The organism is Pseudoxanthomonas jiangsuensis, assembly GCF_010093185.1.
Taxonomy (GTDB): Bacteria; Pseudomonadota; Gammaproteobacteria; order Xanthomonadales; family Xanthomonadaceae; genus Pseudoxanthomonas; species Pseudoxanthomonas jiangsuensis.
Genome location: NZ_PDWL01000018.1, coordinates 1 through 84,942 on the forward strand (window position 1 = coordinate 1; position 84,942 = coordinate 84,942).

At 70.5% G+C, this 84,942-nt stretch carries 80 protein-coding genes and 1 pseudogene; 74 read left to right on the forward strand and 7 right to left on the reverse strand.

Going from position 1 to position 84,942, the window contains the following annotated elements; all coding sequences use genetic code 11:
• The 5 genes from CSC62_RS11750 to CSC62_RS11770 all read left to right on the forward strand — a co-directional run.
• A partial coding sequence (locus tag CSC62_RS11750; RefSeq protein WP_425502022.1) for an NUDIX hydrolase occupies positions 1 to 491 on the forward strand: 491 nt, incomplete at its 5' end.
• Entirely contained in the window at positions 488 to 1,600 is a 1,113-nt protein-coding gene (gene mnmA, locus CSC62_RS11755) for a tRNA 2-thiouridine(34) synthase MnmA (RefSeq protein WP_162406566.1), read from the forward strand. The genes CSC62_RS11750 and mnmA, both read left to right, overlap by 4 nt.
• A gap of 37 nt (positions 1,601 to 1,637) precedes the next feature.
• A complete protein-coding gene (gene hflD / locus CSC62_RS11760) occupies positions 1,638 to 2,249 on the forward strand; it encodes a high frequency lysogenization protein HflD (protein WP_162406568.1) in 612 nt (203 codons plus the stop codon).
• A gap of 144 nt (positions 2,250 to 2,393) precedes the next feature.
• On the forward strand, positions 2,394 to 3,587 hold the full coding sequence (locus CSC62_RS11765; protein ID WP_162406570.1) for a methyl-accepting chemotaxis protein: 1,194 nt from the start codon (positions 2,394 to 2,396) through the stop codon (positions 3,585 to 3,587).
• Positions 3,588 to 3,711: 124 nt separating this feature from the next.
• The gene (locus CSC62_RS11770) at positions 3,712 to 3,945 is read left to right on the forward strand and encodes a hypothetical protein (RefSeq protein ID WP_162406572.1); all 234 of its coding nucleotides are present in this window, start codon (positions 3,712 to 3,714) and stop codon (positions 3,943 to 3,945) included.
• A 120-nt stretch (positions 3,946 to 4,065) separates the two neighbouring features.
• On the opposite strand, the gene CSC62_RS11775 is transcribed toward CSC62_RS11770, so the two are convergent.
• On the reverse strand, positions 4,066 to 6,876 hold the full coding sequence (locus CSC62_RS11775; protein WP_162406725.1) for a bifunctional diguanylate cyclase/phosphodiesterase: 2,811 nt from the start codon (positions 6,874 to 6,876) through the stop codon (positions 4,066 to 4,068).
• Between the two features lie 221 nt (positions 6,877 to 7,097).
• Between CSC62_RS11775 and CSC62_RS11780 the strand changes: the two genes are divergently transcribed.
• On the forward strand, positions 7,098 to 9,113 hold the full coding sequence (locus CSC62_RS11780) for a PAS domain S-box protein (protein ID WP_162406574.1): 2,016 nt from the start codon (positions 7,098 to 7,100) through the stop codon (positions 9,111 to 9,113).
• Entirely contained in the window at positions 9,110 to 10,834 is a 1,725-nt protein-coding gene (locus CSC62_RS11785; protein ID WP_162406576.1) for an EAL domain-containing protein, read from the forward strand. Before CSC62_RS11780 ends, CSC62_RS11785 begins: the two co-directional genes overlap by 4 nt.
• Before the next feature lie 3 nt (positions 10,835 to 10,837).
• On the opposite strand, the gene CSC62_RS11790 is transcribed toward CSC62_RS11785, so the two are convergent.
• The 4 genes from CSC62_RS11790 to flgA all read right to left on the reverse strand — a co-directional run bounded on the left by CSC62_RS11790 (position 10,838) and on the right by flgA (position 13,549).
• Positions 10,838 to 11,986, reverse strand: coding sequence for an ATP-binding protein (locus CSC62_RS11790; protein WP_162406727.1), 1,149 nt, complete (start codon positions 11,984 to 11,986; stop codon positions 10,838 to 10,840).
• Between the two features lie 195 nt (positions 11,987 to 12,181).
• On the reverse strand, positions 12,182 to 12,526 hold the full coding sequence (locus CSC62_RS11795; RefSeq protein ID WP_162406578.1) for a flagellar protein FlgN: 345 nt from the start codon (positions 12,524 to 12,526) through the stop codon (positions 12,182 to 12,184).
• A gap of 3 nt (positions 12,527 to 12,529) precedes the next feature.
• Complete coding sequence (gene flgM / locus CSC62_RS11800; protein ID WP_162406580.1) at positions 12,530 to 12,835, reverse strand: flagellar biosynthesis anti-sigma factor FlgM; 306 nt, start codon at positions 12,833 to 12,835, stop codon at positions 12,530 to 12,532.
• Positions 12,836 to 12,922: 87 nt separating this feature from the next.
• Positions 12,923 to 13,549 (reverse strand): flagellar basal body P-ring formation chaperone FlgA, encoded by a 627-nt coding sequence (gene flgA, locus CSC62_RS11805; RefSeq protein ID WP_162406729.1) that lies wholly within the window; start codon positions 13,547 to 13,549, stop codon positions 12,923 to 12,925.
• Between the two features lie 138 nt (positions 13,550 to 13,687).
• On the opposite strand from flgA, the gene CSC62_RS11810 reads away from it, so the two are divergent.
• The 59 genes from CSC62_RS11810 (at position 13,688) to CSC62_RS12100 (ending at position 77,460) form a co-directional block, all read left to right on the forward strand.
• Positions 13,688 to 14,635: a chemotaxis protein gene (locus tag CSC62_RS11810; protein WP_162406582.1), complete on the forward strand. Its 948-nt coding sequence runs from the start codon at positions 13,688 to 13,690 to the stop codon at positions 14,633 to 14,635.
• Between the two features lie 121 nt (positions 14,636 to 14,756).
• On the forward strand, positions 14,757 to 15,173 hold the full coding sequence (gene flgB, locus CSC62_RS11815; protein ID WP_162406584.1) for a flagellar basal body rod protein FlgB: 417 nt from the start codon (positions 14,757 to 14,759) through the stop codon (positions 15,171 to 15,173).
• Positions 15,174 to 15,199: 26 nt separating this feature from the next.
• Complete coding sequence (flgC, locus tag CSC62_RS11820; protein WP_162406586.1) at positions 15,200 to 15,607, forward strand: flagellar basal body rod protein FlgC; 408 nt, start codon at positions 15,200 to 15,202, stop codon at positions 15,605 to 15,607.
• Positions 15,608 to 15,618: 11 nt separating this feature from the next.
• A complete protein-coding gene (locus CSC62_RS11825) occupies positions 15,619 to 16,284 on the forward strand; it encodes a flagellar hook capping FlgD N-terminal domain-containing protein (protein WP_162406588.1) in 666 nt (221 codons plus the stop codon).
• A gap of 46 nt (positions 16,285 to 16,330) precedes the next feature.
• Positions 16,331 to 17,626 carry a flagellar hook protein FlgE gene (gene flgE, locus CSC62_RS11830; protein ID WP_162406590.1) on the forward strand — a complete coding sequence of 432 codons (1,296 nt, stop codon included), beginning with the start codon at positions 16,331 to 16,333 and terminating at the stop codon, positions 17,624 to 17,626.
• 26 nt (positions 17,627 to 17,652) lie between these two features.
• The gene (locus tag CSC62_RS11835) at positions 17,653 to 18,405 is read left to right on the forward strand and encodes a flagellar basal body rod protein FlgF (RefSeq protein ID WP_162406592.1); all 753 of its coding nucleotides are present in this window, start codon (positions 17,653 to 17,655) and stop codon (positions 18,403 to 18,405) included.
• Between the two features lie 296 nt (positions 18,406 to 18,701).
• Positions 18,702 to 19,487: a flagellar basal-body rod protein FlgG gene (flgG, locus tag CSC62_RS11840; RefSeq protein WP_162406594.1), complete on the forward strand. Its 786-nt coding sequence runs from the start codon at positions 18,702 to 18,704 to the stop codon at positions 19,485 to 19,487.
• A 40-nt stretch (positions 19,488 to 19,527) separates the two neighbouring features.
• Positions 19,528 to 20,229 carry a flagellar basal body L-ring protein FlgH gene (gene flgH / locus CSC62_RS11845; protein WP_425502023.1) on the forward strand — a complete coding sequence of 234 codons (702 nt, stop codon included), beginning with the start codon at positions 19,528 to 19,530 and terminating at the stop codon, positions 20,227 to 20,229.
• A gap of 11 nt (positions 20,230 to 20,240) precedes the next feature.
• Positions 20,241 to 21,392 (forward strand): flagellar basal body P-ring protein FlgI, encoded by a 1,152-nt coding sequence (locus tag CSC62_RS11850; RefSeq protein ID WP_162406598.1) that lies wholly within the window; start codon positions 20,241 to 20,243, stop codon positions 21,390 to 21,392.
• A complete protein-coding gene (gene flgJ, locus CSC62_RS11855) occupies positions 21,392 to 22,564 on the forward strand; it encodes a flagellar assembly peptidoglycan hydrolase FlgJ (RefSeq protein ID WP_162406600.1) in 1,173 nt (390 codons plus the stop codon). The genes CSC62_RS11850 and flgJ overlap by 1 nt, the downstream gene beginning before the upstream one ends.
• A 6-nt stretch (positions 22,565 to 22,570) precedes the next feature.
• Positions 22,571 to 24,451, forward strand: a complete 1,881-nt coding sequence (flgK, locus tag CSC62_RS11860) for a flagellar hook-associated protein FlgK (protein WP_162406602.1) — start codon at positions 22,571 to 22,573, stop codon at positions 24,449 to 24,451.
• On the forward strand, positions 24,451 to 25,653 hold the full coding sequence (flgL, locus tag CSC62_RS11865) for a flagellar hook-associated protein FlgL (RefSeq protein WP_162406604.1): 1,203 nt from the start codon (positions 24,451 to 24,453) through the stop codon (positions 25,651 to 25,653). The genes flgK and flgL overlap by 1 nt, the downstream gene beginning before the upstream one ends.
• A gap of 439 nt (positions 25,654 to 26,092) precedes the next feature.
• Positions 26,093 to 27,310: a flagellin gene (locus CSC62_RS11870; RefSeq protein ID WP_162406606.1), complete on the forward strand. Its 1,218-nt coding sequence runs from the start codon at positions 26,093 to 26,095 to the stop codon at positions 27,308 to 27,310.
• Positions 27,311 to 27,507: 197 nt separating this feature from the next.
• Complete coding sequence (gene fliD, locus CSC62_RS11875; protein WP_162406608.1) at positions 27,508 to 28,860, forward strand: flagellar filament capping protein FliD; 1,353 nt, start codon at positions 27,508 to 27,510, stop codon at positions 28,858 to 28,860.
• An 86-nt stretch (positions 28,861 to 28,946) separates the two neighbouring features.
• Positions 28,947 to 29,372, forward strand: a complete 426-nt coding sequence (gene fliS / locus CSC62_RS11880) for a flagellar export chaperone FliS (protein ID WP_162406610.1) — start codon at positions 28,947 to 28,949, stop codon at positions 29,370 to 29,372.
• On the forward strand, positions 29,369 to 29,665 hold the full coding sequence (locus CSC62_RS11885) for a hypothetical protein (RefSeq protein WP_211368988.1): 297 nt from the start codon (positions 29,369 to 29,371) through the stop codon (positions 29,663 to 29,665). Before fliS ends, CSC62_RS11885 begins: the two co-directional genes overlap by 4 nt.
• Entirely contained in the window at positions 29,662 to 30,240 is a 579-nt protein-coding gene (locus CSC62_RS11890) for a PilZ domain-containing protein (RefSeq protein ID WP_162406612.1), read from the forward strand. Before CSC62_RS11885 ends, CSC62_RS11890 begins: the two co-directional genes overlap by 4 nt.
• Before the next feature lie 93 nt (positions 30,241 to 30,333).
• Positions 30,334 to 30,975: a response regulator gene (locus CSC62_RS11895; protein ID WP_162406614.1), complete on the forward strand. Its 642-nt coding sequence runs from the start codon at positions 30,334 to 30,336 to the stop codon at positions 30,973 to 30,975.
• Between the two features lie 237 nt (positions 30,976 to 31,212).
• Positions 31,213 to 32,661: an RNA polymerase factor sigma-54 gene (gene rpoN / locus CSC62_RS11900; RefSeq protein ID WP_162406616.1), complete on the forward strand. Its 1,449-nt coding sequence runs from the start codon at positions 31,213 to 31,215 to the stop codon at positions 32,659 to 32,661.
• A gap of 14 nt (positions 32,662 to 32,675) precedes the next feature.
• Complete coding sequence (locus CSC62_RS11905) at positions 32,676 to 33,056, forward strand: response regulator (RefSeq protein ID WP_162406618.1); 381 nt, start codon at positions 32,676 to 32,678, stop codon at positions 33,054 to 33,056.
• Positions 33,053 to 34,525 (forward strand): sigma-54 dependent transcriptional regulator, encoded by a 1,473-nt coding sequence (locus tag CSC62_RS11910; RefSeq protein ID WP_162406620.1) that lies wholly within the window; start codon positions 33,053 to 33,055, stop codon positions 34,523 to 34,525. Before CSC62_RS11905 ends, CSC62_RS11910 begins: the two co-directional genes overlap by 4 nt.
• Before the next feature lie 136 nt (positions 34,526 to 34,661).
• Positions 34,662 to 35,435, forward strand: coding sequence for a glucose-1-phosphate cytidylyltransferase (gene rfbF, locus CSC62_RS11915; protein ID WP_211368989.1), 774 nt, complete (start codon positions 34,662 to 34,664; stop codon positions 35,433 to 35,435).
• Entirely contained in the window at positions 35,426 to 36,490 is a 1,065-nt protein-coding gene (rfbG, locus tag CSC62_RS11920; RefSeq protein ID WP_211368990.1) for a CDP-glucose 4,6-dehydratase, read from the forward strand. Before rfbF ends, rfbG begins: the two co-directional genes overlap by 10 nt.
• Positions 36,487 to 37,815, forward strand: a complete 1,329-nt coding sequence (gene rfbH, locus CSC62_RS11925) for a lipopolysaccharide biosynthesis protein RfbH (RefSeq protein WP_162406624.1) — start codon at positions 36,487 to 36,489, stop codon at positions 37,813 to 37,815. The genes rfbG and rfbH overlap by 4 nt, the downstream gene beginning before the upstream one ends.
• Positions 37,812 to 39,344 carry an N-acetylneuraminate synthase family protein gene (locus CSC62_RS11930; protein WP_162406626.1) on the forward strand — a complete coding sequence of 511 codons (1,533 nt, stop codon included), beginning with the start codon at positions 37,812 to 37,814 and terminating at the stop codon, positions 39,342 to 39,344. The genes rfbH and CSC62_RS11930 overlap by 4 nt, the downstream gene beginning before the upstream one ends.
• Positions 39,345 to 39,351: 7 nt before the next feature.
• On the forward strand, positions 39,352 to 41,175 hold the full coding sequence (locus CSC62_RS11935; RefSeq protein ID WP_162406628.1) for a thiamine pyrophosphate-binding protein: 1,824 nt from the start codon (positions 39,352 to 39,354) through the stop codon (positions 41,173 to 41,175).
• Entirely contained in the window at positions 41,175 to 41,810 is a 636-nt protein-coding gene (locus CSC62_RS11940; protein ID WP_162406630.1) for an HAD family hydrolase, read from the forward strand. The genes CSC62_RS11935 and CSC62_RS11940 overlap by 1 nt, the downstream gene beginning before the upstream one ends.
• Positions 41,807 to 42,856 (forward strand): class I SAM-dependent methyltransferase, encoded by a 1,050-nt coding sequence (locus CSC62_RS11945; protein ID WP_162406632.1) that lies wholly within the window; start codon positions 41,807 to 41,809, stop codon positions 42,854 to 42,856. Before CSC62_RS11940 ends, CSC62_RS11945 begins: the two co-directional genes overlap by 4 nt.
• The gene (locus CSC62_RS11950) at positions 42,840 to 43,937 is read left to right on the forward strand and encodes an NAD-dependent epimerase/dehydratase family protein (RefSeq protein ID WP_162406634.1); all 1,098 of its coding nucleotides are present in this window, start codon (positions 42,840 to 42,842) and stop codon (positions 43,935 to 43,937) included. The genes CSC62_RS11945 and CSC62_RS11950 overlap by 17 nt, the downstream gene beginning before the upstream one ends.
• 2 nt (positions 43,938 to 43,939) lie before the next feature.
• Positions 43,940 to 44,812, forward strand: coding sequence for a sulfotransferase family 2 domain-containing protein (locus CSC62_RS11955; protein WP_162406636.1), 873 nt, complete (start codon positions 43,940 to 43,942; stop codon positions 44,810 to 44,812).
• Complete coding sequence (locus CSC62_RS11960) at positions 44,809 to 46,011, forward strand: class I SAM-dependent methyltransferase (RefSeq protein ID WP_211368991.1); 1,203 nt, start codon at positions 44,809 to 44,811, stop codon at positions 46,009 to 46,011. Before CSC62_RS11955 ends, CSC62_RS11960 begins: the two co-directional genes overlap by 4 nt.
• Positions 46,008 to 46,934, forward strand: a complete 927-nt coding sequence (locus CSC62_RS11965) for an FkbM family methyltransferase (protein WP_162406638.1) — start codon at positions 46,008 to 46,010, stop codon at positions 46,932 to 46,934. Before CSC62_RS11960 ends, CSC62_RS11965 begins: the two co-directional genes overlap by 4 nt.
• Complete coding sequence (locus CSC62_RS11970; RefSeq protein ID WP_162406640.1) at positions 46,931 to 48,397, forward strand: glycosyltransferase family 2 protein; 1,467 nt, start codon at positions 46,931 to 46,933, stop codon at positions 48,395 to 48,397. Before CSC62_RS11965 ends, CSC62_RS11970 begins: the two co-directional genes overlap by 4 nt.
• Before the next feature lie 61 nt (positions 48,398 to 48,458).
• Positions 48,459 to 53,348, forward strand: coding sequence for a glycosyltransferase (locus tag CSC62_RS11975; RefSeq protein ID WP_211368992.1), 4,890 nt, complete (start codon positions 48,459 to 48,461; stop codon positions 53,346 to 53,348).
• Positions 53,349 to 53,639: 291 nt separating this feature from the next.
• Positions 53,640 to 54,014: a flagellar hook-basal body complex protein FliE gene (fliE, locus tag CSC62_RS11980; RefSeq protein WP_162406642.1), complete on the forward strand. Its 375-nt coding sequence runs from the start codon at positions 53,640 to 53,642 to the stop codon at positions 54,012 to 54,014.
• Between the two features lie 17 nt (positions 54,015 to 54,031).
• Positions 54,032 to 55,783 (forward strand): flagellar basal-body MS-ring/collar protein FliF, encoded by a 1,752-nt coding sequence (fliF, locus tag CSC62_RS11985; protein ID WP_162406644.1) that lies wholly within the window; start codon positions 54,032 to 54,034, stop codon positions 55,781 to 55,783.
• Positions 55,784 to 55,796: 13 nt separating this feature from the next.
• Positions 55,797 to 56,786 (forward strand): flagellar motor switch protein FliG, encoded by a 990-nt coding sequence (gene fliG / locus CSC62_RS11990; RefSeq protein ID WP_246194398.1) that lies wholly within the window; start codon positions 55,797 to 55,799, stop codon positions 56,784 to 56,786.
• A complete protein-coding gene (locus CSC62_RS11995; protein ID WP_162406648.1) occupies positions 56,783 to 57,400 on the forward strand; it encodes a FliH/SctL family protein in 618 nt (205 codons plus the stop codon). Before fliG ends, CSC62_RS11995 begins: the two co-directional genes overlap by 4 nt.
• Positions 57,397 to 58,815 (forward strand): FliI/YscN family ATPase, encoded by a 1,419-nt coding sequence (locus tag CSC62_RS12000; protein ID WP_162406650.1) that lies wholly within the window; start codon positions 57,397 to 57,399, stop codon positions 58,813 to 58,815. Before CSC62_RS11995 ends, CSC62_RS12000 begins: the two co-directional genes overlap by 4 nt.
• Positions 58,812 to 59,270 (forward strand): flagellar export protein FliJ, encoded by a 459-nt coding sequence (fliJ, locus tag CSC62_RS12005; RefSeq protein ID WP_162406652.1) that lies wholly within the window; start codon positions 58,812 to 58,814, stop codon positions 59,268 to 59,270. The genes CSC62_RS12000 and fliJ overlap by 4 nt, the downstream gene beginning before the upstream one ends.
• 2 nt (positions 59,271 to 59,272) lie before the next feature.
• Positions 59,273 to 60,586, forward strand: coding sequence for a flagellar hook-length control protein FliK (locus CSC62_RS12010; RefSeq protein WP_162406654.1), 1,314 nt, complete (start codon positions 59,273 to 59,275; stop codon positions 60,584 to 60,586).
• 84 nt (positions 60,587 to 60,670) lie between these two features.
• Positions 60,671 to 61,195, forward strand: coding sequence for a flagellar basal body-associated FliL family protein (locus CSC62_RS12015; protein WP_162406656.1), 525 nt, complete (start codon positions 60,671 to 60,673; stop codon positions 61,193 to 61,195).
• A 16-nt stretch (positions 61,196 to 61,211) separates the two neighbouring features.
• Complete coding sequence (gene fliM / locus CSC62_RS12020; protein WP_211368993.1) at positions 61,212 to 62,228, forward strand: flagellar motor switch protein FliM; 1,017 nt, start codon at positions 61,212 to 61,214, stop codon at positions 62,226 to 62,228.
• A complete protein-coding gene (gene fliN / locus CSC62_RS12025) occupies positions 62,225 to 62,563 on the forward strand; it encodes a flagellar motor switch protein FliN (protein ID WP_162406658.1) in 339 nt (112 codons plus the stop codon). Before fliM ends, fliN begins: the two co-directional genes overlap by 4 nt.
• On the forward strand, positions 62,560 to 62,991 hold the full coding sequence (gene fliO, locus CSC62_RS12030) for a flagellar biosynthetic protein FliO (RefSeq protein WP_162406660.1): 432 nt from the start codon (positions 62,560 to 62,562) through the stop codon (positions 62,989 to 62,991). Before fliN ends, fliO begins: the two co-directional genes overlap by 4 nt.
• A gap of 1 nt (position 62,992) precedes the next feature.
• Positions 62,993 to 63,784 (forward strand): flagellar type III secretion system pore protein FliP, encoded by a 792-nt coding sequence (gene fliP, locus CSC62_RS12035; protein WP_162406662.1) that lies wholly within the window; start codon positions 62,993 to 62,995, stop codon positions 63,782 to 63,784.
• A gap of 4 nt (positions 63,785 to 63,788) precedes the next feature.
• Positions 63,789 to 64,058, forward strand: a complete 270-nt coding sequence (locus CSC62_RS12040; RefSeq protein ID WP_162406664.1) for a flagellar biosynthetic protein FliQ — start codon at positions 63,789 to 63,791, stop codon at positions 64,056 to 64,058.
• A 12-nt stretch (positions 64,059 to 64,070) separates the two neighbouring features.
• Positions 64,071 to 64,865: a flagellar biosynthetic protein FliR gene (fliR, locus tag CSC62_RS12045; RefSeq protein WP_162406666.1), complete on the forward strand. Its 795-nt coding sequence runs from the start codon at positions 64,071 to 64,073 to the stop codon at positions 64,863 to 64,865.
• 250 nt (positions 64,866 to 65,115) lie between these two features.
• Positions 65,116 to 67,326 carry an EAL domain-containing protein gene (locus CSC62_RS12050; RefSeq protein WP_162406668.1) on the forward strand — a complete coding sequence of 737 codons (2,211 nt, stop codon included), beginning with the start codon at positions 65,116 to 65,118 and terminating at the stop codon, positions 67,324 to 67,326.
• Positions 67,327 to 67,417: 91 nt separating this feature from the next.
• Entirely contained in the window at positions 67,418 to 68,569 is a 1,152-nt protein-coding gene (flhB, locus tag CSC62_RS12055; protein WP_162406670.1) for a flagellar biosynthesis protein FlhB, read from the forward strand.
• Positions 68,566 to 70,659 (forward strand): flagellar biosynthesis protein FlhA, encoded by a 2,094-nt coding sequence (flhA, locus tag CSC62_RS12060; RefSeq protein WP_162406672.1) that lies wholly within the window; start codon positions 68,566 to 68,568, stop codon positions 70,657 to 70,659. Before flhB ends, flhA begins: the two co-directional genes overlap by 4 nt.
• 63 nt (positions 70,660 to 70,722) lie before the next feature.
• On the forward strand, positions 70,723 to 72,219 hold the full coding sequence (flhF, locus tag CSC62_RS12065; RefSeq protein ID WP_162406674.1) for a flagellar biosynthesis GTPase FlhF: 1,497 nt from the start codon (positions 70,723 to 70,725) through the stop codon (positions 72,217 to 72,219).
• Positions 72,206 to 73,093 (forward strand): P-loop NTPase, encoded by an 888-nt coding sequence (locus CSC62_RS12070; protein ID WP_162406676.1) that lies wholly within the window; start codon positions 72,206 to 72,208, stop codon positions 73,091 to 73,093. Before flhF ends, CSC62_RS12070 begins: the two co-directional genes overlap by 14 nt.
• Positions 73,090 to 73,833 (forward strand): RNA polymerase sigma factor FliA, encoded by a 744-nt coding sequence (locus CSC62_RS12075; RefSeq protein ID WP_162406678.1) that lies wholly within the window; start codon positions 73,090 to 73,092, stop codon positions 73,831 to 73,833. Before CSC62_RS12070 ends, CSC62_RS12075 begins: the two co-directional genes overlap by 4 nt.
• Before the next feature lie 70 nt (positions 73,834 to 73,903).
• Positions 73,904 to 74,296 (forward strand): chemotaxis response regulator CheY, encoded by a 393-nt coding sequence (gene cheY, locus CSC62_RS12080; protein ID WP_162406680.1) that lies wholly within the window; start codon positions 73,904 to 73,906, stop codon positions 74,294 to 74,296.
• Entirely contained in the window at positions 74,293 to 74,916 is a 624-nt protein-coding gene (locus tag CSC62_RS12085) for a protein phosphatase CheZ (RefSeq protein ID WP_162406682.1), read from the forward strand. Before cheY ends, CSC62_RS12085 begins: the two co-directional genes overlap by 4 nt.
• A 2-nt stretch (positions 74,917 to 74,918) precedes the next feature.
• Positions 74,919 to 76,811: a chemotaxis protein CheA gene (locus tag CSC62_RS12090; protein ID WP_162406684.1), complete on the forward strand. Its 1,893-nt coding sequence runs from the start codon at positions 74,919 to 74,921 to the stop codon at positions 76,809 to 76,811.
• A gap of 66 nt (positions 76,812 to 76,877) precedes the next feature.
• A complete protein-coding gene (locus CSC62_RS12095; protein WP_162406703.1) occupies positions 76,878 to 77,060 on the forward strand; it encodes a type II toxin-antitoxin system HicA family toxin in 183 nt (60 codons plus the stop codon).
• Positions 77,061 to 77,073: 13 nt separating this feature from the next.
• On the forward strand, positions 77,074 to 77,460 hold the full coding sequence (locus CSC62_RS12100) for a type II toxin-antitoxin system HicB family antitoxin (RefSeq protein WP_162406705.1): 387 nt from the start codon (positions 77,074 to 77,076) through the stop codon (positions 77,458 to 77,460).
• A gap of 205 nt (positions 77,461 to 77,665) precedes the next feature.
• Here the strand turns inward: CSC62_RS12100 and CSC62_RS12105 are convergent, their stop codons facing one another.
• On the reverse strand, positions 77,666 to 78,199 hold the full coding sequence (locus CSC62_RS12105) for a hypothetical protein (RefSeq protein ID WP_162406707.1): 534 nt from the start codon (positions 78,197 to 78,199) through the stop codon (positions 77,666 to 77,668).
• Between the two features lie 362 nt (positions 78,200 to 78,561).
• On the opposite strand from CSC62_RS12105, the gene CSC62_RS12110 reads away from it, so the two are divergent.
• Positions 78,562 to 78,747: a type II toxin-antitoxin system HicB family antitoxin gene (locus CSC62_RS12110; protein ID WP_162406709.1), complete on the forward strand. Its 186-nt coding sequence runs from the start codon at positions 78,562 to 78,564 to the stop codon at positions 78,745 to 78,747.
• Here CSC62_RS12110 and CSC62_RS12115 read toward each other — a convergent pair.
• Positions 78,741 to 79,214 (reverse strand): hypothetical protein, encoded by a 474-nt coding sequence (locus CSC62_RS12115; RefSeq protein WP_162406711.1) that lies wholly within the window; start codon positions 79,212 to 79,214, stop codon positions 78,741 to 78,743. The two genes, CSC62_RS12110 and CSC62_RS12115, sit on opposite strands and share 7 nt — an antisense overlap.
• Before the next feature lie 710 nt (positions 79,215 to 79,924).
• Between CSC62_RS12115 and CSC62_RS12120 the strand changes: the two genes are divergently transcribed.
• From CSC62_RS12120 to CSC62_RS12150, 7 genes and pseudogenes are all read left to right on the forward strand, one after another.
• A complete protein-coding gene (locus CSC62_RS12120) occupies positions 79,925 to 80,665 on the forward strand; it encodes a flagellar motor protein (protein ID WP_162406713.1) in 741 nt (246 codons plus the stop codon).
• Between the two features lie 13 nt (positions 80,666 to 80,678).
• Positions 80,679 to 81,641, forward strand: coding sequence for a flagellar motor protein MotD (motD, locus tag CSC62_RS12125; protein WP_162406715.1), 963 nt, complete (start codon positions 80,679 to 80,681; stop codon positions 81,639 to 81,641).
• 17 nt (positions 81,642 to 81,658) lie between these two features.
• Positions 81,659 to 82,444, forward strand: a complete 786-nt coding sequence (locus CSC62_RS12130; RefSeq protein WP_162406717.1) for a ParA family protein — start codon at positions 81,659 to 81,661, stop codon at positions 82,442 to 82,444.
• A gap of 122 nt (positions 82,445 to 82,566) precedes the next feature.
• Positions 82,567 to 83,256: pseudogene (locus tag CSC62_RS12135) on the forward strand (chemotaxis protein CheW); the annotation flags it as partial.
• A gap of 67 nt (positions 83,257 to 83,323) precedes the next feature.
• Entirely contained in the window at positions 83,324 to 83,635 is a 312-nt protein-coding gene (locus CSC62_RS12140) for an STAS domain-containing protein (protein WP_162406721.1), read from the forward strand.
• The gene (locus tag CSC62_RS12145) at positions 83,632 to 83,997 is read left to right on the forward strand and encodes a response regulator (protein WP_162406723.1); all 366 of its coding nucleotides are present in this window, start codon (positions 83,632 to 83,634) and stop codon (positions 83,995 to 83,997) included. Before CSC62_RS12140 ends, CSC62_RS12145 begins: the two co-directional genes overlap by 4 nt.
• Before the next feature lie 45 nt (positions 83,998 to 84,042).
• The coding region (locus tag CSC62_RS12150; protein ID WP_211368994.1) for an Hpt domain-containing protein at positions 84,043 to 84,942 on the forward strand (900 nt) is incomplete at its 3' end.

Sequence of the window (84,942 nt, forward strand, 5' to 3'; positions counted from 1 at the left end):
CAGGCCGGAGACGCCGAGCACGCGCAGCCCGGCCGCGCCCCGCCCCCCGCCCCCAGCCCGCCGCCGTCACCGTGGCCAGCATGGTCGCCCGCGAGGGCCGGCTGTTGCTGGTCGAGGAGCGGATCGACGGCCGCCTGGTCCTGAACCAGCCTGCCGGCCATCTCGATCCCGGCGAGACCCTGGCCGAGGCCGCGGTCCGCGAGACCCGCGAGGAAAGCGGCTGGGACATCGAACTGGAGGCCTTCATCGGCACCTACCAGTGGACCGCGCCCGGCGGCCAGGCCTACCTGCGCTTCGCCTTCGCCGGCCGCGCCCTGGCCCACGACCCGGACCGTCCCTTGGACACCGGGATCGAGCGGGCCCTGTGGCTGACCCCGGGCGAACTGCGGGCCGAGGCCGGCCGCCACCGCAGTCCGCTCGTCTGGCAGGTCGCGGCCGACTGGCTGGCCGGACGCCGCTACCCGCTCGACCTGGTGCGCTCGCTGGGATGAGCGGGACCGGCACGCACGCGCCGCGGACCGTGGTCGGGGTCTCGGGCGGGGTGGATTCCTCGGTCGCGGCCTGGCTGCTGGTCCAGGCCGGGGAGCCGTGCGCCGGCCTGTTCATGCAGAACTGGGACGACGACGGCAGCGGCGATTGCCGGGCCGAGGAGGACCGCCGCGACGCGGTGGGGGTGTGCGGGCGGCTGGGGATCCCGTTCCACTTCCGCGACTTCTCGAAGGAATACTGGGCCGGGGTGTTCGAGCACTTCCTGGCCGAGTACGCCGCCGGGCGCACCCCGAACCCGGACGTGCTGTGCAACCGCGAGGTCAAGTTCAAGCACTTCCTGGACGCGGCGCGCGAGCTGGGGGCCGAGCGCATCGCCACCGGCCACTACGCCCAGGTGCGGCGCGAGGGTGGGCGCTGGCGGCTCTTGCGCGGCGCCGACCGCGACAAGGACCAGAGCTATTTCCTGCACCAGCTGGGCCAGGCGCAGCTGGCCGCCACCGTGTTCCCGATCGGCCACCTGCCCAAGGCCCAGGTGCGGCAGCTGGCGCGCGAAGCCGGCCTGGCGACCCATGCCAAGAAGGATTCCACCGGCATCTGCTTCATCGGCGAGCGCGATTTCCGCGAGTTCCTCGGCCGCTACCTGCCGGCGCAGACCGGCGAGATCCGCGATCCGCAGGGCGTGCGGATCGGCACCCATCCGGGCGTGTTCTATTTCACCCTGGGCCAGCGCGAGGGCCTGAACATCGGCGGCGTGCGCGGCCGCCCGGCGGCACCCTGGTACGTGGTCGGCAAGGACGTGGCCGGCAACGTGCTGTACGTGGACCAGGACCGCGACAGCCCCTGGCTGCTGGCCGGCACGGTGCGCACCGAGGCCATGCACTGGATCGAGGGCGCACCCCCGGCGGCCGAGTTCGACTGCACCGCCCAGGTCCGCTACCGGCAGGAAGAACAGCCATGCCGGGTCCGGGTCCGCGACGACGGCAGCCTGTCGGTGCATTTCGCCGTTCCGCAGCGCGCGGCCACCCCCGGCCAGTCGCTGGTGTTGTACGACGGCTCGGCCTGCCTCGGCGGCGCGGTGATCGAGTCCACCGACGCCCCGCAGCCCCGGTAGGGAACGGCGCGTGCGGCACGCCGGGTAGAATGCGCGCATGACTTCTTCCTACGACGACCGCGTGCTGGCCCTGGCCGGCCTGGCCCAGGCTCTGCAGCAGGTGCGCCGCATCGCCGAGACCGGCCAGAGCGACAACGCCGCCGCCCGCCCGGTGCTGGACAGCGTGTTCCGCATCGATGCCGACTCCGCCGAGGCGGTCTACGGCGGCCATGGCGGCCTCGCCCCCGGGCTGCGTCTGCTCGCCGACTACCTGGCCAGTCGCGGTGACGATCCCCTGCTGCCGCGACTGGCACTGGCGACGATGCAGCTGGAGCGCCGCTTCTCCGGCGAACCCGGCACCCTGGCCGCGGTCGGCCAGGGCATCGCCGCGCTCGCCCCCCGCGCCGCGGAACTGGGCAGCACCCATCCCGAGGTCCTGGCGGCGCTGGGCACGCTGTACGCCGACACCATCAGCCAGCTGCGGCCGCGGATCATGGTCCAGGGCAACCCGCACTACCTGGGCCAGGCCGGGGTGGTGTCGGAGATCCGCGCCCTGCTGCTGGCCGCGGTCCGCTCGGCCCTGCTCTGGCGCCAGGTCGGCGGCAGCCAGTGGCAGTTCCTGCTGGGGCGGCGGGCGATGCTGGAGGCGGTGCAACGGCAGCTGCGCTGACCGGCGGGCCGTCCGGGACGGTTCGCCGGACCGTGGCGTATGGCGTGGTCGCGGGCGCGGCGGCATCCGTTTTCCGGAGGCGCCGCGGCTAAAGGCCCCGGGGGTGCGGCCGATACTGCGAACGTGGTTACGCAGAGATCGCTCATGGACTCCCGATTGCTCATTCGCATGGCAGCGCCGCTGGTGCTGACTCTCCTCGCTCCCATCGCTGTCGGCTTCGAGTGGCCGGCCCCGGTGCGTTGGGCGATCCTGACCACCCTGACCCTGAGCTGGTTCGGCTTCGCCGCCTGGCTCCTGCTGCGGGGCGTGCCCGCGCCGGGCCGTTCGGCCGAGCACCTGCGCCTGGTCCGCGAGCAGGACCAGCTGCTGTCGGACCTGCGCGGCTTCGTCGGCAAGGAGATCGACGGCTCGCGCCATGAGATCGAACGCGCCCGCGACCTGATCCGCCAGGCCGTCGCCGGCCTCGGCGGCAGCTTCGACGCGATGAACCGCAAGTCGCGCCAGCAGAGCGGTGCGATGGCGCGGATCATCGCCGACCAGGACGGCGCCGGCGGCGTGGACGTGGCCCGCTTCGCCCAGCACGCCAGCTCGCGCATGGAGCAGCTGGTGGAGGCGCTGGAGCAGGTGGCCGGCCAGAGCACGACCACGGTCCAGCACATCGACCAGATGGCCCAGCACCTGGACGGGATCTTCGCCCTGCTGGAGGACGTCAAGTCGATCGCCGACCAGACCAACCTGCTGGCGCTGAACGCGGCGATCGAGGCCGCCCGCGCCGGCGAGGCCGGCCGCGGCTTCGCGGTGGTCGCCGACGAGGTGCGCAACCTGTCCGAGCGCTCGACCACCTTCAACGAGCAGATCCGCAAGCTGGCGCACAGCTCGAAGGACGCTATCCATAAGGTCCGCGAAACCGTCACCCAGATGGCTTCGCGCGACCTGGACCGCTCCCGCGAGGCGCGGGCCGAGGCGGCGCAGATGCTGCAGAACGTGGCCGCGATCAACAACTCGCTGGGCGACGGCATGCGCGAGATCTCCGAGTGCGGCCGGGCGATCGACAGCTCGGTGGCCGAGGCGGTGCGCGCCCTGCAGTTCGAGGACATCGCCACCCAGGCCCTGGGCGGCGCCCACGTCCACCTGGATCGCCTGGATTCGATCAACCGCGAGGCCATCGCCTTGCAGGAGCTGCTCCACCGCAGCAACGGCGCGGCCGACGAGGACATGCTGCGCGCCCTGCAGCGCCTGGGCCAGCGCCTGCACGACCTGCGCGGCGAATGGGAGACCCCGCCGCACAAGCCGGTCAGCCAGCAGAGCATGGGCGCGGGCACGGTCGAACTGTTCTGAGCGTGAGGTCCGTTTCTCCGGCCGTCGTCCTGGCGGCCCTGACCGGATGCGTACCAGGCCCCGGCTCGATGCCGGGGCTTTCGCGTGCGTGCGCGGCGGCGATGCGCCGCGACCGGAGGCGGGCGTGAGCGGCTCGAGCGCATTGCGCCAGGCGCCGGCATCGCGCACGGCGGCGGGCACCGTGCCGCAGGCGGCGGCCGCATCGCCCCGGCTGGCGAAGATCGAGGCGCTGGCGGCGGCGGAGCTGCGCCAGGCACGCGCGGCCTGCGCGGTTGCGGTTCCCGAGCCTTTGCTGGCCCACCTGTGCTGGGACCTGGATCTGCCGGGCCAGCGCGGCGTGGACGAGGAAGCGCCCTAACGGCGGCAACGGGCATTGGGTCGCCGGCTTCGGGCGCTTGTGCGTTGGGATGGGTGCCTTCGGCGGACGGATCCCGATCGGGAAGACGGGATGGCCGGCAGTGCCGCCGGCCGATACGGCTCAGCGCGCCTGCGCCCGCAGCGGCAGCGTGCCGCTCCAGCCCTCGGCCAGGCCGGCCTCGTGGTACTGGCGCAGCCACTGCGCCAGCTCGCGCGGCGGCAGCGGCCGGGTGTAGACATAGCCCTGGATCTCGTCGCAGCCCCAGGCCTTGAGCTGGGCCTGCTCCTCCTGGGTTTCCACGCCCTCGGCCACCACCCGCATGCCCAGGGCATGGCCGATGTGGACGATGGCCTGGGTGACCTCGCCGGCGTTGGCGTCGCGCAGCATGTCAGTGACGAAGCTGCGGTCGATCTTCAGCCTTTGCACCGGGAAGCGGTTGAGGTAGTGCAGGTTGGAGAAGCCGGTGCCGAAGTCGTCCACGGCCAGCTGCACGCCGTGCTTCTCGAACACCTGGAAGCAGTGGCGCAGGTTGTCGCTGTCCAGGATCAGGGCCGATTCGGTCAGCTCCAGTTCCAGCCGCGCCGGCGGCCAGCCGGCGCGCTGGCACAGGGCCACCACCCGCTCGGCGAAGCCCGGGTCGCGCAGCTGCACGCCGGAGACGTTGACCGCGATCCGGCCGAAATTCAGCCCGGCCGCATGCCATGCCACCGCCTGGCGGCAGGCCTCGGCGATCACCCACTCGCCCAGGCGCACGATCTCGCCGCACTGCTCGGCGATCGGGATGAACTCGCCCGGATGGCAGGAGCCGCCCGGCCAGTGCCAGCGCAGCAGCGCCTCGATCCCCGGCGGGTGGCCGTCGCCGATGCTGACCTGGGGCTGGTAGACCAGGGTGAACTCCTCGCGCTCCAGCGCGCCGCGCAGGGCGTGCTCGATCTCGAGCCGGCGGCGGGCGTGGCGCTGGATTTCCTCGTTGTGCACCTGCCAGGCGTTGCGTCCGCGCTCGCGCGCCACCTGCAGGGCGGCATGGGCCGCGCGCAGGAGGTCGTCGAAGGCCTGGCCGTCGGGCCCGAGGCGGGCGATGCCGACGCTGGCGCCGACCTTCAGGTGCTCGCTGCCGAACGCCAAAGGCTCGGACAGCGCGGCGATCAGGCGGCGGGCGGCGTCTTCGGCCTCGGCGATCTCGACCGGGCGGCGCAGGACCACCATGAATTCGTCCCCGCCCAGGCGGCCGAACAGGTCGCCGCCCTGCAGGGTGTGGTGCATGCGCCCGGCGGCGGCCTTGAGCATGGCGTCGCCGGCGGCATGGCCGAAGGAGTCGTTGATGCTCTTGAACCCGTCCAGGTCCACCAGCAAAAGGGCCAGGCCCTGCTCCGGCGCGCCGTCGCCGGCGCCGTCCTGGGCGGCGGCGATCGCCTCCTCGGCCTGGACCCGCAGCAGGAAGCGGTTGGGCAGACCGGTGAGCAGGTCGTAGTGGGACAGCAGTTCGATCCGCTCGCTGGTCTCCAGCTCGCGGCTGACGTCGCGGAACAGGGCCACGAAACGCGGCGCCAGGCCGTCGCGGCTGTCCAGCTCGACCAGCACCTGGACCCGGATCCTCTGCCCGTTCTGGCGATAGAAGCACAGCTCCAGCTGTTCCGGCGGGCCGCCGGCGGCCAGTCGCACCAGCGCCGCCTCGAAGGTCTCGCGCGACTCCCGGGTGTACAGCGCCAGGGCGTCGTCCAGGGCCAGCGGGCCGGGCGGCAGGCCGTGCAGGCGGCAGCATTCGTCGGTCCACTGCACCCGCCGGGTGTCCGGCTCGATCTCGCAGCCGCCGATGTGGCCCAGGGTCGAGACCCGCTCCAGCAGTTCGGTGCGCCAGCGCAGCAGAGCGTCGGCGCGGCGGCGCTCGGTCACGTTCTGGACCTGGCCGAGCACGCGCACGATGTGGCCGTCCGCGTCCAGCTGCGGCTGGCTCCAGGCCTGCAGGTGCAGGGGCTGGCCGTGGCCGTCGCGCAGTTCCAGTTCGAAGTGGACCGGCAGGCCGTCGCGGCGCATCCGCCGCCAGGCCCGGCGCAGGGCCGAGGTGGCCGTGCGCGGGAGCCGCCGCAGCCAGGCCCGGGCCGAGTCGCGGGTGCGCACCGGCTGGCCGAGCAGGCGGTACAGGTCGCGCGGCCACCAGCCGCTGTCGGTGAGCGGGTCCCAGGACCACGAGGCCATCCCGGCCAGGCGCTGGATCTCCTCCAGCAACGCCTGCTGCCGGCGCAGGCGGTCTTCCAGCTGCTTCTGTTCCTCGATCGCGGTGTAGGTGCCGACCATCCGCAGGGGGCGGCCGTCGGCCGACCAGGCCACCACCCGGCCGCTGTCGCGGACCCAGCGCCAGCCGCCGTCGGCGTGGCGCACCCGGTGCTCGCAGACGTAGGCGCCGGTATGGCCGGCCAGGTGGCTGCGCATGTTGGCGCGGGCGCGCTCGACGTCGTCCGGATGGACCAGCGCGAACGCGGTCTCCATGCTGTCGTCCGGCGCGTCCTCGACGGTGTAGCCGAGCATGGACAGCCAGCTCTCGGAACGGAAGATGCGATTGGCGGCGATGTCCCAGTCCCACAGGCCGTGGCCGGCGCTGTCCAGCGCCACCTGCCAGCGGCTGGCGCCGTCCGGATCGGGAATGCTCAGGGTGTAGGCCAGCACGCCGCCCTCGGGCGCGCGCACCGCGCGCAGCCAGCCGTCCAGGCGACGCTCCAGGCCGGGCAGGCTGCAGGCCACGGCCTGCTGCTGGTTGCCGGCCAGGGCCAGGCGCAGGTCCTGCAGCAGCGGGGCGTACCGGGCGGCCGCTTCCGGCAAGGCGAGGGCCTGCGCCGCCGGATTGGCGGCCAGCACCTGCCCTTCCTCGTCCAGGACCAGAAGTGCGCTGTTGATCGGGTGCTGCATCAGGCTGGCGATCGCGCCGGCATCCACGCCCTGTCTCTCCATGGCACCGGATCCGCACGCCGGACCCGTCGTGGGGTTAACGGCCGCCGGCGTCCATTGTTGAGCGCACGGTCCTCCGTCGTCGTCCGGGCCGCTGATATGCTTGCCGCTTCTGCCTGATCAGGGGGACCTGGATGCACGGACGGGCCAGAACCGGCGATCCCGCGCGCGCCCTGCCCGGCGCCGACGCAGCCGCGCGGGCACGCGCGATGAGCTGGCGGATCCCCCTGCTCTACGTGGTCCTGGGGGTGCTGTGGATCGTGTTCAGCGACCGCGGCATCGCCCTGCTGGTCTCCGACCCGGTGCTGATCACCCGCCTGCAGACCTTCAAGGGCGGCTTCTACATGGTCGCCACCGCGGTCCTCCTGTACCTGCTGCTGCGGCCGCTGGTCGAGCGCCTGTTGAGCTCGCAGCAGCAGGCGCTGGAGTCGGAATGGCGCTACCGCGAGCTGTTCGAGGCCAACCCCAGCCCGATGCTGACCTACGAGCTGGATTCGCTGCGGGTGGTCGACGCCAACCAGGCCGCGAGCGCCTTCCTCGGCTGGACCCGCGGCGAGCTGCAGGGCATGGACATGGCCATGCTCTGGCCGATCGATTCGCAGGAGCAGTTCCTGCAAGCCGCCGCCGCCGTGCGCGACAAGCCCGCCCTGCCCTGCACCCGGCTCGAGCGCCTGCGCCTGAGCAGCGGCGAGGTCCGCGACGTGGAACTGCGCAGCGCCGACGTCACCCCCGGCGACGGCCGCCCGCGCACCCGGCTGATGGTGGTGTCCGACCGCACCACCGAGATCCTGTCCCAGCGCTCGCGCGAGCAGGCCATGGCCCGGCTGCAGGAGGCCCAGCGCCTGGCTCGGCTCGGCTCCTGGGAGGTGGACCTGCAGACCCGGCTGGGCCGCTTCTGCCCGATCCTGCAGCACCTGCTCGGCCACAACATCGCCGACGACCGCCCGCGCGCCCTGCACGACGTGCTGGTCGCCGCCGACGAGGCCAGCCAGGCGCGCCTGGAGCAGCTGCTGGACGAACTGGCCGGCGGCCAGCTGCAGAAGGTCGACGTGCTGCTGCCCTTCGTCGCCGCCGCCGGCCGCGAGCGGCTCTTGCGGCTGCGCGCCCAGCACACCGTGGAGGACGGCCGCCGGCTCCTGCGCGGCACCGTCCAGGACGTGACCGAGGAGCAGCAGACCCGGCGCCTGCTGGACGAGCGCGAGCAGCAGTTCCGCGAGCTGGTGCGGATCCTGCCCGACGGGGTGATGATCCTGTCCGGCGAGAACGTGATCTACGCCAACCCGGCCTGTGGCGGCCTGTTCGGGACCCTGCCCGAGGCCCTGCTCGGCGAGCCGCTGGCGACCCTGGCCGCCGGCGAGGACCTGCCGGCCTTGCGCGCCTGGCTCGATGGCCGGGCTCCGCTGGACGGCCCGCCGCGGTTGCGACGCAGCGACGGCAGCACCTTCCGCGCCGCGCTGTCCGGCGCCGACGCCCGTTACGGCGGCCAGGCCTGCCGGCTTCTGCTGGTGCGCGACCTGAGCGAACCGGAACGCATGCGCGATGCCCTGGCCGCCGGCAACCTGGAGTTGCAGGCGATGGCCCGGCGCCTGTTCAGCGCCCAGGAGGACGAGCGCCGCGCGATCTCGCGCGAGCTGCACGACGACATCGGCCAGGCGATCACCGCGATCAAGCTGTCGGCCCACGCGGTCATGGGCGAGGACGATCCCGCCCGCCGCCAGGAGGACCTGGAGGCGGTGGTGGAGACCGCCGACACCACCCTGGACAAGCTGCGCAACCTGTCGATGCTGCTGCGCCCGCCGCAGCTGGACGCGCTGGGCCTGGAGGCGGCCCTGCGCTGGCACGCCGGGGTGCTGTTCCGCAATTCGCCGGTGCAGCTGGACCTGGACATCCGCGCCCTGCCGCGAAGGCCGGAGCGCGAGGTCGAGCAGGCCTGCTTCCGGATCGCCCAGGAAGGCCTGACCAACGCCCTGCGCCATGCCGGCGCCCGCAGCATCCAGCTGGCCTTGGATGACGACGACGGCCGCGGCCTGTCCCTGCGGATCGACGACGACGGCCGCGGCTTCGAGCCCGGGCAGGCCCGCGGCCTGGGCCTGGTGATCATGCGCGAACGCGCGCAGAGCGCCGGCGGCCAGCTGCACATCGAGACCCTGCCCGGCGGCGGCACCCACATCCGCCTGCAGCTGCCCTACGCGCCGCACACCGCCGCCTGGGGCGAACGCGCATGATGCCGATGCTGCCCCCCGATGCCGCACCCGCCCCGGTTCGCCTGGGCGCGGGCAATCCGGACCTGCAGGCGCTGGTCACCCAGGCGGCCGCCGGCGGCACGCCGGTGATGCTGGTGCACCTGGACCTGGACCACTTCGCCTCGGTCAACGAGAACATGAGCGTGGCCGTGGGCGACCTGGCCCTGGACCTGCTGGCCCGCCAGCTGGAGGCGGCGCTGGCCGGCCGCGGCCGGCTGTGGCGGCACGGCAGCGACGAGTTCATCGCCGCCATCCCGCTGCGTCCGGGCATGCCGCCGCCGGAGTCGCTGGCCCAGGAGCTGCTGGACCAGGTCGAGTCGCCGCTGAGCGTGCTGCCCTACACCCTGTTCCTGAGCGCCAAGGCCGGCATCAGCCTGTGCCCGACCCACGCCAGCGACGCGGACGAACTGCTGCGGATGGCCGAGATCGCCGCGCGCCAGGCCAGCCACGACGACGAGCGGCTGCAGTTCTACGGCGGCCAGAGCCTGCAGAACGTTCACAACGAGAGCGTGATCGCGCGCCAGATCGTCGACGCCATCCCCAACGGCGAGCTGCGCCTGCGCTTCCAGCCTGAGATCAGCGCCCGCGATGGCCGCGTGGTCGGGATGGAAGCCCTGCTGCGCTGGCAGTCGCCCACCTTGGGGCTGATGGTGCCCGAGCGCTTCATGCCCACCGCCGAGCGCCTGGGCGTGATCGTGCAGATCGGCGCCTGGGTGCTGGAGAACGCCATCGCCCAGCTGCGGCTGTGGCGCGACGCCGGTTTCGACGACCTGTTCCTGGCGGTCAACGTCTCCACCCTGCAACTGCTGCGCCCGGCCTTCGCCGACGAAGTGCTGGCGCTGCTGCGCCAGTCCGCGATCCCGCCCGAGAGCCTGGTGCTGGAGATCAACGAGAGCGCGCTGGCGGCCAACCTCAACCCGGTCTACGAGGGCCTGGCTACGCTGCGGCGCGAGGGCGTGGTCCTGGCCCTGGACAACTTCGGCACCGGCGATTCCAGCCTCAGCGCCCTGGTCCGCTACCCGGTGGACATGCTCAAGATCGACCGCAGCTTCATCCGCAGCGCCCCGGCCGGCGAGCGCGAGACGGCGATCGTGCGCGCGATCATCGCCATGGGCCACCAGCTGAACATGAAGGTGATCGCCAACGGGGTGGAGAGCGAGGCCCAGCTGGGTTACCTGCGGCGCAGTGACTGCGACGTGTTCCAGGGCTACCTGTTCGGCGAGCCGATGCCGCCGGAGTCGGCCGGCATGGCGCTGCGCCGGCGTTACCTGCGCCCGGAGCTGTTCGCCACCGCCAAGCACGACCTCACCCTGCTGCTGGTGGACGACGAGGAGAACGTGCTGCGCTCGCTGGTGCGGCTGTTCCGCCGCGACGGCTACCGGATCCTCGCGGCCGGCAACGTGCGCGACGCCTTCGACCTGCTGGCCACCAACGACGTGCAGGTGATCCTGTCCGACCAGCGCATGCAGGACATGAGCGGCACCGAGTTCCTGGGCCGGGTGAAGATGCTCTACCCGGACACGGTGCGCATGGTCCTGTCCGGCTACACCGACCTGGCCACGGTCACCGACGCGATCAACCGCGGCGCGATCTACCGCTTCCTGACCAAGCCCTGGAACGACGACGAGCTGCGCGAGCACATCCGCCAGGCCTTCCGCACCCACGCCGAGCGGCAGCCGGTGCGCGGGGACGCGGTGGGCTGAACCTCAGGCGGCGGCCTTGGGCTGGCGCACCGGCAGTACGATGCGGAAGCGCGAGCCCTCGCCCAGGGTGCTGTCCACGTCGATCCGGCCGTGGTGCTTGGCGACGATGCCGTAGGAGATCGACAGGCCCAGGCCGGTGCCCTTGCCCACCGGCTTGGTGGTGAAGAACGGATCGAAGATCTTCTGCACCGCCTCCGGCGGGATGCCAGGGCCGCTGTCGGCGATCTCGATCCAGACCTGGTCGCCCTCGTGGCCGGTGCTCAGGCGCACCGTGCCGCGCTCGCCGATGGCCTGGCCGGCGTTGATCAGGATGTTCATGAACACCTGGTTGAGCTCCGACGGCAGGCATTCCACCGGCGGCAGGTCGCCGTAGTGCTTCTCCAGCGTGGTGTTGTACTTGAGCTCGTTCCAGATGATGTTGAGGGTGGATTCCAGGCCGGCGTGGATGTCCACCAGCTTCCACGACTCGTCGCGCTCGGAGCGGGAGAAGTCCTTGAGGTCCTTGACGATCCGGGTGACCCGCTCGATCCCCTCGCGCGACTCGGTCATCAGCTGCGGCAGGTCGCGGCTGATGAAGTCGATGTCCAGGCGCTCGCGGGTCTCGTCGATCTCCGCCAGCATCGCCCGTGGGTCGGGCGAGCGTAGCGCGCGCTCGTAGGCGTCGATCAGGGCGAACAGGCTGTGCAGGTATTCCTGCAGGCTGCCCAGGTTGGAGTGGACGTAGCCGATCGGGTTGTTGATCTCGTGGGCCACACCGGCGGCCAGCTGGCCGATCGAGGCCAGCTTCTCGGCCTGCAGGAGCTTCTCCTGGGCGGCGGTCAGGCGCACGTTCAGTTCGGCGTGGCGGCGCAGCAGTTCCTGCTCGTAGGCGCGGATCCTCTGCAGGTCCTGCATCAGCAGCAGGAAGCTGCCGCCCTCGGCGGGATGGAAATAGACGTGTACCAGCAGCATCGACCCCTGGCCGAAGGACAGGTGCCCGCTCCAGTGGCCCGCTTCGCGCGCCTGCGGCAGGGCGTCGCGCGGCAGCATCAGTTCCAGGGTCAGGCCGTGGTCGAGGTCGCGCGGGTAGCACGCCCGGCACAGCGCGTGCGCGGCGTCGTTGGCGTAGGCCCGGGTACCGTCGCCGCGGAACACCAGCAGGCCCTCGAACATGCGGTTGCCCAGCTCGCGCAGGGCCTGCTTGGACGGGGTGCGGTCTTCGTCTTCGGGAATCGCGTTCACGGGCCGGTGCTCGAGGGTCGTGCATCGGATTCTAGCCGCCGCACGCGGGTGCAGGCAGGACGGACGGGAACGGCGGAAGGGATGCGCCCTCGCCGGCCCCATCGGCGCGGCGGGCGGATGCGGGGCTCAGGCGACGGCGAGGTCGCGGCGCGCCTGCAGCTGCTGGGCCTGGCCCTGGGCATCGTATTCGGGCGCGCTTTCGGCGCGGCCCAGGTGGCGCAGGGCCCAGTTGACCTCGCGCCGGCGGCGCGCCAGCAGGGCGCCGTTGCTGCGGTTGACCTCGGCCAGTTCGGCCAGGCGCTCGCCGCGGCCGTCGGGCAGATCCGACTCCAGCGCGCGCAGGGCGACCAGTTTTTCCTGGGTGGAACGCACTAGCAGCTCGACGTCGTGGTCGAGCAGGGCCCGCCGCTCCTCGGCCAGGGCCGAGGCCAGGCGGTCCAGGGCGGCGTCGCTGGTGGGCAGGCCGTCCATCGGTCAGCCCAGCAGCTTGTCCATGTCCAGCATGCGCTCGGCGATCTTGGCCGGGTCGATGCGGTAGGTGCCCGCTTCCAGCGCCTGCTTGACCTGCTCGACGCGGGCGCTGTCCACGGCCGGGGCCGCCGAGAGCTCGCGCTGCAGGGCCTGCAGGCTGGTGGCCTCGCCGGTCAGGCGCAGGCTGTCGCCGGCCTGGACCGACTCGACCGGGCTGGAGCGGTCCGCACCGGCGGCCGCGGCCCGACCGACCTGGCCGGTGCTGTGCACGGCCGGAAGCGGGGTGCTGCCTTCGATTTTCTGGCTCATGGGGATGAGTCCTTTACGGGGTACGCCAAGGGTATCGGCCGGGGCCGGAACAAACTTTAGAGCCTGATCACAAAAAAATTCACCGGGTCAGCGGCTGACCCAGACGTCGCCGCCCGGCCCCACCCTGCCCTGCAGGACCCGGCGGGAGGACAGGTTCTCCACCGCGACCCGCTCGTTCTCGCCGGCATCGCCCAAGGCGCGGCCGGCCACCCGCACTTCCACCCCGCCGCGGCGCGAGACCAGGGCCACCTGGTCGCCGCGCCGGACCAGCCGCGGTGCGGCCAGGTCGGCGGCCGACAGCACGGTGCCGGCCGGCAGGGTCCGCCGCGCCACCTGGCCGACGGCCTGCGCCGGGTCGGCCAGGGCCGCGCCGGCGATCCGGGCCGCGTCGCGGGTCTCGACGACCAGCGCCTCGGCCGGGATGGCCTCGCCGGCGGCCACCCCGCGGGCCAGCACCAGCACGGCCTGGCTGCGCCTGAGCTTGACCGGCACGAACAGCCGCCAGCCGCCCGGGCAGGCGACCTCGACCGTTCCCGAGGACGCCTGCTGCGCCTGCAAGGGCTGGTCGCAGGCCGGCATCCGCAGGGCCGGGTCGAGGTTGGCCTCGGCCTGGCCCCCGGGCACCGCGGCCAGGGCCGCGGCGCGGATCGAGTCCACCGGCTGGAAACCGCCGGCGGCCAGTGCCACCGTCATCGGCAGGCAAAGCAGGAACATGAGGGCGCAACGGAAGCGGTTCATGACGGCGGTCCTCGGCCGCAGCGGCACGGCAACGCCGCCTCGATGCAAGCGGCGTGCCGGAGCGGTGGCCGCCGCCGCCCTCAAGCGGCCGCGCGCAGGGCCGATACCGGGCACATGACCCACAACCTGCTCAACCGGATCGACCAGCGCACCCGGCTGGCTGGCCACAACCGCCTCGCCCTGCTGCTGTTCCGCCTCGGCGGGCGCCAGCTTTTTGGCGTGAACGTGTTCAAGGTGCAGGAAGTGCTGCGCCGGCCGCCGCTGTTCCAGCTGCCGGGCCTGCCCGGGCAGTTCGCCGGTGCCGCCGACGTGCGCGGCCGCTCGGTGCCGGTGCTGGACCTGGGCCTGGCCATCGGCCATCCCGAGCGGCAGGCCCCGGACGAGGACGGCGGCACCCAGTACCTGGTGGTGACCGAATTCAACCGCTCGGTCCAGGGCTTCCTGGTCAGCGACGTGGAGCGGATCGTCAACATCGCGGTGGAAGATATCCACCCGCCGCCGGACCTGGGCGCGGAAAGCAGCTATCTCACCGCGGTCACCCGCTTCCAGGGCGAACTGATCCAGGTGCTGGACGTGGAGAGCGTGCTGGCCGACATCACCCAGGCGCGGATGGACGCGACCCTGGCCCCGGAAATGGCCCTGCCGGCCGACGCCCCGCCCATGCAGGTGCTGGTGGTGGACGATTCGCGGGTGGCGCGGCAGCAGATCCGCAGCGTGCTGGACCAGCTGGGGGTCGGGGTCACCCTGCTCTCGGACGGGCGCCAGGCGCTGGACCACCTGCTCCAGGTCCATGCCGGCGGCGAGAACCCGGCCAGCCGCTACGCCATGGTCATCTCCGACATCGAGATGCCGGCCATGGACGGCTACACCCTGACGACGGAAATCCGGCGCAACCCGGCCCTGTCCGGCCTGTACGTGCTGCTCCACACCTCCCTGTCGGGCGTATTCAACAACGCCATGGTCGAACGGGTCGGAGCCAACGCCTTCGTCGCCAAGTACAGCCCGCACGAACTGGCCGACCACGTCCTGGCCCGGCTTCGGCAGGTGGCCGAGGCGGCCTGAGCCATGCGGACAGGGAGGGGCCGGCCAGATTGAAGCGGCCTGGCGCGATGCCTGCCCCACCGCGCCCCCGTCTGGCACGCCGCTTGCCTATGCCATGGCAACGGTCCGTCCGGAGGGCGCCATGTCCAATCCGATCTCTTCCTATTTCGGCATCCACGGCGATGCCCTGCCCCTGCGCGAGCAGCGGATGAAGCTGATCGCCAGCAACCTGGCCAATGCCGACACCCCCGGCTACCAGGCCCAGGACCTGGACTTCAACGCCGCCCTGGAATCGGCCAGGCGCCAGCGCGAAGGCCTGCCGTCCACCGGCGCCGTCCTGGCCACCACCCAGGACGGCCACATCGGCGACGCCATCGCCACCGGCCAGCTGCCGTTCCAGTTCACCCGCCAGGCCACCCAGCCCAGCCTCGACGGCAACACCGTCGACCCGGACGCCGAGCGCGCCGCCTACGGCCGTGCCGCGCTCGAGTACCGCGCCTCGCTGAGCTTCCTCGAATCCAAGGTGCGCAACATGCTCACCGCGATCACCGGCCAGTAGCCGCACTCATAGGAGCACTCGCCGCCATGAGCAACCTGCCGATCTTCGACGTCGCCGGCTCGGCCCTCCAGGCCCAGTCGGTGCGCCTGAGCACCATCGCCAGCAACCTGGCCAACGCCGACTCGGTGGCCGGCTCGGCCGACGCCGTCTACAAGCCGGTCGAACCGGTGTTCCAGGCCCAGGCCAGCGCCAGCGACCCGACCCTGACCGGCGTGCGCGTGCGCGAGATCGCCCAGACCGAAGCGCCGCCGATCCGCCGCTACGAGCCCGGCCACCCGCTGGCCGACGCCGACGGTTACGTGTTCGCCCCGGACGTGGATCCGGTGGCGCAGATGGTCAATCTCATCTCCGCCTCGCGCAGCTACCAGGCCGGCGTGGAAGTCATCAATACGGCCAAGGAACTCGCCCTGGCCACCCTGTCCATGGGCCGCTGAGGATCCCGAGCATGAGCAGCATCGCGTCCGACATCTATTCCAGCCTCGGCCTGACCGGCTCCAGCACCACCACCAAGAAGGAGGAGTCGCTGGGCCAGGCCGACTTCCTGCGCCTGATGACCGAGCAGCTGCAGCACCAGGACCCGCTCAAGCCGATGGAGAACAGCGCCTTCCTCGGTCAGCTGGCGCAGTTCTCCACCGTGCAGGGCATCCAGGAACTGAACACCCAGGTCGGCGATTTCTCCTCGGCCCTGGCCAGCGACCAGGTGCTGCGTGGCGCCTCGCTGGTCGGCCACGAGGTGCTGGTGCCCTCGGCCAAGCTGCCGCTGGGCGAATCGGGCAGCGTCAACGGCGCAGTCGCCGCTCCGGGCGCCGGCACCGTCGCCTTCACCGTCAACGACGCCAACGGCCAGAAGGTGTACGAGTTCAGCGTGCCGGCGACCAAGGCCGGCGAGGTCAACTCCGCCTGGGACGGCAACGACGCCTCCGGCAACCGCCTGGCCGCCGGCAGCTACAGCGTCACCGCCAGCCACACCGCCAGCGACGGCACCCAGACCAAGCTGGATACCTACATCAAGGGCAAGGTCGACAGCGTCACCGTCGGCAGCGAAGGCCTCTACCTCGACCTGAACGGCATGGGCACCGTGCCGCTCGACTACGTGCTCCGCATCAGCTGAGCCCTCTCCAACGCATGCACCCGCAAGACTCACGCAGGAGTCCGCCATGAGCTTCAACACTTCCCTGTCCGGCATCAACGCCGCCAATTCGGACCTGAACGTCACCGCGAACAACATCGCCAACGTCAACACCACCGGCTTCAAGGAGTCGCGTGCAGAGTTCGCCGACCTGTTCTCGTACACCACCTACGGCCTGTCGCGGAACGCGGTGGGCGCCGGCGTGAAGGTCAGCAACGTGGCCCAGCAGTTCTCCCAGGGCAACATCGACCCGACCGGGCGCAGCCTGGATTTCGCCATCGACGGCGAGGGCTTCTTCACCGTCAACAAGAACGGCAACACACTCTACACCCGCGCCGGCAACTTCCAGACCGACAACCAGGGCTACGTGGTCACCCCGGACGGCGCCCGCCTGCAGGTGTTCGCGCCCAACGCCGGCGGCGACGGCTTCGACGTCGGCCGCCTGACCGACCTGCAGCTGCTGACCACCGACAGCCCGCCGCAGCCCACCGGCGAGATCGACCTGATGGTCACCCTGCCGGGCAACGCGGAGGCGCCGGCGATCGCCACGTTCGATCCGAGCGAGCCCAACAGCTACAACGTCTCCAGCGGCGGCGTCACCGTGTACGACTCGCTGGGCGTGAGCCACGTGCAGACCTCGTACTTCGTCAAGACCGCCAATCCGAACGAGTGGCAGGTCTACAACTACCTCGATGGCGAGCCGGTCAACGCGGGAAGCACGCCGTCCGATCCCTCCGCCGTGCCGCCGGTCGCCGCGGTGATCGGCACCCCGGCGACGCTGGTGTTCAGCAACACCGGCGCCCTCGAGTCGATCGACGGCGTCAGCCCGACCACCGGCGAGATCGCCCTGGAGCCCTATGCGCCCACCACCGGCGCCGGCACCCTGACCATGACCCTGAACCTGACCGGCAGCACCCAGTACGGCAGCGAGTTCGCCCTGCGCTCGGTCAACCAGGACGGCTACGCCGCCGGCAAGCTGAGCGAGATCAGCGTGTCCGAGGACGGGGTGGTGTTCGCCCGCTATTCCAACGGCGACGACCGCGCCCTGGGCCAGGTGGCGCTGACCAAGTTCGTCAACCCGCAGGGCCTGCAGCCGCAGGGCAACAACATGTGGGCGGCCAGCTACACCTCCGGTTCGCCGCGCACCGGTGCTCCGGACAGCTCGGACTTCGGCCAGATCGCGGCCGGTTCGCTGGAGTCGTCCACCGTGGACCTGACCGAGCAGCTGGTGAACATGATCGTGGCCCAGCGCAACTTCCAGGCCAACGCGCAGATGATCTCGACCCAGGACCAGGCCACCCAGACCATCATCAACATCCGCTGAGCCTGAGCGGCTGACGGAGGCTCCGCATGGACAAGGCCCTCTACGTGGCGATGACCGGCGCCCGCGCCACCCTGCAGGCGCAGGGCACGGTCTCGCACAACCTGGCCAACGCCGACACCGCCGGCTTCAAGGCGGCGCTGGCCAACACCGAGGCCTTCCCGGTGCGCGGCCCTGGCTACGCCTCGCGCACGGCGGCCCTGCACATCGACCAGGGCTTCGACGCCCGGGTCGGGGCCCAGCAGGTCACTGGCAATCCGCTGGACGTGTCCCTGCAGGCCGACCGCTGGCTGGCGGTGCAGGCGCCGGACGGTGAACAGGCCTATACCCGCGCCGGAAACCTGTCGCTGACCCCGAACGGCCAGCTGGTCACCGCCGGCGGCCATCCCCTGCTGGACCCGCAGGGCAACCCGATCACCCTGCCGCCGCACCAGTCGCTGGACATCGGCCAGGACGGCACGATCTCGATCGTGCCGCTGGGCGAAGGCGCGGCGACGATGGCGGTGGTGGGCCGGATCAAAGTGGTGGCGGCCGGCCAGGAGCAGCTCACCCGCGGCCTGGACGGGCTGATGCGCCAGGCCGATCCGCAGCAGCCACTGGCGCAGGCGCCGGGCGCGGTCATGGCCACCGGCGCACTGGAGCAGAGCAACGTGGACGCGGCCGGGGCGCTGGTGCAGATGATCCAGCTGCAGCGCCAGTTCGAGATGCAGGTCAAGGTCATCAGCCGCGGCGACGACAACGCGCAATCGGCCAACACGCTGCTGCGGTTGAGCGGCGGCTGAGGCCGGGGCAGCAGCTGAACCCACACTTCCGTCATTCCCGCCCGGACGGGAACCGGCGCCCTTCCCCGGGGCCGGCCAGGCCGAAGCGTTGCGGTGCGATGCCTGCCGACGGGAAGTAAAGGAGGAGGTTCCGGCTGAAAGCCGGAACCGGGGGACATGAGCGGCGGCAGGCATCGTGCCGCAACGCCGCAGCCATGCTCCCCCCGGCAAGGAGCCGCCGCCCACGCAAAGCCCCCCGGTTTGGCACGCCGCATGCATCAGTCCCGGCATCAATCCGTCCCGCGAGGTATCGCGTCATGAATCAGGCACTCTGGGTCGCCAAGACCGGTCTGGATGCGCAGCAGACGCGCATGTCGGTGGTGTCCAACAACCTGGCCAACACCAACACCACCGGCTTCAAGCGCGACCGCGCCAATTTCGAGGACCTGCTGTACCAGCAGCTGCGCCAGCCCGGCGGCTCCACCTCGGCCCAGACCCAGCTCCCGTCCGGCCTGCAGCTGGGCACCGGCGTGCGCGTGGTCTCCACCTCCAAGGACTTCCAGCAGGGCAACCCGCAGCAGACCGGGCGCTCGCTGGACGTGATGATCAACGGCCGCGGCTTCTTCGAGGTCCTGCTGCCCGACGGCAGCTCGGCCTATACCCGCGACGGCAGCTTCCAGATCAACGCCCAGGGCGAGCTGGTCACCAGCAGCGGCTACCCGGTGCAGCCGGGCATCCAGATCCCCGAAGGCGCGCAGTCGATGACCATCGGCAACGACGGCACCGTGACCGTGCAGATCGCCGGCCAGGCCGACGCCCTGGAAGTGGGCGCGCTGACCGTCACCGACTTCATCAATCCCGCCGGCCTGCAGGCCAAGGGCGAGAACCTGTACACCGAGACCACCGCTTCCGGTCCGGCCCAGAACGGCACGCCCGGCCTCAACGGCCTCGGCCTGCTGGTCCAGGGTTCGCTGGAGGGCAGCAACGTCAACGTGGTCGAGGAGCTGGTGAGCATGATCGAGACCCAGCGCGCCTACGAGATGAACGCCAAGGCGATTTCCACCACCGACTCGATGCTCGGCTACCTGAACAACAACGTCTGACGCGCGCGCCCACGCGCCGCAGGAGACTCCGATGACGTGCCTGTTTCCGCTCCCGTCCCCGTCCCGCATCGCCACCGCCCTGGCCGCCGTGCCTGCCGTGCTGCTGCTCGGCGGCTGCGTCGCCGCTGGCGACATCCGCCCCTACCCGGCCATGGCCCCGGTGGTGCCGGTGGTCGCGGCCAACGCCCCGGCCACCGCGGGCGCGATCTACCAGGCCGGCCCCGGGCTGCAGCTGTACTCGGACCGCACCGCGCGCGACGTCGGCGACCTGCTGACCATCACCCTGGTCGAGTCCACCACCGCCCAGACCAGCGCCAGCACCCAGGTCGGCAAGAGCGGCAGCATCAGCATGGCCAGCCCGGAGCTGTTCGGCGCGCCGGTGACACTCAACGGCCGCGACATCCTCTCGGCCTCGGCCAGCGGCGAGCGCGACTTCGACGGCCAGGGCCAGAGCAGCCAGAGCAACCGCCTGCAGGGCAGCGTCACCGTCAGCGTGATCCAGCGCCTGCCCAACGGCAACCTGGTGATCCAGGGGCAGAAGAACCTGCGCCTGAACCAGGGCGACGAACTGGTCCAGATCCAGGGCATCGTCCGCCCGGCCGACATCGCCCAGGACAACAGCATCCCCTCCAGCAAGGTCGGCGAGGCGCGTATCGTCTACGGCGGCCGCGGCGCCATCGCCCAGTCCAATGCGATGGGCTGGCTGGGCCGCTTCTTCAACTCGCGGCTGGCGCCGTACTGAGGTCGGTCATCATGCGAATCCCTCGCAAGAGCCCGCACATCCATGTGCGGGGATTCAACAGGATCGGCGCCTTGGGCTGCGTGCTCGCGCTGCTGGGCGCCTTCCTCGCGCCGGCCCACGCCGAGCGGATCAAGGACCTGGCCCAGGTCGGCGGCGTGCGCGGCAACGCCCTGGTCGGCTACGGCCTGGTGGTCGGCCTGGACAACTCCGGCGACCGCACCAGCCAGGCGCCCTTCACCGTGCAGAGCCTGAAGAACATGCTCGGCCAGCTGGGCGTGAACGTGCCGGCCAACGTCAACCCGCAGCTGAAGAACGTGGCCGCGGTGGCGATCCACGCCGAGCTGCCGCCGTTCGCCAAGCCCGGCCAGACCATCGACATCACCGTCTCCTCGATCGGCAACGCGGTCTCGCTGCGCGGCGGCTCGCTGCTGATGGCGCCGCTGAAGGGCGCCGACGGCCAGGTCTACGCCATCGCCCAGGGCAACCTGGTGGTCGGCGGCTTCGGCGCCCAGGGCAGCGACGGCTCCAAGGTCTCGGTCAACATCCCGAGCGTCGGCCGCATCCCCAACGGCGCCACGGTCGAACGCGCCGTGCCGGACGTGTTCGACAGCAGCGGCGAGATCACCCTGAACCTGCACCGCAACGACTTCACCACCGCCGCGCGCATGGTCGATGCGCTCAACCAGAGCTTCGGCCCCGGCAGCGCCCGCGCGGTGGACGGGGTGACCGTGGCGGTGACCGCGCCGATCGACCCCGGCGCGCGGATCGGCTTCCTGGCCCAGGTCGAGAACCTGGACGTCAGCCCGGGCGCGGCCCCGGCCAAGGTCATCGTCAACGCCCGCACCGGCACCGTGGTGATCGGCTCGCAGGTGCGGGTAATGCCGGCTGCGGTCGCCCACGGCGCCCTGACCGTGACCATCAACGAGGCCGTGCAGGTCAGCCAGCCCGGTGCCTTCGGCGGCGGCCAGACCGTGGTCGCGCCCTCCTCCACCGTGACCACCTCGCAGGAGGGCAGCCGCATGTTCAAGTTCGAGGGCGGCACCACCCTGGACGAGATCGTGCGCGCGGTGAACGAGGTCGGCGCCGCCCCGGGCGACCTGATCGCGATCCTGGAAGCCTTGCGCCAGGCCGGTGCCCTGCGCGCGGAGCTGGAAGTGATCTGATGAGGATCGACGGCGCGCCAATGGAGCTGTCCGCCTCGCCCAAGGCGGATGGCGCGCGCATCGACCAGGTCGCGCGCCAGCTCGAGGGTCAGTTCGCGCAGATGCTGGTCAAGAGCATGCGCGACGCCAGCTTCGGCGATTCGCTGTTCCCGGGCGAGAACCAGACCTTCCGCGACCTGTACGACCAGCAGCTGGCCAAGGCCCTGACCGAAGGCCGGGGGCTGGGCCTGGCGCCGATGATCGCGCGCCAGCTGTCGCGCCAGTCCGGGACCCAGGCCGAGGCCGCCCCGGCGCTGGATACCACCCTGCCGGCGAACGCCCGCCCGGGGCCCACCCGGGCCGCCGCCGCGGCCCTGGCCTACACCCGCGACGGCGGCGCCCTGGCCGCGGCGCCCCCGGACATCGACCGGGCGCTGGACCTGATCGCCGGCCGCGACACCTCCACCGCCGCCGCTTCGTCCGAGGCTTCCGCCTCGCCGCTGGACGCGCTGGTGCAAAGGCTGATGGCTGGCCCGCAGGCGGCCGTGGCCTCGGCCTCGCCCACCGCTTCGGCGCAGGCCGCCGCCGAGGCCGCCTCCGGCTTCGCCCCGCGCAGCCCGGAGCAGTTCGTGGCCAGCATCTGGCACCACGCCCAGGGCGCGGCCCGCGAGCTGGGCGTGGACGCCCGCGCCCTGGTTGCCCAGGCGGCGCTGGAAACCGGCTGGGGCCGCAAGCAGATCCAGCGCCAGGGCGGCGGCGAGGCCAACAACCTGTTCGGGATCAAGGCCACCGGCTGGAAGGGCGAGCGCGCCACCAGCGGCACCCACGAGTACGTCGGCGGGGTGCGGGTCAACCAGACCGCCGACTTCCGCGCCTATGCCAGCCCGGCCGAGAGCTTCGCCGACTACGTGCGGATGCTGAAGTCCAACCCCCGCTATCGCCAGGCGCTGGAATCCGGCGGCAACGTCAGGCAGTTCGCCCAGGCCCTTCAGAATGCGGGCTATGCGACCGATCCTTCCTATGCGGCCAAGATCACCGCGATCGCCCATGGGCCGACCATCGGCCGGGCGGTGCAGGCGATCGCCGGCGTCGCCGCGCGTACCGGGGCCGCGGCCACCGGCGCCGGCACCGCCGTGGCCGATGCCGCAAGCGCCCTCGCCCGTGGCGGCTTCGACGCCGCCTTCCGGAGGTAATGCCCGATGTCCGTCCTGTCCACCGGTACCGGCGCCCTGATTGCCTTCCAGCGCGCCCTGGCCACCGTCAGCCACAACGTGGCCAACGTCAACACCGAGGGCTACAGCCGGCAAAGGGTCGAGTTCGCCACCCGCAGCCCGACCGACTACGGCTACGGCTACGTCGGCAACGGGGTCAAGATCGCCGACATCCAGCGCATCGCCGACCAGCTGGCGACCTCGCGCCTGCTCGACAGCGGCGGCGAGCTGGCCCGGCTGCAGCAGCTGTCCAGCCTGTCCAACCGGGTCGATGCGCTGTTCTCGGACACCGCCACCAACGTCTCCGGGCTGTGGTCGAACTTCTTCGATTCGGTCAGCGCCCTGTCCTCCAACGCCGCCGGCACCGCCGAGCGCGAGGACCTGCTGGCGATGGGCAATTCGCTGGTCACCCGCTTCCGCCAGCTCGACGGCCAGCTGCAGTCGCTGGACTCGGAGGTCAACAACGGCCTGATCGCCGGCGCCCAGGAGATCAACCGGCTCTCGGCCGAGATCGCCAAGATCAACGCCACCATCGGCGGCAACGCCTCGGCCGCCTCGGCCGACCTGCTCGACCGCCGCGACCAGCTGATCAGCGAGCTGGTGGGCTACACCGGCGGCACCGCGGTGGCCCAGGACGCGGGCATGGTCAACGTGTTCACCGCCGGCGGCCAGCCCCTGGTGGTCGGCAACCAGGCCTCGACCGTGACCACCGTGGCCGATCCCTACCGGCCCGAACGCCTGCAGCTGGCGATCAGCGCCCAGGGCACTACCATCGCCCTGGACCAGCGCGCCCTGGGCGGGCAGATGGGCGGGCTGCTGGAGTTCCGCGCCAGCGTGCTGGACCCGGCCCAGGCCGAGCTGGGCCGGATCGCCGTGTCCATGGCCTCCACCTTCAACGAGGGCCACCAGGCGGGCATGGACCTGTACGGGGACATGGGCGGGGACTTCTTCAGCCTCACCGCGCCCAGGGTCAACGGGCACAGCGCCAACCCCAGCGGCGCCAGCCTGACCGCCACGGTGGCCGACGCCAGCGCCCTGACCGGGCAGAACCTGGTCCTGCGCTTCGACGGCAGCGCCTGGACCGCCACCCGCGCCGACACCGGGGTGGCGGTGACCGTGGGTGGCAGCGGCACCGCGCTCGATCCGCTGACCGTGGGCGGGATCGAACTGGTGGTCTCCACCGCGCCGCCGCCGGCCGCCGGCGACCGCTTCCTGCTGCAGCCCACCGCCGGTGCGGCCAGCGGCCTGGGCGTGGCAGTCAGCGACCCGTCCAGGATCGCCGCCGCCACCCCGGTCACCGGTCAGGCCGACCTGGACAACATCGGCACCGGCAAGCTGTCCGGGCTGAAGGTGGCCGACGCCGGCGACACCAACCTGCTCAACGACGCGGTGATCGAATTCATCGACGCCGGCCAGTACACCATCGACGGCACCGGCCCGTATGCGTTCGTCCCCGGCCAGACCATCAGCGCCAACGGCTGGAGCCTGACCCTGGACGGCGCCCCGGCCGCGGGCGACCAGTTCCGGGTCGGCCGCACCAGCGCCCGCTCCGGCGACAACGGCAACGCCGCCCTGCTGGCCAACCTGGACGACGCCCGGGTGCTCAACGGCGGCACCGTCAGCCTCAACGGCGCCCTCGGCGGCCTGACCACGATGGTCGGCTCGGCCGCGCGCCAGGCCCAGTACTCGGCCGACGCCCAGCAGGTGATCCACGACGAGGCCCAGGCCGCGCGCGACTCGGTGTCCGGGGTCAACCTCGACGAGGAGGCGGCCAACATGCTCAGGCTGCAGCAGGCCTACCAGGCGGCGGCGCAGATCATCTCCACCGCCGACACCATGTTCCAGTCCATCCTCAACGCGGTGCGCTGATGACCGACCGTATCTCCACCGGGATGATGTTCAGCCAGTCGCTGGCCAGCATGATGACCCGGCAGAAGCAGCTCAACACCCTGCAGCAGCAGCTGGCCACCGGGCAGAAGCTGGTCAGCGCCAAGGACGACCCGGTCGCCGCCGGCACCGCCGTCGGCCTGGACCGGACCCTGGCCGAGCTGGAGCGCTTCGGCAAGAACGCCAACACCGTGGCCAACCGCCTGGGCCTGCAGGAGAACGTGCTGGCCCAGGCCGGCGACAGCATGGCCCGGGTCAACGAGCTGGCGATCCAGGCCAACAACGGCAGCCTGACCACCGACGACCGCAAATCCATCTCCGCCGAGCTGCAGTCGATCTACAAGAACCTGCTCAGCATGGCCAACAGCACCGACGGCGCCGGGCGCTACCTGTTCGGCGGCAGCGCCGACGACTCGGCGCCCTTCAGCAAGACCGCCGCCGGGATCGTCTACAACGGCGACCAGACCCAGCGGCGGGTGGAGATTGCGCCGGAGACCTTCGTCAACGATGCCACGCCCGGCAGCGAGATCTTCATGCGCGTGCGCACCGGCGACGGCACGGTCGAAGCGTCCGCCGGCGCCGGCAACGGCGGCACCGGCGTGCTGACCGACTTCGGCCGCAGCACCGGCGGCGGCTGGAACGGCGAGAGCTACAGCATCGTGTTCACCGCCGCCGATGGCTACGACGTCCTCGATGCCGGCGGCACCCCCATCGCCAGCGGCACCTGGGCCAGCGGCGAGGAGATCAGCTACGGCGGCCTGCGCCTGCAGATCGAGGGCGAGCCGGCGATCGGCGACAGCTTCGCCATCGGCCCGGCCCCGGCGCGCGACGTGTTCGCCACCCTGGAGAACCTGATCGGCGCGCTGGAGACCGACGCGGTCACCACCACCGAGAAGGCCGCCCAGCAGAACGTCCTGCAGGCGGCGATGCGCGACGTCGCCCGGGCCTCGGAAAAGATGATCGACGCGCGCGCGGCCGGCGGCGCCCAGCTGGCGGCGATCGACGACGCGGCCGGCGTGCGCGAGGCCAACGGCGTGACCATCAAGACCACCCTGTCGGAACTGCGCGACCTGGACTACGCCGAGGCCATCACCCGCTACCAGCTGGAAAGCACCGCCCTGCAGACCGCGCAGACGGTGTTCACCCGGATGCAGGGCATGTCGCTGTTCGACCTGCTGCGCTGATCACGACGCCGGCGTTGCCGGCGCTCCCGTTCCCACTTCCGCAAGGCGGCACCCAGGTGCCGCCTTTTTCGTGGCCGCCGAACGGAAGGCCAAGGCGTCGACACATGGATCCGGCTTTCCGTGGGCCGCCAGCCAAGCCTGGAGCGCTTTGGGGTGTGGCCTGCTGACGGGAAGCCCAATTTTTCTCCCGCCCCTAAATTCCGGCCACCCGGTGCCGTTATCTGGTCACGGCGGGAGACCGCCACCGTGGCGCAGAGGCACAGGCCAGCGGGAAAAACCCCGGAAAAGCACAAATTTCCGGAGACCCGCTAAAGGTTCTTGACAAAGCGCCGTTACCTACACCAGCAGCGGCATCGGTCATTGATGGCCCCCCTGCGGAGGCTCCGGCCAAGGCATCACATCCTTCCGCCGGGATAAATCGCTAAGAGGAGATATCAAGATGTCCCAAGTCATCAACACCAATGCGATGTCGCTGAACGCGCAGCGCAACCTGAACACCAACAGCGCCAGCCTGGCCACCACCATCCAGCGCCTGTCGTCGGGCCTGCGCATCAACAGCGCCAAGGACGACGCCGCCGGCCTGGCGATCTCCGAGCGCTTCACCACCCAGATCCGTGGCCTGGACGTGGCCGCCCGCAATGCCAACGACGGCATCTCGCTGGCCCAGACCGCCGAAGGCGCGATGGTCGAGATCGGCAACAACCTGCAGCGCATCCGCGAGCTGTCGGTGCAGTCGTCCAACGCCACCAACTCCGATTCCGACCGCGAGGCGCTGAACGCCGAAGTCACCCAGCTGCTGAAGGAAATCGACCGCGTCGCCAACCAGACCAACTTCAACGGCACCAAGCTGCTGGACGGCAGCTTCAGCGGCGCCCTGTTCCAGGTCGGCGCCAACGCCGGCCAGACCATCGGCATCAACAGCATCGTCGACGCCAACACCGACAAGCTGGGCACCATGAACTTCGCCACGGACGCTGCGGTGGGTGCGGTGGCCTCCGGCGCGGCCACCGCCGCCGGCAAGGTCTCGGGCATCACCGTCAGCGTCACCAGCACCGCTGCCGGCGCCACGGCCCAGACCATCAACATCGACGACGTCAAGTACGAAAGCGGTGACACCGCCGTCGACATCAACAAGAAGATCGCCTCGGCCATCAACGACAAGATGGACCAGACCGGCGTGTATGCCAAGGTCGACGACAGCACCGGCGCGATCACCCTGCAGGCGATCAAGGCCGACCAGTTCACCTCCGGCTTCACCGCCGGCACGGCGACCGCCAGCACCGGCGTGAGCACCAGCGCCGCCGGCTTCACGGCCCAGGCCGCGGCCGCGGTGAGCAGCCAGTCCAAGACCGGCACCCTGGACATCTCCACCTTCGTCGGTGCGCAGAAGGCCCTGGAAGTGGTCGACAAGGCCCTGACCAGCGTCAACTCGGCCCGCGCCGACATGGGTGCGGTGCAGAACCGCTTCACCTCGACCATCGCCAACCTGGCCACCACCTCCGAGAACCTGTCGGCCTCGCGCAGCCGCATCCGCGACACCGACTACGCCAAGGAGACCGCCGAGCTGACCCGGACCCAGATCCTGCAGCAGGCCGGTACCGCGATGCTGGCCCAGGCCAACGCTTCGACCCAGAACGTGCTCAGCCTGCTGGGCTGATCCGGGACGCAAGCCGCAACACGGGGACGAGGGCCCCTCCCGGCGACGGGAGGGGCCTTTCGTCGTTTGCGGGCCTTCTGGAACGGGATTTGCATCCTGCGGGGGATCGCGCGGGCTCAAGTCGCCCGCGCGGCGGCCGCTATCGACTCCGGGTGCCACCGGAGATCGCGGCGCACCCGACGTGAACGGAGGAACCGATGGCGACAATCAGCTTCAGTGGCCTGGGTACCGGCCTGGACATCAACTCCCTGGTCAGCCAGCTGGTCGAAGCCGAGCGCACCCCGGTCGAGAACCGGATCAACTCGGCCGCCTCCAAGATCAATTCGCAGCTGTCGGCCCTGGGGACGGTGAAGAGTGCGCTGGCCAACGTCCAGTCGGCCTTCCAGAAGCTGCAGACCAGCACCACCACCGCCAGCTACAAGACCACGGTCCAGACCGATGCCGGCTTCACCGCCAGCGCCACCGGCACGGCCTCGGCCGGCAGTTACCAGGTGGAGGTGGTTTCCCTGGCGACGACCCACAAGCTCTCCTCCTCGGCCTTCGCCAAGGACGCGGCCGTGGGCGAAGGCACCCTGCACCTGACCGCCGGCGAAAGCAGCTACGACGTGGAGATCGCCGAAGGCGCCACCCTGGCCGACATCGCCAAGGCGATCAATACCGCCTCCGGCGGCAAGGGCGTGACCGCCAGCGTGGTCAACGCCGACGACGGCCAGCACCTGGTGCTCAACGCCACCGGCTCCGGCAGCGCGGGCGCCCTGTCCGTGACCACCAGCGGCGGTGACGGCGGCCTGTCGGCGCTGGTCTACGACCCCTCCGGCACCAGCACCCTGCAGGAGACGGTGGCCGCGGCCGACGCCCAGGTCAAGGTGGACGGCTTCCTGCGCACGGCCAAGAGCAACACCGTCAGCGACCTGGTTCCCGGCCTGGTCCTGAACCTGACCAAGGCCAAGCCGGGCGAGACCTTCTCTTTGCAGGTGGCCACCGACAACAGCGGCCTGAAGAGCAACCTGCAGTCGCTGGTGTCGATGTACAACACCGCCAACACCGTGCTGCGCTCGGTCAGCTCCTACAACGCCGACACCCAGACCGCCTCTGCCCTGACCGGCGACTCGATGGTCCGCAACCTGCAGCAGCAGCTGCGCAGCATGGTCGGCGGCAACAGCTACGAGCTCAAGGCGCTGGGCATCAGCATCGCCACCGACGGCACCCTGTCGCTGGACTCGACCAAGCTGGACAGCGCGCTGGCCGCCGACCCGGACAGCGTGAACAAGCTGTTCGGCAAGGACGGCAAGCTCGGGTCGAAGATGGGGACGATGCTGACCGGAATGCTCGATTCCAGCACCGGCAGCCTGACCCTGCGGACCAAGAGCCTGAATTCGCAGATCGAGGACCTGTCCGACCAGGTCGACGCGCTGGACAAGCGCATGGAGGCGGTGGAGGCGCGCTATCTGGCCCAGTTCACCGCCATGGATACCCTGGTGGCGCAGATGAACAGCACCAGCTCCTACCTGACCCAGCAGCTGTCGGCGCTGTCCAGCAGTAAGTCATAAAGGATGGCCACGGCCCGCCGATAACACAGCCGTAGCCATTCCGCGCGCATCCGCCCCTTCGCGCACGCAAGAATCAGGAGAACGCCATGCTTGGGTCCAGCCGCCGATACGCCGAGCAGTACCGCAAACTCGAGGTATCCGGCAGCGTCACCGATGCCGACCCGCACAAGCTGGTGGCCCTGCTGCTCAACGGTGCCTGCGAGCGCATCCGGCGGGCCAAGGCCCACCTGGAACAGGGCGACCTGGCCAGCAAGGGCAAGGCCATCGGCGAGGCCTGCGCGATCGTCGGCCACCTCAACGGCTCGCTCGACCACGAGGCCGGCGGCGAGCTGGCTGGCAACCTGTCTTCGCTGTACGACTACGTGGTCCAGCGCCTGACCGAGGCCAACCTGCACAACGACCACGGTGCCCTGGACGAGGCCCTGGACCTGCTCGGCGAGATCAACGCGGCCTGGAACGCGATCCCTTTGGAGCAGCGCCGTCACGCCCCGGCGCTGGAGGCCGCGCCGTGAGCGCGGCCACGCTCGACGCCCTGCACCAGGACCTGGCCAGCCTGCGCCAGGCGCTGGACGAGGAGGATTTCGGCCAGGCCGGCGACGTGCTGGCCCGCCACGACCGGCGCCTGCGCGAGTACATCGACACCGTCGGCCTGCAGGCGCCGCTGGATGCGCTGCGCGACCTGCTGCAGCTGCAGCACCGGCTGCAGGGCGACATGCTCGCCGCGCGCGACGCGGCGGCCGCCGGGCTGCGCGGCCTGCGCCAGTCCGGCCAGGCCAGCCGCAGCTACCGCGAGCTGGCGCCATGACCGGCGGCTGGCCCCAGGCGGCGCACGCTGCCGAGGCCGGCCTGTTCGGCGACACCCTGAGCTGCGAGGCGATCCTGCCCGCGGCGTTCCAGCCCGGCGGCGGCCATGGCCGCCTGCCCCAGGCCGAGGCCCTGCTGCGCGGCCTGGCCCAGGTCGAGGACCTGCGCACCGAGGACAGCGGCGAGGAGAAACGCGGCGAGCTGCCCCTGCTGGCGCAGAGGATGGATGCCAAGCTCGACCTGATGCTGGTGATGATCGGCCGACTGGTGCGGCAGTCGGCGCAGGCGCTGCCGGCGCGGCCGTTGCGCTGGTCGGCGCGCGGGCTGCGCCTGCTGCTGGACCCGGGCATTCCGGCGCCCGCGGTCGACACCCCGGGCGTGCTGCGCCTGCAGCCTTCCGACTGGCTGCCCGACGACCTTGAGCTTCCGGCGCTGGTGACCGCCAGCGCGGGCGATCCGGCCGGCCTGTGGCTGTGGCTGCGCTTCCCCGCCCTGCCGGCCGGCCTGGAAGAAGCCATGGACCGGCACCTGTTCCGCATGCACCGGCGCCAGGTCGCCGACGCCCGCCGCCGGTAGGGGACATACGCGCGAGTATCGCCATCCCGCTTTCCCGCCGCCGCCGCGATCGGCTAAGGTGGCCTCCGGCATCCGGGGAACGACTGCCCATCCGTGCGAGTCCTGATCGTTGACGACCACACCTTGGTCCGTGCCGGCCTGAGCCGCCTGCTGCAGACCTTCACGGGCGTGGACGTGGTCGCCGAAGCCAGCAACGCCGACCAGGCCATCGACCTGGCCGCGATCCACCGCCCCGACCTGGTCCTGCTGGACCTGTCGCTGCCCGGCCGCACCGGCCTGGAGGCGCTGAGCGGGATCCTCGAGCGCGCGCCCGGCACCCGGGTGGTGATGATGTCCATGCACGACGATCCCCTGCACGTGCGCGACGCGCTGGACCGCGGCGCGGCCGGCTTCGTGGTCAAGGACGCCGCGCCGCTGGAACTGGAACTGGCCCTGCGCGCGGCCGCCGGCGGCGAGGTGTTCCTGAGCCCGCGGATCTCCTCGCGGATGATCGCGCCCCTGCTCGGCCGCAACCGCAGCGAGAAGCCGGAGGGCGTGGCCGCCCTGCCGCCGCGCCAGCGCGAGATCCTGGCCCGGATCGGCCAGGGCCTGAGCAGCAAGGAGATCGCCGCCGAGCTCGGGATCAGCGTGAAGACGGTGGAGACCCACCGCGCGCGGATGATGGAGGCGCTGGGCTGCCGCCGTGCCAGCGAGCTGGTCCTGCTGGCGGTCAAGCACCAGCGCGAGCTGGGCTGAGGGCCCAGCCCGTCTTCCGCCAACGATCCGGCATCAGGTCGCCGCCGGGCCACCGGCGGTTTTCCGCCGCCTGATGCGCTCGCGCCGGGGAATCGTTGCCCTGTAGGGAAAACCCCTACACCGTGTCGGGAAATGACTGGCCGACATCAGGTTGGCCCCGATTCAGTTTCCGACGTCACGACGGCACGATGCACTCCATCGGCGTCGGAGGTCCGGCGCAGCACCGAGGAATGCAAGATGAAGGCCACCACCACCGTCCAGCTCGGCCAGCAGCTGCACCTGACGCCGCAGCTGCTGCAGTCGATCCGCCTGCTCCAGCTCGATGCCCAGCAGCTGCAGCTGGAGGTGTCCCGGGTGCTGGAGCAGAACCCGATGCTGGAACTGGACGAGGACGCCGCCCCGGCCACCGCCGACGGCGAGGCGATCGACCCGGCCGGCGAAGCTGCGCTGGACAAGGTCTCGCTCGAGACCGCCGCCTTCGACGAACTGCCCGAGTCCTCGATGTGGGACGTGGCCGGCGCCAGCTGGAGCGGCGAAGGCGAGGACCGCATGGCCCGGATCGCCGAGCCCGGCTCCAGCGATCCTTGCGTGCGGGTGCTGCAGCGCCTGGCCCTGGAGCTGGACCCGAAGTCGCTGGAGATCGCCGGCTTCTGGCTGGAGCACTGCGACGACGCCGGTTACCTGGACGACGCCCACGACGCCCTGTTGCTGCGCGCGGTGGCGCGCTTCGACCTGGCCGCGGCCAAGATCGAGGCGATCCGCCAGCGCCTGCTGCACGGCGAGCCGGCCGGCCTGGCCGCGCGCGACCTGGGCGAATGCCTGCAGGCGCAGCTGGCCGCCCTGCCCTCGCCCTGCGCCGGCCGCCCGCTGGCCGCCCGCATCCTCGACACCTGCCTGGCCGAGCTGGCCGCCCACGACCACGCCGCGATCGCCCGCAAACTGCAGATCGAGCCGGCCGACGTGGACGAGGCCGTGCGCCTGGTCCTGTCCCTGCAGCCGCGCCCGGCCCAGGCCGAGGCCGACCCGGCCGAGGCCGGCTATGTCGTCCCCGACGTGGTGGTGTGGAAGGGCGACGGCCAGTGGCGGGTGGCGCTGAACCCGGCCACGGCGCCGAAGCTGAACATCAACGCCGGCTACGAGCGCGCCCTGGCCCAGGCCGGCGACGGCGAAGGCGCCGGCCGCCTGCGCGAGCTGCTGCAGGAAGCGCGCTGGCTGACCCGCGGCCTGTCCATGCGCTACGACACCCTGCTGCGCACCGCCCGGGTGATCGTCGAGCACCAGGCCGCGTTCCTGGAGCGCGGCGAGGAGGCCATGGCCCCGCTGACCCTGAAGGAAGTGGCCGACGCCATCGGCATGCACGAGTCCACCGTCTCCCGGATCACCAGCGGCAAGTACATCCAGACCCCGCGCGGGACCCTGGAGCTGAAGCAGTTCTTCGCCGTGCGCCTGGAAGGCGCCGCGGTCTCCGGCGCCGCGGTCAAGGCCATGGTCCGGCGCCTGATCGAATCGGAGCCGGCCGCCCGGCCGCTGGCCGACGACGCCATCGCCGCCCTGCTGGCCCGCCAGGGCGTGAACATCGCGCGCCGCACCGTGGCCAAGTATCGTGAGCAGCTGTCCATCGCCCCGGCCCGCGAGCGCCGCCGGGGCGCCGCCGCCCACACCCCCGCGCTGGCCCGCGCGGGCTGACCAGGAACATCGCAATGCGCAACCTCCGCGTACTGCTGGTTGACGACCACGACGGCTTCATCAACGCCGCCATGCGCCATTTCCGCAAGGTCGAATGGCTGGAGGTCGCCGGCACCGCCGGCAACGGCCTGGAGGCGATCGAGCGTTCCGAGGCCCTGCGCCCGGATGCGGTGCTGATGGACCTGGCCATGCCGGAGATGGGCGGGCTGCAGGCCACCCGCCTGATCAAGGCCCAGGACGACCCGCCCTACATCGTCATCGCCAGCCACTTCGACGACGCCGAGCACCGCGAGCACGCCATGCGCGCCGGCGCCGACAACTTCGTCAGCAAGCTGTCCTACCTGCAGGAAGTGATGCCGATCTTGGAGCGGCTGTCGCAAGAGGAAGCCTCATGAGCGAATCGCGCATCCTGGTGATCGACAGCCAGGCCGAACGCGCCGAGCGCCTGTGCGGACTGCTGGAGTTCATGGACCTCAACCCGCGCTGGGCGGCCTCCCCCGGCGACGTGGCCACCGCCCGCCAGCGCCCGACCGACTGGATGGCGCTGGTGGTCGGCGAGCTGGACGACGCGGCCGCGGCCGGCGAGTTCTTCGCCTGGCTGGGCGAGGCGCCCCTGCCGCCGCCGGTGCTGCTGCTGCAGGGCGACACCGCCGCCTTCGCCCGCGCCCACGGCCTGCACGAGGCCGGCGTCTGGCCGCTGGAGTCGCCGATCCGCCACGCCCAGCTGGAGGCCTGCCTGCGCCGGGCCAGCCTCAAGCGCCTGGACGCCGAGCAGCAGGCCGGCGCCGCCGCGCCCGACACCGGCCCGACCGGCTCCAGCGTGGCGGTGCAAAGGTTGCGGCGGATGATCGGCCAGGTCGCCCCGTTCGACACCACCGTGCTGGTGCTGGGCGAATCGGGCACCGGCAAGGAAGTGGCCGCCCGCGCCGTGCACCAGCAGTCCGCGCGCCGCGACGGCCCGTTCGTGGCGATCAACTGCGGCGCGATCCCGCCCGACCTGCTGGAGAGCGAACTGTTCGGTCACGAGAAAGGTGCTTTCACGGGCGCCCTGACCGCGCGCAAGGGCCGCTTCGAGATGGCCGAGGGCGGCACCCTCCTGCTGGACGAGATCGGCGACATGAGCATGCCGATGCAGGTCAAGCTGCTGCGGGTGCTGCAGGAGCGCAGCTTCGAGCGGGTGGGCGGCAACCAGACCATCAAGTGCAACGTGCGGGTGATCGCCGCCACCCACCGCAACCTCGAGGACCGGATCACCGACGGCCAGTTCCGCGAGGACCTGTTCTATCGCCTGAACGTGTTCCCGATCGAGATGCCGCCGCTGCGCGAGCGCCGCGAGGACCTGCCGGCCCTGGTCGAGACCATCGCCGGCCAGCTGGCGCGCACCGGCCGCGGCGAGGTCCGCTTCGCCGACAACGCCCTGGCCGCCCTGGCCGGCTACGCCTGGCCGGGCAACGTGCGCGAGCTGACCAACCTGGTCGAGCGCCTGGCCGTGCTCAACCCCGGCGGCCTGGTCCGGCTGGAGGACCTGCCGGCCCGCTACCGCGCCCACATCCCGGCCGGTACCGAGCCGGTGCTGCCGCAGGCGACCGCACGCACGGCTGACCCCGCCGCATCGGCCACCCCGGCCCAGGCCGCGGCCGCGCCGGCCGAGGCGGACCCCCTGCCCGCCCGCCTGCCCGAGGACGGCCTGGACCTGCGCGAGCACATGGCCCGGATCGAGCTGCAGCTGATCCGCGAGGCCCTGGACCGCACCCAGGGCGTGGTCGCCCACGCCGCCCAGCTGCTGGGCCTGCGCCGCACCACCCTGGTGGAGAAGCTGCGCAAGTACGGGATCGACAAGGAACAGGCGGAGCTGTCGGGCTGAAGGCACCCGTTGCGGGGGCCAGGCCGATCTTCCACGGCGTTACCATGTAAGGCTTCGGCGGGTCCGGCGCCGGCACGGCCCTTGCTTGCCTCGGATATCCCGGTTCACCACCGTCAGCACGGAACACGGAAACGGAATGAAGGCAGTCATCCTCGCAGGCGGATTGGGCACGCGGATCAGCGAGGAATCGCACCTTCGCCCCAAGCCGATGATCGAGATCGGTGGCAAACCCATCATCTGGCACATCATGAAGATCTACACCCATTTCGGGATTACCGACTTCGTGGTGTGCCTGGGCTACAAGGGTTATGTCATCAAGGAGTATTTCGCCAACTACTTCCTGCACATGTCCGACGTCACCTTCGACATGGCCGAGAACCGGATGCACATCCACAACCGGCACGCCGAACCCTGGCGGGTGACCCTGGTCGATACCGGCGACAGCACCGCCACCGGCGGCCGGCTCAAGCGGGCGCGCGATTACCTCGACGACGGCACCTTCTGCCTGACCTACGGCGATGGCGTGGCCAACGTGGATGTCGCCGGCCTGGTCGAATTCCACCGCCGCCACGGCCGGCTCGCCACCGTGACGGCGGTTCAGCCACCCGGCCGGTACGGCGCCCTGGACGTCGACGGCGACGAGCGTGTGCGGGGTTTCATGGAAAAGCCGCTGGGAGACGGTGGCTGGATCAACGGCGGGTTCTTCGTCCTGGAGCCGGGCGTGTTCGACTACATCCAAGGCGACGCCACGCCATGGGAGCACGAACCGATGCGCCGCCTGGCGCGGGAAGGACAGTTGATGTCGTTCCTTCACCGTGGCTTCTGGCAGCCGATGGATACCCTGCGCGACCGCAGCCTGCTGGAGGAACGGTGGACTACCGGCAAGGCGGAGTGGCGGCTGTGGGACTGAAGCCTGGGTTCTGGCACGGCCGCCGGGTACTGGTCACGGGCCATACCGGCTTCAAGGGAGGCTGGCTGTCGCTCTGGCTGCAGGCGCTGGGGGCCCGGGTGCATGGCTATGCCCTGCCGGCCACGTCCGCGCCTTCGTTGTGGCGCGTGGCCGGGCTCGATGCCGCTGTCCCGGGCGAGTTGGGCGACCTGCGCGACCGCGTGCGCCTGGAGGCGGCCATCGCCGGCTTCCGGCCGGAGATCGTGCTGCATCTGGCCGCCCAGTCCCTGGTGCGCGAGTCCTACCGCGATCCGGCCTCGACCTACGAGGTCAACGTGGGGGGCACGGTGAACCTGCTCGAAGGCGTACGCCGCTGCGACAGCGTGCGGGCCGTGGTGGTGGTGAGCAGCGACAAGTGCTACGAGAACCGCGAGTGGGCCTGGCCGTACCGGGAGCAGGACGCGCTGGGCGGGCACGATCCCTACAGCAGCAGCAAGGCCTGCGTCGAACTGCTGTGCGCATCCTGGCGGGCGTCCTTCCTTGCCGAACACGGCGTTGGCCTGGCCACGGCACGGGCAGGCAACGTGATCGGCGGCGGCGACTGGTCCCCGGAACGCCTCGTGCCCGACGTCCTGCACAGCTGGCAGGCAGGGCAGCCGGTGATCCTGCGCAATCCCGGCGCCACCCGGCCATGGCAGCACGTGCTGGAGCCGCTGCATGGCTATCTCCTGCTGGCGCAAGCGCTGGTGGAAGGGACGCCCGAGGCGGCCTGCGCGTGGAACTTCGGCCCGGACAGCGCCGATGTCACCACGGTCGCCACCGTGGTCGCGAAGCTTGCGAGCCGTTGGCCTGGCGATGGCGCACGCTGGGACGTGGACGCCGCACCGGCGCCGCACGAGGCACGGTTGCTGGCGCTCGATTCCGCGCGCGCGCGCGCGCAGCTGCGCTGGTCGCCGCGCTGGTCGCTGGACCAGGCGATCGCACACACCATGGCCTGGTACCTGGCCTGGCGGGAAGGCAAGGACATGCTGGCCTTCACCAGCGCACAGATCGCGGCCTACCAGGAGGCTGCATGAGCCCGGCGGAAGATACGTCCCTGCGTGCGCAGATCGCCGCGCTGGTCGCGCGCCATGCCGAATCCGAACTGGCGCCGGCGGCCTTCGTCCCCGGGCAGTCCCCGGTGCCGCCGTCCGGCAAGGTGATCGGTGCGGCCGAGTTGCAGGCAATGACGGAGGCGGTGCTCGACGGATGGCTCACCACCGGCCGGTTCAACGCGGCTTTCGAAAAGCGGCTGTCGCGCTATCTCGGCGTCCGCAACGTCCTGACCACCAATTCCGGATCCTCGGCCAACCTGCTGGCGTTCTCGGCATTGACCTCGCCGCTGCTGGGCGACCGCGCGATCGCCAAGGGCGACGAGGTGATCGCGGTGGCGGCCGGCTTCCCGACCACGGTCAACCCGATTCTGCAGTTCGGCGCGGTACCCGTGTTCGTGGACGTCGAGCTGGGCACCTACAACATCGATCCGGCGCTGATCGAGGCGGCCATCGGCCCCCGTACGCGCGCGGTGATGCTGGCCCATACCCTGGGCAATCCGTTCGACCTGAAGGCCATCCGGGAGCTGTGCGACCGCCACGGCCTGTGGCTGGTGGAGGACTGCTGCGACGCCTTGGGCTCGACCTACGAGGGGCGCATGGTCGGCACCTTCGGCGACATCGGCACCCTGAGCTTCTATCCCGCCCACCACATCACCATGGGCGAAGGCGGCGCGGTGTTCACCGGCTCGCCGCGACTCAAGCGCATCATCGAGTCGTTCCGCGACTGGGGCCGCGACTGCTACTGCGCGCCGGGCACCGACAACACCTGCGGCCAGCGCTTCTGCTGGCAGCTGGGCCAGCTCCCGCACGGTTACGACCACAAGTACACCTACTCGCACCTGGGCTACAACCTCAAGATCACCGACATGCAGGCCGCCTGCGCTCTGGCGCAGATGGACCGGCTGGACGGCTTCGTCGCGGCCCGCAAGCGCAACTTCGCCTGGCTGAGCCGGCGCCTGGCCGGCTGCGAGGACCGGCTGGTGCTGCCGCGGGCCACGCCTGGCAGCGATCCGTCGTGGTTCGGCTACCCGATCACCCTGCGCGACGGCTGCGGAGTGCTGCGCGAGGATCTGCTGCGCCATCTCGACCAGCACAAGGTCGGCACGCGCCTGCTGTTCGCCGGCAATCTGATCCGGCAGCCGTACATGCAAGGCCAGCATTACCGCGTATCGGGGGAACTGGCCGTCACCGACAAGGTGATGAACGACACCTTCTGGATCGGCTTGTGGCCCGGGCTGTGCGAAGCCCAGCTCGAGTACGCAGCCAGCCAGATCGAACACGTGCTTGGAAGGAGGACGCCGCGATGAACGAAACAACAGCCGGACGTGGGCCGGGGGCGCTCTTCGACCGCCCGCTCTTCGTACTGGAGATGGCCAACAACCACATGGGCGACCTGGCGCACGGGATCGAGGTCGTGCGTGCCTTTGCGCAGGTATGCAGGCCGTTTCCATTCCGTTTCGCCTTCAAGCTCCAGTACCGCGACCTCGACACGTTCATCCACCCCTCGATGCAGGGGCGCGACGATGTCAAGTACATCAAGCGCTTCAACGAGACACGCCTGAGCCGGGCGCAGTTCGACGCCCTGGTGGCGGAAATCCGGGCCAACGGCTTCCTGTGCATGTCCACGCCGTTCGATGAAGCCTCGGTCGAACTGATCGAGGACCAGCAGCTGGACGCAATCAAGATCGCAAGCTGCTCGATGGGCGATTGGCCGTTGCTGGAGCGGGTGGCCCGGACCGCGCTGCCACTCGTGGTTTCCACGGCAGGATCCAGCGTGGAGGAGATCGACCGCCTCGTGAGCTTCCTGTCACACCGCCAGAAGGACTTCGCCATCCTGCATTGCGTGGGCGAGTACCCGACTCCGGAAGCGAACATGCACCTGTCGCAGATCGACTTCCTGCGCCGGCGCTACCCGGGCGTGCGGGTGGGCTTCTCCACCCACGAGGATCCGGACAACACCGTCAATGTCGGCCTTGCCCTGGCCAAGGGCGCTCGCATTTTCGAGAAGCATGTGGGCCTGCCCACGGACCGCTATCCGCTCAACGCCTACTCGGCCGACCCCGATCAGGTCCGCAAATGGCTGGAAGCCGCCCGGCAGGCACTGCTCCTGTGCGGCGAGGGAGAGCAGCGCCTGCCCGTCAATCCCACCGAACGCGCCAGCCTGCGGTCGCTGCAGCGCGGCGTTTTCGCGCGCCGGCCGATCGCCGCCGGCCAGACCATCGGCAGTGAAGACGTCTACTTCGCCTTCCCGCCCGAGGACGGCCAGTTCAGTGCCAGCGACTGGTCCAAGTATGCGACCTTCACCGCTGGCACCGATATCCCGGCGGATGAGGCGATAGCACCCGCCAATGCCCTGCGCCAGGACGTGCGCGCCAAGGTATGGGAGATCGTCCAGCGGGTCCGCGCCCAGCTCCAGGGCAGCCACGTCGTCGTCCCGGGGCGGGTCGTACTGGAGGTCTCGCACCATTACGGGCTCGAACGTTTCGAGGAGTTCGGCCTGACCATGTTGACCGTGGTCAACCGCAGCTACTGCAAGAAGCTGCTGATGCTGTTCCCCGGCCAGCGCCATCCCGAGCAATACCATCTGAAGAAGGAGGAGACCTTCCACGTCCTGCATGGCCAGCTGACCCTGCAGCTGGACGGGGTGGAGCGCACCTGCATGCCGGGCGACGTCGTCACCATAGAACCTGGCACGCGGCATGCATTCCACAGTGCCGGTGGCGCGATCATCGAGGAGCTGTCCTCCACCCACCTGGCCAACGACTCGTTCTATACCGACGAGGCGATCAACGCCAACCGCAATCGCAAGACCCTGCTCAGCTACTGGATGGATTGACGTGCCTATGGCGTACCGCGTTGCCGACTACATCGCCGACTTCATCGCCGGGCTGGGCGTAGGCCATGTCTTCCTCCTACCGGGTGGAGGGGCGATGCACCTCAACGATGCCGTGGGCAAGCATCCGCATCTGGAGGTGGTGGCCTGCCACCACGAGCAGGCCGCCGCGATCGCCGCCGAAGCCTACAGCCGCATCAGCGGAAGCATCGGCGTTGCCATGGTCACCACTGGGCCGGGCGCGACCAACGCGATCACCGCGGTGGCCGGCGCCTGGATCGAGTCGGTGCCTTTGCTGGTGGTGTCCGGGCAGGTCAAGCGCACCGACCTGCTGCGCGGTGCGCCGCTGCGGCAGAAGGGCGTGCAGGAGGTGGACATCGTCAGTGTGGTCGAGCCGATCACCAAGTACGCAGTGACCATCCAGCAGCCCGAGGACATACGCCGCGAACTGGAGCGGGCCGTGTTCGTAGCCCGCGACGGGCGCGCCGGGCCGGTCTGGATCGACGTGCCCCTGGACGTGCAAGGCGCGCCGATCGACCCGGAAACCCTGCAGGGCTGGCAACGCGACGTCGAGCCACCCGCCCCGCCCGACCCAGGCCTGGTGGCCCAGGTAGTGGGCCTGCTGGAACAGGCCCGGCGTCCGCTGATCCTCGCCGGCCATGGCGTACGCCTGTCCGGCGCCGCGCAGGCTTTCGCCAGCCTGGTGGAACACCTCGGCGTGCCGGTGGTCAGCACCTGGAATGCCCTGGACCTGCTTCCCTACGATCACCCGCTGTTCGTGGGACGGCCCGGGGTGGTCGCGCCGCGCGCGCCCAACTTCGCCATCCAGAACGCCGACCTGCTGATCTCGATCGGCAGCCGCCTGGACAACATCATCACCGCGTACGCCCCGCGCGATTTCGCCCGCAATGCGCGCAAGGTCGTGGTGGACGTGGATGCCAACGAGATCGCCAAGCTCGACATGGAGATCGATGTGGCCATCACCAGCGACGCGGCCGCCTTCATCGCCGCCCTGGCCGCCACCGCCGGCGAGGCGGACTTCCGTCGACCGCTGTGGCTGGAGCGCTGCAGCGACTGGAAGGCGCGTTACGGCGTCGACGAGGGCAGGAGTTTCCCGGCCACGGGCGCGATCAGCCACTTTCATTTCGTCGAGGCGCTTTCCGCCGCCGTCCCGGCCGGAAGCCTGGTCTCGACGGGCAGTTCCGGACTCGCCGTGGAAGTGTTCTACACGGTGTTCCGCAACCGCCCCGGCCAGCGCGTATTCCTCACGTCGGGGTTGGGCGCGATGGGCTACGGCCTGCCGGCCGCCATCGGCGCGTGCTTCGCCAACGGCCGCAAGCCGATGACGGCGGTGGAGAGCGACGGAAGCCTGCAGCTGAACCTGCAGGAGCTGGCGACCCTGCGCGGCTTCGACCTGCCGATCTGCCTGGTGGTCATGAACAACGGGGGTTATGCCTCCATCCGCAACACCCAGCGCAACTACTTCGAGGGCCGCTACGTGGGCACCGGGCCCGAGGCGGGCCTGTGGATGCCAGAGCTCGAGGAACTGGCCCGTGCCTACCGCCTTCCGTTCAAGCGGATCGACGATGCCTCCGGCCTTGCTGCCGGCCTGGCCGAGGCACTTTCCACCCCGGGGCCTTCACTGGTCGAAGTGGTGCTGATGCGCGACGAGGCGCTCGCGCCCAAGGTCGCCGCCGTGCCGCAGGCCGACGGCTCCATGGCCTCCATGCCGTTGGAGGACATGAGCCCGCTGCTTCCGCTGGAGGTGCTGGAAGCGGAGATGGAGGGGTGCTTGTCCCCGCAGTCCCGCAAGGTGCGGCAGCGGACTTCGTAATGACGACCCACGTCCTGTTCGATTTCGACGGCACCCTGGTCGATTCGGCCCCGGGCATCCTCACCTGCTTCGAGCAGGCACTGAGCGCCCATGGCCTGCCGGCCTGCCGCCCGATCGACGCGAGCCTGATCGGCCCGCCGTTGCGGCAGACGCTGGAAGCGGTGAGCGGGTGCCAGGATCCGCAGTTGATCGATGCGCTGGCCGCCAGCTTCCGTGAGCTCTACGATTCACGCGTCTGCCTGCAGACGCCCGCCTATGACGGGTGCCAGCACATGCTGCATGCCCTCAAGGCACGCGGGCTGCGCATGGCCATCGCCACCAACAAGCGCCTGGCGCCGACCCGCGGCATCATCGCCGCACTGGGCTGGCAGGACCTGTTCGTCGAAGTCATGGCCAGCGACTCCCATCCGGGTCGCTACGCCCACAAGGCGGGCATGATAGGAGCCTTGCTGTCCGATCTGGGCATCGAGGCAAGCGCTGCGATCTACGTCGGCGACACGCCCGCCGATGGCTGCGCAGCCGCGGCCAACGGGGTGGAGTTCTGGCCCGTGGACTGGGGCTACGGACGGTTCGAACTGCCCGAACGGCCGCTGGCGACGCCGCGGCACTTGCTGGAAAGGCTGGCGAGCGCATGAGCGTCCAGCCCGCCGCGACCGCTGCCTGTCCCTGCTGCGGTACGCAGACGGATCTGGTTCCCGGTCCGTCCTACACGCCCTGCACCTGCTGCGGACATCGCTGGCGATCGCCTCAGGCCGCCACGCTCCCGGGCTACTACCAGAACCTCGTCGCCCGCAACGATCCGCAGGCTCCCTGGTTCCGGCGGAAGATCGTCGACCGTCTCCAGGCGCTGTCCTCCCTGCTGGAACACGGCGGCGTGGCGCGCGTGCTGGAAGTCGGCTGCGCCGAGGGCGACCTGGGTGCGGCGGTGAAGGCGCGTTTCGCGCTTGAGTACGAAGGCGTGGAGCTTTCGCGCGACCGCGAACTGGCCGGGCACAAGCTGGATCGCGTGTTCCCGACTCCGGCTGGCCAGATCGAGGCAGCGCCCTACCAGCTGATCGCCTCCTTCCACGTGCTGGAACATATCGCGCAGCCGGCGCAGGAGCTCGCTGCCTGGTCGAGGCTGCTGGCGGCGGACGGACGGATCCTGGTCGAGGTTCCCAACCGGTCCGGCCACCCGCTGCTGGTCGACGACCAGAACCCCGAGCACCTGCACCAGTTCAGCACGGCATCGCTGACCGCCCTGCTGGCGCGCTGCGGCTTCGATTGCCAGGCCCTTTCCACCGGCCACTACGAATCCCCGGTCTACCCCGATTCGATCCGGGTGCTCGCGCAGCGGCGGCTCGCGGCCGACGACCAGCGCAGCCAGCTGCTGGCCCGCTTTCGCGACGGGTTCGGCGGGCCGTTCGTCGTCTACGGCATCGGCGGCGACTTCCTCAATTACATCGCGCCCCTGGCAGAGGCCTTGCAGATCCAGGCACTGCTGGATTCCTCGCCCGGCAAATGGGGGCAGTGCATCGCTAGACACGTGGTTCGCGCCTACGACCCGGAGCTGGACGGCCAGCTGCCGGTCCTCGTCTGCTCCATCCGCTTCGGTGCGCAGATCAGGCAGCACCTGCTCGAGCTGGGCATAGGCAGCGAACGCATCGTCGGCCTGGAGACCCTCTATGAATGCGGCACCTGACCGGGTTCTGGCCGAGGACCTGGATCGGGTTCTCGCAGCGCCCCTGCCCTGGGAAGCACTGGAGGGTCGCCGTGTCCTGGTCACCGGTGCCTCGGGCTTCATCGGCGGGCACCTGGTCGAGGCGCTGGCCTGGCTCAACCGCCGCCGGCCCGCAGCGGGCCTGCGGATCCACGCCATGGCCCGGGACCTGGACAGATTGCGCCAGCGCCTGCCCTGGTTGGACATCCCCGGCGAGGTGACGCCGGAAATCCAGGACGTCACCCACCCCTGCCACCTCGACGCGCCGCCGGACATCATCGTCCACGCAGCCAGTCCCGCCAGCCCCCGGCACTACCTGCAGCGGCCAGTGGATACCATTGTCGCCAATACGGAGGGCACCCGGCACCTGCTCGACCTGGCCCGCCAGGCCGCGGCACGCCTGCTTTTCCTCAGCAGTGGTGCGGTCTACGGCGAGAACGTGCTGCAGACCGAGGCCATCGGCGAGGAAGATTTCGGCGGCGACGATCCGCTGGCGCCCCGCGCGTGCTACAGCCAGAGCAAGCGGCTGGCCGAGAGCCTGTGCGGCGCCTACCACCGCCAGTTCGGCGTGGATGCGCGCATCGCGCGCGTTTCGCACTGCTACGGTCCCGGCATGCGCCTGGACGATGGTCGCGCCATCGCCGACCTGCTTGCCGACGTGCTGACCGACCAGGACATCCGGCTCGATTCCGACGGCGGCGCCTCGCGCCCGTTCTGCTACGTGTCCGACACCGTCCTGGGCCTATTCCATATCCTTCTCCTTGGCCAGGCGGGCCACGCCTACAACGTCGGTGAAACACGGGAAACGACGATCCTGGAGCTGGCGCGCAGGCTGGTCGCGGTCGCCGGCAAGGAGACGCATCTTTCGATCCGGGCCGGGGCGCGCCAGGGTGTTCCGCCCGCGGCCCGCGATTCCGGGCACTTCGACATCGGCAAGATCCGGCGTCTCGGCTGGCTCCCGCGGATGGAGCTGGAGCACGGCCTGGAGCGCACGCTGGCGAGCCTGCGCCTGCAGGCGGCCATCCCGGGGCGTGGCGTGGACGCAGACAGGCAAGGAGGTTGAGCGTGTCGCCCCCGATTTTTGTCCACATCGCCAAGACCGCCGGGAGTACGTTGCGGACCCTGATCACCGCCAACTACCCGCCGGAACAGATCCTCGCGCTGAATGGAGACCCCAAGGAGGTGCTCAGGGCCGCGGCCGCCCATATGGGCCGGGTGGAATCCTTCGGCCTGGTCTATGGCCACACACCCTACGGTACTCACCGCTTCCTTGGCATCCGGCAGCCGCGTTACTTTACCGTCCTGCGCGATCCCGTGGACCGCTTCCTGTCGGACATCGCCCACGCAGTCCGTCATGACGACCACACATTCCATGGTGCCTTGGCCGAACCTGGGCTTTCCCGCGACCAGATCATCGGCCGGGCGCTCGACATCAACTACTTCCGCAACACGATGGTGCAATTCGTCAGTGGCGCGTTCACCACCGAGACGATCGCCATGAGCCACCTCGGTGCGGCCATAGACAACCTGTGGAGCAGCGACTTCGTCGGTATCGCCGAGGACTTCAGCACATCCCTGCTGCTCATGGCCAGGAAGCTCGGCTGGCGGCGCGTGGTGCCGCAGAAGGCCAATGTGCGCCCGGGCGCCAAGGAGCCGGTTCCGCCCGAACTCAGGGCGCGGCTGGAGCGGGCGCTGGCCTACGACTGCATGCTCTACGCGGTGGCCCGCGAACACCTGGCCCGAAGCCGGGCGGCGCATGGGATGCTGCTCCAGGAGGCGGCGGCGCAGCTGGACGAGCTGATCGCCATGCAGGAGGTCGAGCATCCCGATGTCCAGTTCCAGACCTACCAGGTCGGGCAGGAACACGGGGTCCGACTGGACCGATACGACGCGATGATCCTCAAGGGATCGCCACTCTTCCGCTGGATGCAACCATGAGCACCACGATCCCGCTCTCCGCGATGACAGCCCGGCGCTGCGAAGCGTGCGGCGGAGAAGACCAGGAACCGATCCACCGCCAGCACTTCCTGTTCCCCGGCCTCGCCCAGCCCGTCCACTACGATGTGGTGGCCTGCCGCGGCTGTGGCTTCGCGTTCGCCAGCGACATCCCGGACCAGTCCGCCCTGGACCGCTTCTACCGGGATTCCGGCCACCACCTGCATGCCGAGCTTCCTCCGGGCCTGCAGCGCATCCACGCCGAATTCTTCAGGTTCGTGCGGCAGCATGCCGGGCTGGAGCCGGATGCGCCCATCCTCGACATCGGCTCGGGCATGGGCCATTTCCTGAGTCATTTCCAGGCCGCCGGGTTCCGTTCGCTGCAGGGCGTGGAACCCAGCCAGGCAGCGGTGGACCTGGCAGATCGCGTCTACGGCCTGCAGGTCCATGCCTCCACCATCGACTCTTTCGCCCCATCCACCCCATTCGCGCTCGTCACCCTGTGCGGGGTGCTCGAACACATCGCGGACCTGCGCCACAGCATACGCAAGGTGTCGGCCCTGCTCGGGGACGGCGGGCTCGTGTTCCTCGCGGTACCCGACGCGCCCACCTTCGGCCGGACTGCGCCGACCGAACCGTTTCTCGAGTTCGCCCTCGAGCACATCAACTTCTTCAGCGCCACCAGCCTGGACAACCTGATGCGCGCGGCCGGCTTCGAACAGGTCGCCGTGACTTCGCAGCACAACGACTTCTACGACAACAGCTACCTGCTCGCGCTGTATCGCAAGACCGCAGGAACGCGCGCAGGACGTGTCCGCGACGAGGCGACGGCGCCCAGCCTGCGCGCCTATGTCGAGCTCTCCCGGCAGGAATTGCGTCCCGTCGAAGCGCTGGCCGCGCAGTTGGTGGCGAGCCGGGAGCCGTTGCTGATCTGGGGCGCGGGCGGATTGACCAGCCGCCTGCTGTGCGACACCTGCCTGGGCCAGGCGAACATCATCGCCATAGTCGATCGCAACACCGACCTGCATGGCCGGCAGTTGATGGGCGTGCCCATTGAGGCGCCGGATTCGATCCGCGCTCGCCCGGGCATGACCGTCCTCATCGCCAGCACCACCTACGCCACCGAGATCCGCGCCATGCTGAAGGAGCGGTACGCATGGCAAGGGCGCATCATCAGCCTGAATCCGGGAGCGGATGCATGAATCCGCTCGTCCAACTCAGGCATGCGCACGAGGCCGGGACAACCGGAAAGCAGGACTATATCCAGGCCGCGCATGCCTGGCATTCCCGGCTCTGCAGCTACCCGGCCTTCCTCGAGGCCACCGACGTGGAAGCGATCAGCATCCGTCCGGACGGCGTGTTTGTCCGCTCCCGCTCCCAGCAGGTCGAATTGGCGCTGGATCCCGACGACCAGCACCTGGTGCCGTGCACCCTGATGAATTTCCGCCAGTACGAAACCCTGGAAACGGAATTCCTCAAATCGCTCGTGCGCGAAGGCTCGGTAGTGCTGGACATCGGCGCCAACTGCGGATGGTATTCCCTGGCCCTCGCCCGGCATCGCGCGAGCGCCAGCATCCACGCCTTCGAACCGATTCCGCATACCCATGCACTGCTGATGCGCAATGTCGCCCACAACAGCCTGGGCAACATCCATCCGCACCGCCTCGCGTTCTCGGACCAGGAGGCGGAACTGGAATTCCTGCACACCCCGCAATGCTCCGGCGCCACCTCTCTGCTCGCCGCCGGGCAACCCGTGCCTGCCGCGCAGCTTGAACGGATCCGCTGCCCCGGCACGACCCTGGACGCCTTCTGCGCCTCGCACGGACTGGCGCCGGACATCATCAAATGCGACGTGGAGGGCGCCGAACTGATGGTGATGCGTGGCGCCGGGCGGATCCTGGAAGCGCACAGGCCCGCCATCCTGATCGAGCTTCTGCGCAAGTGGTCGCAGCGCTTCGGCTACCACCCCAACGATGTGGTGGCCCTGCTCGCCGGGTACGGCTATCGGGCCTATACCCTGCACGCCGGCGGCCTCGAGCCCTGCACCGGCATCGATGAGGAAACCCGGGAAACGAACTTCGTCTTCCTGCACCCGCACCAGTACCAGGAAGGCCTCGCTGCATGAGCGTCTACGCCCCCCCCCTTACCGTCGCCCTGCTCACCTACAACCGCAGGCATTACCTCAAGGAGGCACTCGATGCCATCCTGCGGCAGAGCTACCGCGACTTCGAACTCCTGCTGCTGGACAACTGCAGCACCGATGGCACGGCCGAGTATGTGCTGGGCCTGGACGACCCGCGGATCCGCTACGTCAGGAACGCGGCCAACAACTGCACCGTCACCTTCAACTGCCTGTCGGCCTACCACCTGGCCATCGGCCAGCGGGTGATCGCCACCCATGACGACGACATCATGGAGCCGGACATGCTGGAGCGGCAGATGCGCTTTCTCGACCGGCATCCGGAGGTCAGCCTGGTCTGGTGCAGGGTCAGCGACATCGACCAGGACGGAAAGGCCATGCCCCAGGCTTCAGGCTCGGAGGCCGACCAGGTCTTCGCGCCGGGGGAATATGTCGCCGATTTCCTGAAGACCCGCCGCTGGCCGATGCCCAGCGGCGTCATGCTTGACCGCAAGGCCCTGCCCAAGGGGTTCAGCATCGAGCGCTACCTTCGGCCCAGGGAAACCGATGGCAATGCCATGGACACGGCGGGCATAGCCGACGTGCTGTTCCCGGCGCGGGTCAACCAGAAGCATGCGATCGGCTACATCGGTCAGCCCCTGCTGCGCCGACGGATCCATCTGCGCCAGTTCTCGCATGCGGTCAGCATCTCGCGCCCCGGCATCCCGCTGTATCGCCGACTCGAGCGGATCGCACGCGGGGTCAAGGGCGCCAGGCCGGAGGTGGCGAGCTTCAGGACCTTCGTGCACCGCTTCGATATACAGGAAGCGGTGACCATGACCGAAGAGGACAGGATCGCCCCCCCCACATCGAGGCGACTGCTCCGGATCGTACGCAGGCTGGCCGCGGTCGCGGACGGTGGCGCCTACGCTGCGCCGGGCGCACGCCTTGCGGGCCTGCCCCTGTTCCTGCTCAGGAACCTGCTCAGCCCCGGCGGCGAACTGGAAGCGTTGCAGGGCCTGGATGCCACGGGCTACGACAGCGCCACCCGCACGATGCTGATCTGGGCAGAACGGCTTCGCCTGGATCCCGGGACCAGCATGCTCAAGCCACTATCCGGCAGGCGCATCGTCATCTTCGGAAGCGCGTTCATCGCGGCACTGCTGATCCTGGAGGCGCGCAGGCACGGCTACCATGTCGCCTGCTGCGTGGATTCGAACATCACCCGGCAGGGGCGCAAGCTGCTGGGCGTTCCCATACGCGCTCCCGAATGGCTGCGCGAACAGGCCGGGCCCGACGACGTGATCATCATCAGCTCCGAGCGCGACCACGAGCACTACATCGAGGCGGTCATCCGCCAGTTCCTGGACGTGCCCGCACGGCTGCTTTCGTGGAAGGAACTGCTCCATCGGCCCGCCGGCCGCGTTCCCGCGGCGGTCGTTCCGATCGACCTGGCCGTAACGGCATGAGCTGCACCGGCGGCGGACCTGGGCACGTGCGCCGTTGCCTGACCTGCGCGGACGGCAGCCGATGATCGACTGGACCGGAATCGCGGGTGGCCGATGCCCGGGGCGCCCCTGGCGGATCGGCGTCGCCGGCTTCGCCTTCAAGGGCCAGTCGGTGTTCCTGCTCTCGGACGCGGACTGGGCCCGGCTGTCGGCGAGCATGCCGCTGGAGCCTTTGCAGCAGTACGGCCGGGGCAATGGCCTGCTGTTCGAACGCCTGGCAAGCGCAGACACCGCCGGCCTCGACGGCGTGCTGCTGTTCGTCCCCGGGCGCAGCGACCAGCCGCTCGTGGAACTGGATGCGGGCATCCGCCGCTACCTCGTGCTGACGGGGCCGAACCAGCGTGAATGGATCGCCGAGCCGGACAGGTTCTCCAGGCTGTTCGTGCCGGCCAAGCTGCCGCCGTACGCGGAGCAGACGCTCTACCTGAACCCGCACGTCCTCCGGGACGAGGCCGCCACCGATCCATCCGGATGGCCCATCGCCCGCGCCGCCAATGACCGGGACCATTCCCGGCATTTCAGCCGTTCGGCGGACTTCCTTATCCATCGCATCACCTCGGCCATCGCCGACGATGCCGCCAGCCAGCGCAACTCCAGACCGCTGCTCAGCGTCGTCATCCCGACCTACAACTATGGCCGGTTCCTGCACCAATGCGTGACGTCGGTGCTGGAGCAGGGGTTGGACGACATCGAAATCCTGGTCCTGGACAACGCGTCCAGCGACCAGACCCCGGAGGTCATGCGCGCGTTCGCCGCGGATAAGCGCGTGCGCTACATGCGTAACCGCTACAACTACGGCCCAGGGTTCAACTGGGGCAACGGGCTGATGGTGGCCTCGGGGCACTACGTCACCTTCCTGTCCGCCGACGACTACCTCAAGCCGGGCCATCTGCCCCGGCTCCTGGACGTGTTGCAGGCACACCCCGAAGTGGCGGTGGGCTATACCGGGATCGAATGGGTCGACGCCGAAGGCCAGCCGCTGCGGCAACCACGCCACCCGGGCTACCGCGACGGCGACTACGTGGGCGGACGCAACGAGGTGGCGGACCTGCTGATCCACGACAACTACCTGGCGCCATCAGCGGTGATCTTCCGGCGCCGGGCCCTGCGCCAGACCTGGCAGCCGGTACCCAACGGCGGCGGCGGAGACTGGGACATGGCCATCCAGATGGCCGCCCGCTTCCCCGATTTCGCCTATCTGGACGAGCCCGGGGTCTGCTACCGGTGGCACGGCGCCCAGCATTCGCAGCAGTCGTTCTATGCTTCCAGCGCGCCGCTGCGGGACCACCTGGCGATCCTTGAAGGCGTGTTCGAGCGCGACGCCCAGGACCGGCTTGCGGATCGCGAGGCCGAGGTCGCCCGCCATCTGCAGCGGCGCCTGGCGCTCTATCCGAAGGAGCGGAACACCGGGCTGGGCACGCGTGCCCTGGCCATGATCGATCGCCTGCACGTCCTGGCCGAGGAGAGCGCCGCGCCGCTGTTTTCGGTGGTGGTCACGACCTGGAACCGTCCGGCGCTGCTCGCCGATGCGCTGGACAGCCTGCAGGCACAGACCTGCACCGATTTCGAGGTGGTGCTGGTCAACGACTGCGGTCCGCCCGTGGAACACCTGCTGGAAGGGCGCAGGTTCCCGGTCACCTACCTGCGCCGGGGCCGCAACCAGGGGCCGGCGGCCTGCCGCAACGCCGCCCACGCATTGGCGCGTGGACGCTACCTGGTCTACCTGGACGACGACGACCTGTTCCTGCCGGACCACCTGCAGGTGCTGGCCGCCGCGATCACCACCGCTCCGGACGCCGTGGTCTACAGCGATGCCGTGTTCGTGAGCGAACGGGTCGAGGACGGCAGGCGCGTGGCCATCGCCGAGGAGCGCCGCTACCTGCACGATGCCTGGTCTCCGCAACAGCTGGCGGTGGACAACTACATCCCGATCAACACCTTCGCCTGGCCGCGCGCCCTGGCCGCGCGCGTCGGCGGCTTCGACGAACGCCTGGCGGCACTGGAGGACTGGGAGTTCCTGCTGCGCCTGGCCGCCCACGCCCGGTTCGTGCACGTGCCGCGGGAAACGGTGCAGGTCCGCATGCGGGTGTCGGGCGACGTCCGCCGCTCGGATCAGGCGTTGGCCGACTACCCGGCGCTGTACCGCGAGATCTACGCCCGCCACCCGGATCAGGGCGAGGAGCAGGTCAGGGCCGGGCGTGCCGCCCAGCTCAAGCGCCTGGGCATATCTGTCGTGGCCGAGGCGCTGGAAGGCTGGCGCGCGGCCAGGCTGCCGACATCGCGGCAACGCCAGCTCGCCCTGGCGGTTCTGCCGGGCGCGAGCGGCCTGGGGACGGTAGGGGTGCTGCTGCTCGATCGCCACGGCGACCAGGCCGCGGTGCTGCGCACCCTGCGCAGCCTCCACGATGGCGAGGGACTTTCTCCACCCATGGCGGTGCGCCTGCTGCGCGACTCCCATGCACCGCACCCGGTATCCGCCGAGGACGGCGACACCGGTGATGGCGGGCCTGTCGTCGAGCGGGTCGCGTTGGCCTGGCCCGAGGGCCAGGCCGATGCGGTGCTGGCCCAGGCCACCGCCGGATGGGACGTCGACTGGTTGATCGTGGTCGAAGCCGGGGCCGAGTTCAGCGCGGGTGGCAGGCACCGGCTGGCACTGGCACTGGCCGAAGCGGCGCCCGACCTGCGTGCCCTCTATGCCGATGCCTGGTACCGGGACCCCGAAGGGGCACTGGCGCCGGTGATGCGTCCGGACCCCGACATCGACCTGCTGCGGGGCAACCCGGCGATGATGGCTGGCCACTGGCTGTTCAGCCGCAGGGCGATGGAGGCGGCCGGCGGCTTCGATTCCGCGGCGGCCGGCGCCGTCGAACTGGACCTGATCCTGCGCCTGGTCCAGCAGGGCGGCATGGCCGGCATCGTCCACCTGCCCGAGCCGCTGCTGACCTGCGCGCCCCCGGTGATCGACCCGCCGGCCCAGCGTGCCGCCCTGCTCCGCCACCTGCAGTCGTGCGGATATGGATCCGCGTCGGTGGCCGATGCCGGCCCGGGCCTGTATCGCGTCGACTACGGCCACGACCATTCGCCCGCCGTTTCGATCGCCGTGGTGATTTCGACCGATACCGCGCTGGCCGCGCTCGAGCGCTGCGTGGTTTCGATCCTGGAGCACAGCAGCTACCAGCGCTATGAACTGCTGCTGCTGGACAACGGCGCTCGTGCCGAACTCGGCCAATGGCTTGACCAGGTCGAGGCACTGGCCGGCGGCAAGGTGCGCGCGTTCCGCCTCGATCCGCCGTTGCCGCACGCAGCCGCCTGCAACCTGGCGGCCAGCCAGGCCGCTGGCGAGTTCCTGCTGTTCCTGCGTCCGGACGTGGCCGTGGTCCAGGCCGACTGGCTGGAGGCGCTGCTGAACCACGGCCTGCGTCCCGAGGTGGGCGTGGTCGGCGCCAAGACCGTAGATGGCGAAGGCCGGGTGACCCATGCCGGCCTGTTCCCCGGACTGCTGGCGAGCGGCGGCCGTGCCTTCGCCGGGCTGGCCATGGACGCTCCCGGGTACATGGGCAGGGCTCAGGTTACGCACCGGTGCACGGCGGTATCCGACGCGTGCCTGCTGGTGCGCCGGGACCTGTTCATCGAGCTGGACGGCTTCGATCACGCCGCCTTTCCCGAGGCAGGTGCCGACGTCGACCTGTGCCTGCGCGTCGCCGCACACGGCAACCGGGTGCTCTGCACGCCACAGGCGCTGGTGCTGCACCAGGCCCCGGTGCTGCCCTGGCCGGAACCGGCGCAGGACGCCCTGCTGGAACGCTGGCTGCCGGCCATCGCCCACGACCCGGCCTACAACCCCAGCCTGCGCCTGGATGTCCCCGGCGGCTTCCGCCTGGGCGAATCGGACTTCTCCTGGCGTCCCCTACCCGCCGGCACCCTGCCGCGGATCCTGGCGCAACCCGCCGACCCCTGGGGCAGCGGCCACTACCGGGTGATCCAGCCGTTCCAGGCCCTGCGCGACGCCGGCCTGGCCGAGGGCGCGCTCTATGCCACTCTCCTCGACCCGGTCGAACTGGCCCAGATCGACCCGGACGTGGTGGTGATGCAGCGCCGGGTCAGCGAGGACGACATCGCCCGGATGCGGCGCATGCGCCGCTTCTCCCGCGCCTTCGCCGTCTACGAGCTGGACGACTGGCTGCCGAACCTGCCGCTGAAGAACGCCCATCGCGCCGATCTGCCGGCCGACATCGTCCGCTCGCTGCGCGCCGCCCTGGCCCAGGTGGACCGCTTCGTGGTCGCCACCCCGGCCCTGGCCGAGGCCTTCGCCGGATACCACGAGCGGATCCGGGTGGTGCAGAACCGGCTGGAACCCGGCCTCTGGGGCTGGCTCCCCGGTGCCCCCGCGCGCGCCATTACGGAACGCCCCCGGGTCGGCTGGGCCGGCGGCCTCAGCCACGACGGCGACCTGGAGATGATCGCCGACGTGGTCCGCGAGCTGGCCGGCGAGGTCGAGTGGGTGTTCTTCGGCATGTGCCCGGAGCGGCTGCGGCCGTACGTGAAGGAGTTCCATCCGGGCGTGGACTTCCATGCCTATCCCCGCGCCCTGGCCCTGCTTGGCCTGGACCTGGCCCTGGCGCCGCTGGAGGACAACGCCTTCAACCGCTGCAAGAGCCACCTGCGCCTGCTCGAGTACGGGGCCTGCGGCTACCCGGTGGTCTGCTCGGACCTGGAGCCCTACCGCGGCGACCTGCCGGTGACCCGGGTCCGCAACCGCTACAAGGACTGGGTCGGGGCCATCCGCCAGCACCTGGCCGAGCGCGAGGCCACGGCCGCCGCCGGACAGGCCCTGCGCGAGGCGGTGCGGCGCGACTGGATGCTGCAGGGGCCGGCGCTGGAGGAGTGGCGCGCGGCCTGGCTGCCGGACTGATCTCCGCTCCCTTGTAGGAGCCGGGCTTGCCGGCGACCATGGCAGCGGATACACCATTGGCACCCGGTTTCATGCAGACGTATCCGCCATGGCAGTCGCCGGCAAGCCCGGCTCCTACAGGCGACCATGGCGGCGGATACACCACTGGCACCCGGCTTCACGCAGACGTATCCACCATGGCGGTCGCCGGCAAGCCCGGCTCCTACAGGTCGCGGCGGAAACCCGGCACCGTTCCGGCACGCGGCTTGCATCGTCCACGGCCAAGACCGGCATGCCGCCGGGGGGCCCTCCATGACCGACTCGATCAGCTCCGTCCTGTCGCAGATCCGCGCCTACCAGAGCCAGCTGGGCCAGGCCTCGCGGGCCGGCGACGTGGCCCGCAGCGACACGGTCCAGGGCCTGGCGGGGATGCGCGAGGCCGGCCTGGGCGGTACGGTGTCCGGGCCCAGCTTCAGCGACACCCTGCGCAACGCGCTGGACGGCGTCAGCCAGGCCCAGGCCAAGTCCGGGGCCCTGCAGGCGGCCTTCGAGCGCGGCGAGCCCGGCGCCGACCTGGCCCGGGTGATGGTCGCCTCGCAGCAGGCCTCCGTCGCCTTCCGCGCCACCGTCGAGGTGCGCAACCGTCTGGTACAGGCGTACCAGGACGTCATGAACATGCCGCTGTGATCCGGGACTGAACCACGATGGCAATCACGCTTTCCAAGGAATCGCTCAACCGCGAGCAGGCCACCGAAAAGGCGGCGCAGGCGATGGTCAAGCTGCAGGACATGCAGCTGGGCCGCAAGCTGGGGACGATGCTGATGATCGCCCTGGCCGTGGCCGCCGGCCTGTACGTGTTCTTCTGGTCGCAGAAGCCGGACTACAGCCCGCTGTACACCGGCCTGGACCCCAAGGCCACGGCCGAGGCCACCGATCTTTTGCGCGCGGCCAACATCCCGTTCAAGCTCGACCAGGCCACCGGCGCGATCTCGGTCCCGGAGGCCCACCTGCACGACGCCCGGCTGAAGCTGGCCGGCTCGGGCCTGACCGACAGCGGCCGCCTGGGCTTCGAGCTGATGGAGCGCGACCCGGGCTTCGGCGTCAGCCAGTTCGTCGAGAGCGCCCGCTACCAGCACGCGCTGGAGACCGAGCTGGTGCGCACCATCGCCACCCTGCGCCCGGTCCGCGACGCCCGCGTCCACCTGGCCATCCCCAAGCCCTCGGCCTTCACCCGCCAGCGCGAGGCGGCCAGCGCCTCGGTGGTGCTGGAGCTGCGCTCCGGCGCCCTGCTCGAGCGCAACCAGGTCGACGCCATCGTCCACCTGGTCTCCTCCTCGATCCCCGACCTGGCCCCGGAGCGGGTCACCGTGGTCGACCAGAACGGGCGCCTGCTCAGCAGCAGCAACACGGACAGCGAATCGGCCCTGAGCGCGGCCCAGTTCGAGCAGGTCCGCCGCCAGGAGACCTCCTACAACCAGCGCATCCGCGAACTGCTCGAGCCGCTGACCGGCCAAGGCCGGGTCAACGCCGAGGTCACCGTGGACATGGACTTCTCGGTCACCGAGGAGGCGCGCGAGCTGTTCAACGGCGAGCCGCCGAAGCTGCGCAGCGAACAGGTGAGCGAGAACAGCAGCAATGCCGAGGGTCCGCAGGGCATCCCCGGCGCGACCAGCAACCCCCCGCCGGGCGCGACCGCGCAGGCGGCCCAGGCCCAGGCGGCCCAGGCCGCGGCCCAGCCGCAGGGCGCGGCCGGCGCCACCCCGGCTCCCGCCGGCGCCCAGGCTGCGGCCGCGGCCGCGCCGAGCGAGACCTCGCGCAGCGCCACCCGCAACTTCGAGCTGGACCGCACCCTGCAGCACACCCGCCAGCCGGCCGGCCGGATCAGCCGGGTCACCGCCGCGGTCCTGATCGACCACGTGCCGCGCCCGGGCAAGGACGGCAAGAACGCCCTGCAGCCGCTGAGCGCCGACGAGATCAAGCGGGTCGAGGACCTGGTCCGCCAGGCGGTCGGCTTCGACGCCGCCCGCGGCGACGTGGTCTCGGTGGTCAACGCGCCCTTCATCCGCGAGACCGGCGAGCCGGTCGAGCCGGCCAAGTGGTGGGAGGACCCGCGGCTGCGCGACGCCCTGCGCCTGGTGCTCGGCGCGGCGGTGGTGCTGGCCCTGCTGTTCGGCGTGCTGCGCCCGGCCCTGCGCCAGATCGCCGGCCCGGCGTCGGCCCGGGACCGGCACCGGCACGCGGCCGAGGAACAGACCGCCGAGGTCTCGCTGGTCGACGACGACATGCCGGCCCTGGCCGAGGACAGCGCCCAGCTCGGCCATGGCCCGCGCCAGCCGATCGCGCTGACCTCCAACGCCTACGAGGACCGCCTGCGCAACGCCCGCGAGGCGGTGAAGACCGACTCCAAGCGGGTCGCCCAGGTGGTGAAGGACTGGTTGGGCAATGAAGCAGCCTAATAGCCAAGACGAACTGACCGGCGTCCAGCGCGCCGCGGTCCTGCTGCTCTCGCTGGGCGAGAACGACGCGGCCGAGGTGCTCAAGCACATGGGCGCCAAGGAAGTGCAGAAGCTGGGCCTGGCCATGGCCACCATGAGCGCGGTCAGCCGCGAGCAGGTGCTGCGGGTCATGGACGATTTCGAGGGCGCGCTGGACAAGCAGACCTCGCTGGGCGTGGGCGCCGACGACTACATCCGCAACGTGCTGATCCAGGCCCTGGGCGCGGACAAGGCCTCCAGCCTGATCGACCGGATCCTGCTCGGCCGCAACACCACCGGCCTGGACACCCTGAAGTGGATGGACCCGCGCGCGGTGGCCGACCTGGTCCGCAACGAGCACCCGCAGATCATCGCCATCGTGCTGTCGCACCTGGACAGCGACCAGGCCGCCGACGCGCTCAAGTTCCTGCCCGAGCGCACCCGCGCCGACGTGCTGCTGCGGATCGCGACCCTGGACGGCATCCCGCCCAACGCGCTCAACGAGCTCAACGAGATCATGGAGCGCCAGTTCGCCGGCAACCAGAACCTGAAGTCGTCCAACATCGGCGGGGTCAAGGTCGCGGCCAACATCCTCAACTTCCTGGAGACCGGCCAGGACCAGTCGATCCTGGGCGCGATCTCGCAGGTGGACGCCGAGCTGGGCCAGCGCATCCAGGACCTGATGTTCGTGTTCGACGACCTGGTCGAGCTGGAGGACCGCGAGCTGCAGACCCTGTTGCGCGAGGTTTCCGGCGAGCGCCTGGGCATCGCCCTGCGCGGCGCCGACGTCAAGGTCCGCGAGAAGATCACCCGCAACATGTCCCAGCGCGCCGCCGAGATCCTGCTCGAGGACATGGAGGCGCGCGGCCCGGTGCGGCTGTCCGACGTGGAATCGGCGCAGAAGGAGATCCTGACCATCGTGCGCCGCCTGGCCGATGAGGGCGTACTCACCCTCAGCGGCGGTGGCGGCGAGGAGCTGGTATGAGCGGCGTCGTGCGCTGGCTGGCCCCGGACCTGGGCGCGGCCCCGCCGCCGGCGGCCTCGTCCATGGCCGACGTGCCGCTGCCCAAGCCGCCGACCCTGGAGGAGATCCAGGCGATCGAGGACGCCGCCCGCGAGGAGGGCTACCGGGAAGGCCTGGCCAAGGGCCACCAGGAAGGCTTCGCCCAGGGCCAGGCCGAGGTCCGGCGCCTGACCGCGCAGATCGAGGGCATCCTCGACAACTTCACCCGGCCCCTGTCCCGGCTCGAGGACGAGGTCAGCGCCGCCCTGGGCGAGCTGGCCGTGCGCATCGCCGGCAGCCTGATCGGCCGCGCCTACGACGCCGACCCGGTGCTGCTCTCGGACCTGGTGGCCGAGGCCCTGGATGCCGTCGGCGGCGCCAGCCGCGAGGTCGAGGTGCGCCTGCATCCGGACGACATCCAGACCCTGGCGCCGCTGCTGGCGCTGGTGTCCGGCGCACGCCTGGTGCCCGATCCCAACCTCGGCCGCGGCGACCTGCGGGTGCATGCCGAGGCGGTGCGGATCGACGGCACCCTGGAAGCGCGCCTGCGCGGCGCGCTGGAAACGGTGATCCACAAGGCCGGAGCCGGCGCATGACCCCGCCTCCCCCGCCTGCTTCCGCCACCCAGGCCGTTCCCGGCGCGGTCCCGGCCGACTGGCTGGCCGCGCGCAACCTGCGCCTGGCCACGCGCCTGGGCGCGATCTCGCTGGATGCCGGCAGCGGACGCGGCCTGATCCGCGAGGGCATCCTGCGCCGCGCGGTCGGCCTGACCCTGGAGGCGACCGGCTGCGAGGCGCCGATGGGCGCCACCTGCAAGGTCGAGGTCGCCGACGGCGGCTGGGTCGAGGCCGAGGTGGTCGGCTTCGCCGGCGAACGCACCTCGCTGATGCCCAGCGCCGAACTGCACGGCCTGCTGCCCAACGCCCGGGTGGTGCCGGTGCGCCGCCGCGGCGGGGTCGAGGTCGGCGAAGGCCTGCTCGGCCGCGTCATCGACTCCGACGGCGTGCCGCTGGATGGCCGCGGCCCGGTCCGCGCCGAGGGCAGCGCCGGCATGGCCGGCGTGGCCATCAACCCGCTGGCGCGCGAGCCGATCACCCAGCCGCTGGACGTGGGCGTGCGCGCGATCAACGCGCTTTTGCCGATCGGCCGCGGCCAGCGCGTGGGCCTGTTCGCCGGCTCGGGCGTGGGCAAGTCCACCCTGCTGGGGATGATGACCCGCTACACCGCCGCCGACGTGATCGTCGTCGGCCTGATCGGCGAGCGCGGCCGCGAAGTGCGCGACTTCGTCGAGACCACCCTGGGCGAGGAGGGCCTGCGCCGCGCGGTGGTCGTGGCCGCACCGGCCGACCGTCCGCCGTTGGCGCGCCTGCACGGGGCCTACCGTGCCACCGCCATCGCCGAGTGGTTCCGCGACCAGGGCCTGAACGTGCTGCTGCTGATGGACTCGCTGACCCGCTTCGCCCAGGCCCAGCGCGAGATCGGCCTGTCGGTGGGCGAGCCGCCGACCACCCGCGGCTATCCGCCGAGCGTGTTCGCCAAGCTGCCGGCGCTGGTCGAGCGCGCCGGCAATGGCGCGGCCGGGCGCGGCTCGATCACCGCCTTCTACACCGTGCTGACCGAGGGCGACGACCCGCAGGACCCGATCGCCGACGCCGCCCGCGCCATCCTCGACGGCCACATCCTGCTCTCGCGCCGGATCGCCGACGCCGGCCTGTACCCGGCCATTGACGTCGAATCCTCGGTCAGCCGCGTGGTCCAGGACATCGCCGACGACACCTGGCGGGCTCGCATCCGCGCGCTCAAGCGCCTGATCTCCGGCTACAACGCCAACCGCGACCTGATCGCGATCGGCGCCTACCAGCGCGGCGCCGACCCGGTGGTGGACGAGGCCCTGGAGCGCTGGCCGGAAATCGTCGAATTCCTGGGGCAGGACGTGGCCCGCGCCGCCGACCTGCTCCACAGCCGCGACGCGCTCGCGGCCCTGTTGCAACACAAGGAGAACGCCGCATGATGCAGTCACGCCGCATCGACCCTTTGCTGCGCCGCGCGCAGGAGCACGAGGATGCCGTGGCCCGCGAGCTGGCCGAGCGCCAGCGCGCGCACGAACTGCAGGAGTCGCGCCTGGAGGAACTGCGCCGCTACGCCGACGAGTACGCCTCCAGCCAGCTGGCCGCCACCAGCCCGGCGCAGCTGGCCAACCGCCGCGCCTTTCTTGACCGCCTGGAGAGCGCGGTCCAGCAGCAGAGCCTGACCGTGGACAGCAGCCGCGAACGCCTGGAGGCCGAGCGCACCCGCCTTTTGCTGGCCAGCCGCGACAAGCAGGTGCTCGAGCAGCTGGCCGCCAGTTACCGCGCCCAGGAACGCAAGGTGGACGAGCGCCGCAGCCAGCGCGAGATGGACGACCTCGGCGCGCGCCGGGTGCGCGCCGCGCAGCAGGCCGGCGAGGCCGAGGGAGAACCGCGTTGAACATGTCCGCGATCGCCAGCGTGGTCCCCTCCGCCGCGCCGGCCCCCGCTGCCGGCGGTGCTTCCGCCACCGGCGGCAGCGACGGCGACAGCTTCTCGCGCCTGCTCCAGGGCGGCGGCAACGAGGGCGCTCCCCAGGCCGGCAGCGCCGGTTCGGCGGCGACGGACAAGGCCGGCGCCCCGCGCCGCGCCGTCCAGGGCGGACGCGAGGATGCCGGCCAGCAGGCCGCGTCGGGCGATGCCGGCAAGCGCGCCAAGGCCGATCCCGCGGCCGAGGACACCACTACGCCGGCAGCCGGCGAAGCCGACGGCCAGCGCCAGGCCGCCGCATCCGAGGATCGGGGCGAGGATGCTCCCGCCGACGGCGGCTGGCCGCCGCCCGGCCTGGCCAGCCTGCTGGGCCCGGCTCCGGCTACTGCTACGGTCGCGACCGCTCCGGTCGCCGCGGTCGCCACCGCGCCCGTCGTCGCCAATGCCGTCTCTCTGCCGGCCGCCGACGCACCCGCGCTCCCGGCCGCGCCCGAGAACCCGCCGGTCGACGGCCAGGCCGGCGGCCCCGCCCCGCCGGCGGCATTGCTCGCCAATCAGGCCGTTTCCGGTGCGCGGACCGATCCGGCCTCCGTCGGCGCGCAGGCCGGCCAGGCCGAAGCGCTGTCGCCGTCCGCAGCGCTTCCCCTGCCCGCTTCGGTCCTTTCCGGCAGCGACACCCCGGCCGCGCCCACGCCTGTGGACAGCGGCCTGCAGGCGCTTGCCACCACCCTGGATGCCGCCGCCGCAGCCGCCGATCCGGCCGATCTGTCGGCCTTCCAGCTGGCGCTGCAGAACGCGGCGCCGGCGCCGGCGACCACCGCCACTCCCACCACGCCGCCGCTGGCGGCTCCCAACGCACCTGTCCCCAACCTGCACGGAGGCGCCTTCGCCGACGAGATCGGTACCCAGGTGGAGTGGCTGGCCGGGCAGAAGATCAGCCACGCCCAGATCCGGATCTCGCCCGAGAACCTGGGGCCGGTGGAAGTGCGGCTGAAGCTGGACGGCGACCGGATCAGCGCCGACTTCAGCAGCGCCCAGCCGGAAGTGCGCCAGGCGCTGGAAAGCGGCCTGCCGCGCCTGCGCGAGATGCTCGGCCAGCACGGCTTCCAGCTGGCCCATGCCGGGGTCGGCCAGCAGTCGCAGTCCTCCCAGGGCCAGGCCGGCCAGACCGGCGGCGCGGGCACGGGGACCGGCAACGGCGAAGAAGGCGATGCGGCCTCGGCCGAAGCCACGCCTGCGTCCGGTCGCACCGTCCTGCGCCGCGGCCTGGTCGACGCCTACGCCTGAGCCCGGCCGTCCGCGTCAAATCCCCGCCGGGGCTCCGGCACGCGGCTTGCATCCTAGGCGGGGCAACCCTCAGGAGACCGCCGCGTGGCCGCCGCTGCCGACAAGACGTCCAAGACCGCTCCCGCCAAACCCGCCGGCAAGAAGGGCGGCAGCAAGCTGCCGCTGATCATCAGCGCGGTGGCCGTGCTCGCCGCCGGTGCCGCCGGCGGCGGCTGGTACCTGACCTCGCGCAAGGCCGCCGAGGCCGAGCACGCCGCCGCCGAGGCGGCCAAGCCCAAGCTGCCCGCCCCGGCCCAGTACCTGGCGCTGGAGCCGCCGTTCGTGGTCAACCTCAACGGCGGCGCCGATGGCCCGCAGTACCTGCAGGTCGAGATCCAGCTGATGACCCGCGATCCGGCCGCGCTGGCCGACCTGGAGCGCCATGCCCCGGCCATCCGCGCCAAGCTGCTGATGCTGCTGGCACAGCAGACCTCGCAGAGCATCGCCGACCGCCAGGGCAAGGAGAAGCTGCAGGCCACCGCCCTGACCGAGGTGCAGAAGCTGATGCGCACCGAGACCGGCAAGCCGGCGGCCGAGGCGCTGCTGTTCACCAGCTTCGTCACCCAATAAGGCCGAGGGCCTCGCCATGATCAACGACCTGCTGTCCCAGGACGAGATCGACGCCCTCCTGCATGGCGTGGACTCGGGCGCGGTCAACACCGAGCCGGAGCCGGCCGACCCCAACGTCGCCCGCAACTACGACTTCGCCAGCCAGGACCGGATCATCCGCGGGCGGATGCCGACCCTGGAGATGGTCAACGAGCGCTTCATCCGCCTGTGGCGGATCGGCCTGTTCAACCTGATCCGGCGCTCGGCCGACCTGTCGGTGCGCGGCATCGACCTGATCAAGTTCGGCGACTACATGCACTCGCTGTACGTGCCGACCAACCTCAACCTGGTCCGCTTCAAGCCCCTACGCGGCATGGGCCTGATCGTGTTCGAGCCCAAGCTGGTGTTCTCGGTGGTGGACAACTTCTTCGGCGGCGACGGCCGCTACCCCACCCGGATCGAGGGCCGCGAGTTCACCCCGACCGAGATGCGGGTGATCCAGCTGATGCTGCGCCAGACCTTCACCGACCTGGTCGAGGCCTGGGCGCCGGTGATGAACGTGGAGTTCGAGTACATCAACTCCGAGATCAACCCGCACTTCGCCAACATCGTCACCCCGCGCGAGTACGTGGTGGTCAGCCGCTTCCACGTCGAGCTCGACGGCGGCGGCGGCGAGGTCCACGTGACCCTGCCCTATTCCATGCTCGAGCCGATCCGCGAGCTGCTCGACGCCGGCATCCAGAGCGACCGCATCGACCGCGACGAGAGCTGGAACACCACCCTGCGCGAGCAACTGCTGGACGCCGAGGTCACCGTGTCCAGCGTGCTGGCCGAGAAGCGCATCGACCTGCGCCAGCTGACCCGGCTGAAGGTCGGCGACATCCTGCCGATCGAGCTGCCGCCGCAGATCCCGGTCTGCGTCGAGAACATCCCGGTGTTCACCGGCCAGTTCGGCCTGGCCGGCGGCCGCAACGCCGTGAAGATCACCCAGACCCGTCCGCCCGGCGCGCCCACGCCGCGCCTGCCCGTCGTCATCGAGGACAACCCCGCATGAACCCGAACGAAGAATCCGACGCCAGCCTCGCCCAGTTCGACGCCCTGCAGTCCGACGCAGGCGCCATCGGCACCGACCTGAACCTGGACGTCATCCTCGACGTGCCGGTGACCCTGTCGCTGGAGGTGGGCCGCTCGCGCATGCCGATCCGCAACCTGCTGCAGCTCAACCAGGGCTCGGTGATCGAGCTGGAGCGCGGCGCCGGCGAACCGCTGGACGTGTACGTCAACGGCACCCTGATCGCGCACGGCGAGGTGGTGGTGATCAACGACCGCTTCGGCGTGCGCCTGACCGACGTGGTCAGCCCGAGCGAGCGGATCCGGAGACTGCGGTGATCGCACTGCTCGCCAGCGCCGCGCCTGCCGCCGCCCAGGCGGCGCAGCCGGTCGCGCGGGCGACCGTGCAGGCCGGCGCGCCCGCCCCGGCCGGGCCCGGCCTGTTCGGCGCGTTCTTCGCCCTTCTGCTGGTGCTGGGCCTGATCGTCGGCCTGGCCTGGCTGCTGCGGCGCCTGCCCGGCAGCGGCTTCCGCCCGGCCGACGGCCTGAAGGTGGTGGCCAGCCTGCAGCTGGGCGCCAAGGAGCGCGCGGTGGTGGTGGAGGTCGGCGGCCGCCAGCTGCTGCTCGGGGTGACCCCGGCCGGTATCTCCCGCCTGCACGAACTGCCCGAACCCTTGCCGCCGGTCGAGCCGCCGAAGCTGCCCGACCTGAAGAACCTGCCCAACTTCGCCCAGCTGCTGGCCCAGCGGCTGCGCAAGGACTCCTGAGATGCTGTCCCGCCTGCTTTCCCCGCCGCTGCCGCGGCTGCTGCTCCTGCTGGCCGTGATCACGCTGGCCTGCATCCCTGCGCTGGCCCTGGCCGCCCCGGCCGGTGCGCCGGCGGTGCCGGCGCTGCCCAACGTCAACGTCGGCCGGATCGGCGACGCCCCGGTGAGCGTGCCGCTGCAGACCCTGCTGCTGATGACGGCCATCACCCTGCTGCCGTCCCTGCTGCTGGTGATGACCGCCTTCACCCGGATCATCATCGTCCTGGCCCTGCTGCGGCAGGCGCTGGGCACCGGCCAGACCCCGTCCAACCAGATCCTGGTCGGCCTGGCCCTGTTCCTGACCGCGATGATCATGCTGCCGGTGTGGCAGAAGGCCTGGGACGCAGGCTTCGCGCCCTACCTCAACGGCGAGATGGATTTCCGCACCGCCTGGGACCTGGGCACCGCGCCCCTGCGCGGCTTCATGCTCGCCCAGGTGCGCGAGACCGACCTGATGACCTTCGCCGGCCTGGCCGGGCACGACACCTACAGCGGCCCGGAAGCGGTGCCGTTCCCGGTGCTGGTGGCCTCGTTCGTCACCTCCGAGCTGAAGACCGCGTTCGAGATCGGGTTCCTGATCTTCATCCCGTTCGTGATCATCGACATCGTGGTCGCCTCGGTGCTGATGTCGATGGGCATGATGATGCTCTCGCCGATGCTGATCTCGGCGCCGTTCAAGATCCTGCTGTTCGTGCTGGTGGACGGCTGGGTGCTGACCGTCGGCACCCTGGCCGCCAGCTTCAACGGGGTCTGAGCCGATGACGCCCGAACTGGCCCTGACCGAACTGCGCCGCGGCCTGGAAGTGGCCTTGTGGGTCGGCGGCCCCCTGCTGGTGGCAGTGCTGGTGGTGGGCGTGGTGGTCGGCATCGTCCAGGCCGCCACCCAGCTCAACGAGCCGACCATCGCCTTCATCTGCAAGGCGGCGGCGCTGACCGCGGCGCTGTTCGCGATGGGCAGCTTCCTGCTGGCCTACCTGGTGGACTACACCACCGCGCTGTTCCAGCGCATCCCGCACCTGATCGGCTGAGCGCGGCGCGACGTGGACCCGGCAACCGCCATGGTGATCGACGGCCAGCAGGCCTTCGGCATGATCGGCACGGTCATGTGGACCATGCTGCGCACCGGGGCGATGCTGATGGCCATGCCGCTGATCGGCACCCGGGCGATCCCCGTGCGGATCCGGGTGCTGATGGCCGGCACCCTGGCGATGGCGATCGCACCGATGCTGCCGCCGCCCCCGGCCGGCCACGGAATCGATGCGGCCACCGTGCTGGCGGTGGCCAAGGAACTGGCGCTGGGCGTGGCCATGGGCTTCGCCCTGCGGCTGATGTTCGAGGCCGGCGCGCTGGCCGGCGAGATCGTCTCCCAGGGCATGGGCCTGGCCTTCGCGCAGATGACCGACCCGCTGCGCGGCACCAGTTCGGGTGTGGTGGCGCAGTGGTTCTACCTGGCCTTCGGCCTGCTTTTCTTCGCCAGCGACGGCCATCTGGCGATGATCGGCCTGCTGGTGCGCAGCTACCAGGCCTTGCCCGTCGCAGCGGCCTGGCCGGACCCCACGGCGATGCTCGGCGCCATCCCCGGCCTGTTCAGCCTGGTTCTGCGCGGCGGCCTGCTGCTGGCATTGCCGGTGATGGTGGCGATGCTGGCGACCAACCTGGCCTTCGGCGTGCTGGCGCGGGCCGCGCCGCAGCTCAACCCGATCCAGCTCGGCCTGCCGGTGGCGCTGTTGCTGGGCCTGTTCCTGCTGGCGGTGCTGGTGGAGCAGATCGGCGGCCCAGTCCAGGGCCTGTTCCAGTCCGCGTTCGACGCGGCGGCGCGTGTGGCCACGCCGTAGGACGGAGTGGCGCCGGCCATGCGTCCACGTACGGACGCAACACCCGGCCGGATCGGTCAAGACCCGGCCCGCCGGGCCGATAGCTCCCGATGAGCCGTTCCTTCCCCCGCGGCCAGGAGTGCCGCCGATGCCGCCATCGCCCGGAGCCGGGGTATCGGATCCCGCACCGCCCGCCGGCGCCACCGGCTTCCCATCGCTGCCGGGCGGCCGCATAGTGGCGACGGCGAGCATCGGCGCGACAGGGGGCGTGATGCAGACGTGGACGTGGCGCGACACCCGCAACGCGAGCCTGATCGCGCTGGCCTGCTTCGTCCTGCCGTTTCTCCCCATTCCCTACTGGCCCACCTTCAAGGAAGGCGGCGCCGTGGCCAACCTGGCCAACCTGCAGTGGGGCCTGTTGCTGGCGCTGGCCATGCTCAGCCCGCGCAAGGCCTACCTCCGGATCGGCTACCTGGCGCTGTTCGTCTCTTGGTCGGTGCATGCGGTGGACCAGGCCGCGCCGGGCGACGGGTTGTGGACGGTGCTGCGTTCGTTGCCGCTGTACCTCCTGATGTACGGCTGGACCGTGCTGTGCGCGCGGGCCATGGGCTGGCCGCGGCCGCCGGGCCAGGCCCGCATCCGCCAGAGCGACATCGTGCCCTTCGGCGCGATCGCCTTCATCGTCTATCCACTGGGCTGGGCGGCGACTCACCTGGCTTCAAGCTATCTGCTGGGTCCGGACCCCGACCTGGCCTTCGTGTACGACCAGGCGATGCGGGTCGGCTTCTCGCGCTTCTTCGGCGTGCTCTGCCTGACCCTGCCGATCCTGCTGTTCGTCACCGGCCGCCACGAACCGGCGCCGATGCCCAGCCGCATGCCGTGGTGGGAAGGCTGGCTGCTGGGCAGCTACTTCATCCTGCTGGCCGCGTTGCTGTGGGCGCTGCCGACGCACGCGTCGCATCCGCTGGCCGGGCTGATCGAGCAGCGCTTCATGCTCGCCGCGCTGATGGTCTGGGCGGTGCTGCGCCTGCCCTGGCGCTGGTCGGCGCCGCTGATCGCCGCGGTCACCCTGCTGCTGGTGTACCTGGTCGGCGTCGGCACCCGCGCCGGCCTGCGCGCCGACGCCCTGCACCTGCTGCAGATCGGCTTCGAGATGAGCGTGCTGCAGCAGCTGATGGTGCTGACCCAGGTGATCGGCCGCGACAACCGCCGCGCGGTGCTGCGCCTGGCCGAGGAAAGCCGCCGCGACGGCCTCAGCGGCGTGCCCAACATCAACGCCCTGCGCCACGACATGGCCACGCGGGCCGCGCCGCCGGCCGAGATCGGCTGCCTGGGGATCGAGAACCTGGACAACCTGATGGCCGGTTTCGGCCTGCCGGCGCAGGAGGCGCTCACGGCCGCCATCCACGGCCACCTGCAGCCGTGGGTGCGGGCCTACACCCTGGGCATGGGCCGCTTCGTGCTGGTACCCGACGCGGACAAGACCTCCTGGCAAGCCCTGCTCTCGCAGATCGAGAACTTCGAGTTCCGCTACGCCGACGCCCAGGTCCGGATCGAGCCGCACCTGGGTGTGTCGCCGCTGCGCGACGCCAGCCCCGAGGCGCTGGAACTGGCCCTGCACGCGGCCTACGGAGCGATGAAGGAAGCCCGCCAGAACGGCGAGACCGCGCCAGTGTTCGCCCGCGACGGCGGCGACCCGGCCGCCCTGCGCGCCTCGCTGCAGACCCATTCGCTGGCCCTGTCGCTGCTGCGCCGGCGCCAGCTGGAACTGCACGTGCAGCCGATCCGGCGCACCACCGGCGACGGCGCGGCGATGGGCGAGATCCTGTGCCGGCTGCGGCTGGACGACGGCCGCCTGCTGATGCCGCGCGACTACATGGACGAGCTGGAGGCCAGCCGTGGCGTGGTCGAACTGGACCGGGCGGTGGTGGAGACGCTGCTGCCATGGCTGGAAGCCAACCGCGAGCGCATGCCGTACCAGCGCCTGACCGTGAACCTGACCGGGCGCAGCCTGGTCTCCGGGCAGTTCCGCAACTGGCTGCTGTACCAGCTCGACGCGGTGCCCGGCTGCGCCTCGCGGCTGTGCTTCGAGATCACCGAACGGGCCATCACCGGCGGCCTGTCGCAGGTGCGGCCGCTGCTGGACGGCCTGGCCCAGCGCGGCTGCCTGGTCGCCCTGGACGACTTCGGCACCGGCATGCAGAGCTTCGAGCGGCTGCAGCAGCTGCCGATCCACCTGGTCAAGATCGACGGCAGCTTCATCCGCAACATGGTCGACAACCCGCGCGACCGCGACCTGGTCCGGGCCATGGTCACCATCGCCCGCGCCTACCACGCCGAGACCGTGGCCGAGTACGTGGAGGACGCGCAGATCCTGGCCGAGCTGGGCCAGTTGCAGGTGGACTGGCTGCAGGGCTACCACATCGGCCGCCCGCGGCCGCTGGCCGAGCTGGACCTGGACGCCGCTCCGGCGCTGGCCTGAGTACCACACGGTCGTCGCCTGGCGAGCCCGCCAGGCACGCTGGAACGCCGCTTGCATCGCTGGGCCCATCCCCCGGGCCCAGGAGCCTGCCATGGCCGAGAACGAAGACGGCCAGGAAAAAACCGAACAACCTACCGGCAAGCGCCTCAACAAGGCGCGCGAGCAGGGCAACATCCCGCGTTCGCGCGAGCTGGCCACCGCCACCGTGTTCGGCGCCGGAGCGATCTCGCTGATGGCCCTGGGCCCGTCCCTGGCCCAGGGGGCCCAGGGCTGGATGCGCGGCGCGTTCCAGCCCGACCTCACGCTGCTGCAGGAACCCGAGCGCCTGCTCGGGCACATGGGCCTGCTGCTGCTCAAGCTGATGTGGGTGATGCTGCCCCTGATCGGCATCTGCCTGCTGGCCGCCTTCGTCGCGCCGCTGGTGATGGGCGGCCTGAACTTCACCACGCAATCGCTGAGCCCCAACCTGAACCGCATGAACCCCCTGTCCGGGCTCAAGCGCATGTGGGGCCCGGAAGGCCTGGCCGAACTGGCCAAGTCCCTGCTGCGGGTCGCCTTCCTCGGCACCGCCATCGGCCTGACCCTGACCGGCGGCCTGGACGTGCTCCAGGTCATGCCCAACCAGAGCCTGGAGACCGCCGCAGCCACCGGCCTGCACTTCGCCGGCAGGCTGCTGCTGGCCTCCGCGGTGGCCCTGTTCCTGCTGGCGGCGATCGACGCCCCGTACCAGAAGTGGAACTGGACCCGGCAGTTGAAGATGACCCGGCAGGAAATCCGGGAGGAGATGAAGGAGTCGGAGGGCAACCCGCAGGTCAAGGGCAAGATCCGGCAGATGCAGATGCAGCTGTCGCAACGGCGGATGATGGAAGCCGTGCCGACCGCCGACGTGATCGTGGTCAACCCGACCCACTACGCGGTGGCCCTGAAATACGACGGCGGCTCCATGCGCGCGCCCCGGCTGGTGGCCAAGGGCGTGGACGAAGTCGCCTTCCGGATCAGGGAGTTGGCCGACCGCCACCGGGTGGCGATCGTGTCCGCGCCGCCTTTGGCACGGGCCTTGTATCGGGAGGGCGATCTCGGCAAGGAAATCCCCGTGAGACTGTACGCCGCCGTCGCCCAGGTGCTGTCCTACGTCTACCAGCTGCGCGCCTGGCGCACCGGCGCCACGCCCGCCCTGCCGCAGCTGGGCCAGGTCGCGGTCGAGGAATTCCCGGACGGTAGCGGCAACGGCGGCCGGGCATGAGCACCGTCGCCTCCACCCCGATGTCGCGGCGGCTGGTCGAGCTGGCCCGCAACGGCCTGGGCGCGCCCCTGCTGGTGATGGCCCTGCTGGCCATGATCGTGGTGCCGTTGCCGCCGATGATCCTGGACGCCCTGTTCAGCTTCAACATCGCGATCTCGCTGGTGGTCCTGCTGGCGGTGGTCTACGTGCAGAGGCCGCTGGACTTCACCATCTTCCCGATCGTGCTGCTGACCACCACGATGCTGCGCCTGGCGCTGAACGTGGCCTCCACCCGGGTGATCCTTCTGCACGGCCAGGGCGGCCACGACGCCGCCGGCAAGGTGATCGCCGCGTTCGGCGAATTCGTGGTCGGCGGCAACTACGCCGTGGGCATCGTGGTCTTCGCGATCCTGACCATCATCAACTTCGTGGTCATCACCAAGGGCTCCGGGCGCATCTCCGAGGTGACCGCGCGCTTCATCCTCGACGCCATGCCCGGCAAGCAGATGGCGATCGACGCCGACCTCAACGCCGGCCTGCTGACCCGCGAGGAGGCCAAGGCCCGGCGCGAGGAAGTGCGCGAGGAAGCCGACTTCTACGGCGCGATGGACGGCGCCAGCAAGTTCATCCGCGGCGATGCCATCGCCGGCATCCTGATCCTGTTCATCAACCTGGTCGGCGGCTTCGCCGTGGGCATGCTCCAGCACGGCATGCCGGCGGCCGACGCGGCCTCCACCTACACCCTGCTGTCGATCGGCGATGGCCTGGTGGCGCAGCTGCCGGCGCTGCTGGTGTCCACCGCGGTGGCGCTGCTGGTCACCCGCGCCTCGCGCTCGCAGGACATGGGCCAGGCCATGCTCGGCCAGGCCTTCGGCCAGCACAAGGCGCTGGCGATCGCCGCCGGCATCCTGATCGCGGTCGGCCTGGTCCCGGGCATGCCCAACGTCGCCTTTTTGACGCTGGGCGGCGCGCTGGCCTGGCTGGCCTGGAAGATGTGGAAGCGCAGCCTGCAGGCCGAGGCCGGCGACGGTCCCGGCGGCGCGGCCGCCGGCGCCAGCCTGCCTGCCCCCGGCCAGTCCAGCGCCGAGCTGGACTGGGACGAGCTGCGCCCGGTCGACCCGCTGGGCCTGGAGGTCGGCTACCGCCTGATCCCGCTGGTGGACAAGGCCCAGGGCGGCGAACTCATGGCCCGGATCAAGGCCGTGCGCCGCAAGCTGACCCAAGAGATCGGCTTCCTGGTCCCGGCGGTGCACATCCGCGACAACCTGGAACTGCCGGCCACCCACTACCGGGTGCTGGTCCACGGCGTGCCGGTGGCCACCGCCGAGGTCCACCCGGACCGCGAGCTGGCCCTGGACCCGGGCGGCGCCCTGGGCCAGATCGAGGGGATCAAGGGCAAGGATCCGGCGTTCGGCCTGGACGCGGTCTGGATCCAGCCGCACCAGCGCGCCCAGGCCGAGGCCATGGGCTACACCGTGGTCGACCCGTCCACGGTGATGGCCACCCACCTCTCGCACCTGGTCCGCGAACACGCCCCGGAGCTGCTCGGCCACGAGGAGGTGCAGCAGCTGCTGGCCACCCTGGCCAAGAGCGCGCCCAAGCTGGTCGAGGACCTGACCCCCAAGGCCCTGCCCCTGTCGGTGGTGGTGCGGGTGCTGCAGAACCTGCTGATCGAGCGGATCCCGGTGCGCCAGCTGCGCAAGATCGTCGAGTCGCTGGTCGAGCATGGCGCCCACAGCCAGGACCCGGCCGTGCTCACCGCCGCAGTCCGCAACAGCCTGGGCCGGTTCATCGTCCAGGAGATCGCCGGGACCTCGCCCGAGCTGCCGGTGTTCACCCTGGCCGCGCCTCTGGAACGGGTCTTGCAGGATTCCGCGCAAGGCACCGGCGCCGCGCTGGAGCCGGGCCTGGCCGAACGGCTGCAGCAGAGCCTGGCCGACTGCGCCGGACGCCAGGAGGCGCGCGGCGAGCCGGCGGTGGTGCTGGTCCCGGCCACGGTCCGCGCTTCGCTGGCCCGGCTGGTCCGCCACAGCGTCCCCTCGCTGTCGGTGCTGGCCTACACCGAGGTGCCGGAAGACAAGCGGCTGAAGCTGGTCGGCACGATCAGCTGAGGCGAAGACGGAAACGAGTGCGGGAAAGCAGCTGGTGAACAGCCACGCGGGTAAGGAGCAGTCATGAAGATCAAACGTTTCGTCGCCGCCGACATGCGCACCGCGCTGCGGATGGTCCGTGCCGAGCACGGGCCGGACGCGGTGATCCTCTCCAACCGCCGGGTCGAGGAAGGCGTGGAGATCGTCGCCGCCAGCAACTACGACGAGAACGCGGTCCAGCGCGCCCTGCTGGACGCCCAGCACGCCGCCGAGGCCGAGGCCCGCGCCCCCGCCGCGCGCCCGCCCAACCCGTTCCTGGCCCACCTGCCGCCGCCGCCCGAGCTGCCGGCGCAGGTGCCGCCGACCGCGGGCCAGCCCACCCCCGGCGCCACCCCGGCCAAGCCGCCGCGGATGACCCCGGACTTCGCCGCGGCGATGGCCGCCGCCCTGGCCACTCCGACCCCGCAGTCGGTGGCCCCGCCGGCAGCGTCGCCTGCCGGCGCGCCCGCCTTCGCCGCCGACGACAGCATCGGGCTGGACACCGCCGGGCTGGACACCACCAAGATCCTCGCCGGTATTCCGGCGCCTTTGCCGCTGGCCGAGCCCGCCCGCCCGACGCCGGAAGCCGCCCCGCCGGCGCTGGCCGCCGTGCCGTCGCCGCCGGCCCCGGCCAACGACGAACAGCTGCTGGCCATGCGCGATGAGCTGGCGCAGATGCGCTCGATGATCGAGCGCGAGATGCACCGCCTCACCGACGAGCGCCTGCGCGGCTGCCCGGTGCGGCTGCAGGCCATGGAGCTGATGGAGGACTACGGCTTCGACGCCGGGATCACCCGCGACATCGTCCTGCAGCTGCCGCCGGACACCCCGGACCACAAGGGCCGCGGGCTGATGCTGGGGCTGATCTCCAAGCAGTTGCCGGTGTGCCCGGTCGACCCACTGGAACAGGGCGGCGTGATCGCCCTGGTCGGCCCCACCGGCGCCGGCAAGACCACCACCATCGCCAAGCTGGCCGCGCGCTTCGTCGCCCAGCACGGCCCGCGCGACATCGCCCTGGTCACCACCGACACCTCGCGCATCGGCGGCCGCGAGCAGCTGCACGGCTACGGTCGCCAGCTGGGCGTGGCGGTGCACGAGGCCGACAGCGACGCGGCCCTGATCGCCCTGCTGCAGAAGCTCGAGGACTACCGCCTGGTGCTGGTGGACACCGCCGGCCTGGGCCAGCGCGACCGCGCCCTGGCCAGCCAGCTCAACTGGCTGCGCGCCGCCCGCCATGTCAGCACCCTGCTGGTGCTGCCGGCCAACTCCCATTACGCCGACTTGGACGAGGTGGTCCGCCGCTTCGGCGCCGCCCGCCCGCAGGGCGTGGTCCTGACCAAGGTCGACGAGACCGGCCGCCTGGGCAGCGCCCTGTCGGTGGTGGTCGACCACCAGCTGCCGCTGACCTGGATCACCGACGGCCAGAAGGTCCCGGAGGACCTGCACCGGGCCAATGCGGCCAGCATTGTCCTCCGGCTTGAAGATCTGCGCCGCGCGGCCGATAAGCCGAACATCCCGGAGCACGACCATGCTGTCGCATGAGCCCCGTCCAGTGAACATGACCGCCAACGCCTCCACCACCAACCCCAGCGGGCCCCTGCCCCCCGTCCGCTCGATCGCCGTCACCGGCGGCAAGGGCGGCGTGGGCAAGACCAACCTGTCGGTCAACCTGGCCGCCTCGCTGGCCATGCTGGGCAAGCGCACCCTTCTGCTGGACGCCGACCTGGGCCTGGCCAACGTCGACGTCCTGCTGGGCCTGTCCCCGCAGTACACCCTGGCCGACCTGGTCTCCGGCCGCTGCGAGCTGGACGAGCTGATCCTGGAAGGCCCGGCCGGGATGCTGGTGGTGCCCGCCGCCTCCGGCCGCCGGCACATGGCCGAGCTGCAGCCGGCCCAGCACGTGGGCCTGGTCAACGTGTTCAACGACCTGCAGCGCGAGCTGGACATCCTGCTGATCGACACCGCCGCCGGCATCACCGACAGCGTGCTGACCTTCTGCCAGGCCGCCCAGGACGCGATCGTCGTGGTCTGCGACGAGCCGGCCTCGATCACCGACGCCTACGCCCTGATCAAGGTCCTGGCCCGCGAGCGCGGGGTCGACCGGGTCCAGGTGGTGGCCAACATGGTCCGCAGCCCGGCCGAGGGCCGCGGCCTGTACGAGAAGCTGTCGCGGGTGTGCGAGCGCTTCCTCGGCGACGTCTCCCTGAACTTCCTTGGCGCCGTGCCGCACTGCGACTGGCTGCGGATGGCGGTGCAGCGCCAGCAGGCGGTGGCCACCGCCTATCCGGCCAGCCCTTCGGCCCGGGCCATCGCCGAGATCGCCCGCCGCGCCGCCCGCTGGGAGCCGCCGGCCAATCCGCGAGGTAACATCGAGTTCTTCGTCGACCGGATGATCCGGCAAGGCGCCATCGCATGAACGCCCTGGCCGAGTACCGTTCCGTCCAGCGCAGCGGGGCCGACGACGCCGTCGCCCGCCACGCCGACCTGGTCCGGCGCATCGCCCACCACCTGGCCGCGCGGCTGCCGGCCAGCGTCGAGATCGACGACCTGATCCAGGCCGGCATGATCGGCCTGATCGAGGCCTCCCGCAGCTACGACCCCGACCAGGGCGCCTCGTTCGAGACCTACGCCTCGATCCGCATCCGCGGCTCGATGATCGACGAGATCCGCCGCGGCGACTGGGTGCCGCGCTCGGTCCACCGCCGCGCCCGCGACGCCGCCGCCGCGGTGCGCGAGATCGAGCAGGCCACCGGCCGCGCCGCCGCCCCGCAGGAGGTGGCCGCGCGCCTGGACATGCCCCTGCCCGAATACCTGCGCCTGCTCGAGGACGCCTCCCGCGGCCAGGTCCTGAGCCTGGACTCGCACGTGGAGGACCACGGCGAGGTCCAGGCCCACGGCTCCGGCCCGACCCCGCAGCAGGCGCTGGAACGCCAGGACTTCGGCCGCGAGCTGGCCGGCGCCATCGGCCAGCTGCCCGAGCGCGAGCAGCTGGTGCTGTCGCTGTACTACGAGCAGGAACTGAACCTCAAGGAGATCGGCGCCGTGCTCGGGGTCAGCGAGTCGCGGGTCTGCCAGATCCACGGCCAGGCCGTGCTGCGCCTGCGCGGCCGCCTGTCCCAGTACGAATCGCGCGACGCCGGCCTGGAAGACCCGTGAGCCGGCCCGCCTGCTTTACCTGCTTTAATTGGACCACGCAGAACCTGCGGCACAAGACACGGAGCACGAAGTGAACAAGAACATGCGCATCCTGATCGTCGACGACTTCTCGACCATGCGCCGCATCGTCAAGAACCTGCTCAACGATCTGGGCTACAGCAACACCGCCGAGGCCGACGACGGCACCACCGCGCTGGCGGCGCTGCGCTCGGCGCCGTTCGACTTCGTGGTCACCGACTGGAACATGCCCGGCATGACCGGCATCGACCTGCTGCGCGCGATCCGCGCCGACGACAAGCTCAAGACCCTGCCGGTGCTGATGGTCACCGCCGAGGCCAAGCGCGAGCAGATCATCGAGGCCGCGCAGAACGGAGTGAACGGCTACATCATCAAGCCGTTCACCGCCCAGACCCTGGAGGAGAAGCTCGGCAAGATCTTCGAGCGCCTGGCGGCCACCGCATGAACGCCGCCACCGTCACCCCCGAACGCGCCGCGCTGATCCAGCGCCTGCACGAGGCCCTGGACGCGCTGGAGCGCGGCGACGAGAGCGCCATGCGCGCGGTGATCGACGCCCTCGCTTCCGCCCGCACCCGGCCGCTGGTGCAGGGCCTGGGCCGGCTGGCGCGCGAACTGAGCCAGGCCCTGGGCGAACTGCCGCAGCTGCCCGGCGAGGACGCCAAGGCCTCCGAGCTGGACGACGCCTGCGCCCGCCTGGACCACGTGGTGGCGGTGACCGAGCAGGCCACCCACCGCACCCTGGACCTGGCCGACCAGTGCCGCGACCTGGTCGAGGACGTGCGCATCGAGGGCGTGTCCACCCGCCAGGAGCAGCTGCTCGACCAGATCCGCCACAACCTCACCGAGATCGGCCTGACCCAGAGCTACCAAGACCTGACCGGGCAGATCATCCGCCGCGTGGCCGGGATCGTGCGCAAGGTCCACGAGGGCTTCGGCGCCCTCGGCCTGCCGCCCAGGGACGAACCGGCGGCGCCCAAGCTGGCCGGCCCGGCCGTGGCCGGCCTGGACCGCCACGCCGTCTCCCAGGACGACGCCGACGCCCTGCTGGCGGACCTGGGGCTGTAGCCATGAGCGGGGTGACGCCGGAAATCGCGGCCGACTTCATCATCGAGGCCCAGGAGATCCTGGACCGCCTCGGCGAGCAGCTGGTCGGCCTGGAGCAGGCGCCGGAGGACCGCGACCAGCTCAACGCGGTGTTCCGCGGCTTCCACACCCTCAAGGGCGGCGCCGGCTTCCTCGGCATCACCGCGATGGTCGAGCTGTGCCATGCCGCCGAGGAGACCCTGGGCGCGGCCCGTTCCGGCCAGGCAAACCTGGACCCCCTGCACTTCGACGCCGCCCAGCGCTCGCTGGACTGGCTGCAGGCCATGCTCGACGCCGTGGCCGGCGGCACCGATCCCGAACACGCCCCGCCCGAGCTGATCGCCCAGTTCAGCCTGGACGCGGCCGCCGAATGCGTGCCGGCCGCCTACCAGGCCGGCGCGACCCCGGCCGCCGCGCCGGCCTCGGACCTGATCGACGACGACGAATTCGAGGCCCTGCTCGACCAGTTGCACGGCGCCCCTGGCACCGCGGCCCCGGCCGCTGCTGCGCCCAAGCCGGCGGCCAGGCCGACCCCCGACCTGATCGACGACGACGAGTTCGAGGCCCTGCTCGACCAGTTGCATGGCGCCGCCGCGCCCGGCACCCATGCCTTGCCGGCGGTGGCCGAAGCCGCGGTCGCCGCGCCCCCCCGCGCGCCTGCCGCCGCCCCGCGCCCTGCACCGGCCAAGCCGGCCACCCCGCCGGCGCGCCCGGCCGGCGGCGGCGAGGCCGAGCACACCGTGCGCGTGGATACCCGCCGCCTGGACGCGATCGTCAACCTGATCGGCGAACTGGTGCTGGCCCGCAACCGGCTCAAGACCCTGCGTACCCGCCTGAAGGACGAGGAGCTGGACCGCGCCGTCGGCCCCCTGGACGTGGCCACCGCGCGCCTGCAGTCGGCGGTGATGCGCACCCGCATGCAGCCGGTGGGCAAGGTCTTCTCCCGCTTTCCCAAGGTCGCCCGCGACGTCGCCCGTTCCCTGAGCAAGGAAGTGGAACTGGAGATGGTCGGCGCCGAGACCGAGCTGGACCGCAACCTGGTCGAGGCCCTGGCCGATCCTTTGGTGCACCTGGTCCGTAACGGCATCGACCACGGCATCGAATCGCCGGAACTGCGCGAGGCCGCCGGCAAGCCGCGGGTGGGCCGGCTGCGCCTGGCCGCCCAGCAGGAAGGCGACTACGTCGGCATCGAGGTCCAGGACGACGGCGCCGGCATCGATCCCGAGCGCCTGCGCGCCAAGGCCCGCGAGAAGGGCCTGCTGGATGCCGAGGCCGCCGCCCGCCTCGGCCCCGAGGAATGCCTGCACCTGATCTTCCTGCCCGGCTTCTCGACCAAGGCCGAGGTCACCGACATCTCCGGCCGCGGCGTGGGCATGGACGTGGTCCAGTCCCGCATCCGCGAACTGGGCGGGCAGATCCAGATCCAGTCCGAGCTCGGCCGCGGCAGCCGCTTCCTGATCCGGGTGCCGCTGACCCTGGCGATCCTGCCGACCCTGCTGGTCCAGGCCGGCGAGGCGGTCTACGCCCTGCCCCTGGCCCGGGTGATGGAAGTGCTGCACGCCGCCCCGTCCTCGCTGGGCTGGTTCGACGGCCGCCCGGTCCTGGACCGGCAGTCGCACACCCTGCCCCTGGTGGACCTGCGCCGCTGGCTGGGGATCGAGGCCCAGGAAGGCAACCTGCTGACCGTGGTCGTTCTGCAGATGGGCGATTCGCGCTTCGGCCTGATCGTCGACCAGGTCCGCGGCCGCGAGGAAGTGGTGATCAAGCCCCTGCCCACCGCCCTGCGCGGCCTGCCCGGCTACGCCGGCGCCACCCTCATCGGCGACGGCCGCCTGGCCCTGATCCTGGACGTGGACGGGCTGCGGGCCTCGGGCTGATCTCGGGCGGGCAAATCCCGCCCTTGCAATTGCGCTATATACACACCGTGTGTATAATACACACGCATGAAAAGCGCGGACCTCATCAGGGCACTGGAAGCCCGTGGATGGCGGCTGGACCGGGTCCGCGGCTCGCACCACGTCTACAAGCATTCCCAGCACCCGCACATCATCACCGTCCCGCATCCCAGGAAGGACCTGGGCCCCGGACTGGTCAACAGCCTGATGAAGCTGGCCGGGTTGAAGTAAGGAGGCCCCCCCCATGCGCTATCCCGTCATGATCGAAGCCGGCAACGAGACCACCGCCTGGAGCGTGGTCGTTCCCGACCTGCCCGGCTGCTTCTCGGCCGGCGACACTTTGGACGAGGCCATGGCCGCGGTCGAGGAAGCCGCCGCTGCCTGGATCGACGCCGCGCTGGACGCGAACCGCGAGATTCCGCGCCCGTCGTCCGCCCAAGACACCATTGCCAGTGGCGACTACGCCGGCTGGATCGTCGGTTTCGTCAACATCGATCCGGCCTTGCTGGACGACACCGTCGAGCGGATCAACATCACCCTGCCGCGCCGGGTCCTCAAGCGGATCGACGCCAAAGCCGCGGCCGCCGGCGAGTCCCGCTCCAGCTACATCGCGCACATGGCGGTCGGCTGACCGTCGCACGGATTGCAATTGCCACGCGCTGCCACCCCTCACCCGGGCAAGGTTGTCCAGCACAACGTAGGCGTAATTTGTGGGGTCACCGGGGACGGCAGCCGTCCGGGGTATAGCCCAGTTTCACCCCCCCGGACACGCTCATCGAAAGCAGGTGGTTGCGCGCGCGTTTACAGACCCCGCTGTTGCAACCTACGTCGGCTCACTACTGATTCGCCTCCGTCAGAGGAGAGACGGCCCGAAAAGGCACCCAGTCGGCGCGCGAAACAATCTCACCCCTTGAAACCAGTGCAGCTCGGAACATGTATCTTTCATTGATCTGAAGACAGTGAGTCAATGTAACGGCAGATACCGGAATCGAGACCATCGCCTCCCCATTAGGGACTACGGATAAAAGCTTTCCAGTAGCAACGTAATCAATGTAACCGCAAGGCGGAATGATGGCTCCACTTTGATCCGCCACTTCTACTTTGATTGGAGTCTCGATACCCTGCCCAAGCAATCGATCATCAACAACCAGCAGGTCGTCGGACTTGTTTTTCAAATTAATAGTGAAATCATGCCCCGCATCAACCTCAACCTCAACCTCAACCTCAGATCCCAGTAGCTTACATGAAATCAGGATGATGGCCGACGCCAGCGGAATGAGTTGCCGAGAGCATTGCGAGATCCTTGTCCGACTCATTTGACGCTTCTCCTGATCTTCTCTTCTTTCACGTTCGCCCCATTTTTCTCCCATTCCTGTTCTTGGAGGCCCTTAATAGAACCCCTCCCAGCAGCGTTATCAAGCAAGAAGCGGGGAATAGGCTTGAGTTCAGTGTGTTTTCCTCCCTAGTTAGGTAGATTATCTCCCCCCTGAGAGGTAGGGCATAGATGCTTCCAGAGGATGAATCAGGATATCTGGGTGATGACTTCAATAATTGACGCTCAACGAGAGGCGTAGCCATTGCTCCAATCATGCCTATAGTTGCGCATATTATCCCAATGACCCTTAGCATGCTTTACGACCCCTCTGCTTTCTCATTTCTATTATTGGCTTCACAGCCGTTCTAGAGGAACCCGGCGGCCAATCCGCATAATTTAACCTCACCCTTTCTATCCGTGACCGAGGATAGCCGCCGCCCGGATCAAAAACGCGCTGGAGGAAAACCGCCAGATCCTGCGCCGCCGTCCGTACAGAACGTCACCGCCGGTGGCGACTACACCGCCTGGATCGTCGGCTTCGTCAACATCGATCCCGCCTTGCTGGACGACTTGTGGAGCGAGGGGCGAGCTGGTTATCAATGAACCGCAACAGGTTCCAATCTATCCACCTTCCTCGCCACTTCGACATAGGACGGCGACGACAAAACACCGAACCATGGATGGTTCTCGTTCTTTTCCAAATCGAATCGAGCCTGGACCCGAACCATCTGATACCACTTTCCTTCCAGGATTGAGGCGTCTTCAACATCGAGTGCGACCGCATTCATCACGATGTCATAGGAATAGTCATGCTCATCCCTGTAGAGCATGGCAACACCGCCCCTTGGGGCGAGGTACCCTACCAGATTTATTTCCTTCCCTGCGGCAGAGGACGGATTTGCAATTATTCGTTCAAAGCTACCCGAGCATTTTTCCGAGCCTTTTATTCTTTGAAAGCAAGCATCCAGGAGGGTCATTTCCTCGCTCGTCCCCTCATCGCGGGCAGCGCAACCAGAAACAACAGGAAAGACCAAGAAAGACACGAACAAGTAGCCGACCAGATTGTTCATGTTAGTCACCAATGTTCTGAGAATGGACCGTTCGCAGTTTCGCCGATTACCTCGTTTAGCACCACCACCATCCTACCGGCCAGGCAGATGTAGTCGTAGCGACTTCCTCACCAGGTGCTCGTCTTAGATGTACCGAGCTGGTGATGCCATCGTTATATGTGACCACCAAGGAAGCAGGCCACCAAAGTATGGATCCAGCTCTGCGCGCCGTTTTCACCCGGAAACGCCAGCCTCAGGATGCGGTGGCTTGCATTATAAATCTCGCCCACCTTCTGATTGGCCGCTGGCGACCAGCTCAGATTGCCAGCCCCGTCCTAGGACATTACCGCGCTGGCAGTCCGCGACTCGATGGTTCTGCACAGCTGCCGGCGGCATCGCCGCTTCCGAATAAAATCTGGATCCCGCAATTGAATTAGCGCCCCGTTGCACAGCAGGTCGATATCTGTAGCCTAGAACGTGGTGCTGCCGCCCAAGAGGTTCATGTTCTCGCCGAAGGCATCGTTGCATAGGGCGAAGTCAGGCTGTCTTGACTGATCTTCCTGTTGAAGCTGCGGCCGCCGCGAGCCGTTCGGCCTGCATCCAGGTAGTGATCGGCGCCGGCGTGCCGCCGGAGGCTTTCCGGCACGCGAACCGTGACCGCGGTCCCACGCGTCCGTCCGCACCCGAAGCGGCCGCTCAAGTCTTCACGCTACCGCGCCGATACGACCCCCATGGACATCCTCAGCCTCGTCGGCCTGTTGCTTGCGCTCGTGGCGCTGGTCGGCGGCAGCATCCTCAAGGGCGCCGGCCTCAGTTCGCTGTGGTCGTCGGCCGCGTTCGTGATCGTGATCCTGGGCACGATCGCGGCGATCCTGATCCACACCCCGCCGCCGGTGTTCAAGCGCGCTTTCGGCATCGTCGGCTGGATCCTCAAGCCGCCGGCGGCCGATCGCGAGGCGCTGATGGCGCAGCTGATCGAGTGGAGCAACATCGCCCGCCGCCAGGGCCTGCTGGGCCTGGAGCAGCAGGTGGCCGAGCAGCAGGACCCATTCCTGAAGAAGGGCCTGCAAATGCTGGTGGACGGGGTCGAACCCGAGCAGATCCGGCACATGCTGGAGATCGACCTGGACAGCCAGGAGCACAACGACCTGGCCGCGGCCAAGGTGTTCGAGGGCATGGGCATCTACGCCCCGACCCTGGGCATCATCGGCGCGGTGTTCGGCCTGATCGCGGTGATGAAGAACCTGGCCGACCCGAGCAAGCTCGGCCACGGCATCGCCGCCGCGTTCACCGCCACGATCTACGGGATCGCCTCGGCCAACCTGTTCTTCCTGCCGGTGGCCTCCAAGCTCAAGAGCGTGATCTCGCGCCGCACCGGCGAGCGCGAGATGATCATCGAGGGCCTGATCGCGATCGCCCAGGGCGAGAACCCGCGCAACATCGAATCGAAGCTGGCCGGCTTCCTGCACTGAGGCCCGGCACGCGATGGCCCGCAAGAAGAAGCACGAGGAACACGCCAACCACGAGGCCTGGGCGATCCCCTACGCCGACCTGATGACGCTCCTGCTGGCGTTCTTCGTGGTCATGTACGCGATCTCCTCGCTCAACGAGGGCAAGTACCGGGTCATGGCCGACGCCCTGACCGCGGCCTTCGGCGGCGCCCCGCGCACGATCAACCCGGTCCAGGTCGGCAACCACCAGCTGCAGGGCTCGGACTACGACCGGCCCTCGCCGATCAAGTCCGGGGCCAAGCAGGGCCCGTCCGCGCCCTCGCCCGCGCCCAACCCCACGCTGCTGCCGGCGCTGGCCTCGCACATGCGCACCGGCCAGCCAATGGACGTGACCAACCGCGACGCGGTCCAGCGCGCCCAGCGCCAGCTGGGCAACATCGCCGCCAGGATGGAGGACGCGCTCGCGCCGCTGGTCGACGCCAGGCTGATCACGGTCAAGCGCGCCGAACTGTGGCTGGAGGTGGAGATCAACAGCGACATCCTGTTCGGCACCGGCTCGGCGACCCTGGACCAGGCGTCCAGCGCGATCCTGTCCAAGCTGGCCGAGGTCCTTGCCGGGGTCGGCAACCCGGTCCGGGTCGAGGGCTATACCGACAACCAGCCGATCAACACCGCGCAGTTCCCGTCCAACTGGGAGCTGTCGGCGGCGCGTGCGGCCAGCGTGGTGCACCTGTTCGCGGCCCAGGGCGTGGCCCAGCAGAGGCTGGCGATGACCGGCTACGGCGAGTACCGTCCGCGGGCCGACAACCTCACCGCCGAGGGCCGCAACCGCAACCGCCGGGTGGTGCTGATCGTGCTGGCCGACCCGGACCAGACCGGCGGGCCGCAGGACATGGTCAAGCCGGTGGCTTCGGCGCCGATATCGGAATCGGGCGCACCGCCCGTGGCCGGCGCCGTCGGCGCCGGGATCGGCGCGGCGGCCAGCGCCAATCCCTGACAAGGAGGATCCAACCGATGCGCGTGTGGGCGATCGCCAACCAGAAAGGCGGCGTGGGCAAGACCACCTCGACCCTGGCCCTGGGCCGCGGCCTGGCCCTGCGCGGCCAGCGCGTGCTGCTGGTCGACCTGGACCCGCATTCCTCGCTGACCCGCGCCTTCGGGGTGCCGGCCGAGCCGGCACCGGAGGGCGTGCTGGAGCTGTTCGCCACCCCGCCGCAGCCGTTGGCCGCGCTGGCCCGGCCCAGCGCGATCGAGAACCTGTCCTACGTCTGCGCCCAGACCGCGCTGGCCACCCTGGAGCGCCGCAGCGCCAACCAGCCCGGCTTGGGCCTGGCGCTGTCGCAGGCGCTGGCCCGGCACGCCGGCCAGCACGATTACGTCCTGCTCGACTGCCCGCCGACCCTGGGCCTGCTGATGATCAACGCCCTGGCCGCGGCCGACCGCGTGGTCATCCCGACCCAGGCCGAGCCGCTGGCCCTGCACGGCCTGGCCGGCATGGTCCGCACCGCCGAGATGGTCGAGCGCTCGCGCCGCCGCCCGCTGCCGGTGTCGGTGCTGCCGACCCTGTACGACCGCCGCACCCGCGCCGGCCAGGACGCCCTGCGGAAGATGCAGGAAGACCACGGCGAGCGGGTCTGGGAGGACGCGATCCCGGTCGACACCCGGATCAGCAACACCGACCTGCTGGTGCAGCCGGTGGGCGAGGAAGGCGGCTATCCGGGCCGCGCCCTGTCCGGCTACCGGCGGGCGCTGGAATGGATCCTGTCCGGCGACGAGCAGCCGATGGAGCAGGCCGCATGAGCGCCGTCCTCGACGACTACCTCGACGGCCTGCTGGTGCCGGAGACGCCGGCCGCGGCCGCGCCATTGGCTTCCGTCCCGGCCGCGGCGGCGCCGGAAGCCGGTGCCGCCCCGGTCGCGCAGGCTCCCGCCGAGGTGGCGCAGGAGCCGGCTCCGGTGGCCGGTCCAGCCACCGCGGCGCCGGCCGCCATCGCGCCCGTGCCGCCGCCGGCGGCCATGCCCGTTCCGTCGCGCCCGGTACCGCCGCCGGCACCCGTGGCCCGGCCGATGCCGTTCCAGGTCCAGGACGTGGCCCAGCGGATGTCCCAGCCGTCCGGCAGCGACCACGACGAGGCCCTCGTGCCGCCCCATCGCCGCGCCGCCGACCGCGCCTCGCGCTGGCTGCGCCTGCGCTGCGCCGGCCAGGCCTACGGCCTGGAACTGCTGAAGGTCCAGGAAGTGGTCCTGCCGACGCCCCTGCTGCCCTTGCGCGGTACCCCGCCGGCGATGCTGGGAGTGATGAACCTGCGCGGCCAGGTAGTGCCGGTGATGGACCTGGGCGTGTACCTGGGTCAGCCGGCGCAGCCGCCGACCGCCGCCACCCGGATCGTGGTCCTGGAGGAGAAGGGCGAGACCCTGGGCCTGCGGGTGACCGCCGTGGACGACGTGGCCAACCTCCCCGACCAGCAGATCGAGCCGCCGGACAACGCGCGGGTCGGCCGCATCCACAACGAGCTGTTCCGCGGCATCGCCCGGCTCTCGGCCGAACCGATGATCCTGCTGGACGCCTCCTGCCTGCTGGTCCCGCCGGGCAGCCGCCGCGACGCGGCCTGACCGGCCCCGCTAAAGGTCAGGCGATGGCGGCCGTTATCCAGTCGAACCCTCAATCCGCGGAGTGGCGATGAACACCGTGTCCCTTGGCGAAGACCTCGGCATCGAGGCCAGCGCCGAGCTCAAGGAACGCCTGGCAGCACATCTGGACGCCCCGGCCGTGGCCCTGGACGGCGGCGCGGTGCGCCGGGTCCACACCGCGGCCATGCAGGTGCTGTGCGCCTTCTTCCGCAGCCGCGGCGAACAGGGGCGCGCCACCGAGCTGGCCGCCTGCAGCGACGCCCTGCGCGACGCGGCCCGGCTGCTGGGGCTGTCGGCCCAGCTCGGGCTCGCGACCACCGATCAACAAGACATGAAGAACACCGTGGAGAACGCCGCATGAGCGCACGCATTCTGGTAGTGGACGATTCGGCCTCGATGCGCCAGATGGTCTCCTTCGCCCTGACCTCGGCCGGCTTCGCCGTCGAGGAGGCCGAGGACGGCCAGGTCGCTTTGGGCCGGGCCAAGGGCGCGCGCTTCAACGCGGTGGTCACCGACGTCAACATGCCCAACATGGACGGCATCTCGCTGATCCGCGAGCTGCGCCAGCTGGCCGACTACAAGTTCACCCCGATGCTGATGCTGACCACCGAATCGGCGGCCGACAAGAAGGCCGAGGGCAAAGCCGCCGGCGCCACCGGCTGGCTGGTCAAGCCGTTCAATCCCGAGCAGCTGATCGCCACGGTCCAGAAAGTCCTGGGCTGATTCCCTCTCCTTTCCGCCGATCCTCCTACCGCGAGCCGCGTCGCCATGAGCATGGACCTGCAACGCTTCCACGCCACCTACTTCGAGGAAAGCCGCGAGGGCCTGGACGCGATGGAAGCCGGGCTGCTGGCGCTGGAAGGCGGCAGCCTGGACCCGGAAGTGGTCAACTCCGTGTTCCGCGCCGCGCACTCGATCAAGGGCGGCGCCGCCACCTTCGGCTTCGAGAAGATGGCCTCGCTGACCCACGTGCTGGAGACCCTGCTGGACGAGATCCGCGCCGGCAAGCGCGCCCTGGCCGCCAGCGCGGTGGACGCCATGCTCGGCTCGGTGGACGTGCTGCGCGCCCTGCTGGCCGAGGCCGAGCTGGGCAAGCCGGCCGACCCGGCCGCGGTGGCCGCGGTCCACGCGCGCCTGCAGCAGGAACTGGGCGGTGGCGGCGAAACCAAGGCCGCCGCCGCGGCCGAGCCGGAGCCGGAGGGCTGGAACATCGCCTTCGCCCCGGCGCCGTCGCTGTTCATGAGCGGCAACGATCCCCTGCGCATCATCCGCGAGCTGGAGAACCTGGGCCCGCTGGACGTCAACGCCAAGCTGGACAGGCTGCCCGGCTTCGCCCAGATGGATCCGCTGGAAGCCTGCATCGCCTGGGACCTGGGCCTGCGCGGCAAGGTTCCGCGCAGCGCGATCGACGACGTGTTCGCCTGGGTGGTGGACGACTGCGAGCTGGACATCCAGCCGCAGACGGCCGGCACGGCCGCCGCGGTTGCCACCGCGCCGGTCGTGGCCGCCGTGCCCGCCGCCAACGCACCGGCGGGCGGAGACGGAAGCTCCCTCCCCGTCAGCGGCCACACAGGCGGTGCGCTGATTAACCTGGGCGGCGGGGCGGTCCTCACCCCAGCCCCGCTTAAGCAGGTGAGCGGCGGCATGGGCCCCGCCCCGGCCGCGGGC

Bases quoted from the DNA above. Each gene is read 5' to 3' on its own strand.
- CSC62_RS11965 (WP_162406638.1), top strand. From the start codon at position 46,008: ATGAATCCGCTCGTCCAACTCAGGCATGCGCACGAGGCCGGGACAACC.
- CSC62_RS11825 (WP_162406588.1), top strand. From the start codon at position 15,619: ATGAGCAGCATCGCGTCCGACATCTATTCCAGCCTCGGCCTGACCGGC.
- CSC62_RS11795 (WP_162406578.1), bottom strand. From the start codon at position 12,526: ATGGACGGCCTGCCCACCAGCGACGCCGCCCTGGACCGCCTGGCCTCG.
- CSC62_RS12050 (WP_162406668.1), top strand. From the start codon at position 65,116: ATGCAGACGTGGACGTGGCGCGACACCCGCAACGCGAGCCTGATCGCG.
- fliE (WP_162406642.1), top strand. From the start codon at position 53,640: ATGACCGACTCGATCAGCTCCGTCCTGTCGCAGATCCGCGCCTACCAG.
- CSC62_RS12000 (WP_162406650.1), top strand. From the start codon at position 57,397: ATGACCCCGCCTCCCCCGCCTGCTTCCGCCACCCAGGCCGTTCCCGGC.
- CSC62_RS11940 (WP_162406630.1), top strand. From the start codon at position 41,175: ATGACGACCCACGTCCTGTTCGATTTCGACGGCACCCTGGTCGATTCG.
- CSC62_RS11780 (WP_162406574.1), top strand. From the start codon at position 7,098: ATGAGCTGGCGGATCCCCCTGCTCTACGTGGTCCTGGGGGTGCTGTGG.
- flgM (WP_162406580.1), bottom strand. From the start codon at position 12,835: ATGAGCCAGAAAATCGAAGGCAGCACCCCGCTTCCGGCCGTGCACAGC.
- CSC62_RS11960 (WP_211368991.1), top strand. From the start codon at position 44,809: ATGAGCACCACGATCCCGCTCTCCGCGATGACAGCCCGGCGCTGCGAA.
- CSC62_RS11975 (WP_211368992.1), top strand. From the start codon at position 48,459: ATGATCGACTGGACCGGAATCGCGGGTGGCCGATGCCCGGGGCGCCCC.
- fliN (WP_162406658.1), top strand. From the start codon at position 62,225: ATGAACCCGAACGAAGAATCCGACGCCAGCCTCGCCCAGTTCGACGCC.
- CSC62_RS11935 (WP_162406628.1), top strand. From the start codon at position 39,352: ATGGCGTACCGCGTTGCCGACTACATCGCCGACTTCATCGCCGGGCTG.
- CSC62_RS11810 (WP_162406582.1), top strand. From the start codon at position 13,688: ATGACCCACAACCTGCTCAACCGGATCGACCAGCGCACCCGGCTGGCT.
- CSC62_RS12140 (WP_162406721.1), top strand. From the start codon at position 83,324: ATGAACACCGTGTCCCTTGGCGAAGACCTCGGCATCGAGGCCAGCGCC.
- CSC62_RS11890 (WP_162406612.1), top strand. From the start codon at position 29,662: ATGACCGGCGGCTGGCCCCAGGCGGCGCACGCTGCCGAGGCCGGCCTG.
- fliS (WP_162406610.1), top strand. From the start codon at position 28,947: ATGCTTGGGTCCAGCCGCCGATACGCCGAGCAGTACCGCAAACTCGAG.
- fliJ (WP_162406652.1), top strand. From the start codon at position 58,812: ATGATGCAGTCACGCCGCATCGACCCTTTGCTGCGCCGCGCGCAGGAG.
- CSC62_RS12010 (WP_162406654.1), top strand. From the start codon at position 59,273: ATGTCCGCGATCGCCAGCGTGGTCCCCTCCGCCGCGCCGGCCCCCGCT.
- fliP (WP_162406662.1), top strand. From the start codon at position 62,993: ATGCTGTCCCGCCTGCTTTCCCCGCCGCTGCCGCGGCTGCTGCTCCTG.
- fliD (WP_162406608.1), top strand. From the start codon at position 27,508: ATGGCGACAATCAGCTTCAGTGGCCTGGGTACCGGCCTGGACATCAAC.
- rfbH (WP_162406624.1), top strand. From the start codon at position 36,487: ATGAGCCCGGCGGAAGATACGTCCCTGCGTGCGCAGATCGCCGCGCTG.
- flgG (WP_162406594.1), top strand. From the start codon at position 18,702: ATGAATCAGGCACTCTGGGTCGCCAAGACCGGTCTGGATGCGCAGCAG.
- flhB (WP_162406670.1), top strand. From the start codon at position 67,418: ATGGCCGAGAACGAAGACGGCCAGGAAAAAACCGAACAACCTACCGGC.
- flhF (WP_162406674.1), top strand. From the start codon at position 70,723: ATGAAGATCAAACGTTTCGTCGCCGCCGACATGCGCACCGCGCTGCGG.
- CSC62_RS12090 (WP_162406684.1), top strand. From the start codon at position 74,919: ATGAGCGGGGTGACGCCGGAAATCGCGGCCGACTTCATCATCGAGGCC.
- mnmA (WP_162406566.1), top strand. From the start codon at position 488: ATGAGCGGGACCGGCACGCACGCGCCGCGGACCGTGGTCGGGGTCTCG.
- CSC62_RS11905 (WP_162406618.1), top strand. From the start codon at position 32,676: ATGCGCAACCTCCGCGTACTGCTGGTTGACGACCACGACGGCTTCATC.
- CSC62_RS11910 (WP_162406620.1), top strand. From the start codon at position 33,053: ATGAGCGAATCGCGCATCCTGGTGATCGACAGCCAGGCCGAACGCGCC.
- motD (WP_162406715.1), top strand. From the start codon at position 80,679: ATGGCCCGCAAGAAGAAGCACGAGGAACACGCCAACCACGAGGCCTGG.
- flgE (WP_162406590.1), top strand. From the start codon at position 16,331: ATGAGCTTCAACACTTCCCTGTCCGGCATCAACGCCGCCAATTCGGAC.
- fliF (WP_162406644.1), top strand. From the start codon at position 54,032: ATGGCAATCACGCTTTCCAAGGAATCGCTCAACCGCGAGCAGGCCACC.
- CSC62_RS11945 (WP_162406632.1), top strand. From the start codon at position 41,807: ATGAGCGTCCAGCCCGCCGCGACCGCTGCCTGTCCCTGCTGCGGTACG.
- CSC62_RS12115 (WP_162406711.1), bottom strand. From the start codon at position 79,214: ATGAACAATCTGGTCGGCTACTTGTTCGTGTCTTTCTTGGTCTTTCCT.
- CSC62_RS11970 (WP_162406640.1), top strand. From the start codon at position 46,931: ATGAGCGTCTACGCCCCCCCCCTTACCGTCGCCCTGCTCACCTACAAC.
- CSC62_RS11850 (WP_162406598.1), top strand. From the start codon at position 20,241: ATGCGAATCCCTCGCAAGAGCCCGCACATCCATGTGCGGGGATTCAAC.
- CSC62_RS11950 (WP_162406634.1), top strand. From the start codon at position 42,840: ATGAATGCGGCACCTGACCGGGTTCTGGCCGAGGACCTGGATCGGGTT.
- CSC62_RS11785 (WP_162406576.1), top strand. From the start codon at position 9,110: ATGATGCCGATGCTGCCCCCCGATGCCGCACCCGCCCCGGTTCGCCTG.
- CSC62_RS11870 (WP_162406606.1), top strand. From the start codon at position 26,093: ATGTCCCAAGTCATCAACACCAATGCGATGTCGCTGAACGCGCAGCGC.
- CSC62_RS11930 (WP_162406626.1), top strand. From the start codon at position 37,812: ATGAACGAAACAACAGCCGGACGTGGGCCGGGGGCGCTCTTCGACCGC.
- CSC62_RS12070 (WP_162406676.1), top strand. From the start codon at position 72,206: ATGCTGTCGCATGAGCCCCGTCCAGTGAACATGACCGCCAACGCCTCC.
- hflD (WP_162406568.1), top strand. From the start codon at position 1,638: ATGACTTCTTCCTACGACGACCGCGTGCTGGCCCTGGCCGGCCTGGCC.
- flgK (WP_162406602.1), top strand. From the start codon at position 22,571: ATGTCCGTCCTGTCCACCGGTACCGGCGCCCTGATTGCCTTCCAGCGC.
- CSC62_RS12040 (WP_162406664.1), top strand. From the start codon at position 63,789: ATGACGCCCGAACTGGCCCTGACCGAACTGCGCCGCGGCCTGGAAGTG.
- rpoN (WP_162406616.1), top strand. From the start codon at position 31,213: ATGAAGGCCACCACCACCGTCCAGCTCGGCCAGCAGCTGCACCTGACG.
- CSC62_RS11790 (WP_162406727.1), bottom strand. From the start codon at position 11,986: ATGTTCGAGGGCCTGCTGGTGTTCCGCGGCGACGGTACCCGGGCCTAC.
- fliM (WP_211368993.1), top strand. From the start codon at position 61,212: ATGATCAACGACCTGCTGTCCCAGGACGAGATCGACGCCCTCCTGCAT.
- CSC62_RS12100 (WP_162406705.1), top strand. From the start codon at position 77,074: ATGCGCTATCCCGTCATGATCGAAGCCGGCAACGAGACCACCGCCTGG.
- CSC62_RS12085 (WP_162406682.1), top strand. From the start codon at position 74,293: ATGAACGCCGCCACCGTCACCCCCGAACGCGCCGCGCTGATCCAGCGC.
- CSC62_RS11995 (WP_162406648.1), top strand. From the start codon at position 56,783: ATGAGCGGCGTCGTGCGCTGGCTGGCCCCGGACCTGGGCGCGGCCCCG.
- flgB (WP_162406584.1), top strand. From the start codon at position 14,757: ATGTCCAATCCGATCTCTTCCTATTTCGGCATCCACGGCGATGCCCTG.
- CSC62_RS11765 (WP_162406570.1), top strand. From the start codon at position 2,394: ATGGACTCCCGATTGCTCATTCGCATGGCAGCGCCGCTGGTGCTGACT.
- CSC62_RS12095 (WP_162406703.1), top strand. From the start codon at position 76,878: ATGAAAAGCGCGGACCTCATCAGGGCACTGGAAGCCCGTGGATGGCGG.
- CSC62_RS12075 (WP_162406678.1), top strand. From the start codon at position 73,090: ATGAACGCCCTGGCCGAGTACCGTTCCGTCCAGCGCAGCGGGGCCGAC.
- CSC62_RS11835 (WP_162406592.1), top strand. From the start codon at position 17,653: ATGGACAAGGCCCTCTACGTGGCGATGACCGGCGCCCGCGCCACCCTG.
- flgA (WP_162406729.1), bottom strand. From the start codon at position 13,549: ATGTTCCTGCTTTGCCTGCCGATGACGGTGGCACTGGCCGCCGGCGGT.
- rfbF (WP_211368989.1), top strand. From the start codon at position 34,662: ATGAAGGCAGTCATCCTCGCAGGCGGATTGGGCACGCGGATCAGCGAG.
- CSC62_RS12120 (WP_162406713.1), top strand. From the start codon at position 79,925: ATGGACATCCTCAGCCTCGTCGGCCTGTTGCTTGCGCTCGTGGCGCTG.
- flhA (WP_162406672.1), top strand. From the start codon at position 68,566: ATGAGCACCGTCGCCTCCACCCCGATGTCGCGGCGGCTGGTCGAGCTG.
- CSC62_RS12130 (WP_162406717.1), top strand. From the start codon at position 81,659: ATGCGCGTGTGGGCGATCGCCAACCAGAAAGGCGGCGTGGGCAAGACC.
- flgL (WP_162406604.1), top strand. From the start codon at position 24,451: ATGACCGACCGTATCTCCACCGGGATGATGTTCAGCCAGTCGCTGGCC.
- flgJ (WP_162406600.1), top strand. From the start codon at position 21,392: ATGAGGATCGACGGCGCGCCAATGGAGCTGTCCGCCTCGCCCAAGGCG.
- CSC62_RS12145 (WP_162406723.1), top strand. From the start codon at position 83,632: ATGAGCGCACGCATTCTGGTAGTGGACGATTCGGCCTCGATGCGCCAG.
- CSC62_RS12105 (WP_162406707.1), bottom strand. From the start codon at position 78,199: ATGGGAGAAAAATGGGGCGAACGTGAAAGAAGAGAAGATCAGGAGAAG.
- flgC (WP_162406586.1), top strand. From the start codon at position 15,200: ATGAGCAACCTGCCGATCTTCGACGTCGCCGGCTCGGCCCTCCAGGCC.